Origin of the sequence: Haloarchaeobius marinus (genome assembly GCF_051207415.1) — an archaeon.
In the GTDB taxonomy this organism is placed as follows: domain Archaea; phylum Halobacteriota; class Halobacteria; order Halobacteriales; family Natrialbaceae; genus Haloarchaeobius.
On record NZ_JBPKGD010000003.1, the window covers coordinates 108,148 to 219,073 of the forward strand.

Annotated in this window: 112 protein-coding genes and 1 tRNA gene (1 of these 113 cut by a window edge); 53 read left to right on the forward strand and 60 right to left on the reverse strand. The window is 66.9% G+C overall.

What is annotated here, in order from left to right; all coding sequences use genetic code 11:
* The first annotated feature begins 144 nt into the window (after positions 1-144).
* Together ACSC1W_RS12485 and ACSC1W_RS12490 are read left to right on the forward strand one after the other, a co-directional pair.
* A complete protein-coding gene (locus ACSC1W_RS12485) occupies positions 145-864 on the forward strand; it encodes a helix-turn-helix domain-containing protein (protein ID WP_435347800.1) in 720 nt (239 codons plus the stop codon).
* 115 nt (positions 865-979) lie between these two features.
* Entirely contained in the window at positions 980-1,555 is a 576-nt protein-coding gene (locus ACSC1W_RS12490) for a class I SAM-dependent methyltransferase (protein ID WP_435347801.1), read from the forward strand.
* A gap of 44 nt (positions 1,556-1,599) precedes the next feature.
* Here ACSC1W_RS12490 and ACSC1W_RS12495 read toward each other — a convergent pair whose 3' ends face one another.
* Genes ACSC1W_RS12495 through ACSC1W_RS12525 form a run of 7 tightly spaced genes read right to left on the reverse strand, consistent with a single transcriptional unit; the run spans position 1,600 to position 9,292 of the window.
* Entirely contained in the window at positions 1,600-3,816 is a 2,217-nt protein-coding gene (locus ACSC1W_RS12495) for an LUD domain-containing protein (RefSeq protein WP_435347802.1), read from the reverse strand.
* Positions 3,813-4,322: an LUD domain-containing protein gene (locus tag ACSC1W_RS12500; RefSeq protein WP_435347803.1), complete on the reverse strand. Its 510-nt coding sequence runs from the start codon at positions 4,320-4,322 to the stop codon at positions 3,813-3,815. Before ACSC1W_RS12500 ends, ACSC1W_RS12495 begins: the two co-directional genes overlap by 4 nt.
* Before the next feature lie 14 nt (positions 4,323-4,336).
* The gene (locus tag ACSC1W_RS12505; RefSeq protein ID WP_435347804.1) at positions 4,337-5,071 is read right to left on the reverse strand and encodes an ABC transporter ATP-binding protein; all 735 of its coding nucleotides are present in this window, start codon (positions 5,069-5,071) and stop codon (positions 4,337-4,339) included.
* Positions 5,068-5,895 (reverse strand): ABC transporter ATP-binding protein, encoded by an 828-nt coding sequence (locus ACSC1W_RS12510; protein ID WP_435347805.1) that lies wholly within the window; start codon positions 5,893-5,895, stop codon positions 5,068-5,070. Before ACSC1W_RS12510 ends, ACSC1W_RS12505 begins: the two co-directional genes overlap by 4 nt.
* Complete coding sequence (locus ACSC1W_RS12515; RefSeq protein WP_435347806.1) at positions 5,892-7,004, reverse strand: branched-chain amino acid ABC transporter permease; 1,113 nt, start codon at positions 7,002-7,004, stop codon at positions 5,892-5,894. The genes ACSC1W_RS12510 and ACSC1W_RS12515 overlap by 4 nt, the downstream gene beginning before the upstream one ends.
* Complete coding sequence (locus tag ACSC1W_RS12520) at positions 7,001-8,020, reverse strand: branched-chain amino acid ABC transporter permease (RefSeq protein ID WP_435347807.1); 1,020 nt, start codon at positions 8,018-8,020, stop codon at positions 7,001-7,003. Before ACSC1W_RS12520 ends, ACSC1W_RS12515 begins: the two co-directional genes overlap by 4 nt.
* Positions 8,021-8,023: 3 nt before the next feature.
* A complete protein-coding gene (locus tag ACSC1W_RS12525; protein ID WP_435347808.1) occupies positions 8,024-9,292 on the reverse strand; it encodes an ABC transporter substrate-binding protein in 1,269 nt (422 codons plus the stop codon).
* 236 nt (positions 9,293-9,528) lie between these two features.
* Between ACSC1W_RS12525 and ACSC1W_RS12530 the strand changes: the two genes are divergently transcribed.
* The 4 genes from ACSC1W_RS12530 (at position 9,529) to ACSC1W_RS12545 (ending at position 11,857) form a co-directional block, all read left to right on the forward strand.
* Positions 9,529-10,185 carry a potassium channel family protein gene (locus ACSC1W_RS12530; RefSeq protein ID WP_435347809.1) on the forward strand — a complete coding sequence of 219 codons (657 nt, stop codon included), beginning with the start codon at positions 9,529-9,531 and terminating at the stop codon, positions 10,183-10,185.
* A gap of 217 nt (positions 10,186-10,402) precedes the next feature.
* On the forward strand, positions 10,403-11,266 hold the full coding sequence (locus ACSC1W_RS12535) for a dihydrodipicolinate synthase family protein (RefSeq protein WP_435347810.1): 864 nt from the start codon (positions 10,403-10,405) through the stop codon (positions 11,264-11,266).
* Positions 11,263-11,397 carry a hypothetical protein gene (locus ACSC1W_RS12540; RefSeq protein ID WP_435347811.1) on the forward strand — a complete coding sequence of 45 codons (135 nt, stop codon included), beginning with the start codon at positions 11,263-11,265 and terminating at the stop codon, positions 11,395-11,397. Before ACSC1W_RS12535 ends, ACSC1W_RS12540 begins: the two co-directional genes overlap by 4 nt.
* Positions 11,390-11,857, forward strand: a complete 468-nt coding sequence (locus ACSC1W_RS12545; RefSeq protein ID WP_435347812.1) for a DUF7384 family protein — start codon at positions 11,390-11,392, stop codon at positions 11,855-11,857. Before ACSC1W_RS12540 ends, ACSC1W_RS12545 begins: the two co-directional genes overlap by 8 nt.
* A gap of 1 nt (position 11,858) precedes the next feature.
* On the opposite strand, the gene ACSC1W_RS12550 is transcribed toward ACSC1W_RS12545, so the two are convergent.
* From ACSC1W_RS12550 to ACSC1W_RS12610, 13 genes are all read right to left on the reverse strand, one after another.
* Positions 11,859-12,062: a hypothetical protein gene (locus tag ACSC1W_RS12550; protein ID WP_435347813.1), complete on the reverse strand. Its 204-nt coding sequence runs from the start codon at positions 12,060-12,062 to the stop codon at positions 11,859-11,861.
* A gap of 39 nt (positions 12,063-12,101) precedes the next feature.
* Complete coding sequence (locus tag ACSC1W_RS12555; RefSeq protein WP_435347815.1) at positions 12,102-12,881, reverse strand: SDR family NAD(P)-dependent oxidoreductase; 780 nt, start codon at positions 12,879-12,881, stop codon at positions 12,102-12,104.
* 159 nt (positions 12,882-13,040) lie between these two features.
* Entirely contained in the window at positions 13,041-13,604 is a 564-nt protein-coding gene (locus ACSC1W_RS12560) for an XTP/dITP diphosphatase (protein WP_435347817.1), read from the reverse strand.
* Between the two features lie 170 nt (positions 13,605-13,774).
* A complete protein-coding gene (locus ACSC1W_RS12565) occupies positions 13,775-14,047 on the reverse strand; it encodes a DUF5808 domain-containing protein (protein ID WP_435347818.1) in 273 nt (90 codons plus the stop codon).
* Between the two features lie 81 nt (positions 14,048-14,128).
* Complete coding sequence (locus ACSC1W_RS12570) at positions 14,129-15,706, reverse strand: bifunctional N(6)-L-threonylcarbamoyladenine synthase/serine/threonine protein kinase (protein ID WP_435347820.1); 1,578 nt, start codon at positions 15,704-15,706, stop codon at positions 14,129-14,131.
* A complete protein-coding gene (locus tag ACSC1W_RS12575) occupies positions 15,707-15,841 on the reverse strand; it encodes a 30S ribosomal protein S27ae (protein ID WP_435347822.1) in 135 nt (44 codons plus the stop codon). It abuts the gene before it with no gap.
* On the reverse strand, positions 15,842-16,153 hold the full coding sequence (locus ACSC1W_RS12580; RefSeq protein WP_435347824.1) for a 30S ribosomal protein S24e: 312 nt from the start codon (positions 16,151-16,153) through the stop codon (positions 15,842-15,844).
* Between the two features lie 84 nt (positions 16,154-16,237).
* Entirely contained in the window at positions 16,238-16,783 is a 546-nt protein-coding gene (locus ACSC1W_RS12585) for a GTP-dependent dephospho-CoA kinase family protein (protein WP_435347825.1), read from the reverse strand.
* 1 nt (position 16,784) lies between these two features.
* On the reverse strand, positions 16,785-16,982 hold the full coding sequence (gene spt4, locus ACSC1W_RS12590; protein WP_435347826.1) for a transcription elongation factor subunit Spt4: 198 nt from the start codon (positions 16,980-16,982) through the stop codon (positions 16,785-16,787).
* Positions 16,983-17,552 carry a DNA-directed RNA polymerase gene (locus tag ACSC1W_RS12595; protein WP_435347827.1) on the reverse strand — a complete coding sequence of 190 codons (570 nt, stop codon included), beginning with the start codon at positions 17,550-17,552 and terminating at the stop codon, positions 16,983-16,985.
* A gap of 3 nt (positions 17,553-17,555) precedes the next feature.
* Positions 17,556-17,942 carry a type II toxin-antitoxin system VapC family toxin gene (locus tag ACSC1W_RS12600; RefSeq protein WP_435347828.1) on the reverse strand — a complete coding sequence of 129 codons (387 nt, stop codon included), beginning with the start codon at positions 17,940-17,942 and terminating at the stop codon, positions 17,556-17,558.
* Between the two features lie 8 nt (positions 17,943-17,950).
* Positions 17,951-19,186, reverse strand: coding sequence for a translation initiation factor IF-2 subunit gamma (locus ACSC1W_RS12605; RefSeq protein WP_435347829.1), 1,236 nt, complete (start codon positions 19,184-19,186; stop codon positions 17,951-17,953).
* Positions 19,187-19,261: 75 nt separating this feature from the next.
* Entirely contained in the window at positions 19,262-21,103 is a 1,842-nt protein-coding gene (locus ACSC1W_RS12610; protein ID WP_435347831.1) for an SLC13 family permease, read from the reverse strand.
* Between the two features lie 98 nt (positions 21,104-21,201).
* Here ACSC1W_RS12610 and ACSC1W_RS12615 point away from each other — a divergent pair, with 98 nt between their 5' ends.
* From ACSC1W_RS12615 to ACSC1W_RS12625, 3 genes are all read left to right on the forward strand, one after another.
* On the forward strand, positions 21,202-22,173 hold the full coding sequence (locus ACSC1W_RS12615) for a DUF5787 family protein (protein ID WP_435347832.1): 972 nt from the start codon (positions 21,202-21,204) through the stop codon (positions 22,171-22,173).
* A 210-nt stretch (positions 22,174-22,383) separates the two neighbouring features.
* The gene (locus ACSC1W_RS12620; RefSeq protein WP_435347833.1) at positions 22,384-23,280 is read left to right on the forward strand and encodes a DUF7351 domain-containing protein; all 897 of its coding nucleotides are present in this window, start codon (positions 22,384-22,386) and stop codon (positions 23,278-23,280) included.
* A gap of 181 nt (positions 23,281-23,461) precedes the next feature.
* On the forward strand, positions 23,462-23,704 hold the full coding sequence (locus ACSC1W_RS12625) for a hypothetical protein (protein ID WP_435347834.1): 243 nt from the start codon (positions 23,462-23,464) through the stop codon (positions 23,702-23,704).
* Between the two features lie 33 nt (positions 23,705-23,737).
* Here ACSC1W_RS12625 and ACSC1W_RS12630 read toward each other — a convergent pair whose 3' ends face one another.
* From ACSC1W_RS12630 to ACSC1W_RS12640, 3 genes are all read right to left on the reverse strand, one after another.
* A complete protein-coding gene (locus tag ACSC1W_RS12630; protein ID WP_435347836.1) occupies positions 23,738-24,562 on the reverse strand; it encodes an MBL fold metallo-hydrolase in 825 nt (274 codons plus the stop codon).
* A gap of 65 nt (positions 24,563-24,627) precedes the next feature.
* The gene (locus ACSC1W_RS12635; RefSeq protein ID WP_435347838.1) at positions 24,628-25,971 is read right to left on the reverse strand and encodes an ATP-binding protein; all 1,344 of its coding nucleotides are present in this window, start codon (positions 25,969-25,971) and stop codon (positions 24,628-24,630) included.
* Between the two features lie 101 nt (positions 25,972-26,072).
* Positions 26,073-28,412, reverse strand: coding sequence for a flippase activity-associated protein Agl23 (locus ACSC1W_RS12640; RefSeq protein ID WP_435347840.1), 2,340 nt, complete (start codon positions 28,410-28,412; stop codon positions 26,073-26,075).
* 187 nt (positions 28,413-28,599) lie between these two features.
* Between ACSC1W_RS12640 and ACSC1W_RS12645 the strand changes: the two genes are divergently transcribed.
* From ACSC1W_RS12645 to ACSC1W_RS12655, 3 genes are all read left to right on the forward strand, one after another.
* Positions 28,600-29,790 carry a thiolase family protein gene (locus tag ACSC1W_RS12645; RefSeq protein WP_435347841.1) on the forward strand — a complete coding sequence of 397 codons (1,191 nt, stop codon included), beginning with the start codon at positions 28,600-28,602 and terminating at the stop codon, positions 29,788-29,790.
* A gap of 537 nt (positions 29,791-30,327) precedes the next feature.
* Complete coding sequence (locus ACSC1W_RS12650) at positions 30,328-31,098, forward strand: ABC transporter ATP-binding protein (protein WP_435347842.1); 771 nt, start codon at positions 30,328-30,330, stop codon at positions 31,096-31,098.
* 56 nt (positions 31,099-31,154) lie between these two features.
* Positions 31,155-31,835, forward strand: coding sequence for a hypothetical protein (locus tag ACSC1W_RS12655; RefSeq protein WP_435347843.1), 681 nt, complete (start codon positions 31,155-31,157; stop codon positions 31,833-31,835).
* A 19-nt stretch (positions 31,836-31,854) separates the two neighbouring features.
* Here ACSC1W_RS12655 and ACSC1W_RS12660 read toward each other — a convergent pair whose 3' ends face one another.
* From ACSC1W_RS12660 to ACSC1W_RS12685, 6 genes are all read right to left on the reverse strand, one after another.
* Positions 31,855-32,385, reverse strand: a complete 531-nt coding sequence (locus ACSC1W_RS12660) for a 2'-5' RNA ligase family protein (RefSeq protein WP_435347844.1) — start codon at positions 32,383-32,385, stop codon at positions 31,855-31,857.
* A 188-nt stretch (positions 32,386-32,573) separates the two neighbouring features.
* Positions 32,574-33,377, reverse strand: a complete 804-nt coding sequence (locus ACSC1W_RS12665; protein WP_435347846.1) for an N-acyl homoserine lactonase family protein — start codon at positions 33,375-33,377, stop codon at positions 32,574-32,576.
* Between the two features lie 41 nt (positions 33,378-33,418).
* Positions 33,419-35,350: a cation:proton antiporter domain-containing protein gene (locus tag ACSC1W_RS12670; RefSeq protein WP_435347847.1), complete on the reverse strand. Its 1,932-nt coding sequence runs from the start codon at positions 35,348-35,350 to the stop codon at positions 33,419-33,421.
* A 222-nt stretch (positions 35,351-35,572) separates the two neighbouring features.
* The gene (locus ACSC1W_RS12675) at positions 35,573-37,555 is read right to left on the reverse strand and encodes an AMP-dependent synthetase/ligase (protein WP_435347848.1); all 1,983 of its coding nucleotides are present in this window, start codon (positions 37,553-37,555) and stop codon (positions 35,573-35,575) included.
* Positions 37,556-37,685: 130 nt separating this feature from the next.
* Positions 37,686-39,626, reverse strand: coding sequence for an AMP-dependent synthetase/ligase (locus ACSC1W_RS12680; RefSeq protein WP_435347849.1), 1,941 nt, complete (start codon positions 39,624-39,626; stop codon positions 37,686-37,688).
* 87 nt (positions 39,627-39,713) lie between these two features.
* Positions 39,714-40,625, reverse strand: coding sequence for an MBL fold metallo-hydrolase (locus tag ACSC1W_RS12685; protein WP_435347851.1), 912 nt, complete (start codon positions 40,623-40,625; stop codon positions 39,714-39,716).
* A gap of 171 nt (positions 40,626-40,796) precedes the next feature.
* Here ACSC1W_RS12685 and serS point away from each other — a divergent pair, with 171 nt between their 5' ends.
* Positions 40,797-42,176: a serine--tRNA ligase gene (serS, locus tag ACSC1W_RS12690; protein ID WP_435347852.1), complete on the forward strand. Its 1,380-nt coding sequence runs from the start codon at positions 40,797-40,799 to the stop codon at positions 42,174-42,176.
* Between the two features lie 50 nt (positions 42,177-42,226).
* Positions 42,227-42,547: an SHOCT domain-containing protein gene (locus ACSC1W_RS12695; RefSeq protein WP_435347853.1), complete on the forward strand. Its 321-nt coding sequence runs from the start codon at positions 42,227-42,229 to the stop codon at positions 42,545-42,547.
* A 33-nt stretch (positions 42,548-42,580) separates the two neighbouring features.
* On the opposite strand, the gene ACSC1W_RS12700 is transcribed toward ACSC1W_RS12695, so the two are convergent.
* Positions 42,581-42,937: a nuclear transport factor 2 family protein gene (locus tag ACSC1W_RS12700; RefSeq protein ID WP_435347855.1), complete on the reverse strand. Its 357-nt coding sequence runs from the start codon at positions 42,935-42,937 to the stop codon at positions 42,581-42,583.
* Between the two features lie 114 nt (positions 42,938-43,051).
* Here ACSC1W_RS12700 and ACSC1W_RS12705 point away from each other — a divergent pair, with 114 nt between their 5' ends.
* The 4 genes from ACSC1W_RS12705 to ACSC1W_RS12720 all read left to right on the forward strand — a co-directional run bounded on the left by ACSC1W_RS12705 (position 43,052) and on the right by ACSC1W_RS12720 (position 46,171).
* Positions 43,052-44,800 carry a Rieske (2Fe-2S) protein gene (locus ACSC1W_RS12705; RefSeq protein WP_435347856.1) on the forward strand — a complete coding sequence of 583 codons (1,749 nt, stop codon included), beginning with the start codon at positions 43,052-43,054 and terminating at the stop codon, positions 44,798-44,800.
* Between the two features lie 62 nt (positions 44,801-44,862).
* Positions 44,863-45,279, forward strand: coding sequence for a hypothetical protein (locus ACSC1W_RS12710; RefSeq protein ID WP_435347858.1), 417 nt, complete (start codon positions 44,863-44,865; stop codon positions 45,277-45,279).
* Positions 45,280-45,318: 39 nt separating this feature from the next.
* Positions 45,319-45,816 (forward strand): DUF367 family protein, encoded by a 498-nt coding sequence (locus ACSC1W_RS12715; protein WP_435347859.1) that lies wholly within the window; start codon positions 45,319-45,321, stop codon positions 45,814-45,816.
* A 205-nt stretch (positions 45,817-46,021) separates the two neighbouring features.
* Positions 46,022-46,171 carry a 50S ribosomal protein L40e gene (locus tag ACSC1W_RS12720; RefSeq protein ID WP_435347861.1) on the forward strand — a complete coding sequence of 50 codons (150 nt, stop codon included), beginning with the start codon at positions 46,022-46,024 and terminating at the stop codon, positions 46,169-46,171.
* A 47-nt stretch (positions 46,172-46,218) separates the two neighbouring features.
* Here the strand turns inward: ACSC1W_RS12720 and ACSC1W_RS12725 are convergent, their stop codons facing one another.
* A complete protein-coding gene (locus ACSC1W_RS12725) occupies positions 46,219-46,833 on the reverse strand; it encodes an MBL fold metallo-hydrolase (RefSeq protein ID WP_435347862.1) in 615 nt (204 codons plus the stop codon).
* Between the two features lie 132 nt (positions 46,834-46,965).
* Here ACSC1W_RS12725 and ACSC1W_RS12730 point away from each other — a divergent pair, with 132 nt between their 5' ends.
* The 4 genes from ACSC1W_RS12730 to ACSC1W_RS12745 all read left to right on the forward strand — a co-directional run bounded on the left by ACSC1W_RS12730 (position 46,966) and on the right by ACSC1W_RS12745 (position 49,461).
* The gene (locus ACSC1W_RS12730) at positions 46,966-47,142 is read left to right on the forward strand and encodes a DUF5786 family protein (protein ID WP_435347863.1); all 177 of its coding nucleotides are present in this window, start codon (positions 46,966-46,968) and stop codon (positions 47,140-47,142) included.
* 4 nt (positions 47,143-47,146) lie between these two features.
* Entirely contained in the window at positions 47,147-47,707 is a 561-nt protein-coding gene (locus ACSC1W_RS12735) for an endonuclease dU (RefSeq protein WP_435347865.1), read from the forward strand.
* Positions 47,708-47,856: 149 nt separating this feature from the next.
* On the forward strand, positions 47,857-48,441 hold the full coding sequence (locus ACSC1W_RS12740; protein WP_435347866.1) for a hypothetical protein: 585 nt from the start codon (positions 47,857-47,859) through the stop codon (positions 48,439-48,441).
* 3 nt (positions 48,442-48,444) lie between these two features.
* On the forward strand, positions 48,445-49,461 hold the full coding sequence (locus tag ACSC1W_RS12745; protein ID WP_435347867.1) for a tyrosine-type recombinase/integrase: 1,017 nt from the start codon (positions 48,445-48,447) through the stop codon (positions 49,459-49,461).
* A gap of 196 nt (positions 49,462-49,657) precedes the next feature.
* Here the strand turns inward: ACSC1W_RS12745 and ACSC1W_RS12750 are convergent, their stop codons facing one another.
* The 3 genes from ACSC1W_RS12750 to ACSC1W_RS12760 all read right to left on the reverse strand — a co-directional run bounded on the left by ACSC1W_RS12750 (position 49,658) and on the right by ACSC1W_RS12760 (position 51,564).
* On the reverse strand, positions 49,658-50,083 hold the full coding sequence (locus ACSC1W_RS12750) for a winged helix-turn-helix domain-containing protein (RefSeq protein ID WP_435347868.1): 426 nt from the start codon (positions 50,081-50,083) through the stop codon (positions 49,658-49,660).
* A 112-nt stretch (positions 50,084-50,195) separates the two neighbouring features.
* Positions 50,196-50,663, reverse strand: coding sequence for an Lrp/AsnC family transcriptional regulator (locus tag ACSC1W_RS12755; RefSeq protein ID WP_435347870.1), 468 nt, complete (start codon positions 50,661-50,663; stop codon positions 50,196-50,198).
* Positions 50,664-50,964: 301 nt separating this feature from the next.
* On the reverse strand, positions 50,965-51,564 hold the full coding sequence (locus tag ACSC1W_RS12760) for a hypothetical protein (RefSeq protein WP_435347871.1): 600 nt from the start codon (positions 51,562-51,564) through the stop codon (positions 50,965-50,967).
* A 620-nt stretch (positions 51,565-52,184) separates the two neighbouring features.
* On the opposite strand from ACSC1W_RS12760, the gene ACSC1W_RS12765 reads away from it, so the two are divergent.
* From ACSC1W_RS12765 to ACSC1W_RS12795, 7 genes are all read left to right on the forward strand, one after another.
* On the forward strand, positions 52,185-53,822 hold the full coding sequence (locus tag ACSC1W_RS12765) for a hypothetical protein (RefSeq protein WP_435347872.1): 1,638 nt from the start codon (positions 52,185-52,187) through the stop codon (positions 53,820-53,822).
* A gap of 135 nt (positions 53,823-53,957) precedes the next feature.
* Positions 53,958-54,221 (forward strand): hypothetical protein, encoded by a 264-nt coding sequence (locus ACSC1W_RS12770; protein WP_435347873.1) that lies wholly within the window; start codon positions 53,958-53,960, stop codon positions 54,219-54,221.
* 181 nt (positions 54,222-54,402) lie between these two features.
* Positions 54,403-54,570 (forward strand): hypothetical protein, encoded by a 168-nt coding sequence (locus ACSC1W_RS12775; RefSeq protein WP_435347874.1) that lies wholly within the window; start codon positions 54,403-54,405, stop codon positions 54,568-54,570.
* 449 nt (positions 54,571-55,019) lie between these two features.
* Complete coding sequence (locus ACSC1W_RS12780; protein WP_435347875.1) at positions 55,020-55,754, forward strand: hypothetical protein; 735 nt, start codon at positions 55,020-55,022, stop codon at positions 55,752-55,754.
* A 308-nt stretch (positions 55,755-56,062) separates the two neighbouring features.
* Positions 56,063-56,605 carry a hypothetical protein gene (locus ACSC1W_RS12785; protein ID WP_435347876.1) on the forward strand — a complete coding sequence of 181 codons (543 nt, stop codon included), beginning with the start codon at positions 56,063-56,065 and terminating at the stop codon, positions 56,603-56,605.
* A gap of 375 nt (positions 56,606-56,980) precedes the next feature.
* Entirely contained in the window at positions 56,981-57,475 is a 495-nt protein-coding gene (locus tag ACSC1W_RS12790; RefSeq protein ID WP_435347877.1) for a hypothetical protein, read from the forward strand.
* Between the two features lie 453 nt (positions 57,476-57,928).
* The gene (locus ACSC1W_RS12795) at positions 57,929-58,531 is read left to right on the forward strand and encodes a uracil-DNA glycosylase (protein ID WP_435347878.1); all 603 of its coding nucleotides are present in this window, start codon (positions 57,929-57,931) and stop codon (positions 58,529-58,531) included.
* Here ACSC1W_RS12795 and ACSC1W_RS12800 read toward each other — a convergent pair.
* The 3 genes from ACSC1W_RS12800 to ACSC1W_RS12810 are packed head-to-tail and all read right to left on the reverse strand — an operon-like array spanning position 58,528 to position 61,328.
* Positions 58,528-59,559 (reverse strand): PhnE/PtxC family ABC transporter permease, encoded by a 1,032-nt coding sequence (locus tag ACSC1W_RS12800; RefSeq protein ID WP_435347879.1) that lies wholly within the window; start codon positions 59,557-59,559, stop codon positions 58,528-58,530. The two genes, ACSC1W_RS12795 and ACSC1W_RS12800, sit on opposite strands and share 4 nt — an antisense overlap.
* The gene (locus ACSC1W_RS12805; RefSeq protein ID WP_435347880.1) at positions 59,556-60,311 is read right to left on the reverse strand and encodes a phosphonate ABC transporter ATP-binding protein; all 756 of its coding nucleotides are present in this window, start codon (positions 60,309-60,311) and stop codon (positions 59,556-59,558) included. The genes ACSC1W_RS12800 and ACSC1W_RS12805 overlap by 4 nt, the downstream gene beginning before the upstream one ends.
* Positions 60,312-60,356: 45 nt before the next feature.
* Entirely contained in the window at positions 60,357-61,328 is a 972-nt protein-coding gene (locus ACSC1W_RS12810) for a substrate-binding domain-containing protein (RefSeq protein WP_435347881.1), read from the reverse strand.
* Between the two features lie 267 nt (positions 61,329-61,595).
* On the opposite strand from ACSC1W_RS12810, the gene hisH reads away from it, so the two are divergent.
* A complete protein-coding gene (hisH, locus tag ACSC1W_RS12815; protein ID WP_435347882.1) occupies positions 61,596-62,258 on the forward strand; it encodes an imidazole glycerol phosphate synthase subunit HisH in 663 nt (220 codons plus the stop codon).
* A gap of 86 nt (positions 62,259-62,344) precedes the next feature.
* Positions 62,345-63,913: a PPC domain-containing protein gene (locus ACSC1W_RS12820; protein WP_435347883.1), complete on the forward strand. Its 1,569-nt coding sequence runs from the start codon at positions 62,345-62,347 to the stop codon at positions 63,911-63,913.
* Here ACSC1W_RS12820 and ACSC1W_RS12825 read toward each other — a convergent pair.
* On the reverse strand, positions 63,910-64,275 hold the full coding sequence (locus ACSC1W_RS12825; protein WP_435347884.1) for a hypothetical protein: 366 nt from the start codon (positions 64,273-64,275) through the stop codon (positions 63,910-63,912). The genes ACSC1W_RS12820 and ACSC1W_RS12825 overlap by 4 nt on opposite strands.
* 213 nt (positions 64,276-64,488) lie before the next feature.
* Here ACSC1W_RS12825 and ACSC1W_RS12830 point away from each other — a divergent pair, with 213 nt between their 5' ends.
* Genes ACSC1W_RS12830 through ACSC1W_RS12840 form a run of 3 tightly spaced genes read left to right on the forward strand, consistent with a single transcriptional unit; the run spans position 64,489 to position 67,153 of the window.
* Entirely contained in the window at positions 64,489-65,598 is a 1,110-nt protein-coding gene (locus ACSC1W_RS12830; protein ID WP_435347885.1) for a tRNA (guanine(26)-N(2))-dimethyltransferase, read from the forward strand.
* 51 nt (positions 65,599-65,649) lie between these two features.
* Positions 65,650-66,531, forward strand: coding sequence for a YihY/virulence factor BrkB family protein (locus tag ACSC1W_RS12835; protein ID WP_435347886.1), 882 nt, complete (start codon positions 65,650-65,652; stop codon positions 66,529-66,531).
* Entirely contained in the window at positions 66,524-67,153 is a 630-nt protein-coding gene (locus ACSC1W_RS12840) for a ribonuclease BN (RefSeq protein WP_435347887.1), read from the forward strand. Before ACSC1W_RS12835 ends, ACSC1W_RS12840 begins: the two co-directional genes overlap by 8 nt.
* A gap of 130 nt (positions 67,154-67,283) precedes the next feature.
* On the opposite strand, the gene glnA is transcribed toward ACSC1W_RS12840, so the two are convergent.
* Positions 67,284-68,636, reverse strand: coding sequence for a type I glutamate--ammonia ligase (gene glnA, locus ACSC1W_RS12845; RefSeq protein ID WP_435347888.1), 1,353 nt, complete (start codon positions 68,634-68,636; stop codon positions 67,284-67,286).
* 126 nt (positions 68,637-68,762) lie between these two features.
* Between glnA and lrp the strand changes: the two genes are divergently transcribed.
* Positions 68,763-69,221: an HTH-type transcriptional regulator Lrp gene (lrp, locus tag ACSC1W_RS12850; protein ID WP_435347889.1), complete on the forward strand. Its 459-nt coding sequence runs from the start codon at positions 68,763-68,765 to the stop codon at positions 69,219-69,221.
* Between the two features lie 265 nt (positions 69,222-69,486).
* Here lrp and thsB read toward each other — a convergent pair whose 3' ends face one another.
* Together thsB and ACSC1W_RS12860 are read right to left on the reverse strand one after the other, a co-directional pair.
* A complete protein-coding gene (thsB, locus tag ACSC1W_RS12855) occupies positions 69,487-71,121 on the reverse strand; it encodes a thermosome subunit beta (protein ID WP_435347891.1) in 1,635 nt (544 codons plus the stop codon).
* Between the two features lie 218 nt (positions 71,122-71,339).
* Positions 71,340-72,080, reverse strand: coding sequence for an SOS response-associated peptidase (locus ACSC1W_RS12860; protein WP_435347893.1), 741 nt, complete (start codon positions 72,078-72,080; stop codon positions 71,340-71,342).
* Positions 72,081-72,288: 208 nt separating this feature from the next.
* Here ACSC1W_RS12860 and ACSC1W_RS12865 point away from each other — a divergent pair, with 208 nt between their 5' ends.
* Positions 72,289-73,017, forward strand: a complete 729-nt coding sequence (locus ACSC1W_RS12865) for a cupredoxin domain-containing protein (protein ID WP_435347894.1) — start codon at positions 72,289-72,291, stop codon at positions 73,015-73,017.
* A gap of 199 nt (positions 73,018-73,216) precedes the next feature.
* On the opposite strand, the gene ACSC1W_RS12870 is transcribed toward ACSC1W_RS12865, so the two are convergent.
* From ACSC1W_RS12870 to ACSC1W_RS12885, 4 genes are all read right to left on the reverse strand, one after another.
* A complete protein-coding gene (locus ACSC1W_RS12870; protein WP_435347895.1) occupies positions 73,217-73,591 on the reverse strand; it encodes a hypothetical protein in 375 nt (124 codons plus the stop codon).
* A gap of 595 nt (positions 73,592-74,186) precedes the next feature.
* Positions 74,187-74,268 (reverse strand) — tRNA-Ser (locus tag ACSC1W_RS12875).
* 52 nt (positions 74,269-74,320) lie between these two features.
* On the reverse strand, positions 74,321-74,521 hold the full coding sequence (locus tag ACSC1W_RS12880) for a DUF7981 family protein (protein WP_435347896.1): 201 nt from the start codon (positions 74,519-74,521) through the stop codon (positions 74,321-74,323).
* On the reverse strand, positions 74,518-74,898 hold the full coding sequence (locus ACSC1W_RS12885; protein WP_435347897.1) for a RidA family protein: 381 nt from the start codon (positions 74,896-74,898) through the stop codon (positions 74,518-74,520). The genes ACSC1W_RS12880 and ACSC1W_RS12885 overlap by 4 nt, the downstream gene beginning before the upstream one ends.
* Positions 74,899-75,010: 112 nt before the next feature.
* On the opposite strand from ACSC1W_RS12885, the gene ACSC1W_RS12890 reads away from it, so the two are divergent.
* Positions 75,011-75,871, forward strand: coding sequence for a hypothetical protein (locus ACSC1W_RS12890; RefSeq protein ID WP_435347899.1), 861 nt, complete (start codon positions 75,011-75,013; stop codon positions 75,869-75,871).
* Here ACSC1W_RS12890 and ilvA read toward each other — a convergent pair.
* Together ilvA and ACSC1W_RS12900 are read right to left on the reverse strand one after the other, a co-directional pair.
* Positions 75,847-77,058, reverse strand: a complete 1,212-nt coding sequence (ilvA, locus tag ACSC1W_RS12895; RefSeq protein ID WP_435347900.1) for a threonine ammonia-lyase — start codon at positions 77,056-77,058, stop codon at positions 75,847-75,849. The genes ACSC1W_RS12890 and ilvA overlap by 25 nt on opposite strands.
* Before the next feature lie 305 nt (positions 77,059-77,363).
* A complete protein-coding gene (locus ACSC1W_RS12900) occupies positions 77,364-77,756 on the reverse strand; it encodes a gamma-glutamylcyclotransferase family protein (RefSeq protein WP_435347901.1) in 393 nt (130 codons plus the stop codon).
* A 53-nt stretch (positions 77,757-77,809) separates the two neighbouring features.
* Here ACSC1W_RS12900 and ACSC1W_RS12905 point away from each other — a divergent pair, with 53 nt between their 5' ends.
* The 3 genes from ACSC1W_RS12905 to ACSC1W_RS12915 all read left to right on the forward strand — a co-directional run bounded on the left by ACSC1W_RS12905 (position 77,810) and on the right by ACSC1W_RS12915 (position 80,651).
* On the forward strand, positions 77,810-79,177 hold the full coding sequence (locus ACSC1W_RS12905) for an MATE family efflux transporter (protein WP_435347902.1): 1,368 nt from the start codon (positions 77,810-77,812) through the stop codon (positions 79,175-79,177).
* 131 nt (positions 79,178-79,308) lie between these two features.
* Positions 79,309-80,325, forward strand: coding sequence for a DUF7490 domain-containing protein (locus ACSC1W_RS12910; protein ID WP_435347903.1), 1,017 nt, complete (start codon positions 79,309-79,311; stop codon positions 80,323-80,325).
* Positions 80,322-80,651, forward strand: a complete 330-nt coding sequence (locus tag ACSC1W_RS12915; protein ID WP_435347904.1) for a DUF8060 family membrane protein — start codon at positions 80,322-80,324, stop codon at positions 80,649-80,651. Before ACSC1W_RS12910 ends, ACSC1W_RS12915 begins: the two co-directional genes overlap by 4 nt.
* 22 nt (positions 80,652-80,673) lie before the next feature.
* Here ACSC1W_RS12915 and ACSC1W_RS12920 read toward each other — a convergent pair whose 3' ends face one another.
* Positions 80,674-81,228: a metal-dependent hydrolase gene (locus tag ACSC1W_RS12920; protein WP_435347905.1), complete on the reverse strand. Its 555-nt coding sequence runs from the start codon at positions 81,226-81,228 to the stop codon at positions 80,674-80,676.
* A 111-nt stretch (positions 81,229-81,339) separates the two neighbouring features.
* Here ACSC1W_RS12920 and ACSC1W_RS12925 point away from each other — a divergent pair, with 111 nt between their 5' ends.
* The gene (locus ACSC1W_RS12925; protein ID WP_435347907.1) at positions 81,340-82,353 is read left to right on the forward strand and encodes a sensor histidine kinase; all 1,014 of its coding nucleotides are present in this window, start codon (positions 81,340-81,342) and stop codon (positions 82,351-82,353) included.
* Between the two features lie 12 nt (positions 82,354-82,365).
* On the opposite strand, the gene citZ is transcribed toward ACSC1W_RS12925, so the two are convergent.
* A complete protein-coding gene (gene citZ / locus ACSC1W_RS12930) occupies positions 82,366-83,508 on the reverse strand; it encodes a citrate synthase (protein WP_435347909.1) in 1,143 nt (380 codons plus the stop codon).
* Positions 83,509-83,690: 182 nt separating this feature from the next.
* On the opposite strand from citZ, the gene ACSC1W_RS12935 reads away from it, so the two are divergent.
* The gene (locus ACSC1W_RS12935) at positions 83,691-84,908 is read left to right on the forward strand and encodes a potassium channel family protein (protein ID WP_435347911.1); all 1,218 of its coding nucleotides are present in this window, start codon (positions 83,691-83,693) and stop codon (positions 84,906-84,908) included.
* 84 nt (positions 84,909-84,992) lie between these two features.
* On the opposite strand, the gene ACSC1W_RS12940 is transcribed toward ACSC1W_RS12935, so the two are convergent.
* The 3 genes from ACSC1W_RS12940 to ACSC1W_RS12950 all read right to left on the reverse strand — a co-directional run bounded on the left by ACSC1W_RS12940 (position 84,993) and on the right by ACSC1W_RS12950 (position 88,168).
* Entirely contained in the window at positions 84,993-85,919 is a 927-nt protein-coding gene (locus ACSC1W_RS12940) for a DUF7536 family protein (protein WP_435347913.1), read from the reverse strand.
* A gap of 48 nt (positions 85,920-85,967) precedes the next feature.
* A complete protein-coding gene (locus tag ACSC1W_RS12945; RefSeq protein ID WP_435347915.1) occupies positions 85,968-86,765 on the reverse strand; it encodes a class I SAM-dependent methyltransferase in 798 nt (265 codons plus the stop codon).
* Positions 86,766-86,833: 68 nt separating this feature from the next.
* Positions 86,834-88,168, reverse strand: coding sequence for an MFS transporter (locus ACSC1W_RS12950; RefSeq protein WP_435347916.1), 1,335 nt, complete (start codon positions 88,166-88,168; stop codon positions 86,834-86,836).
* A 230-nt stretch (positions 88,169-88,398) separates the two neighbouring features.
* Between ACSC1W_RS12950 and ACSC1W_RS12955 the strand changes: the two genes are divergently transcribed.
* Together ACSC1W_RS12955 and ACSC1W_RS12960 are read left to right on the forward strand one after the other, a co-directional pair.
* On the forward strand, positions 88,399-89,355 hold the full coding sequence (locus ACSC1W_RS12955) for a succinylglutamate desuccinylase/aspartoacylase family protein (RefSeq protein ID WP_435347917.1): 957 nt from the start codon (positions 88,399-88,401) through the stop codon (positions 89,353-89,355).
* Positions 89,355-90,464: a pyridoxal-phosphate dependent enzyme gene (locus tag ACSC1W_RS12960; RefSeq protein ID WP_435347918.1), complete on the forward strand. Its 1,110-nt coding sequence runs from the start codon at positions 89,355-89,357 to the stop codon at positions 90,462-90,464. The genes ACSC1W_RS12955 and ACSC1W_RS12960 overlap by 1 nt, the downstream gene beginning before the upstream one ends.
* A 134-nt stretch (positions 90,465-90,598) precedes the next feature.
* Here the strand turns inward: ACSC1W_RS12960 and ACSC1W_RS12965 are convergent, their stop codons facing one another.
* Together ACSC1W_RS12965 and ACSC1W_RS12970 are read right to left on the reverse strand one after the other, a co-directional pair.
* Complete coding sequence (locus ACSC1W_RS12965) at positions 90,599-91,849, reverse strand: PGF-CTERM sorting domain-containing protein (protein ID WP_435347920.1); 1,251 nt, start codon at positions 91,847-91,849, stop codon at positions 90,599-90,601.
* A 200-nt stretch (positions 91,850-92,049) separates the two neighbouring features.
* The gene (locus ACSC1W_RS12970; protein WP_435347922.1) at positions 92,050-93,321 is read right to left on the reverse strand and encodes a TiaS agmantine-binding domain-containing protein; all 1,272 of its coding nucleotides are present in this window, start codon (positions 93,319-93,321) and stop codon (positions 92,050-92,052) included.
* A gap of 177 nt (positions 93,322-93,498) precedes the next feature.
* Here ACSC1W_RS12970 and ACSC1W_RS12975 point away from each other — a divergent pair, with 177 nt between their 5' ends.
* Positions 93,499-94,497: a transcriptional regulator gene (locus tag ACSC1W_RS12975; protein WP_435347923.1), complete on the forward strand. Its 999-nt coding sequence runs from the start codon at positions 93,499-93,501 to the stop codon at positions 94,495-94,497.
* A 56-nt stretch (positions 94,498-94,553) separates the two neighbouring features.
* On the forward strand, positions 94,554-95,024 hold the full coding sequence (locus tag ACSC1W_RS12980) for a GNAT family N-acetyltransferase (RefSeq protein ID WP_435347925.1): 471 nt from the start codon (positions 94,554-94,556) through the stop codon (positions 95,022-95,024).
* Here the strand turns inward: ACSC1W_RS12980 and ACSC1W_RS12985 are convergent, their stop codons facing one another.
* Positions 95,025-95,279: a glutathione S-transferase N-terminal domain-containing protein gene (locus ACSC1W_RS12985; RefSeq protein WP_435347927.1), complete on the reverse strand. Its 255-nt coding sequence runs from the start codon at positions 95,277-95,279 to the stop codon at positions 95,025-95,027.
* Positions 95,280-95,473: 194 nt separating this feature from the next.
* Here ACSC1W_RS12985 and ACSC1W_RS12990 point away from each other — a divergent pair, with 194 nt between their 5' ends.
* Positions 95,474-97,828 (forward strand): DUF2298 domain-containing protein, encoded by a 2,355-nt coding sequence (locus tag ACSC1W_RS12990; RefSeq protein ID WP_435347928.1) that lies wholly within the window; start codon positions 95,474-95,476, stop codon positions 97,826-97,828.
* Here ACSC1W_RS12990 and ACSC1W_RS12995 read toward each other — a convergent pair.
* Positions 97,792-99,243 (reverse strand): NCS2 family permease, encoded by a 1,452-nt coding sequence (locus ACSC1W_RS12995; RefSeq protein ID WP_435347929.1) that lies wholly within the window; start codon positions 99,241-99,243, stop codon positions 97,792-97,794. The genes ACSC1W_RS12990 and ACSC1W_RS12995 overlap by 37 nt on opposite strands.
* Positions 99,244-99,546: 303 nt before the next feature.
* Between ACSC1W_RS12995 and ACSC1W_RS13000 the strand changes: the two genes are divergently transcribed.
* Positions 99,547-101,469: a DEAD/DEAH box helicase gene (locus ACSC1W_RS13000; protein ID WP_435347931.1), complete on the forward strand. Its 1,923-nt coding sequence runs from the start codon at positions 99,547-99,549 to the stop codon at positions 101,467-101,469.
* A 28-nt stretch (positions 101,470-101,497) separates the two neighbouring features.
* Here ACSC1W_RS13000 and ACSC1W_RS13005 read toward each other — a convergent pair whose 3' ends face one another.
* The 4 genes from ACSC1W_RS13005 to ACSC1W_RS13020 all read right to left on the reverse strand — a co-directional run bounded on the left by ACSC1W_RS13005 (position 101,498) and on the right by ACSC1W_RS13020 (position 105,681).
* Positions 101,498-102,214, reverse strand: a complete 717-nt coding sequence (locus tag ACSC1W_RS13005; RefSeq protein ID WP_435347933.1) for a phosphoribosyltransferase family protein — start codon at positions 102,212-102,214, stop codon at positions 101,498-101,500.
* Positions 102,215-102,346: 132 nt separating this feature from the next.
* On the reverse strand, positions 102,347-104,287 hold the full coding sequence (gene thrS / locus ACSC1W_RS13010) for a threonine--tRNA ligase (protein WP_435347934.1): 1,941 nt from the start codon (positions 104,285-104,287) through the stop codon (positions 102,347-102,349).
* Positions 104,288-104,542: 255 nt separating this feature from the next.
* Entirely contained in the window at positions 104,543-105,076 is a 534-nt protein-coding gene (gene pyrE / locus ACSC1W_RS13015; protein WP_435347935.1) for an orotate phosphoribosyltransferase, read from the reverse strand.
* Between the two features lie 59 nt (positions 105,077-105,135).
* Positions 105,136-105,681 (reverse strand): CDP-2,3-bis-(O-geranylgeranyl)-sn-glycerol synthase, encoded by a 546-nt coding sequence (locus tag ACSC1W_RS13020; RefSeq protein ID WP_435347937.1) that lies wholly within the window; start codon positions 105,679-105,681, stop codon positions 105,136-105,138.
* Positions 105,682-105,819: 138 nt separating this feature from the next.
* Between ACSC1W_RS13020 and ACSC1W_RS13025 the strand changes: the two genes are divergently transcribed.
* The 5 genes from ACSC1W_RS13025 to ACSC1W_RS13045 all read left to right on the forward strand — a co-directional run.
* A complete protein-coding gene (locus ACSC1W_RS13025) occupies positions 105,820-106,659 on the forward strand; it encodes a proline dehydrogenase family protein (RefSeq protein ID WP_435347939.1) in 840 nt (279 codons plus the stop codon).
* 41 nt (positions 106,660-106,700) lie between these two features.
* Positions 106,701-107,357, forward strand: a complete 657-nt coding sequence (locus ACSC1W_RS13030; protein ID WP_435347941.1) for a DUF502 domain-containing protein — start codon at positions 106,701-106,703, stop codon at positions 107,355-107,357.
* Positions 107,358-107,410: 53 nt separating this feature from the next.
* Complete coding sequence (locus ACSC1W_RS13035) at positions 107,411-108,880, forward strand: aldehyde dehydrogenase family protein (RefSeq protein WP_435347943.1); 1,470 nt, start codon at positions 107,411-107,413, stop codon at positions 108,878-108,880.
* 48 nt (positions 108,881-108,928) lie between these two features.
* Positions 108,929-109,678, forward strand: coding sequence for an SDR family NAD(P)-dependent oxidoreductase (locus ACSC1W_RS13040; RefSeq protein WP_435347945.1), 750 nt, complete (start codon positions 108,929-108,931; stop codon positions 109,676-109,678).
* A gap of 149 nt (positions 109,679-109,827) precedes the next feature.
* Positions 109,828-110,926, forward strand: the 5' portion of a protein-coding gene (locus tag ACSC1W_RS13045; protein WP_435347947.1) for an ABC transporter substrate-binding protein. It continues 233 nt past the right edge of the window; 1,099 of the gene's 1,332 nt are visible here — the first part of the coding sequence; it begins with the start codon at positions 109,828-109,830; its stop codon lies off the right edge, out of view.

Genomic DNA, 110,926 nt, shown 5'->3' on the forward strand with positions numbered 1-110,926 from the left:
GAGGGCAAATAGGCTGAGTTGTCCTGTGCCAAGGTCGGGGTTAAGTCGGCGAAACAGTGATTACGAAGCCCCTACATTAGCGTGATAGATAATCACACTCACCACGCGAGGGACTGGCAGATAAAAGATACATTAGCCCCGAAGATGAGAGAAGTCACCTTCACGCTAGAGTACGAGAGCGAGGTCGACCCCGTCATGGACATCCTCATCGAGTCGCCGGACGTCGCGGCGTACTCGATCGATAGCTGTGCCAGCAGAGATCGGTTCTGGCGAGTCGAACGCTTCACCGGCCCCACCGACGCCCTCGAGCGTGTAGAGCGTGCGCGTCTGGACGACGAGCAAAGAGAACGGATGACGAAGAGCCACTGCGGCGCCAGCAGGCATCACGAACTGCTGGAGTCCACCCCGAACTCGAGGGTCTTCTACAGTTACATTCACGACCTCCACCGGTGCGATTCGGTGGTCGGGAACTCGGCCCGGTACCTCGACCTCGGGATGGTCTTCCAGACCTCCCGCAGTGGGTCGATGCACGAGTGGCGGCTTCTCGTCCGGTCGAAGGAGAACGTCGACACGTTCTTCGACACCGTCGAAGACAACCTCCAGGAGGGCGTCGCGCTCCACTTCGACAGGCTCTGTGAGGTCGAGTCCTGGGACATCGACTCACTCTCGATGGTCTCCCTTCCCGAAGACCAGCGTGACGTCCTTCGACTGGCCGTGGAGCGGGGATACTACGAGACGCCACGGCAGGTCACGATAGACGAACTCGCGGCTGAACTCGACGTGCCCTCCTCGACGCTCTCGTACCGCCTCCGACGGGCGGAAGCGCAAATGGCCGAAGGCTTCGTCGAGAGCTACGCCCGGTAGGTATCTCGGCCGACGCCGACGGTTCGTTCGTAGTCGGTCGACGTAGCGGGTTCCTCCACGAATCGTGCTCGACCACAGAACGAAGATTCACGTACCCGGAATCGACAGTGGGCACATGGACGAGGTCGCCCGCACCAGGACGGTCTACGAGTCGAACAGCGACGCCTTCGTCGACAAGTACCGGACGGAGTCCATCGCCGCCCTGCTCGGCGAGGAGTTCTTCGACGCGCTCGCGGGCAGCCGCGTCCTCGACGTTGGCTGTGGCCCGGGGTCGGATTCCGAGACCTTCGCCGACAGGGGCTTTTCGGTGACGGGCCTGGACGTGACGCCGTCGTTCCTCGGGAGCGCCCGTGAGAACGTCCCCGACGGGTCGTTCGTGCAGGGCGACATGCGAAACCTGCCGTTCGCCGACGGGGCGTTCGACGGCGTGTGGGCCTGTGCGTCCCTCCTGCACGTACCCCGCGGGGACGCGCCGGCGGCGCTGTCGGAGTTCCGGCGGGTGCTCGTCGACGGCGGTGCGGTCTACTGTTCGCTCAAGCGCGGCGAGGAGAGCGGGTTCGACGAGGACGGGCGGTACTTCGAACGGTACACCGGCGACGAGGTGACGTCGCTGCTGGCCGACGCCGCGTTCACCCCGGTCAGCGTGAAGACGTCGGAGCGCTGGGTGAACGCCGTCGCCGTCGCCGAGTGACGGACGGTCCACACCGGAGGCGTGGACGACGGACGGTGGAGGAACTACGTTGGCGCTATCAACTCGACGGCGTGCGGTACGTCGTCGCCCAGGAGCGCGTCGAGCTGTTCCTGACAGGAGGTTCCACTCGCCGCGACGACGGGTTCGCCCGCGAACTGCTCTGCGAGGTCCGCGCCGACGTCCATGCTGAGTTCGTAGTACCTTGACTTGTAGCCGAAGCTCCCTGCCATCCCGCAGCACTCCACGTCCGAGGTGCGGACGGTCGCACCGCAGGCCTCCAGCACGGCGACGGTGTACGGTTCGAGGTCGAGGGTGCGCCCCTGGCAGTGGCTGTGGTAGGCCACGGACGCCGGCGGCGTCCCGAGCGCGTCCGCCGACCCGCCGTTCTCCAGCAGGCCGTAGACGTACTCCATGACCTCGTAGCTCGCGTCTGCGAGTCGGTCGGCCGACTCCGACGGGAGCAGGCGGTCGTACTCGCGCTCGAACATCGCCAGCGCCGAGGGTTCGACGACGACCACGTCCCGCCCGGCGTCGACGTGCTCGGCGAGTCCGTCGTACACGTCGCGGGCGTGGACGGTCGCGGTCGAGAGCATCCCCTGCGAGAGCGGGGCGCGACCCGAGGACCGCACGGCCGGGACCCGGACCCGGACGTCGAGGGCTTCGAGCGCCCGAACCGCCGCCTTCCCGCGGTCGACCAGCACGTAGTTCGTGTACGTGTCGGGGTACAGCACCGCCTCGCGGACGGCGTCGTCCGACTCGACGCGCGGGCCGCGCGCCTCGAACCAGTCGACGAGCGTCTCCCGTTCGAACGTCGGCAGGTCGCGTCGGCGGTCGACGCCAGCGACGCGCTCCATCGCCATCCGGACGGGACCGGCGTCGGCCAGCCAGTTCGAGACGGGCGCGGTCGCGCTCGCTAACTTCGCCAGGCGTTCGAAGTTGCCGAACAGGCGCTTCCCGGGGGCGAGCCCCGACGGCTCCTCGTCCGGCGTGAGGCCGTCGACGAGGTGGTCGAAGGTTCCGGGGTCTTTGCCGCGGTTGACCCGGTCGCGGACGACCGTGTTGATCCACGGGATGTCTATCTTCACGGGACAGGCGTCGACGCACCTGGTGCAACCGGTGCAGAGGTCGTTGAACTCGGCGGCGCTGTCGAGGCCGTGGACGCCCGCTTCCCAACCGGTCGCGATGCCGCCGGAGTACGTCTCCCCGCCGAAGCCGTGGCCGCCGACGGCCTGGAAGTTCGCACAGGAGTTCGAGCACGCACCGCACCGGATGCAGTACAGCGTCTCGCGCAACTGGTCGTCCTCCCGCATGGCGAGTCGCCCGTTGTCGACGAGGACGAGGTGGAACTCGCGGTCGTCGTCCGGGGCGTCGGCGTCGGCCGTCGCGTCGCCGAACGCGACCGGTTCGTCGCTGTCGAAGTCGAGCGTCGGCGACGCCGTCGGTGGCGTGAACAGCGAGACGTACCGCGAGACTGGCTGGCCGGTCGCCGCCTTCGAGATGAGGTCGAGGAACGGGCCGAACTCCGCGACCGACGGGAGCAGTTTCTCGACGCCAGTCAGCGCGACGTGGGTGTCGGGGGTGACCGCGCACTTCCGGGCGTTACCCTCGTTGGTCACCAGCGCCATCGACCCCGACTCGGCGAAGACGAAGTTCGCGCCGGTGACGCCCACGTCGGCCTCGCGGATGCGCTCGCCGAGGTAGTCCCTGGCGAACCGGGTCAGTTCTTCGGTCGTCTCGAGCGGTTCCTCGGGGTCGAACACCCCATTGAGGAGGGCTGCGATCTGTTCTCTGGACTTGTGCAGCGCAGGCCCGACGATGTGACTCGGCGTCTCGTCGGCCAGTTGGACGACGAACTCGCCGAGGTCGGTCTCGTAGACGTCGACACCGGCCGCTTCGAGCGCGTCGTTCAGGTCCAGTTCCTCCGTCGTCATCGACTTGGACTTGACCAGCGTCTCCGCGTCACGGTCGGCACAGACCTCGGTGACGTAGCTGTTCGCGTCGGCCGCGTCGTCGGCGACGTAGACCGTCCCGCCGTTCGCCTCGACCGACTCCCGGACGCGTTCGACGAGGGTCGGCAGGTCCGCGATGGCCGCCTCCTTTATCTCCCGCGCTTCCTCGCGGGAGGCCTCCCAGTCGTCGAAGTTCTCGGCGGCCTCGTACCGGTCACGGTTCTTCGAGCGTACCTTCTCGCCGATGAGCGGTCCCTCCGTGTCGAGGAGGTTCCGGATGTGGGCCGCCGTCCGTTCGCGTTCGGGACTCATGCGTCGCCCTCCTCGTCCTCTACGACCACGACGTGTACCGAGTTCGGCCCGTGGACGCCCTCGACGAGGCCACCCATGTCCGCCGTCGCCGACGCCCCGGTGGCGAGGACGTACGAGTCGCGGCCGGCGGCGACCTCCTCGGCAAGCCAGTCGACCGCGTCCCGGCCCGTCGCCACGACGTCGGCGGCGTCGAGGACGGCGACGTGGCGCTCGGGGTAGAGACTCACCGGTTCGTCGCCGCCGGCGGTCGACCGGACGAGGACGCTCCCGAACTCGGCGATGCCGAGTCGGGCGGGCGTCACGCCGGTCGCCGCGTCCCGCAACTCGGCGGGTGTGAACGTCGTCTCGACGGCCGACGGCAGGTCGGCGTCGACGTGCAGGGGCACGCCGACGGCCGGCCGGTCGACGGCGCGTTCGAGCGTCGCCTCGAGGCCGTCGAGGGTCGTCCGGTCGGACGTCACCCCGAGGCCGTCCAGCGCGTCCACGAAGTCGTCTGTCTCTGTCATTGTCCTTCCCAACGTTACACACCGAGGTAGCGCTGACGGAACTCCTCGTCGGTCCGGATGCGCTCGCTCGTCACCTCGTCGACGATTCGGCCCTCGTCGAGCACGTAGTGCCGGTCCGCGATGGCGAGGGCCGCCGCGACGTTCTGTTCCACGAAGAACACGGTGATTCCCTTCTGGTCGTTGATGTCGGCGACGATGTCCTCGATGCGCCGGACGATGTACGGCGCGAGTCCCTCGAAGGGTTCGTCGAGCAACATCAGGTCGGGGTTGGCCGCGAGCGCCCGGGCGATGGCGAGCATCTGCTGTTCGCCCCCGCTCATGTTCCGGGCCTCCTTCTCGCGCATCTCGTCCAGTTCCGGGAAGAACGACAGCGCCTCGTCCAGTCCGAGGGGGTCCGACGCGTGGTTGATGGCGAGGCGGACGTTCTCGACGACGGAGAGTCGCGGGAAGCACCGGCGCTTCTCCGGGACGATGGCGAGTCCGGCGTTCGCCCGGCGGTACGGCGGCCACCCGAGCATCGACTCGCCCCGGTAGCGTACGTCGCCGCCGAGGACGGTCGGCACGTCGGCCCCCATGATGGCGTGCATCGTCGTCGTCTTGCCCGCCCCGTTGCGCCCGAGGAGGGAGACAAGTTCGCCCTCGCCGATGGAGAGGTCGACGTCGAACAGCACCTGACCGGTTTCGTACCCGGCCTGCAGGCCGTCGACCTCGAGCAGTGGCGTCGCCGTGGTGGATGCGTCCGAACTCATAGCTCCTCCCTCATGCCGCCGAGGTAGGCGTCCTGGACGGCGTCGTTCGCCCGTATCTCCTCCGGCGGGCCGGTCGCGATGAGCGACCCGCGGTTCAGTACCGAGATGCGGTCCGAGATGGACAGCACCACGTCCATGTCGTGCTCGATGAGGACGACCGTCAGGCCGAGGTCGTCCCGGATCTCCTCGATGAGGTCGGCGGTCGCGGTCGTCGCGCCGGGACTCATCCCGGAGGTGGGTTCGTCGAGCAACAGCACGTCCGGGTCCGTCGCCAGCGCCATCGCGATGCCGAGTCGGCGCTGGTCGCCGTGCGAGAGGTTCTTCGAGAGCGTCGAGGCCGGGGCGTCCAGTCCGACGGTGTCCAGCAGTTCCACGGCCCGGTCGCGGCCGACCGACCGGTGGTCGCGGAACAGGTCGAAACTGAACGCGCCGCGGCGGGTCGTCTGTACGACGACCCGGACGTTCTCCAGGACGGTCTGGTCCTCGAACAACTCGTTCGACTGGAACGAGCGCGCCAGACCGAGGTGCGGCCGTTCGTGTTCGTCCAGGTCGGTGACGTCCGCCCCGCCGAGGTACACCCGGCCGTCGGTCGGCGGGAGCGTCCCCATGATCGCGTTGAACAGCGTGGTCTTCCCCGCGCCGTTCGGGCCGATGATGGCCCGGAGTTCGCCGGGTTCGACGCCGAGGCTGACCCGGTCGACCGCGACGACCTCGCCGAACGTCCGTCGCAACCCGTCGGTCGCCAGCGCGGCGTCCTCGACCGCGACGGCCGGGTCGATCGACGGCGTCTCGTCCGTTCCGTCGGCCGGGGTCGCGTCGCTCATTCGCGCACCCCCCTGACCCGGCCGTAGAGGCCACGCGTCCAGTCACGCAGGAAGCCCCAGATGCCTTCGAGCGGGGCGACAACGACGAGCACGACGAACAGCGCACCGAGGAAGAAGTGCCAGTGGGTCAGGACCCCGGAGAGGTCCGCGCTCGCGAACCCGAGGTCGAGTACCTCGAAGTCCGTGAGGAAGTCCTCGGCGAACTGCCAGACGAACACCCCGGCGATGGGGCCGAAGAAGTACCGGACCCCGCCGAGGACGGCCATCAGCACCGTGTCGCCGCTGGTCGTCACGCCGAGGGTCTCCTGGGACGCGCCGTAGTTGTTCACCATCAGCACCGCCCCGGCCAGCGCCGACAGCGCGGCGCTGATGGTGAACGCCTGGATCTTGTACCGGGTGGTGTCGATGCCCATCGCCCGGGCGAGGTTCTGGTTCTCCCGGATGGCGACCAGCGAGCGCCCGAACGGCGAGCGGACGACCTGCCACAGCGCCAGCATCGAGGCGAGGAACACCACCGACACGAACCAGTACCAGTCGACCTCGGTTCCGGCGAGCACGACCACGAGTTGCCCCCTGGTCGACTCGACGAACCCGGGCAGGACGTCCTGGGTGACCCCGTTCGACCCGCCGGTCAGGTTCAACGGGTTGCGGTTCGCGACGAACTCGACCGCCTGTGCGACCGCGAGCGTGAGGAACGCGAAGTATATCTCGCCCTTCTCGACCGTGAGTCGCCCGAGCAGGTAGCCGACCGTCGCGGCGACGGCGACGCCGATGCCGGCGGCCACGACGAACGGCAGTTCGGGCGCGCCGGCCCGGCCGGAGACCCCGATGGCGGCGGCGTACATCCCGAAGCCGAGGAACATCGCGTGCCCGAACGAGAGCAGGCCGGCGTAGCCGAACAGCAGGTTGAACGCGGCGACGAACACCATCCAGATGAGTATCGTCGAGGCGATGGCCTCGTAGCCGAGCAACAGCGGGTGCGAGACGACCGGGCGCAGGAGCAACACCAGCACCAGCAGTCCGAGGGGGACGCGGTAGCGCCAGGCGAGGGTCCTGACCCTCGCCAGCGTCTCGCCCGTCTCCTCGCCGTGTGCGGGTTCGTTTCTCATTCGAGGAACCCCTCCTCGCCGAACAACCCCCTGGGCCGGAACAGCAGGATGAGTATCATCACGAGGTACGGGACGAGCGCTCGAATCTCGAGCGCCAGCCACGGCGTCCCGAGCACCTCGGCGAACGCCGACAGGACGACCGGCGTGAGGTACGCCGAGATGCCGATGAGGATGCCGCTGACGACGCTCCCGAACAGGCTCCCGACGCCGCCGACGACCACGACGACGAACGCGAGGATGACGAACGTCTCGCCCATCGTCGTCCGCATGCCGGTCTCGGCGGAGTAGAGCACCCCCGCGAGGCCGGCCAGGGACGCACCGACGAAGAACATCGCCGTGAACCGTATCGGGAGGTTCACACCGACGAACTCCGTCATCTCGCCGTCCTGCACGCCGGCACGGACGGTCAGTCCGAAGTCGGTCCGCGAGATGAGCAGGTACACCGCGACGATGGTGAGGACGGCCACGCCGACCAGGAACAACCGGTACGTCGGGACGGTCGTCACGCCGAGGTCGGTCCCCGTCGTGAGCGCCTCCGGACGCTGGAGTTCGAGCGGTGCCGTCCCCCAGTAAGCCCGGATGGCCTCCTCGATCATCAGCGTCAGTCCGAACGTCGCCAGCAGGCTGACGATGGGGTCCGACCCGTACAGGTACCTGAGGACGGTTACCTCGACCAGGATGCCGACGGCACCGACCGCCAGCGGGGCGACGACGAGCGCCGCCCAGAACGGCAGGCCGAGGCCCACGACGACCGAGTACGAGAGGTACGCGCCGAGCATGAAGAACGCCCCGTGGGCGAAGTTCACGATGCCCATCAGGCCGAGGATGAGCGACAGACCGAGCGTGACGAGGACGAGCACCATCCCGTACACGAGTCCGCCGATGGCCTGGTCGATGAACAGCCCCGGCTGGACGGCGAACGCGACGGCGAGCAGGACGACCGTCAGGACCGCGGCGACCCACCACGCCGGCGAGATAGCCGCGAGGTCTTCACGGGTGAGTTCGCTCGTACTCATCGATCACATAGAGCAACCGGTCTCGGAGACGGGGCGGGCCACGTCGTCCCCCGCGAAGGTGTTCACCGTCTGGAACCACCGCTTGTAGGGGTCGTCCTGCATCTGGTCGACCGGCAGCGCCTCGACGCTGTAGGTCGGCTGGATCAGCTGGTGGTCGCCGGCCCGCCAGTACATGCCGCTGTCGCCGCCCTTGATGTCGGTGACGCCGGAGGACACCTCGTGGCCCTCGAGTGCGCTCCGCATCTCGTCGGCGTTCGTCGAGTCCGCCCTGACCGCCGCACGGACCGCCTGGTCCATCGAGAGGTAGCCCAGGAAGTGCCGGACGTACGGGTCGGTCTCGGAGGTCTCGGCGACGCGCTCGCAGAACTCCTGTGCGGCAGTCGTGTCGACCGCCGGCCCCCAGACCTGTCCTGCCGTGTCGAGGATGCCGGCGGAGTCGCGGTCCAGCCCCCAGAAGACGGCGTCCTCGAGCTGGTGCATCGCGAGCGTGTAGTTGCCCTGCATCCCCTGCGAGACGAGCTGGTTGGTCGCCTTCCTGAGGTCGAGCCCCGCGATGAGCATGCCGATGCCCTCGGCACCGGAGTTGTCCGCCTCGTTGAGGTACGGCGAGTAGTCGTCCGCCGGGAACGGCGTCGGTGAGGTGCCGACGACCTCCTTGCCCTGCTCTTCGAGGATGCGGGTCACCGCCTCCTGTGCGGTCTGTCCCCACGCGTAGTCGGAGAACAGCAGGTACCAGCTGTCGGCTCGCTCGGCCATCTCGGCACCGATGGTCGCCGCCAGCATGGAGTTCGACGCCGACGGGCGGAAGGAGTACGGCCCGCACGCGTCCCCCGTGAGGCCGTCCCCGTGGGCACCCGTCGGGAAGTAGATGACCTCGTTCTCGTTCGCCCACGACGCCATCGCCTGGGCGGCGCTCGACGACACCGCTCCCATCGTGAAGTCGGCCTCGTCCTCGGTGACGAGTTGCTGCATCCGGCTGACGCCGGTCGACGGGTCGAGTTGCGTGTCCCCCGTCTCCACCGAGATGCTGACGTCGAGTTCCGATTCCAGGTCCTCGACGGCGAGCATGGCACCGTCGAGTGCCGACTGCCCGAACACCGAGAACGGTCCCGAGAGCGACGTCGTGTACCCGACGGTCAGTTCGTTGGCGCTACCCTCGCCGCCACCACCGAGCGAGGAGAGACATCCTGCCAGCCCAGTGACCCCTGCTGCTCCTGCTGCGCGCAGGACGGTCCGCCTGTCCACCGCCTCCCGAATGTGGTTACCACACATGATATGCCCTAACAAACAATGATAGATAAAGCCACGTGGTAGATTCGCCGATTTTGCCGATGAATTTACGCTCATGGCCTGATAAAATCGAAATGTCCCAAGCGGAGTGGTAGTTTGCCACAAAGTATCAAAGTACACCTAGCCAACATGATACGTAGCGGTCAGTCGACTCTCTTCGCCCCGCGAAACCAGGCACCGGGACTACCCTTTTTACCCCCGCTTGCGTACCGTTGTCCATGAAGTTCGTCATCGTGGGTTACGGTCGAGTCGGAACGCGAACCTGCCGCATCCTCGCCGAGGAGGGGCACACCGTCGTCGTCGTCGACAACGACCCCGACAAGGCGAGGCGAGCACGCGAGGACGGCTTCACCGTCGTCGAGGGTGACGGCGAGGACGAGGACGTCCTCGAGGAGGCCGGCATCGACGACGCCGACGCCATCGGGGCGCTCACGCCCGACCTCAACGCGAACTTCAGCGCCTGCATGATCGGGAAACACCACGGCGCACGGACCGTCCTCCGCATCGACGAGGACTACCGCGAGGACATCTACAAGAAGTACGCCAGCGACGTCGACGAGGTCGTCTACCCCGAGCGACTCGGCGCGGCCGGCGCCAAGACCGCGATGCTCGGTGGCGACTTCAACGTCCTCGCCGACGTGACCGAGAACCTCCAGTTCTCCGTCTTCGAGATACCCGAGGACTCCCCGCTCGTCGGCAAGCGCGTCGTCGAGGTCGACCTCCCCGAGCAGGCCCGCATCTACGCCCACGGTCCGAGGGACGGGTCGCTGACGATTCCGCTCCCCTCTACCGCCATCGACCCCGGCGACCGACTCGCCGTCGTCGTCGAACAGACCGGCGTGAGCGCCGTTCGCGACGCACTGACCGCTGCCTGAGTCGAGGCGATTCGAAAGGGGGGAGACAGCGAAGTGCCGGGCGCGCACGCGTGAGGATGGGAGTTCGAGGCCGACGTTGCGCGCCCCAGGGGAGTGGTGACCCCCGGCCACCTTAAAACTGCGTCAGACACCCGTCTTACCCATCCCGCGATTCCGTCCCTCGGTAGCCCCAACCGGTGCCGGTCCGTTTTTGACGCCCCGGCGACTCCTCTCTCGTATGCGAGGCACCGGACTACCGCTCGTGACGCCGTTCGACGACGAGGGCGACGTCGACGAGACTGCCCTGCGGGAACTGGTCGACTGGGTGACCGACGCCGGCGTCGACTTCGTCGTCCCGTGTGGGTCCAACAGCGAAGCACCGCTCCTCGGTTCGGCCGAGCGAACACGCGTCGTCTCCACCGTCGCCGACCAGACCGACCTGCCGGTCCTCGCCGGGACGGGCCATGCGGGGTACCGGGAGACGCTCGACGAGACGGTCGCGGCGGCCGACGCCGGTGCGGACGCCGCACTCGTCGTCACGCCCTACTACTTCCGGCACGACGACGCGACCCTCGCGTCGTACTACCGCGAACTCGCCGACGAGAGTCCGATTCCGGTGTACCTCTACAGCGTCCCGGCGTTCACCGGGACGACGCTCGACCCGCGGACGGTCGAGGCGCTCTCGACGCACCCGAACGTCCACGGCATCAAGGACTCCAGCGGCGACCTGGAATCGCTCCAGCGGACCGTCGCGCTGACCGACGACGCCGACTTCTCGGTCCTCGTGGGGAGCGGGAGCATCTACGCCGCCGCACTCGACCACGGTGCAGACGGGGGCGTCCTCGCGCTGGCGAACGTCGTGCCCGAACTCGCCAGCGAGGTGTACGACCGGCACCGGGAGGGCGACGCCGAGGGGGCACGCGAGTTGAACCGGTCGCTCGTCGAACTCGACCGCGCGGTGACCGCCCGCTACGGCGTCCCCGGCGTCAAGGCCGCGATGCGGTCCCGGGGCGTCCCAGCTGGTCGGGTCCGGCGGCCGTTCCGTCCCGTGAGCGACGACGACGGGGACGAACTCGCCGCGCTCGTGGAGGACGTGACATGACGTGGGCGAGCCTGTTCGAACGGGCCGAAGCGTACGGGGTCGAGGTCGACGACGTTCGACGGGCGCTCCGCGAGCGTCGGGACGCGTCCCCGGCCGACGCGCCGGAGGATGGTGACGACGACGATGGCTGACGCCGCCACACGCGTCGTCGCGGACGCCGACGTCCTCGCCGCCGACCTCTGCTGTGGCGGGGCCAGTCGCGAGGCGCTGGACCACGTCCGGCGACACAGCTGGATGACCCTCGTCGCCAGCGACCACCTGCTCGACGACGCCGAGGCAGTCGTGACCGCGGTCGCGGACGGGTCGCTGGCGGGCGACTGGCGCGAACGGATCGAGGACGAACGGGACCCGGTCGACCACCCTGCGACGGACCACCCCGCACTCGCGTCGGCGTATCGCGGCGGCGCAGCCCACGTCCTCAGTTTCGACGAGGAACTCCGGAGCGCCAGGACGGGCGCGGCGCTGAACCGCCGGATGGCCGTGAGCGTCCGGACCCCGGACGCGTTCGCACGGCTGTTCGACGCCGAAAGTCTCTACGAGGCCGTCGGCGGCGGGCGCTATCCGGGACCGGACCGCGACCCGCGCGACTGAGCTAGCGCTGCTGCTCGAAGACGCGTTTCAGCACGAGGTACGCGACGGCGAAGTCGACGGAGACGAGCGCCAGCACCGCCCAGTATATCGTCGACCCGGTCGGGACGAACTGCGAGACGACGACCAGCGAGAGGGCACAGCCAACCGCGCCGAGCAGTGCTACACGCTGTGGACCGAGTCGAGGGGCGAACGTGTCAGAGCTCATGATGGTGGCCGAGTTTCGCCTGGCAGCTAAACCTTCCGGTCACCTGCGCTCGTTCACCCGACGGGCGACCCGCCTGCGGATGGGTCGCGGCGTCACGCGGGCGAGCAGGGAGAGTGCCTTCATCGGCAGGCCAGGGACGACCACGGCGTCGCCCCGCATGACCCCACGGTACCCCGCTGTGGCGACCTGCTCGACCGACTGTTTGTAGGTCGACCCGACGGCCGAGTCCCCCATCCCGGCGCGGTCCTGGAAGTCCGTGTCGACCGGACCGGGAGCGAGCACGGTCGCGCTCACGCCGGTCCCCCGGAGTTCCTCCGCGAGCGCCTCCGTGAAGGAGTTGACGTAGGCCTTGCTCGCGTAGTAGCCGGCCATGAACGGTCCCGGTTGGAAGCCGGCGGTCGACCCGACGTTGAGCACTCGACCCCGACCACGGTCGGTGAAGTCGTCGAGGAAGAGCCGCGTGAGTTCGACGAGCGTGACGACGTTCAGTCGCAACTGCGTCCGTTCCTCGTCGAGGTCGGCCTCGGCGAAGGGGCCTGCCGTCCCGATGCCGACGTTGTTGACGAGGATGCCCACGTCGAGGTCGCGGTCGTGGACGGCCTCGTAGAGGGCGTCGCTCGCGCCGTCCCGGTCGAGGTCCATCGATATCGTGGTCGCGTCCACGGCGTACCGGGATTCGAGGTCCCCCGCCACGTCGGCGAGGACGCCCTCACGACGGGCGACGAGGGCGACGTCGTGTCCGTGTCTTGCGAACTGACGGGCGAGTTCCCGGCCGATGCCACTCGACGCGCCGGTGACGAGAGCGGTGTCGCGGTCCATGTCCGCACCGGTGGCCGCCGGGGGAGTAACCCTTCGGATTTCGAGGGGCGAACAGGCGGCGCGGTCCGCTGGCCCGGCGATGCGCCACGCACCCGCCACGGCCGCCGGGCCACCCTGGTCAGGTCACGCCGGGTCTGGCCCCGCCTTCGTACAAGAACGCTAGCGTGGCCCCTTGCGCTCTGCCGGTTCGTCGGCGAGCCAGTCCGCGAACTTCGCCAGCGCGCGCCCCCGGTGGCTGATGGCGTTCTTCTCGGCCGTGCTCATCTCGGCCAGCGTCCGGCCGTCGTGTTCGAAGATGGGGTCGTAGCCGAAGCCGCCGTCGCCACGCGGGTCGACGATGCGACCCTGCACTGCACCGTCGAACGTGGCGACCTCGTCGCCGTCGTAGTACGCGAGGACGGTCCGGAAGCGCGCCCGGTCGTCGTCCCGGGTGGCGACGAGTGCCCGGACGCCCTCGACGCCGACGGTGTCCTCGACGTACGCGGAGTACGGCCCGGGGAAGCCGTCGAAGACGTCGACGAAGAGTCCGGCGTCGTCGACGAGCACCGGGTCGGTTCCGCCGAGATGCTCGAACGCCTCCCTGGCACCGAACGCGGCGATGGCTTCGAGTTCGTCGTGCTGTATCTCGGTGTAGTCGTAGTCCACCTGTTCGACCGGCTCAGAGAGGTACTCGCGGGCCTCACGGACCTTCCCCTCGTTGCTCGTCACGAATCGAATCGCCATGTGGGGAGGGAGACGTGCGGGCGCAAAGAGCCGTCGGTTGGCGGTCGGGGGCAGGTCGCCGAGCGACGTCACCTCGGCTCCTGAGCCCGGGCGGGTTGTCGAGGGCCGCCGGGACGGGCGTCACGCGTCGCTGGGCGATCTCGAAACGACCGCGAGAACCGCGACGGCGGTCAGTCCTCGACGACGACCTCGACCGCCTCGTCCGCTGCGGCCTCGGCGCCGCTCTTCGCTTCGCGCTCGCGCCAGAGCATGAGGCCGGCGACGCCGATGACGACCCAGGACCGCCAGTTGGCGAGGTTCAGGGTGTAGCCGATACCGAACGGTTTCGGGACGAGCATCCCCTTTCCGGGGTTCCAGTACGACGACAGCATGCGGCTCATGCTCGGGCGTTCGAAGTTGTACGGGACCCCCAGTATCTCACCGGAACTCGGTTTGTCGGGCATGTCTAGGGATACGTGGGGTTGAGTTAAGAAGATTGTCGTCGGTACCGACAGGTCGTCGGCCCGTCACGGGCGGCGAACTCGTCAGCGGTACCGGCCGCGACCCTCGACGTCGTGCAGGCGGGCGAGCACCGCCTCGTCGCCGCGTTCGCGGTAGCCGTCGCGGACCGCGTCGCGCAGGGCGTCCGGCGCGTCGGCCGTCCCGACGAGGCTCTGGTCGAAGACGTGCAGGTCCATCGCGTAGTCCTCGACGTGGTCGGTGTGGTATCCGAGTCCGAAGTCGATGAGGTACGTCCGGTCGTCGCCGCCGACGCGGACGTTCCGGGTCGTCGGGTCCCCGTGGACGAACCCCGCCTCGTGTATCGTGGCGAGGTGTCTGCCAACGTCGCGGACCCCGTCGGCCGACGGTCGGTCGCGCAGGTCCGCCTCGCCGACGCGCTCGAACACCAGCGTCGAAGTCTCGGGGTCGAGGTCGTACACCACCGGCGTCGGCACGCCGACCCGGCGGGCGTGACTCGTCAGGCGCGCCTCCAGCACCGTCCGGTCCCGGCGCAACGTCGCGTCGAGACCCGGGTGCCGGTACGCCTTCGGCAGGCGTCGCTTCACGACCCGGTCGCCCTCGAACTCGACCAGCGCCTCTGCTCCCCGGACCGTCTCGTCGGCCCCGGGCGCGACCGCCACGTCCTCGTCGGCGTCGCGCCAGGTGACGGGCACCTCGTCGGGCCGGAAGTTGGGGTCCACGGCGGAGTCCGAGATGGGGAGGGTGTCACCCGCGGCGTACATCTTCGCGCCGAGGACGGCGATCATCCCGGCGTTGTCCCCCAGGAAGCGCGATTCGGGTGCGAAGAACTCGGCCCCGCGCTGGTCGCACATCGTCTCGAGCATCTCGCGCAGACGGGCGTTGTGGGCGACGCCACCGCCGAGGACGAGTTCGTCGCTCCCGGTCAGCGACAGTGCGCGCTCGGACACCTCGGTGAGCATCCCGAAGATGTGCTCCTGGAGCGAGAAGCAGACGTCCTCGACCGGCGTCCCGTCGTCGTACGCCTGCTTCGCGGCGGACATGATGCCGGAGAACGAGAAGTCCATCCCCTTGACGACGTACGGCAGGTCGACGAACTCGCCCGACGTCGCGTGCGCCTCGACCTTCGGCCCACCCGGGTGGGACCAGCCGACGTGTCTGGTGAACTTGTCGATGGCGTTGCCGACGCCGGTGTCCATCGTCTCACCGAGGACGCGGTAGCGCCCGTCACGGTAGCCGAGGAGGTGCGCGTTCGCACCGCTGGCGTTCAAACAGACCGGTGAGGTAAAGCCCGAGCGATGGCGGCCGATCTCGAGGTGGGCCACCATGTGGTTGACGCCGACGAGTGGCACGTCGAGCGTGCCCGCGAGGGCGCGCGCCGTCGTCCCGACGATGCGGAGACACGGGCCGAGTCCGGGGCCACGCGAGAACGCGACGGCGTCTATCGGCCCGTCGACCTCGTCGAGGACCGTCTCGACGACCGCCGGCAGGGCCTCCTGCATGTGTTCGGCGGCCTCGCGCGGATGGATGCCGCCGCTCTCGGGTTCGTAGGCGTCGGATTCGATGCGAACAGTGTCGGACTCAGCGTCGTAGCAGGCGGCGCTCGCACACCAGGCCGTACCCTCGACGCCGAGGACGCGCATCTACTCCCACTCGGTGTAGGAGCACTTCCCGCAGTGTTTGCGGTCGCCGTACTCGCCGAGGAACGTGTCGCCACAGCGCGGGCAGTGCTCCCTGGTCGGCTGACCGTCGTCGTCGTAGTACTCGTAGCGCGCCATCTATGCCTCCTCCGCCTCCTCGGACCCCTCGTCGGCGATGATCTTGTTTCGCTCGAGCATGTGCTCCTGTTCGACGTCGCGGGCGCGCTCGGCCGTGTCGTAGACCTTCGCGTGGCCGACCGTCTTTCGCATGCCGAACTTCGTGTCGAGTTTGCGGATGACGACCTCGTCGGCGTCCTTGTTCAGCATCGCCGCGAGACTGTCGCGAACCGACAGTCGAGACGGCGTCGCCTCGTCGTGAACCATCTCGAACTTCACGTCCGTACGGTGCAACATGGGGTTCTCGTCTTCCGAGAGGATGTCGATGTCCATGGTATCCAGTTACCTAAACTACCCCTCGAAGCGGGTAAAAGGATTTCGAAGTGGGGGATTAGCACGAACGAGGCCAGGACGGCGTCAGCAGAACGAGAGGGCACGGTCGACGTCGCCGTCCATCCGTTCGACGAGGGCGCGCATCCGGGCCCTGCTCTCGGGGGTGACCCGGACGTGGACCATCCCCTCACCTGGCTGACCGTAGACGACGCTCGCACCGTCGGGCGCGAGCAACACGGCCGGCAGGGTTGCGAGGTCCTCCTCGCCCTCGACGAAGATGGTCGTCGCCGTCCCGTCGGCGAGCGAGTCGCGGATCGCGACGACGAGTTCCTCGGTCACGGTCCCGGCGGGATTGGACACGGTCAGGTCCGGGTTCACGACCGCATCGCGCACCGCCTCGTCGACGGGGGCGCGCTTCGTCCGCTCGTCGACGAGGGCGACGTCAGGCTGTCGACCGGCCTCGACGAGGTGGTAGGTGACGATGTCGCCGACGGTCACGAGGGGGCCGGTCACCGACGCGAGGAGCACGTCCGCGTCGGTCTCGACCGGGCCCAGCGGCTCCTTGAACGCGGACCGGAGCTCGGTCGGGAGCGTGAGCAGGACGGTCCCGTCGTGTGCGTCCTCGCTCACGTCAGCGGACCTTCAGCGCGTACTTGCCGGGCTCCGTGACCTCCATCTCGGTCGCGATGTCGGACTTCTCGGGGTGGGCGATGATGACGTAGCCCGCCCAGTCCTCCGTGAGCGAACTGGAGCCACAGGCCTCGCACGTGTTGTTGTCGGGGTCGTTCACCCGGTGGCACTCGCGACAGACGAGTCGGTTCTGCGCCATCTAATCACCCGCCTGCGCCTGGCGCTTCTGTCTGTCCTCTTCGAGCCACCCGTGCTTGCCGAGTCCAGGCTGTTTCGCCGTCAGCCCGATCTTCGAGTCCCGGGGGTTGCGCTCGTCGATGCTCTTGGTGACGATGCGCGCCCGGACGGCGTCGTCGACGCCGAGCGTGCGGTTGGACTCGTTCGAGGCGAGTTGCTGATTCTCCCCGTCGAAGGCGAGGTACTCGTCCGATATCTGGGAGACGTGGAGCAGACCGTCGACCGGGCCGATGCCGACGAACGCACCGAACTCCACGACCTCGACGACGGTCCCGTCGACGACCTCCTGCATCTGCGGGTCGAACGTGACCGCGTCGAAGTCCGCCTCGTAGTAGACCCCCGGTCGGTTCGGGAGGACCGTCCCTTCACCGATGTCGTGGACCTTCGTCACGGAGACGACGCTCCCGACGTCCTCGTCCATGCGACCTTCGAGTTTGTCCTGCAGCAGTTTCTTCACGAGGTCCGGGCTGACGTCCCCGAGTTCCTCCGGCGGCACCTCGACCGTGTCCTTGAGCCTGACTCGCTTGTACATCTGTTATGGTTGAGTGATTGCAAGTTTGTTCCTGCCCCGTAAAGCTATTACCGGAACGCCCGCGTCGAGGACGCGGTCACGCAGGGGCAGGTCGTTCGTGACGACGTACTCGACGTGTCCGCCGCGAGCCAGTTCGACGAGTGCGTCGTCGGCGTACGATTCCTCCGTGTCGACGAGGAGACAGCGTTCGGTCACCAGGTCGTGGCCGACGGTCGCCGCCGTGCCCTCCCGTCCGCCCTTCTCCGAGATGCGTCGCAGTTCCTCGGCGACGGCCTGCGGGGCGACGGGTTCGACGCCCTCGACCAGCCTGTCGAGTTCGTCGAACAGGCGGACGTCGAGTTCGACGGGCATCATGAGCGCGCTCGTATCGAGGGCGACCCGGGTCGACATCTGTCTCGTTATTCCTGGAGCGTCCCGACGCCGATGAGCCGCCAGCGTGCGCCGACGCGGCGGTTGATCGCTATCTTGGCTCCGACGGGTGCACAGACCGGGCGCTTGAGGTTGACCTCGCACTCGCCGTCGCGGGCGGACGTGACCGCGCCGACGGTGGTCGCGGTGCCGACCGTGAGCATCAGCGGTTCGCCGGTGTTTATGTTCTCGACCTCGCCCATGTCCTCGCCGACGACGCGGTCGAGCAGGTCGACGGACATGGTGAAGGCGTTCCACGTGTTCGGGAGGGTCCCCGGCGGGCCGGCTATCTGGCCGGCGAGCGCGTCGCCCTTCGTGTACGACGGGTCGAGTCCGGTCCCGACGCCGAGCAGGCCGCCCGGGGAGACCTCGTCGACCGACTGGCCGCCGGCCTGGAGCGACCTGATGGTCGTCTCGATGGGCCGGTACTCGGTCTGACCGCCCTCCTCGACCTCACGGCCGGGTTGAATCTCGATGTCGTCGCCCTCGTGAAGTCGGCCGCTGACGAGCGAACCGCCGATGACGCCGCCCTGGAGGTGCTCCCACGTCGTCCCGGGTCGGTTGATGTCGAACGAGCGGGCGACGTGCAGTCGCGCGTCGGCGTCGGGGTCGCGCTCCGGCGTCGGGATGTACTCCTCGATAGCGTCGATGAGCACGTCGATGTTGACGTTCTGTCCCGCGCTGACCGGGATGATGGGCGCGTCCTCGGCGACCGTCCCCTCGACGAAGTCCTTTATCTGCTGGTAGTTCTTCCGGGCCCTGTCGGCGTCGACGAGGTCTATCTTGTTCTGTGCGATGACGATGTTGTCGATGCCGATGATGTCGAGCGCCATCAGGTGCTCCTCGGTCTGGGCCTGCGGGACGTCCTCTGTGGCCGAAACCACGAGGACGGCACCGTCCATGATGGCCGCACCGGAGAGCATCGTCGCCATGAGCGTCTCGTGACCGGGGGCGTCGACGAACGAGACGGTGCGGACTACCTCCGTCTCGACGCCGTGTTCGCCACAGGTTTCCTCGACGGTGAACGCCTCGGGTTCGTCGCACTCGGGACAGCGCCTGAACGTCGCGTCGGCGTAGCCGAGTCGGATGGAGATGCCGCGTTTCATCTCCTCGGAGTGCTGGTCGGTCCACTCACCGCTGAGCGCCTGCACGAGTGTCGTCTTCCCGTGGTCGACGTGGCCGACGAGTCCGATGTTCACCTCCGGTTGTTGGTGGTTTCCTGCCATATCGAGAGTAATCTTGGCTACGACTACCCCTGTGCGATTGATAAACCCACCGTTTCGGGCCACGGCCGTCGGCGCCTATACCGGCCCCGGCGGCCAGAGAACGCCGATTCCGAGTGTCGTTACGACCGCCAGCAGTAGCTGCAGGGGTGCACCGACCCGGACGTAGTCAGTGAACCGGTAGCCGCCCGGGCCGTACACCATCAGGTTCGTCTGGTAGCCGATAGGCGTCATGAACGCCGTCGACCCGGCGAACGTCACCGCCAGCACGAACGAGAAGGGGTCAGCCCCCAGCTGGGTCGCCGCGTTGGCCGCCACGGGGACGAGCAGCGCGACGCTCGCGACGGGCGTGATGACGTTCGCGAGCAGTCCCGTCAGCAGGTAGAACATGCCCACGACGAGGAGCAACGAGGCGTCTCCCGCAGACAGCACGAGCTGGTCGGCGAGATAGCCCGCCGCTCCCGTCTCGCGGAGCGCCGTCGACAGCGGCAGGATACCCGCCAGGAGGAAGACGACGTTCCACGAGACGGCGTCGTAGGCGTCGTCGATGTCGAGACAGCCCGTCACGACCATCGCGACGACGCCACCCAGCGCCGTCACGACGATGGGGTAGGGACCGAACGCAGCGAGTCCGATGACCGCCAGCATGATTCCGACCGCGACCGGCGTCTTCGGCGACAGCGGCGGCTTCTCGGCGCGCCCGTGGACCGGGCCGCGCGTGACGAGGACGTCGTCGTCGTCGCCGAGCAGTTCCGCCGCCGTCGTCGTCGTGTAGAGCAACAGCGAGTCGCCTGCGGCCAGTTCGACCTCGCCGAGGCGGTCGTGTATCACCTCGTTCCCCCGGCGAATCGCCATGACGGTCGAGCCGTAGCGCTCCCGGAACCGGAGGTCGCGGAGGGTCCGTTCGGCGAGGTCCGACTCCGGCACGATGGCTATCTCGACGAGTTCGCCGCGGATCCACGGCGCGCTGAGGCTGTCGCCGGTGACCTCCTCCCGGGATAACTGCCGGAGATCGTACGCCTCGGCGAACCGGTTCACGTCCTGCAGGGTCGCACGGACGGTCAACACGTCGCCGGCCGCGATGTCCCGGTCGGTCGACGGTGCGATGAACACCTCGTCGTCCCGGACGAGCTGGAGCACGTCCAGGTCCAGGTCCATCGACCCGAAGGCGTCGGCGACGCGCTGGCCGACCAGGGCCGACGACTCGCGGACCCGCACCTGGGCGAGGTAGTCGCTGACCTCGTAGGTGTCCGTGACGTCGAGCGTCGGGGGGACCCGTTCTGGAATGAGTCGAGGGGCGACCGTCAGCAGGTAGAGGCTCCCGACGAGCAGGACGACGACGCCCAGCGGCGTGAGTTCGAACATCTCGATGGCCCCCCGCCCGGGGACGAGGTCCGACGCGACGAGGTCCGACGCGACGATGTTCGTCGCGGTTCCGATGAGCGTCAGCGTCCCGCCGAGCATCGCGGCGTACGAGAGCGGGAGCAGGAACTTCGACGGCGAGAGGTGGCTCTCGTCGGCGAGGTTGCGTATCATCGGGACGAAGACGGCGACGACTGGCGTGTTGTTGACGACGCCGGCGAGCGGACCGGTCGTCCCCACCGTCGCGGCGAGCACGCGATACTCGTCGCCGCCGGTCACGCGTGCGAGGAACGACCCCAGTCGCTCGACGGCGCCGGTCTCCTGGATTCCCTCGCTCAGCATGTACATCGCGATGATAGTCACCGTCGCGGAACTGGCGAAGCCCGAGATGGCCGTCAGCGGGTCGACCGCGGTCCACGGTTCCAGCACGACCAGCGAGACGAGCACCGCCAGCGCCGTCACGTCGGGCGAGAACAGTTCGGCGACGAACGACACCAGGGCGGCCGCAGTGACGGCGAACACCACGACCATCGGCATCGTCAGTTCCGGCGCTGCCATTGGATGACCTTCTCCCGTTGGCCAAAAATAGCTAGTCATCGGCGACCGGTCCTGGAGCGCGGAGACGGACTTTTACTTCCGCACCTCGAACCCCGACCGTGCGCGAATTCGGGTTCGAACAGGTACTCTGTGCGACGCTGGAGCGGGACGGCGACGACGTCCTCGCACGCCAGCTCGGCGGCGGGGTCCACGACGCCCGCCGCGTCCTCGACGTCGTCTGCGTCGAACCGGGCCCGTCGTTCGACGAACGCGCCGCGATCACCGACCGGACCATCCCACACGCCGCCATCGAGAGCGACGTGGGCCGGGGACGGGCGCGGGACTGGCGGCGCGCGGTCGACATGCCGACGGAACGGGCTCGTGGGGTCGTCGAGCGCGCCGTCGACGTCGGCTTCTTCGAGCGCGACCCGGGTGCAGGTCCCGAGCACGTCCGGCGAACCTGTCGCTACCCCTCGGACTGGTTCGACCGTCTCGTCGCCATCGAGAACAAACCGGACCTCGGCGCACCCGGCGACCTGGAGACGCAACTCCGCAAGGACGTCAGGCTTGGACTGGTCGACGAGGTCGTACTGGCCACTGCGAGTTACGTCACCGGGGCACACCTGAACCGCATCCCGGAGCAGGTCGGCGTCTGGGAGTTCGACCCCGAGACGCTGGACCGGACCGTCGTCCGCGACCCGACGCCGCTGCCCGTCGACGAGCCGGGCGTCGAACTCGTCGACGAGCACCCGGGCTGGACGGAGGTCGGCATCGCGACGGCGGGAGCCAAGGCACGCGCCCGGCGTCGCCTGGCCGAGCGCGCCTACGGCAAGGGCTGGCGGGTGTGTGAGTTCCCCGGCTGTGCGAGGGTACGCAACGAATCCGTCGCCGGTGGGCGTGGCGTCCCCCACTGCGAGTGGAAGGGTCGGGTCGTCGACCCGGGGAACGAGTGCGGGCCGGAGTGTCCCGGCTTCCGGTCCGCGGAGCCACCGTCGGTCGACGTGGCGGGTGAACGCGACCGACGGACTGCGTGGGTCCAGGACCCGGACGGACGGGCGCGACGGCAGGCCGGACTCGACCGGTTCTCGTGACCGGTCCGGTCGAGACGAAGCGAACAGACGGCACGCGACTGGCGCGGACGGGTGTGCCGTGCGACTGCTGGCCCGCCCGCGACGACTCGTCAGGGCACGCCGCCGTTGTGGCTGCTTCGCATTTCAACGTCCGCCCGCGGGTAGTGTAACTTCCGATACAAAAACCCGTTTCAGTGAACACTTTACTCGGTCGCCGTCGAAACCCGACGTATGAGCAGAGCGGACATCAACGAGTGCGAGGCGTGCGTCTCACCGGCAGAGGCGTTCTCGGTCGTGGGCAACGAGACGCGACTCTCCATCCTGGAGGCGCTCTGGCGTGCCGAAGAGCGACCCGTCAGGTTCTCCGAACTCAGAGAGACCGTCGGGATGCGCGACAGCGCCCAGTTCAACTACCACCTGCAACAGCTCACCGACCAGTTCGTCGTGAACACCGACGGGGGGTACGATCTCCGCTACGCCGGCAAGAAGGTCGTCCGGGCGGTCATCGCCGGCGAGTTCAACCAGAATCCGAAGTGGGGGCCTCACGAGATCGACGGCGACTGCGTCTCCTGTGGTGCCGCACTCGTCGCGACGTACGCGGACGAGACCATCACCATCGACTGCACCGACTGTGGCCACCCCCACGGCGAGTACCCCTTCCCGCCGGGCGGTCTGACCGACCGCGACCGCGAGGAGGTCATGCAGGCGTTCGACCAGCGAGTCAGGCACCTGCACTGTCTGGCGGCCGACGGCGTCTGCCCCGAGTGCAGCGGGAAGATGACAAGCCACGTCGGGCACGACGACGACTGCTGTATCGGTTCGGACCTCCGTATCGAACACGTCTGCCAGCAGTGCGGCCACTCGCTCTGCTCGGCCATCGGCCTCGTCCTGCTGGACCAGTCCGACGTGGTCCACTTCCATCGCGACCACGACGTCGACCTGAACTCCCGACCCTACTGGACGCTCCCGTGGTGCGTCTCCGACCACCAGACCACGGTCCACTCGGTCGAACCGCTCGACGTGACCGTCGCCATCGGACTGGGTGGCGAGGAACTCCGGGTCACCATCGACGACGACCTGCAGGTCGAGGACGTCGACCGACGGAACCCCGTCCCTGCCGACGACTGAGACCGCCCGCCGTTCGCCCTTCGTCGTCGCCGGGCACCCCACCACTATCCCTGCTGGCGACCCGTCCTCCCCGGATTCACGTCACGCCGACAGGTGAAGCGAATTTCAGTACGGCGAGCTACAGAAATGTTCTTCAGATTATACTTATTGCCGAACGGGTCCTACACTCGAACGAGAACCGATGCATACGACCAACCCACTCGGACGGCCGAACCGGCCGTCGAACGGACACCTGCTCGGACAGTTCCGGGGCATCGCCCTCGCACTGCTCGCGGTCACCACCGTGGTGCTCGCGGTCGCCACCGCCGTCACCCTCGTCCCCGAACTCACGCTGGCCGCCGGCCTCGCGGTCTGGGCGGCACTCGTGGTCGGCGTGGTCGCGGCCCCGTTCGGCCTCGTCCACGTCGTCGGCGAACTCCTCTGAGAACGCCGTCTTCTTTCCGCCGTCCGTCTCGGTCTACAGTTCGAACGTCTCGCCGTCAACGGCGACGTCGTCGTCGAACGCCTGCTCGACCGGGTAGAAGTGTGCAGCGTGGACGACCCGTGTCCGGTCGGCGTCGAGATCCTCGGCGAGTGCGAGCGCCCCCTCGTAGGTCATGTGCTTCGTGCCGAACGTCCGGTAGACGCCGTCGTCCGTGGCGTGGTCACCTCCCAGGGGGTGGTACTTGCAGAGGTCCGCCGGGACGATGCCGTCGGCGAGCAGGAGGTCCGGGTCACGGAGGACCTCGCGCGCTGGCTTCCCGACGGCGTAGCTCGTATCGCCGGAGAGAGAGAGTTTCGCGCCCGTCTCCGGGTCCACGATGGCCAGTCCGTAACAGACCAGCGGCGGGTGGACGACGGGGACGAGCGTCACTTCGAAGCCACAGGTCTCGAACGGTTCGAACGGCGACTCGGCGTGGACCGTCACCGCGTCGAGGTAGTCGTACTTGCGCGAGACGGTCTCGGCGACGCTCTCGCCGGTCTCGGGGTCCGTCTCGTCCGCCGCGAACACGTCGAGTTCGTCGAGCAACCGGTAGGCGTTGCCGAGGCCGTCGAGGTGGTCGAAGTGGATGTGGGAGACGACCGCTGCGTCCGGGAGCGAGACGTCGTTGTGGAGGAACTGGTAGCGGAGGTCCGGGCTACAGTCGACCAGCAGCGACTCGTCGGTGCGCTCGTTGTAGACGTGGACCGAAAAGCGCGTGCGCTCGACGCCGCGACTCCTGGCCTCCTCGCAGGTGTCGCAGTCGCAACCAGGGGTCGGCGTCCCCGTGGTGTCGCCCGTTCCGAGCAGCGTGACCAGCATCGTCTCCGCGTTGGCGGGCGGGGGCGAAAAAGGGCGCGGGTCGGTGACCGGGACGTCCTGCCGGGTCAGTGGTCGTGGTCGTGGTCGTGGTCGTGCCCGGACCCGTCACCCGCGATGTCGCCGCCGGCGACGAGTGCGTCGTGGTCGCCCTCAATCATGTCCATGTTCTTCAGGTTGTCGCGCTCCTCGAAGTCGGCGACTGCGGCCTCGAGGTCGTCCTGCGTGAGCGTCGTGCGCTCCTCGGTCAGCGCGTCGAGCACGGCCTCGCGCATGACCAGTCGGAGGTCGCTGCCCGTCAGGCCCTCGGTGATGTCCGCGATGGCGACGGGGTCGAACTCGTCGATCTCCATCGCCCGCGTGATGATGCGGAGGATGTCAGCGCGCATCCCGCGGTCGGGCTTGGGGAAGTTGACGATCTCGTCGAAGCGCCGCCAGGCGGCGGCGTCCAGCTGGTCGGGGTGGTTGGTCGCACCGATGAGCAGCACCTCGTCCTGGATGAGCGAGACGTCGTCGATGCTCTTGAGCAGGGTGTTCACCGCGCGCTTGATGGCGTTGTGCTCGTCGCCGCCGCGGGTCTTGGCGACGAAGTCGAACTCGTCCATGAACAGGATACACGGCGAGAGGCGCTTTGCCACCTCGAAGGTCTTCTCGACGTTCTTCGCCGTCTCGCCGAGGTACTGGCTGGTTATCATCGACAGTTTGACCTCGACGAACGGGAGGTCGAGTTCGTACGCCAGTCCCTTCGCGGCGGAGGTCTTGCCGGTCCCCGGCGGGCCGACGAACAGCAGTTTGCCGATCTCGCGCAGGCCGATCTCGGCGAGGTAGTCGCGGTGCTCGATGGCCTTGACGACCTTCTGGATCTCGTTCTCCTGCTCGTCGGTCAGCACGATATCGTCGAGGGTCTGGTCGATCTCCTCGGGCGCACGGATGTCGACGAGGTCCAGCATCTCCTCGTCCTCCTCGTCCTCGAAGTACTCCTCCAGCAGGGAGTCGATCCAGACGCGGTCGGCCTGGATCGGCCGGTTGCTCTCGCGTGCCTCCTCGTAGGTGACGCCGTCGACCTCGTCCTCGAACTCGAAGGCGAGCGTCGGGTTGCGACGGACCGTCTCCGGGTCGGTGCGTTCGAGGAACCACTGTTCGGCCATCTCCGGCTGGGTGAGCGTCAGTTTCCCGGAGAACTCGTCCCGGTCGGTGAACAGCAGGTCCGAGACGGCTTCCCACGGGTGTTCGATGCCGGTCGCCGCCCGGGTCGTCTTGTTCGTCACCGCTAACGGTCGCTCGACCGTCCCGTCAGTGTAGAATACGCGCCGGAACCGCGGCGGGAGGTCGTTCTCGTCCAGCTCGCGGTTCTCGGTGTAGACGGAGGCGGTCAACAGAAACTCGACGACCGAAAGCGCCGCGTTACTCATTCTCCGAAGGATTATCACCACATCTGCTTAAGACCGTCGGGTCGTCGGTATCGGACGAGACGGCCCGTCCCGGCGTCCGACGCGGTTGACGGCCGGGTCGGCTACGTCGCCGGCGGGCGAACTGCCGGACGTGCCAGGAGCGGCTGGACCGCACCACCCGGCAGCGCGACCCGGTCGGCCAACCACGACGGCGGGCGGAGCACGGTCGAGTCGGGAGCGATGGCCCTCGTCGCGGTGGGACCCGAGACGTCGGTCTCGACGGTCGCGTTCTCGGCCGGTCCGTCCAGGTCGTTCGACGCCGACAGGGCGGACTCGTCGATGTATATCATGAACGGCGTCCCCGGGCCGAGTTCCTCGTCGGTCCGGTTCTCCGTGAGGAAGCGCTGGAACTCCCGGGCCTCGTAGCCGTGGTCGAGCATCCAGCCGTGAATCTCCTCGGCGTCGTCCCCGTTGCTCCCGTTGCCCACTGCGAAGACGACCGACGGGCGCGTCTCGTTGAGTTGCGTGAGCGAGAGCGTCGAGTCGGTGACGAACGTCTGGCCGTCCGTCTGTCTCGCACGGTACTCGTACGTCTCGATGTACCACATCAGCGTCCGGCGGTCGTAGTACCCGCCCCCTGGCGCTATCTGGTCGTTGTCCGACTCGTTCGTGACGTAGTACTCGTTCCCGTAGAACATCACGTCGACGTGGTCTGGACCACCCCGTTCTCGCCCGATGCGTTCGACGTCGGCCAGCGTGTCCTTGAGGTCGGTGCTGGAGGACTGTGCGTACTGGATGACCTCGTTGCCGGGGTCCTGGTAGTCGACGTACACCATCGTCACCGCCGTCGCCGCGACGTTCCCGAACACGAGCAGGAGGACGAGTACCGTCAGGCCGACCCCGACGGCGTCCTCGTCCGTGAACGAGTCGAGTCCCCACCGGAAGACGATGGCGAGTCCGACGGCGGCCGGAATCGCCAGCGGGACGATGGAGTGGGCCGTCGCCCACCCGGCGCGGATGTCGGTCGCGATCGGGTAGCCGAGGACGCTGACGAACCCCCAGTACGACGCCAGTGCGACGAGGTCCCGCGGCCCGTCCTCGCTGTAGCGGTCGACGACGAACCCGACGACGGCGAACACACAGAGGACGAGTGCTGCTGCCCCGAGTACGTCGACGTAGTGCTCGAAGAACAGCAGGAACGAGTGGTCCTGGTGGCCCCCGCCGGCCCACACGTTCGTGAACTGCGTCCACGACCCGACGATGGCCTCGTGGACGACCGTGAAGAACATCTCCGGGTCGCCCGACGCGAGCTGGTCGAGCGAGTTCCAGAGGCCGATTCCCTCGCCGGCCTGCTCGGGACCGGGGAAGCCCGCGACCCTGTCTGCGTTGCCCGGCGGGTTGTCCGTGAACCCCCCGCCCCGTGGCGCGTAGAACAGCACGATGATGGCGAAGAACTCGACGACGAGCGCGAGCGCGAACGCGACCGATTTCCAGCGGGACTGCCACCAGTCGACGTGACGGTCGACGAGTTCGTCGCCCCGGGCGTCCATCGCGGCTGCAGCGGTTCCCTCGAGGTCGAACGGCACCAGCCAGTCGAGGTAGGCCACGAAGGTGCCCCACACGGTCGCGTCGTCCCGGACCGGCGCGCGGAACAGTCGGTGGTCGAGCAGGAGCGCGGCCGCCCCGAGCCAGCAGATGGGGTACAGCAGGGCGTTCTCCTTGGTCGTCATCGCCAGTGCGAACGTCGCGACGCCGGCGACGAGGTATCGCCGCTGGCGTTCGTCGTAGTACCGCAGGAAGAATCCGAGCGTGAACACGACGAACACGACCAGCGGGACGTCCTCGCGCATGAAGCGCGAGTAGTAGAGCAACACCGGGTTGAACGCCAGGAACAGGCCGAACGCGACGAGTTCGGTGTCCCGCAGGTGCTTCCGGTAGAGCCACGCCGCGAGCGGCATCGACGCGCCGAGCAGGGCGACGGCGACCCGCGACGTGAAGTCCGACGGTCCGAAGAACTGGAAGACGAACTTGTTCACGTGAAAGAGGAACGGCCCGTGGACTATGGGCCGGTACTCCCAGACGCCGGTCTCGAGGTAGCGGATTATCCAGTAGCCGACGCGGCCCTCGTCCTGGTGTGCGACGCGCTGGCCGAGCCAGACGAGTCGGGCGACCAGTCCGACGACGGTGATGAGGACCAGTGCACCCAGCGTGCGGTCGCTCGATGGCCACGGATAGCTGTCGGCGGCGTCGTCACTGTCGGCGTCGGTCACCGCCCGCTCGTCGCTCCAGTCGTCCTCGACGTCGTCTCCGGCAGTGCTCGCGCCGTCCGACACGGAGTCCTCGGGCCACGGCTCGTCGGTCGGCGGTGGCGAGTCGTCCGTCACCCCGGAGAACGACGACCCGTCGTCGGCCGGGGCGGCGCCGGTCGACTCGGTGGAGGGCTTCGATGGGTCGTCGGTCATTACTCGCTCTCAACGAGAGCGCGCCTAAACCCTTTTTGGGTTCCGTCGGGGCCCTGTCAGCCGATGCGAGCGTGACGGCGTCGACCGCCGGTGGTGACCACCGACCGCGAGACGTCCGAATAAACTCCACGCCCGATTACTGCCCGTTCAGCCGTGATTTAAGGGGGTCGCCACCCGAGGGGGAACCATGGCAGCACACACGCCCGTCATCGCGGCAGCGTACCGGACACCCCAGGGTCGCCAGGGAGGCGTCTACGAGAACACCCGCGGCGAGGACCTCTCGATTGCGCTCATCGACGAGATACTCGCCGAGAACGGCCTCTCCGGCGAGGACGTCGACGACCTCATGTGGGGCTGTGCCCAGCAGCGCGGCGAGCAGGACAACAACGTCGCCCGCATCATCGCGCTCATGTCCGAACTCGGCGAGAGCGTTCCCGCGACGACCATCAACCGCTGGTGTGCGTCCTCCATGCAGGCCGTCATCTCTGCCTCCGACGCCATCGCCGCCGGCAACCGCGACTGCATCATCGCGGGTGGATTCGAGCACATGACACGCGTGCCGATGGGCGGCGGGATGGAGAGCCGGAACTTCCACCCCGCGTTCCAGGAGCTGTACAACATGGTCGAACTCCAGATGGGCATGACCGCCGAGAAGGTCGCCGAGGAGTACGACATCTCCCGCGAGGCACAGGACCGCTACGCCGCCCAGAGCCACCAGCGCGCCCACGAGGCGACCGAGGAGGGTCGCTTCGACGACGAGATAGTCCCCATCGAGGCCGAGGTCACCGTCGAGGAGGACGAGGACGGCGACCCCGTCGAGACCGAGACCCGGACCATCACGGAGGACGAGGGCATCCGGCCCGGCACCGACTTCGAGACGCTCCAGAGCCTCCCGCCCGCGTTCATGCAGGACGTCACCGCCGGGAACTCCTCCCAGATATCCGACGGCGCGGCCGCGACGCTCGTCACCTCGAAGGAGTTCGCCGAGGAGCACGACCTCGAGATTCTCGCCGAGGTCGGCACGAACAACGTCGCCGGCGTCGACCCGACCGTCATGGGCATCGGCCCGGTCCCGGCGACCCGCGGCCTCCTCGAACGCAACGGCCGCGACATCGAGGACTACGACCTCGTCGAACTCAACGAGGCGTTCGCCTCCCAGACCGTCTACGCCCGCGACGAACTCGGCATCGACAACGACAGCTTCAACGTCAACGGCGGCGCCATCGCCATCGGGCACCCCCTCGGAGCCTCCGGCGCACGCCTGCCGGTGACGCTCATCCACGAGCTCCGAAAGCGCGGCGGCGGTCTCGGACTCGCGACGCTCTGCGTCGGCTTCGGGCAAGGTGCCGCCATCGAGTTCGAGGTCGAAGGCGAGTAGACCCCGCGTCGGTCACTTTTTGGCCCAGCTTTTGCGACCGAGCGCAGCGAGGGAGACAAAAGGTGGTCGCGCCAGGGTGCCGCCATCGAGTTCGAGGTCGAAGGCGAGTTCGAGGTCGAAGGCGAGTTCGAGGTCGAAGGCGAGTAGACCCCGCGTCGGTCACTTTTGAAAGCAGACAACGACTGCACGGCGACTCGAAGGACCACCGAATCACCGACCCCAGATTACCCACCGGTGGCGTGCGCTTGCGTGACCGCGAACGCGCGAGCGTGAGCGTGAGCGTGAGCGTGTCGCGCAGGCACCGCGCGAGGGACGAGCATCGCAGGCGAACGAAGTGAGCCGAGACGCGCAGTCGGTTGGGGAGGGTGTGGTGCGGTCGTGTGTCGTCGGCGCGAGTGACCCGTTCGAACGACCGACGAACCCCCAACGACCGACGAACCGACGGTAGTGACCGTCGCGGTGACGGCCTACGGACGACGTGCCGGTACGGAACCAGTCACCGTGGCTTGATGTCCGTCCGGGTCGAACACTCCGGATATGACCGACGCGGCCATCGTCACCGAGGACCTCACCAAGACGTACGACGAGACCACAGCGGTCGAAGCCCTCGACCTCAGAATCGAGTCGGGGGCGGTGTTCGGCTTCCTCGGACCCAACGGCGCCGGCAAGACGACGACGATGCGCATCCTGACCACGCTCACGCGGCCGACGTCGGGGACGGCCCTCGTCGCGGGCGAGTCCATCACCGACCGCGAGTCGGTGACGCCACACATCGGCTACCTGCCCGAGAACCCGCCGCTGTACGAGGAGTTGACGGGTCGCGAGCAACTGGAGTACGTCGCCGGCCTGCGGGACATCCCCGACGAGGCGGCCGGGGACCGCATCGAGTCGCTGCTGGCGCGGTTCGACCTGCTGGACGACGCCGACAAGCGCATCGAGGCCTACTCGAAGGGGATGCGCCAGAAGACCGGCGTCATCCAGGCGGTGTTGCACGAACCGGACGTGGTGTTCCTCGACGAACCGACGTCGGGACTCGACCCCCGGGCGGCACGGACGATGCGCGACACCATCGCCGACCTCGCCGACCGGGAGATGACCGTCTTCCTCTCGACGCACATCCTGCCCGTCGTCGACGAACTCGCCGACCGCGTCGGCGTGCTCCACGAGGGGCGACTCGTCGCAGAGGGCTCGCCCGAGGAACTGAAACGCCGCGCAGAGACGGGCGAGGCCCGCAGCCTGGAGGACGCCTTCCTCGCCGTGACGACCGAGGACGTGGGCGAGGCACCGCCGGAGTCGGCAGCCGAATGACGGAGCGGCAGCGTAACGGGCGGTTTCATCTCGGCCGCCCGTGAACCGAATCGACGATGGCAGACCACGCCCGCATCGAGTTCTCGCTGCCGAGTCGTGACACAGAAGAGCGGTTCGTCCGTGAGTACGCCGTCGACACCGTCGAACGGCTGCACGACGACCCCGCGTGCGAGAAGTTCGTCTACATCCGGGCGGGCGAGGCGGACCAGTTCGACGGCGGAGGCATCGTCGTCGATATCCACGGGGACGCCGAGACGGTCGTCGACGGCGAGCGCGAACGGTGGGACGCGCTCGTCGAGGACGGCCTCGTCACCGACTGGGAGCACGCAGACGTGGCGCTCGTGGAGCGTCTGACCGACTACTACGGCGCGGACGGCGCCGAACTCGCCGAGCACCTGCGCTACGTAGCCACGCGGATGTCCACCGCCGCCGTCGAGGAACTGGACGGGCAGGTCGCCCCGGAGGACGCCTATCCCGACGAGGGCGAGGGGCCGGTCGGCTGGTGGAACGTCCTCCACATCCTCTCGAACCAGCAGGGGTACACCGGCGAGGAGGAACTCGACTCGGTGATGCGCATCGTCGAGAACGGATTGGTCAACTACGCCGCAGCCCACGGCGAGGCCGCCGCGAACGAGAAGGTTGACGAGCTGATCGCGGACCTCGAAGCGACCCGCGAGGAGCTATCGGCGTACGTCGATTACGACGAAGACGAGGAGGTAGCGCAGGGGAGCGAGTGACCGAGGACGAGGCCGACGCTCACAGCTCGACCCGCGAGCAGATGTGCGTCTCGTCGCCGTTCGATTCGAGGTGTGCGATGTCCTCGATTCGCATCTCCCAGTCGAACTCCCGGCCGGAGAGGTAACTGACCACCTCGCCGACGAGGTCGCTGTCGAGGCTGTAGTACGCCAGCGTGATGTGTGGGAACCACCGGTCGGGATGGTAGTAGTGGTCGGCGTGGTCGGCGAAGTCGGTGAGCCGAGACCAGAGGCTGTCGTGCAGGTCGGCCAGGGCCGGCGAGCGTGCCACCGGCAGGTAGATCACCGGTGCGGCGGTGAACACGCCCAGTCCGCCGGTCCGGACGGTGAAGGGGTCCACCTCGGGGCGAACCGAGTGCAGGCGCGACCCGACCGTCGCCGCGTCGTAGGAGTCGGCGACGTGGTAGGAGATGTGCGGCGGCGGGAGTTCGGCGGCCGGGTCGATGCCGAACTCGTCGTCGAGGTCGTCCCAGAGGTCGAGCACTCGCTGGTGGTGGTCGTCGGGTAGCGTGGAGATGACGGCAGAGTTCATCGGAATGGCCGGAGTGTGGCGGACCGCCCGGTCCAACACTCGCCTCCCATCGCGTCAGACATGTGTCGCACGGTTCGAGAGTCTCCCGCTTAAACATTGTTGACGAATCGGACTGTCTCTGCCAGAGAGACCACGCCGTCTCCGGCTTCGTAACTCGTCCTGCTCGCTCTACACGCGAATCCCCGGCCTCAGCGAAGCGCCTCCGGCGGCGCCGGGAGCGACCCGATGTCCTCGGGGTCGTGGTGGACGTACACGTCGGCGTCGGTCCGGGCGGCGCGACGCTTGATGGCCTGGATGGACTCGACCGAGTCTTCCAGCGAGTGGGCGAAGGACGCCGCCAGTTCCTGCTCGTAGCCGACCCGGTGGTTCGCGGCGTCGACGGCGAGGACGACCGTGCCAGCCTCCGGGAGTTCGACCTGCAGCGACTGGTGACCGGGCGAGTGCCCCGGCGTCGGGAAGGCGACGACGCTCCCGTCGCCGAACACGTCGTACTCGCCGCCGACCGGCGTCACGACGTAGTCCATCCGACGAAGGTGGTGGAAGTCGCCGGTGACGTAGAACAGACGCTGGACGCCGTCGGGGTAGAACGCGTAGCGCAACTCCGTCTTCTGGACGACGAACTCGGCGTCGGGGAACAGGTCGAGGTTCCCCGCGTGGTCGGTGTGCAGGTGACTCAACACGACGACGTCGACGTCGTCGGGTTCGTAGCCGACCGAGTCAAGCAGCGCCTCGAGGTGCTGGTCGTCGTCCTGCTCCAGCGTCTCCAGCAGGGGTTCCATGTGCGCCGCGCCGGCCGGCCCGTACGACGCCGGGTCGGCGACGAGGTCGGGACTGACGCCGGTGTCCAGCAGGACGGTCCCCTCCGGGTGTTCTATCAGGTACACCGGACAGGTGCCGCGATACGGTTCGCCGGGATTCTGCATCTGGACGGCCGCGGAGAAGTCGAACGTCCAGTGCGCCGTGTTCAACGTGTAGAGTGCCGTCGCAGACATGTCGACATCCTTCGAACCGGACCGGGATAAAAGCGACCGGGTCAGTCCTTGGGGTGACAGAATTCCATCGCGTCGCGGACGCTGTCACGTTCGCCCAGCAGGGTGAGGCTGTCGCCCTCCTGCAGCGTGAAGTCGGCGCCGGGGACCTGGGTCTTCCCGTCGCGGGAGACGAGGGCGACGAGACAGCCCTCGGGGAGTTCCGGGCCGATCTCCTGGAGCGTCCGGCCGATGAGTTCCGACGAGGTCACCTCTATCTCCTGGATGTCCCCGGCCTCGCCGAAGTGAGTTATCCAGTTCGACAGCGCGGGCCGTTCTATCTCGTTGTCGATGGCCCACGCCGTCGCCATCGCGGACGAGATGGTTCGGACGCCGAGGTCCTCGAACGCCGCCACGTTGTCGGGGTTGTTCGCCCGGGCGATGACCGACTCGACCTCGAACTTGCTTGATGCGAGCTGTGCTGCGAGGAGGTTCGCGTCGTCGTCACCGGTCGCCGCGACGACTATCTTGGCGTTGTCGGCCCCGGCGGCCCGCAACACCTCGGTGTCGGTCCCGTCGCCCTTGTGGACGGTGAAGCCCGCGTCGCGGGCGACCTCGACGATTTCGTCGTCCTTCTCGATGATGACGACGTTCTCTCCTCGGCCTGTGAGGCGTTCGGCGAGCGACCGGCCCACCTTCCCGCCTCCGATGATGAGTACGCGCATTGGGATTACGTCTAGTGCTTCCGCGATCTGTCTGGCGAGTCCTGCTTCGAGGACGACGGTGACGAGGATGACGAGGAACACGGTCCCGACGAGGATGCCGGCACCCTCGGGGTTGGCCGGCAGCGTTTCCGTGTTCTGCAGTTCGAGCGCGAACAGCGTCGCCACCGACGCCGGGATGATGCCCCGCGGGCCGACGAGGCTGATGAACCAGCGCTCGTTCGTCGTGAACCGGTCACCCGTCGTGCTGACGAACACGAGCAGTGGCCGGAGGACGAGGGTGATGACCACCACGAGTGCGATCCCCTGCCAGCCGAGTTCGTACAGGCTCTGGAACTCCAGCAGCGCCGCCAGCGCGATGAACACGAACGAGAGGACGACGAGCGTCACGTCGCCCTTGAATTCCTCTATCTGCTCCTCGTAGGGCAGGTCCGCGTTCCCGAGGACGATGCCGGCCGTCGCGACGGCGGCGACGCCCGCCTCGGAGAATATCTCGTTCGCCGTGGCGAAGGCGACGACGGCGCCCGCGAGCGTTAGCAGGCGGGCGTTCTGGGGGGCGTTGTCCGGCGAGAGGTCGACGTGGCGCAGGACGTACCAGACGACGCCCGCGACGGCGAGTCCGATGAGCAACCCGGTCCCGAGTCGCTCGGCGAAGCGCTGGATGTACAGTTCGGGGCTCGACTCGGGGACCGCGAGCACCTCGAAGATGACGACGGCGAGGATGGCCGCCGTCACGTCGTTGACGATGCCCTCGGTCTCCAGCGCCGCCTCGACGCGGTCACGGACCGCGACGACTTCGAGGATGGGCGTGATGACCGTCGGCCCGGTCGCGATGAGCAACGCGCCGACGAGGCCGGCGATGCCCCACTCGACGTCAAGCAGGTAGTGGACGGCCACCGTCGTGCCGACGAACGATATCGCCGCCCCGACCGTGACGAGTCGAATCGTCGCCGAGGGTGCCTCCCTGAGTTTGGCGATCTTCAGGTGGAAGGCCCCCTCGAAGACGATGATGGCGACGGAGAGGCCGACGATGGTCGACAGCGCGCCGCCGAACGTGTCCTGGGTCACGATGGGGTCGATGAAACCGAACCAGGAACCGATGCCCTCCGGTCCGACGAGGATGCCAGCGATGATGAGAAAGAGCACGCTGGGCGTCCGGTACCGGTCGCCGAGAACCTGGGCGACGACGCCGAGGGCGATGATGAGCGCGACGACGAGCGCGAGGTCGCTCGAACTCTCGGCCGCGAGTACGAGGTCGGCGAACGCACCGGTCACGAGGAGACACCCATGTACCCGGGACGAGGGACGCGTCCTGTATAAACGACCCGTTTGCGGCCAGCCAATCGACCACTATCGACGGTGTAGAATTGCAGAATCTGCAGGAAGGGAATCTGGAACGACGGGAACGTGGACAAAGTCGCCAGAAACGTGGGTGAAACTCGAGAAACCGGCGTGTCGAGGGGCGTCACGTCGACGGGCGCACACCTGACCCGCCCGTCAGTCGTCGGCCTCGGCCGGTTCGGTGCGCTCGGCGTCGCCGTATATGTCCGCGACCAGGTCGTCGTAGCGCGACTTGATGTTCCGGCGCTTCTTCTTCATCGTCGGCGTGACCAGGTCGTTCTCCTCGGTGAACTCCTCGGGCACCAGTCGGAACTGCTTGATCCGTTCGTGCTTCTCGAACCGTTCGTTGACGGACTCCACCTCGTTCTCGATGGCGTCGACGACGCGCGGGTGGCGACAGAGTTCCTCGTCGTCGTCCGGCAGGTCGATGTCGGCGTCCTCGGCGTCGCTCCGGATGACGTCGAACGCGGGGACGATCAGCGCCGAGATGAACTTCTCCCCGTCGCCCATCACCATCACCTGCTCGATGGCGCGACTGGAGACGAACGCGTCCTCGATGGGTGCCGGCGCGACGTTCTTCCCCGTCGAGAGCACCAGTATCTGCTTGGCGCGCTCGCGGAACATCAGGTAGTCGTCGGGTCGCTTCTGGACGACGTCGCCGGTCCGGAAGTAGCCGTCGTCCGTGAACGACTCCTCGGTCGCCTCGGGCTTGTTCCAGTAACCGTCGGTCACGTTCGGACCCTTGATGAGCAACTCGCCGAGTCTCCCGATGGCGTCCGTCGCCTGGCCCTCGGGGACGACCGAACTGTCTATCTTGATGTCCATGTCGTGGTAGGTCGGCCCGATGGTGCCGATCTTCGGCTCCTCGGGCGGGTTGCTCGTGACGACGGGCGACGCCTCGGTCAGCCCGTACCCCTCGTAGATGGGCAGGCCCATCCCGTGGTACAGTGTACACAGCTCCGCCGAGAGCGTCCCGCCGCCGCTGATGAGGACGTCGACGTTCCCACCCAGCGCCTGTCGCACGTCGCTGAAGACGAGTTTGTCCGCCAGCCAGTACCGGAGTCGGAGCCACCCACCCGGCCTGTCCGACCGGTAGTACTCGCGGCTGATGTCGGTCGCCCACTCGAACACCCGCTGCTTGAACGAGGACTCCTCGGCCTGCTCGCGGATGGCATCGTATATCTTCTCGTACACGCGAGGGACGCTCGTCGCCAGGTTCGGTTCGACCTGCTGGAAGTCCTCTTTCAGCGTGTCGACGCTCTCGGCGTAGGCGACGCACCCACCGGCCGCGAAGATGTGGAAGTGCCCGGCAGCACGCTCGAAGACGTGCGCCAGCGGGAGGTACGACACCGTCTGCGTGTCCTGGTCGACGGCCGGGACGTCGCCCGACTTGTCGGGCCGGGGACCGAACCGTCGGTACATCTGGTTGACGTTCGACCGGAAGTTGCGATGCGTGAGGCGGACGCCCTTGGGCTGTCCGGTCGTCCCGGACGTGTACACCAGACTCGCCAGGTCGTCGAGGTCGACCTCGTCCAGCCACGCCTCGAAGTCGTCCCGGTCGAACCGACGCTTGCCCTGCTCGTACACCTCCGCCAGCGTGTAGATGCCGTCCTCGTCGTCGTACTCCGGGGAGAGTTCGTCCATCGAGACGACGAAGCGGATGCTCAGCGCGTCCGACACCTGGAGCACTCGTTCGAGCAACTCCTCGTTCTCGACGACGACGCCCGTCGCCCCGGGGTCGCTGAGCAGGTACTGCACCTGCGCCGGCGAGGACGACTCGTACACCGTCGTCACGACCGCACCGGCCGAGAGCAACCCGAAGTCACACTGTGCCCACTCCATCCGCGTGTCGGCGAACATCCCGACGCGGTCGCCGGCCTGGATGCCGAGCGCGCGAAACCCCGCCGCGATTCCCTCGACGATGTCCTGCATCTCGGCGTACGAGAGCGTCGCGAACTCCCCGTCCGGTGGGGTGTCGATCGCCCCCGTCGACGCGAGCGACCGGTCGTAGATGCCGCCCTTGTACTTCTGTGCCGGTCTGTCACGGTTCCTGTCGGCGCTCTCGTGGAACATCCGCGCCAGGGTGTTCATCCCCGTCACGTCGTTCGAGAACGACCGTTCTGCGTCCCACCACTCCATGTCTGGCGTTCTGCACGCATCGGAAATGATAAAAGGTTATGGTATATGTCAAACCGACACGATTGCCCCGTCGAGCGACTGGACCGCGCGACTGGGCGGCGAGGAACGGGCGAACCGACGCTCGGCCTGCTCAGTCCTCGTAGATGTCCGCGACGAGGTCGGAGTAGCGTTCGAGGATGTTCCGGCGCTTCTTCTTCAGCGTCGGCGTCAACAGGTCGTTCTCCTCGGTGAACTCCTCGGGGAGCAGGCGGAACGCCTTGATGCGTTCGTACGTCTCGAACTCGGGGTTGATGCGGTCGACCTCCTGCTGGACCTGTTCGTGGACGAACTCGTGTTCGCACGCGTCCTCGTCGTCCTCGGGCACCTCGACGCCCTGTTCGGCCGCCACCGCACGGATTCGCTCCAGGTTCGGCACCAGCAGCGCGGAGACGTACTTGTAGTCGTCGCCGACGACCATCCCCTGCTCGACGACCGGCGAGGAGGCGAAGGCGTCCTCGATGGGTGCCGGCGCGACGTTCTTCCCCGTCGAGAGCACCAGTATCTGCTTCGAGCGCTCGCGGAACTCCAGGTAGCCGTCCGGGCGGCGGTGGACGATGTCGCCGGTCCGGAAGTAACCGTCGTCCGTGAAGGCCCGCTCCGTCGCGTCGGGCCGGTCCCAGTACCCCTGGGTAACGTTCGGCCCCTGGACGAGCAGTTCGCCGACCTCGCCCTCGTCGGCGGCGAACGGTGCCTGCTCGACGGCCGACTCGTCGATCCTGACGTCTACCTCGGGCAACGGCAGGCCGATGGTACCGATCTGGGGGTTCTCCGGTGGGTTGACGGAGACGACCGGTGCCGTCTCGGTCAGGCCGTATCCCTCGAGGATGGGCAGGCCCATCCCGTGGTACAGCGCACAGAGTTCCGCCGACAGCGACCCGCCGCCGCTGATGAGGAAGTCGACGTTCCCGCCCAGTGCGTCGCGCACCTTCTGGAACACGAGTCGGTCGGCCACCGCCGCCTTCGCACGCAACGCCACTCCCGGGTCGTCCGTCGTGTGGTAGTCGACGCCGACGTCGGTCGCCCACTCGAAGATGCGCGTCCGGAGGTCCGACGTCTCGGCCTGCTCGCGGATGGCGTCGTATATCTTCTCGTACACGCGGGGGACGCTCGTCGCCGTGTTCGGCCTGACGAGCGAGAAGTCCTCCTCGAGCGTGTCGGGGTTCTCGGCGTACCCCACGCAGGCCCCCGACGCGAACATCTCGAAGTGACCGGCCAACCGCTCGAAGACGTGTGCCAGCGGGAGGTACGACACCGACCGGGTGTCGCTGTCGATCTCCGGAAGGCCGTCCTTGTCGGGGCGGGGGCCGTACCGTCGCCTGACCTGGTTCACGTTCGACCGGAAGTTGCCGTGGGTCAACTGGACGCCCTTGGGTCGGCCGGTCGTTCCGGAGGTGTAGATGAGGCTGGCGAGGTCGTCCCAGCCCTGCTCGTCGACCCACGACTCGTACTCGTCGACGTCGAACACCTCCTCCCCGCGGTCGTGGACCTCGTCGAGCGTGTAGACGTCCTCGCGGTCGTGGTAACCCTCTATCCAGTCCATCACGACGACGAACTCGAGGTCGAGGTCGTCCTCGACCTCGAACACCCGGTTCATCATGTCGGCGTTCTCGACGACGACGCCCGTCGCCCCGGGGTCCTCCAGCAGATAGTGGACCTGCTTCGCCGACGACCCGGAGTAGACCGTCGTGACGACCGCACCTGCAGCCAGCAGGGCGAAGTCACACTGTGCCCACTCCATCCGCGTGTTGGCGAACAGGCCGACGCGGTCGTCCGTCCCCACGCCGAGGTCGCGGAACCCGGCCGCGAGGTTGCGGACGATGCCCTGCATGTCGCGGTAGCTGAGCGCCCGGTACTCCCCTTCCGGGGCCGCCGGCAAGACGGACTCGGTCAGCGCCCGGTCGTAGACGCCACCTTTGAACATCTGTGCGGGTTCGTCGGGATGTCGCTCCGCGCTGTCCTCGAACATTCGGGCGAGGTTCGTCTCTCCGATGACCTCGTCCTCGTACTCCAGCTCTGCATCCTGCCAGTCCATATCACACCCCATAGAGGGAGGGGGAATAAAGTCATCTGAACTCCTTGTACGTTTCTCTCCGACCGCTCGAACGTCACGACCCGCCCCTCAGCCGTCCTGACTGTCGAGGTATCGCAGGACGCCCCGGACGTTCATCGCCGTCTCGCCGTAGGCTTTCTTCTCGCCCCAGACGCCCGCCATGCCCGACCCCGTCGCGAAGTGCTCCACGACGGCCTCGTCGTCGTCCAGTCGCTGCCGAACGTGGGCGACAGCGGCGACCCACGACTCCAGGCGCGCCTCGTACGCCGTCAGCAGGTCGTCCGCCCGCGCGGGCCCGAAGTGCGCGTACAGCAAGGTCGACGGGTCGAACGCCCGGATCGTCTCGACGTCCGCCAGCGCCTGCTCCAGGTCGAACTGCGGCGGCGGCGTCGTCTGTCGGACCTCGCCGCGACTCGGCACGTAGATGCCCGCCGCGTCCGCCGTGAACACGGCGTCGTTCGTCGGGTCGTGGAACACCAGCTGGTGCGGGGCGTGTCCGGGTGTGTGCGCCGCGTGCAGTTCGTGGTCGCCGCAGTCGACGACGTCTCCGGCTTCGAGTTCGCGTATCCGGTCCTCCGGCACCGGTTTCGGCTCGGTGTACCACTCAATCTGGTCGCCCACCGCCGCCTTCGTCCCCTCCCAGAGCCGCGACGGGTCGGCGAGGTGGCGCGCGCCGAGTTCGTGTACCTCCACGGTCGCGTTCTCGCACGCCTCGGCGAGGTAGCCGGCACCCCCGGCGTGGTCGAGATGGACGTGTGTGACCACGATGTGCTCGACGGCGTCGCGCCCGATGCCCAGTTCGTCCAGTGCGTCGAGGAGATACTCGTGGTTCGTCCCGATACCCGTATCGACCAGGGCCACCTCCTCGGCGTCGAGGACGTAGACGGACCCGTACTCGCTGGTGCCGTACATCCCGGTGTCGACGTAGGATAGGTCCGAGCAGTCGCCGGTCGTGACTTCGTAGACGTCGCCTTCACCCATGTATGGTGGCGCGTGGTGCCGGGTGAAAAGTGTGACTCGTCGACCCGGTTTTGCCGACACGTCGACTGCGGCCGGGCGACGTCGTTCGCTGCCCGGCATCCCGACGACGGCTGAGACGACGCACCACACATCCGATACGGTTTTCCCGGCCCCTCTGCAACCAACCTGCAAATGCTCGACCGTCGATACCTCCGGGAGAACCCCGACGAGGTCCGCGAGAGTCTGGCGGACCGCGGCTACGAGGACGTGGACCTCGACCGCGTCCTCGAACTGGACGAACAGTGGCGCGAACACAAGGCAAGGGGCGACGACCTCCGGCACGAACGCAACACGGTCAGCAAGAAGGTCGGCCAGTTGAAACAGGAGGGCGACGACGAGGCGGCCGAGGAGGCCATCGAGCGCTCGCAGGAACTCAAGGCGGAACTCGAGGCGGTCGAGGACCGGACCGCCGACCTAGAACGGGAACTCGAGCAGGCGATGCTCGAACTGCCCCAGATTCCCCACGAGTCGGTCCCCGTCGGGTCCGAGGAGGCCGACAACGTCGAGGAGGAGCGCTGGGGCTTCGACGACCTGCGCGACCTACCCGACGAGGTGACGCCGCACTACGACCTCGGTGAGGACCTCGACATCATCGACGAGGCCCGGGGAGCGAAGACGACCGGTGCCGGCTTCTACTTCCTGAAGGGTGACGGCGCGCGACTCGAGCACGCGCTCATCCAGTTCATGCTGGACGTCCACCGCGAACAGGACTACGTCGACGTCTTCCCGCCGGTCCCGGTCAAGTCGACGTCGATGCAGGGCACCGGCCAGTTGCCGAAGTTCAACGAGGACGCCTACCGCATCGGCGGCGACGAGTTCGAGGACTACGAGGACGACGACCTGTGGCTCTGTCCGACGGCGGAGGTGCCGGTGACGAACATGTACCGCGACGACATCCTCCTCCGGGAGGACCTCCCGCTGAAGCACCAGGCGTACACGCCGAACTTCCGGCGGGAGGCGGGCGAGCACGGGACCGAGACGCGTGGCATCGTCCGCGTCCACCAGTTCAACAAGGTCGAACTCGTCAACTTCGTCGAACCGGCGGAGAGCTACGATCGACTCGAGGCCCTGCTCGACGAGGCCGCAACGGTGCTCGAACGGCTCGAACTCCCCTACCGCGTGCTGAACCTCTGTACCGGCGACCTCGGCTTCGCCGCCGCGAAGACGTACGACCTCGAGGTGTGGGCCCCGGGCACCGAGAGCGAGGACGCACCGGAGGGGCTGGGCGGTCGCTGGCTCGAGGTCTCCAGCGCCTCGAACTTCGAGGACTTCCAGGCCCGCCGGGCGGGCATCCGCTACCGGCCGGAACACCACGAGTCGGCCGAGTACCTCCACACGCTCAACGCGTCGGGGACCGCCGTCGGCCGCGTGATGGTCGCCGTACTCGAGTACTACCAGAACGAGGACGGCACCGTCACGGTCCCACCGGTCCTGCGCCCGTACATGGGCGGCCAGGAGGTCATCGAGGGGCACGAGAAGGTGGGCGAGAGCGCCCTCGGCGAGGGCGAGTAGGTCGGCCGGCCGACGGAACGCTTTTGCGCCCGACGCTCCCAGGACGGAGTATGGTCGGCCCTCCCGCGTTCGTCGGCGGCATCGGCGGTCCAGAGCTCGTCATCATCCTCCTCGTCTTCTCGCTGCCCGTCGCCCTCGTGATGCTGGCAGCTATCGTCCACGCCGCCCGGGGGACGGACGACGAGACGCCGGGTGCGCCGGTCGAACGCGACGAAACCGCGTCGAACGACCGTGCGCTCGAAGAACTCAGAATCGCCTACGCCCGCGGCGACGTGGACGACGAGGAGTACCGGCGACGAAAGCGCGTCCTCGAACGCGACCGCGAGGTCGTCGACCGCGAGGACGCCGAATCCACGGACCGGGCCCGGTAGCGACCCGCACGGGCGCACCGCCGTCGTCCCGCGTCAGCGCGTGTACGTCTCCAGTCGAGCGACGCGACCGTCGGCGGCGAGTTCGAACACGTCGACGAACCGCACGAGGACGTCGTCAGCCTCGCACACACGGCCGCGGACGGCCAGTGGAGACGCACTCGCCGTGCCGGCACCGGTGGGCCCGAACACGTCGTCGACCTCGTGTGTCGTCTCGGGCGACGGGCGGTCCTCGCGCATGAACCGGACGAACGCCGCAGCGCTCTCGAACGTGCGGTCCGGGCGCTCCTGGACGAACGACGGCGAGAGGACCGACTCGAGCGCCTCGTAGTCGTGCTCGTCGAGCGCTCGGTAGTACGTGGCGACCGGGTCGGCGAGGTCCGCGTTGGCCATACCGCCGGTTAGACCTCCGGCCACAGAAACCCGACGGTCGACGGTGGCTGTCAGAACGCGTACCATAACGGGTTTCAGCGAACCTTTACGCGAGTCTGGCCGGAATAGCGGGATATGGGAGTCGAAGACGGATTTCGAAAGCTGCTGCCCCTGGAGGAACTGAAAGCGACGGGGCGCGAGAGCGTCTCCGTCGACGGGCGGCCACTCGCGGTGTTCTACCACGAGGGGGCCGTGCGGGTGGTCGACAACCGCTGTCCCCACATGGGATTTCCCCTCACCGAGGGGACCGTCGACGACGGCGTGCTCACCTGTCACTGGCACCACGCCCGGTTCGAACTCTCCTGTGGCGACACGTTCGACCCGTGGGCCGACGACGTGGCGACGTACCCCGTCGAGGTGCGCGACGGCGACGTCTTCGTGCGACCGACGCCCAGACGCGACGAACCGCCGGCGGACCACTGGGCGAACCGGCTCGAAACCGGCATGGAGGAGAACCTCAGACTCGTCGTCGCCAAGGCCGTCATCGGTCTCCACGACGCCGGTGTCGGCCAGAGCGAGACGCTGGCCCGCGGCGTCACCTTCGGGACGCGCTACCGGGACGCCGGCTGGTCCTCCGGGCTGACAATCCTCGCTGCGATGGCGAACGTGCTCCCCGACCTCGACGACGATGACCGGAAGCGCGCGCTCTACACCGGGCTGCGACACGTCGCCAGCGACTGCGCCGGCCAACCGCCGAACTTCGACCAGCCGTCGTTCGAGACCCGGGAGGTCGACCCCGACCGCCTCGAATCGTGGTTCCGCGAAAACGTCGAGGTGCGCGATAGCGACGGTGCCGAGCGCGTCCTCCGGACCGCCGTCGAGACCTGCGACCGCGAACAGGTCGAACGGATGCTGTACGCGGCCGCGACCGACCACCGGTTCCTCGACGCCGGCCACACGTTCGACTTCGTCAACAAGGCGGTCGAGACGCTCGACCACGTCGGCTGGGACGACGCCGACGACACCCTGGCGAGCCTCGTCGACTCCCTGACCGACGCCGAACGAAGCGAAGAACTCTCCTCGTGGCGGCAACCGGTCGACCTCGCGGCACTCGTCGCCGACGCGATCGACGACATCGAGGCGCTGGTCGACCGCGAGTCGAACGCCGGGCGGGACGGGCGGTGGACCGAACCCGGGTCGTTCCAGTCGCTCCTGCTCTCGGACGACCCCCACGCCATCGTGACGGGCATCCGCGAGGCCGTCGAGGCGGGTGCGACGCCGCGACAACTCGCCGCCGCCGTCGCGACCGCGGCGGCGACCCGGGTCGCCCAGTTCGGAACGGGCAACGAGTTCTCCGACTGGAACACGGTCCACCACACGTTCACCTACGCGAACGCGGTCCACCAGGCGACCCGTCGGGTCGACGACCCCGTCCTCTACCGGGCCGTCCTCGACGGTGCGGCCAACGTCTACCTCGACCGCTTCCTCAACACGCCGCCCGCACCGATTCCCGAACCGGGGGAGACCGACCGCGACCACGAGTCCATCCTGGCCGACCTCGTCGAGACGTTCGACGAAGAGGGCGAGGTGAACGCGGCCGGTCGCCTGGTCGGCGAGTTCCTCGACGCCGACGGCGACCCCGCCGAGTTGAAACGGACCCTCGGACACTGCGTGCTCCGCGAGGACGCTGGCTTCCACACCCTGCAGGCGCTCGAGGCCGGCTTCCTGCAGTTCGACGTCTCGGACGACGAGACGGACCGGCGGGTCGCCATGGTCGCCGTCGCGCGATACATGGCCGCCCACTTCCCGACCAGGCGCGAGGCGGAACAGACGTTCACCATCGCCTCGCGACTCCTCCGTGGCGAACGCGTCCACGAGGAGTGAGTCGGGAGGACTGTGCGACCGCACTCGCAGACTTTTACCCCGTCCGGTGCCAGGGGCAGACCATGCTGCGGTTCCAACTCCACGGCGTCTACGGCGGCTGGGAGGCGGCGGTGACCGGACCGTCGGACCACGTCGAGTTCGGCGTCGAGACCGACGCGGGAACGATACTCCAGGGCTACGCCTCGGCACACTCGCTGCTTCGGCTCTACGACCTCGCCCGACTGGAACGTCCCGACCACCCGAAGTTCCTCGGCTACGAGGTGACCGAGCGAGGCGACGCCATCGTCGTCGACCTGCACGGCCGCCACGTCGAGACGACCTACGCGGAGCTACGGGACGCCATGGAGCCGTTCCTCGCCGCGGTGTTCGAGTCGATGGACGGCCAGACCGTCGGCGACCGCGACGACCACCTCGAGACCATCGCGGACCGCGAACTGACGCTCGTCGACCTCTCCGCTCTATACGACCGGCTAGCGTAGCCCGATTCCCTTTTTGCTCCTGACCATCTATCGCCGGTCGTGAAGCTCCACGTCCGGTACGAGGGCGACGACGACCCGAAGAAGTGCACCGCGCGAAAGCTCGCGCGGTTCGACCTCGCCGAGTTGCACCGCTCGAGTCGGGCGACGCCGTACGGTATCGTCCTCGACCCGCACGCGGAGCAGGCGCTCTCGCCCGCCGACGACGCGCGGGCGCTCGTCGCGCTCGACTGTTCGTGGGAGTCCGCCGACGAGACGGCGTTCTCGCTCGACGGCAACCACCGCGCCCTCCCGTTCCTCGTCGCAGCCAACCCCGTGAACTACGGCCGACCGTTCGCGCTGACGACCGTCGAGGCACTCGCGGCGGCGCTCGTCATCCTCGGCGAGCTCGACCACGCAGAGCGCATCCTCGCGAAGTTCACCTGGGGAGAGACATTCCTCGAACTGAACGAGGAACCGCTGCGGCGCTACGCCTCGTGTGCGGACTCGAGCGAGGTCGTCGCCGTACAGGACGACTACCTCGTCGAGGAGTCCGAGTAGCGAACAGACGACACGGGCCGAACACGCGGGGGTGTGTCGTGCACCCGCTGCCCCCCGCGTGGCAGTTCTCAGCGCACGCCGTGTCTGGGCTCCCCCCGCTATTTGAACGCTGGCACGCGGACGGGTCGGACGCTCCACCGTGCAGTCACGGCGCGCCCGGACGACTCGGAAACGCTTTTACCCGCAGCACGGCGTAGGAAGGACCATGGCACGATTCGAGGCTGCGGAGAAGCGTTCGCTCGAGAAGATGATCTGCATGCGATGCAACGCGCGCAACCCCAAGCGAGCGGACAAGTGCCGCAAGTGCGGCTACAGCAAGCTCCGCCCCAAGGCGAAAGAAAAGCGCGCGGCCTGAGTCCGGTCTCGTCTTCTCGAACCCTCACGCCGCGAGTGGCGACGCCCTCACTGTTCGTCCGGGTACTTCGGTTCGCGCTTCCGGGCGCGCCCGAGCGCCGTCTCGACCACGTCGCGGACGTCGCCGTGGAAGACGCCGCCGTGCCCGGCGTACAGGTGCTCGACGGTGTCGGGCATGCGGTCGAGGAGGGTTTCGAGGCTCTCGATGAGGCGCTCGCGGGACTGGCCGGCCATGTCGGTCCGACCGAAACTCCCGTAGTCGAACGCGCCGTCGTCGTGGACAACGACGTCACCGCTGAACAGGGTCGTGTCGCTACAGTAGGCGACGTGGTCGGCGGCGTGACCCGGCGTGTAGACGACCTCGAAGCGCTCGTCGCCGATGTGGACCGCCTCCCCGTCGCCGATGGCGTGGGTCCGGCGCGGGTGCTCGCCGTACGCGTAACAGTCGGCGTCGAAGGCGTCGAGGACGGCGTCTAGCTGGGCGACGTGGTCGCCGTGCTGGTGCGTGAGGACGACGGCGTCGAGGTGGTCGGTGTACCGACGGATCTCGTCGACGACGCCGGCCATCGCACCGGCGTCGACCAGTACGGCCCGGTCGCCGGTGACGAGGTAGGCGTTGCACGTGAACTCGTCCGCGTCTTTCGTGACGTGGTGGACCTCCATGTGGCATTCCTACGGGAGCGAGCCCAAAGTCCTGCCGGGGGACGGCGACATCAGCCTCTACGTCACGTGACAGGTCTGTTCGCTTTCGTCTGGCGTGGTTTTTTTCACTCAGCACTGGCTACTGTATCCTGTATGGGTTTCGGGAGCTACGACGAATCGGAACAGGACAACCAGAGCATCGACACGGACATCGACGAAGAGTCGGTCGACTCGCGCGAGACGGACCACGAGGGACGAATCGAGTTCGAGAACGGCGCGAGCAACGACGAACTCATCGACCGTCTGAAAGACATCAAGAGCGACGAGTAGCCCGATGAAACCCGGCGTGCGGGCGCTCGGTGTCGCAGAGTCGACGCGAGGGGAGACGAGTACGCTCGCCGGAGTGGTCGTCAGGGCGAGCCGAACGGTCGATGGACTCTCGTTCTCGACGTGCACGGTCGGCGGGACGGACGCGACGGACGCCATCGTCGAGGTGTACGACCGTCTCGACCGGGAGGACGTGCGCTACGTGCTCGTCGCGGGCATCGCACTGGCGTGGTACAACGTGGTCGACCTGCGTCGTCTCGCCACCGAACTCGACCGCCCCGTGCTGTCGGTGACCTTCGAGGCGAGCGACGGCCTCGCCGACGACATCGGCGCGGCGTTCGACGACGAGGCCGAGCGTGCCGAGCGCGTCGAGACGTACCGCCGCCAGCCCGGCCGAGACCCGACGACCGTCAACGGCGAGACGGTGTACGTCCGCACCGTCGGCATGGACCCCGACGCCGCCCGGGACGTCGTCCGGGCGTTCACGCCGGAGGGAGGCCGGCCCGAACCGCTCCGGGTCGCCCGGTTCGCGGCCCGGGCCGGCGACGCGCTCCGACGGGGGCGGTAGCATCGAAGTAGCCACCGCCCCAGTCGCAGGGGTTACGTGACCCCGGCGCACCAGTGCGCATATGGACGCGATGGACACTTGACCGTAACTATACTGTAAACACGTTCATAAACTCGTAGACCGGAACCTCAAGCGAGGAGGGGAGGTCCATGAGCGAGCACGTTAACCTGCGGATTGACGCTGACGAGAAGCGAGAATGGAAGGAAGGGGCCGAAGAGCATCCCGGCGTTGCTAACCTGACACAACTGATCAAAGTTGCCGTCCGGCGAGAACTCGAACGGGAATTAACCGATGCAGGACACCCTCAGAACGGGTCAATACCCGAGGGAGTAGCTGATACCCTTGGGACAATCGATACTCGAACTGAAGGCACTCAGGCAACGTTAGACGCCATCCAAGCCCGGCTAAACACCATCGAGACAGCGGTCACCGAGGACGAATCGGTGAGCGAACTGGCTAACGAGGTCTTCACCGTCCTGCCGACCAAGCACGAGCTTGAGAACTGGCACCACCCGGGCGTGAACACTGGACACTCTGGCATCCCCGTCATTACGCCTTCTTTGGATGAAATAGGCGACCCGAAAGCGTACAGGGGCCGAATCGAGGATATCGCTATGGCCGTCAGGAGCGATGAGTATTCCGTCCGTCGTGCCATTGAGAAGCTACAGCGGGAGGTAGCATTGGTCCGTTCGACCGAGATCAATGGCGAAAAGCGGTGGTTCAAGGAGGAGTAACCGATGAGCACCGAATCACTCCATCCGGCGACTCAGGACTTCATCAACTCCCTCTCAAAGGGTAGAAACGCGCTCGCTCCGGCAAGCATCGAGAATCGCCAATCAGACCTTCGTCGGTGGTGTGAATGGTGCGACGAAGAAGGGTATGAATCGACGACCACGAAGGGATTCACGATCCGTTCATTCCTCTACGACCAAGCCGACGAGTTCTCTAATGCAACTGTCTCAAGCCGATACGACTCGCTGAAGACGTTCTACGACCATCTGGAGGCCCTCGGATCGATTGAGGAGAGTCCGTTCGACGCTAACAAGAAGTTGCTCAAGCGTAGCGAGTTCATCAAGTCCGGTTCCAACGTCGGAGAGAAGTACAATCACGGAGACCCTGAACGGTTCGCACTCGACGCAGAGGACGTAGAAGCGATGTGTAAGAACGTCCGGAGCGGTGGAGGAAAGTTGCGTAACGAACTGATCATCCGTCTCATGTACCAGACGGGCGTCAGAGTCCACACAGCCGCTCACATCAAGGTTGAAGACATCGACCGGGAGCGAGAGAGCATCCGGGTCTACGCCAAGAAGACCGACGACTGGCGCACCGTGACGTATGCTACGGCTCCAGGGAGACCTAACCCGACGAAGCGTCTCCTCACTCAGTGGCTTGATGTCTATCGGGAGACCTACGCACCGGCGAATGAGAGTGAGTACCTATTCGTCTCTGAGCGGACAGAACGGGTCTCACCGAACTACATCAACGAACTCGTTAGAGAAGCCGCTGAGAACGCTGGCATCCAAGAGGTGATGTACGTCGATGGCAGTGACAGGAACCGTCATCTCATCACGTCGCATACGCTCCGGCATTCATTCGTCAAGCGAGCTATCGACAGTGGTATCGACATCAAGCGGATCCAGCTCGCCCTTGGCCACAAGGACGTGACGACTACGCTCAACAAGTACGCGCACTTCCTCGATGACGACGTGGTGGAGGGGTTCTCTGCGTCCTTCGACCCCTACCCGGATGGATAGGAGGGTGATAAGCACCTTCTCGCGGCTTCCTCGTCCTCCCTAAAGGCATCCATCCGGCTCTGTTGAAATCCTCAGACGCTGATAGTTTGTTGGGTCCGTGCTGCATACGGGGCGCATATCTTGCAAGGTAGTCCCGCAGGTGGGTGACTACTGGAACCGTTCGAGATAGATGATTTTCCCCGTCGAGAGGTTCTTTCTATGCCCAATCGCCGGGGAGTTCGTCCTCGTGGGTGAGCATCAACTCGACGAGCGGCGCGATCTCGTCGTAGCGCGGGCCACGGGTGATCGTCCCGGTCTCCTGGTCCCACCTGATGAACCCCGTCTCCTCGAGCTTCGGGAGGTGGACGTGGTGGAGCGACGTCAGAAACGCGTCCAGGCGGTCGTCTTCGGTGACGAACTCGGCGGGTGAAAACGACTCGTCCGCTTCGTCCCGGGGGTTCGCTCGGGCGAGGGCCGTCAGAATCCGCCGTCGCACCGGATGACTGAGTGTCTCGAACAGTTCATCGAGCGAGCCCTGTGTGTGTGTGATGCTCATGGGTGTGATGCGCATTGCCGCGGTGGGGACGGCGGGATGGACACCGAGTGTTCCCACGTTCCCGATGGCAAGGCGTTCGGCCTGCATCCGTAAAATTATTGCGTTTATCGCAAACTAAGGACTGGTATATTCACAAAATCCCGCGCATATTTTGAAATTATCGCACCACGATTGCCCCTCTGAACAATCTCTTGGTGGGTCACTCGCTCTCGTCGAACTCGGCCCAGGGGCGGGTGTAGTGGTTGGTGACTATCTCGGAGGAGACTATCTCGAATCCCACGGCGGCGAGGTCGTTGGTGATCTCGGTGAGGTCCCGCGTGTCGACGGCGACGACCTCGACGTAGATGTTGCGGGTGCTGGTGAGCATCTCGCGGACGTCGACCACCCCGTGGCGGTCCAGCGCCGCCACGGCGAGTTCCTCCCGCTCGTCGGCGGGGGCGCTGCAGACGAATAGCACGTGCAACGGGTAGTTCGCCAGCTCGTAGTTGATCTTCGGATAGTACCCCTCGATGACGCCGGTCTCCTCCAGGCGCTCGATGCGGTTGCGAACGGTGCTGGCGGAGACATCCACGTGCTCGGCGATGTCGGCGATGGTGGTGTTGCGTGCGTCCTCCTGCAGGACGTACAGGATTCCCCGGTCCACCTCGTCCAGCGAGACTGAACTCATGTGCCAGTCCACCACCCGCGACTGTAAGAATCTTCGTCCGAATCGTGGAAACCTCATTTCTGAGTGGCCAGGTCGCCGGACCACCCACAGACCGTACCCGTCGCACCCAACCCGACTGCGGAGTCTGCACCTCGTGGCGCCATCTTCGATGGTTTTGCACTTTCGGAGGAACGCTTATCGGTGCTTGTGAGTATTCGGGAGAGCCATCCATCCGTATAGAGCACGGACCACCGCAGAAGCGACTCTGGGGCGGATACGGGGATCCAGAGGGCGCAGTGTTCCTGCGCCGGAGGTCGCTACTCTACCCTTGGCCGTGGACCGTTACCCGGCTCTGGGTAGCTGTTGGTTGCTCCATGTCGAAGGTAGTGGTTTCGGGGTCAGAGACCTCTCCAGTGACCTCATCTCGAATGAGAACCTCTGCTGTGTACTCTCCTGCTTCCCATCCAGTTGTGTCAAACCATGCATAATTCTCCCAAAGTTCTGATCCAGACCAGTCAACCAACTGTCTATCATCCCAGGTGGCTACGCTAACCGATCCTCCAGCGGGTCCATACACCCGGACTTGATTGGTGTTGTGAGCGACTCTGTCATGGCTCCATAATCGGAAACGGAAAGCTATGTTAATCTCATCGCCTACTTCCGCAGATGAAATGCGGTTGTCCTCTGCATCTCCGTACTCTTGATAGTCGGAAACCAAGTTCACAAGGACAACTTCTGGTCTCGTATCCTGTTCCGTCGTTGGGGTGGCCGTCGGTGTTGAGGTTGGCGTTCTGGTTGGTGTGGACCTGGGGTTCTCCGTGCGGGGCTGGGTGGCTTGGGAGTCAGACCCTGGGATACTCATACAACCAGCCACCACCGTCAGTGCTCCAGCGATGATCGTCCGTCGCTGAGAGTCAATCATGTGTGAGAATGGCACACGATGTCTCAAAACCGTTCTTTCCACGTACCGACTCTTATCCTGCTGGCTTGCGACGGATGGTCTCAAGCCAGTTCTGCGATGTGACCACCAGCGTGTGTGCGACGGAGAGTGCTGCTGTAAGTACTCCAGTGAGCAGCAATTGGACCCTTGGTAGAAACTGTAGCTGCCCCTTTGGGAGAATCCTCGCCTTGGACAGATGGAGTATCCACATAGAGGGACTCCTATGTCATTTAAGTAGGACAGATCCAATGGAGATAGTGTAAATGAAGAATCATACATAATCTTTCTTCTACTATCAGCGCTGAGAGCGAGCGACGATCGATGAACTCTCAGACGGAAGCCCAGACGGAGTACGAATACGATTATACCACGGTCCATGCATATAGGGATTCGGTAGATGCGGCACGGCGAGTGAAGGAAGCGGAGTCTCTGACGTGGAGTGAGTTTCTGGAGCAAGGAGCCGATGCTATCGAACTGGTTGAATCCATCAGAGAGGATACCGGACGCTGAGCGATGATACGGAAAGTGATTGGAATACCCGGTTGGGGAGCCGGGCAGGGGTCGGATGACGACAGTTCCGGAGTCATCGGAGGTGTCGTCTAATGAATGCTGACGAGTCGCTCACAGATAGGCTTGATGCCCCTGGCCAGATCGGTACCTTCGGGGAGTGGCTCCGAGATACCGAGCCGTACGTTCGCTATGCGGACGAAGAGAGAAAGCGACTTCCTAACCTCCACCACGTCGCCGAGATCAAACCCGCAGAGGCGGTCTACGTTGGGCCAGTCTACGGGCTCAACACCGACGAGGTAGAGAGGTTAGAGAGCTACACGAACCCCTATGCCGCTCCAGAAGACGATACAATCGCTTCCCTTCTCACCCGCGAGATAGCCGAGGATGGTCGAGTCAGCTACCCCATCATCTTCGACTCTGATTCATTACAAGAGGTAGGCGACCTCCAGACGATAGCCACAGACCTGTCCGTCTTCGCGGAGGATTACCTCGGAGTCAGCCTCGCTGACTGCACTTTCTGGTTCTCCGGTCACAAGGGCATCCACCTCCAGATTCCCGGCTATGTGACCGAGCAGAAGTGGTCCTCGCTCACTCAGATTGCAGAGCGCTTCAATGAATGCGACGAGCATGACTCCACCATCGATCTCAACGCTATCAAGAAGAAGCAGGTCTTCCGTCTCCCTGGAGTTGAGCACACCTCAACTGGACTCCAGAAGGTGCAGGTTCAACCCGACTGGAGCCACGACGAGATCATCCGTGCTGGGGCCAATGGAACTACTCCCCCTGAAACCTACCTCGATGCCATTCCATCCTCTATAGTTACTACTCGTCCTTCCCATCCATCTATATCAGTTCTGTATGGTGCAAGGATTAGGGTTAGAGAGCCGGTATCCCCAGATATCGAGACCCACTCCTTCTCGGAGTATAAAAAGGGTATTCCAGAACCGTTCGGAGAGGCACACCGAGCTAAACTCATCGATGGACGAGGCCCCCCTGTCGATGGAGAGTCTCGCTTTGTCAAGTTGCTCTACAATGCTAAGGAGTTCTCACCCTACGCGAATACTGGCAACGGACGTAGGAGCATCGCAGTCGTAGAGGTCAAAGGAGGTGCGTTCTCCCGGATTCAATACGATCGACCAGAGGACCTCGAAAGCAACATCGGTGGGCGACTCCCGTGCTACCACCTTTACTCAGTCGGTGCGGACAGCGAGTTCACCAAGGAACACGAACCTGCACCGTTACTCCTCAGTAGGCACGATTATGAAAAAGTCGAAGACGTAGAGCGAGGAAATCGATTGGTCGTCATTGGAGGGCGGAGCCGTCGATCTATCATCCATCGAGTAGAGCCCATACTAGCTGAATTCGTAGCAGCGTCACTGCCAAACCGCGAGGATGCGCTTGAGTTGCTCCGGGAGCAGGGATACGACGTTGGTTCCTCTGGTCTCGTTACGGGGAACTATGGCCGTGAGACCGACGCTGGGGCCGATATTGAGCGTGGTATTACCGAAGCTGCTCGACTCCAACAGAAGGCCGAGACTGACGGCATAGAGAGCTTGAGCCACGGGGACAGTCTCCGAGTGTCCAATCGCCTGCTTCAACTCCGCGGATGGTGTGGAGCGAGAGAGTGGTTCAGGCAGCAGTACGCCGGGGACTACGATCAAGAACTCACCGAGAGGCACCTCAGGAGCGTAGCTAAGAAGTACGACGATCTCCCCGACCCAGAATCCTAAATCGCCGTATCGGAGCGTGAGTGGGCCTCAAGCACGAGTACGTGCTGACGTGTACGGGATGGGATTTCAGTGAGTTGCCGTCGAATGACAAACCGAAGGAATTATCAAATGCCGTGGTACACGTCCCCAATGCACATGGACGATAAAGAGAAGTACGGGGTGGCGCTCGCCGCGGGCGGCATGCTGCTGTGGATAGGGGGGTACGAGATCGGGTTCGTGGAGCTTTCGTACATCGGCCTCGTGCCGTTCGTAATCGGTGGCTTGCTGCTCTACTCCGCGTGGATGAAGTGGTACTGCGCGGCGTGTGGCCAGTTCCTCGGGCGGGGCGACAAGCCCAGACGGTGCGACCGGTGCGGGAGCAACCGCGTAACGAACGAGGACCCTGGCGCCGTCCGCTGATTCTCAGTCGGGGGTCCGTCAATATAACAAATCGCCTGTATCCCTCGTCTCTGTTCAAGGGTTGTAGGACCGGGCGACCATTTCAGGGAAGTGCGCCCCGTACTCGAATCTGGATGGTCTCTTGCTCAGTTCCTTGACCACCAGGGGGAATCTAAGTCGCTCTAGCCCGTATAATCCTGCAATGACTGAGGATGCCTACAGAGCAGGGCAGGACCAGTTCGTCAATGACGATGGAGATGTCCTAACCAGGTCCCAGATTGGTTATGGGGGGTGGAAGGGTGGCCTCGAAGTCGAACGTGATGGAGACGATTACATCGTTAACGGTATTCGCTACAAGCCCAAGGAGTGAGGGGTCGCCTCTGATACAGCAATAATCCCATATCGGCCCATGAGTGGGCCCAGAGCGGCTTTCATTCTTGCGGGAGTACAAACCCCTTACAACTTCAGATAAACTCGGTAGCGGGACTCCTGTGGTCTCAGAATAGATCAGGGCCTGGTGGAACTGGTCCCGGAGGGTGGTACTCGAACTGATGGGTAAGGGTGATGTATCCTTGTGCCCCTTCAGTCCGAGATCTGGGGTTCGTAGTCCTCCCAGGTGGGACCGTCAGGTTCGTAGTCCGCCCCCTTGCGAGCAACCCGATGACGGTAAAACAACCAGAGCCATCGGAGAGCACCTCCGACGATTATCACTGTAGAAAGAAGGTACGGCTCTATGAGCGCGCCAACCAGCATTGAGATTCCAACGACTTGTACTAACAACCACTTCCTACGCGCTTTCCATTCCTCCGGGCTCGTCGAGTGGCGGAGCTCCATATCTCAAAACTATTAGCAAGCCTATTTGTCTTTTTGATAATCATAACTCCTATCGAGGGTTTGATGGTGATTACTACCAGTAGATTACTCGGACAGATGACTGAGCGGAAACCGCCGATGACCGTCGTTCTAAAGGAACTCCTGCCTATCGACACCGCAAAGGAACTTGCTGTGAGATGGTTCGAGCCGGACTGGGATGCCTTCTTTCAGAGCCTCTTCTCGGTTGGGTTAACTTCGATTAGTCTAAGCATGGTGGGCTTTCTCCTCGTTCTGGGCCTCTCCGAAGTCGTTTCCGAGAGCAGTGGGGTAGCAGACCTCTTGGTCCAAGTGGTATCCAATCTGAGCTTCTTCGCCGTTGCCGCGTTCGTCGCCACCATCGTCATTCTCAAAGGAGTTGAGGGGACTATTGAGGGTCGCGTGGCGGTAGTCGAGTTTGACGAAGAGACAGAAGAGCTAGGGCGACGGTTTCAGCAGCATCCCCTCGGGAAAGCAGTTGTCTACGTGGTCGGTTTGGTTATCGCATGTGTCCTCCTGTCTATCACTTGGGTATTCCGACAGGTGTTGATAATTGGTGACGTCCCTTCAGGCATGAGTCTAGTCGATACAGTCACATTTTACTTTGTCATGTTTATGTTCGATCTGGCCTATATTGGGCTCGTCTTGGTGTCGGCCGGGCAGGTTTATTCCACCATTCGGGTTGTGTGGATTGAATCCTCATAGAGTACCATCCTCACGGAATCTACCCCCGTGTCATCTTGAAGGTGTATAGGATACACTCTGTTAAATATCGGTTTTTCGACGGGGGTGTTACCTGCCACTCCCGACGAGGGCGGCTACTTCGTCGCTGACGGGGTTCACGCTTTGGAGGGGCGTGGTACTCTGGTCTTGATGAAACTCCCGATTGGGACAGGTTTCAGCAGGGGTGCTGGAGGCGCGTATTCAGCAATCTTCCGTCGTATATATCCCGACCAACCTGCGGTGTTTATTTAAACGCAATGTCCGTAGCGAGTAGCTGACGGAGTTAACTGATGACCACGCCAGAGTCTCCGAACGGGTATACTCCATACGAGCAGTACTCTTTCTCCAGGTGGGTTCTGTATTCCACGATGGCGGTTCTACTCACGATTGCTGGTGTAGTCATCTTCTCGGCAGACGTTATCCTCATCCCCCAGAGCAGCGTCAAACTGGTCGTCGGTGCCGGGATAGCAATTACGGCCTCGCTCTTTATCCACGAGTCGCTCCACTACCTCGCTAGCTCTGCCTTGGGCTACGACCCAGTTTACATTTGGCCGAATGGCGTCTACGTCCCAGAAGTATCCCTGGACCTGTGGGAGATCTCGATTACGCTGTTGGCTCCACAGCTCCTATCGGTCGTCTACACCGGACTTCTCATCACAGGCGCAGTCAACGATCTGGCGATAGTCATCGGCTGGGGATTAGTCATCAATCTCGGCGGCGGAGCATCTGACATGGCCTGGATCGTGCGACGGTTGACCTGGCCTGCCGGAACGAAGGTAATCGTCGGGGACGATGAGGAGAACTACGTTGCATTCTCGAAGGACTCGTTATAATCTGACCGTGCCGAGCATGGCCTCAAGGTCTACAGCGTGTTACCCCGCTTGTACCTCATCGAGATGGCTGAGGAATTATCCAAGTCAATAGAGCTACAGAAGGCTCTGTTGAACCCCCAACGGCTGACAGAACTGGCGTGCAAGATTAGAAGAAGTATTCAGCAGAGCGGCGTATCGGCACGTTACGTGTGAACGGCTAAATCCAATTCCTATTAGTACTGTAGTCACGAGCAACGGATTATGGTGGACCCTCTCCTTCTCGCCGGTCTTGTGTTCAACTTTCTCGGTGCCGTGATATTAGCTGGCCTCGATATTCCCCGTCTCCAGTCCGCGTTTGGTCTTATGTTTATTCCCTATACTCCCTATCGTAGTTTGATGAGTGCAAAGTCGCTCCTCAATCCAGTTGTATCGGCTAAGGAGGAGTGGATACGGGAAGAGACACGTTTTGACCCTGAGGAGTGGGCCTTTGTTAGGCCAATCCCGGAGTCTGCGGAGAAGAGGGAGGGCAATAAAGCTCTATGGCGAGTGGTCAAGGAGCGAATGAACCCGCTCCACGATCTAGACCGGATTTATCTTGTTGCACGTGAGGAGGAGACGACCACGTTATGGAGAGAGGAGCTTGGCGATTTGAAATCCTATCCAGTTGTTAGGCCGTCCGGTATTACGGAAGAAACCCGACCGGCGTTATTGGCAGTGCAGTTTGAATATGAAAACCGGATTGGCGAGCAAGACACCGACGTAGCAGTTCTTGCTCCTATCTCCGAGGTGGAGAGATGGATAGAGGAGCGCCGAAGCCGGTTTCTTACTAAGGTTGGCGCAGGTGTGCTCGCTCTCGGGTTTCTATTTCAACTCCTAGGAGTATTCGTATGAAGATACCGAGAGCCGGCGAGGAGGCATTGACGATTAATTGCGAACGATAATATTCCTCCCTGTATAGGCTGTAGGTAACATTTTCCATAGTGCCTCTCCACTGGACGAATCCTATGTTCTAACCTTTGCTTTGTGATGGGTTTGCGCTCTCTATTCAGCACAGGCCCAGAAACATTTCATTGGCTGAGGGTTTCAACAGAGCCGTACAGAAGTAACTTACAATTGGGCCCTGCCATCCCCAACGAGACGGCGCTGCTTCGCCACTGACGGCCTCTGGGACTATTGGGAGAGGAGGAGTACTCTTGAGAATGAAGAACATCCCATACGCCCTCCTACGGCGCCTCCGCGATTCCGTGGAGTTAAAGTCAGGTAAGGGGGTACGGATTAGCAACCCCAGGCGGTTGGTTCTACGTCACCGAAACGTACACACAACGTGGGCACTGGCAAAGTACTATGGACGCGATGGACGGGCTGGAGGTGCGGGGCTGCGAGCGCTGTCCCGAACTCTGTGACTCTCGAAGCCGCATCGTCGACGGCGTCGGACCGGCCGACGCCGACGTGCTGTTCGTCGGCGAGGCGCCGGGCGCGAACGAGGACGAACAGGGCGAACCGTTCGTCGGGCGCTCGGGCGACGTACTGACCGAGGCGCTCCGGACGGTCGGCCTCGACCGCGAGACGGTGCGCATCACGAACTGCGTCCGGTGTCGGCCACCGGACAACCGCGACCCACGCGCCGGGGAACTGGCGAACTGCCGACCGTACCTGGAGCGCGAGGTCACCCTCGTCGACCCCGAGGTGGTCGTCACGCTCGGGAAGGTGCCGGCCGAGCACCTGCTCGGCCGGTCGGTCGCCGTGACGAAGGAGACCGGGACCGTCGAGGAGGTGCGTCTCGGCGACGACGAACCGCGTCGCGTCCTCGTCTGTCTGCACCCGGCAGCGACGCTGTACGACCGGAGCCAGCGCGACCCGTTCGAGGCGACGCTCGCGGAGGCGGCGGCGCTGGCGGGCAGGGATGGCGGTGAAGAAAGCGGCCAGTCGCGGCTGGGCGACTTCTAATCCGAGCTACGACCGACCCACTTGTCGCCGTCGAAGAGGCTCCGAACCCTCTCGAGGAATCCTTCCGAGACGTCCTCGTCCGGACGGAGACGCGACCGGAGTCGGGAGGAGAACAGTTCGACGGAGATGACGATGACGATGACCATGAAGATGCCAGCGGCAGCGTGGCTGAACGCCAACTGTGCGAGTTGACCCTTGATGAACTGGCCGAGACCGCCGGCACCGACGACGCCGAGCGAGATGGCGATGCGGACGTTTATCTCGAGGATGTAGAGCGCCCAGGCGATGAACGAGGAGAACACCTGCGAGAGCATCCCGAAGGTGATGACCTGCGAGCGGTCGGCGCCCGTAGAGGCCACCGCCTCGATGGGACCCTCGTCGACCTCCTCGAGTTCGTCGGTGAACAGTCGACCCATGTTCCCGATGGTGTCGGTCGCGATCGCCCACATCGCCGACAGCGGCGTCGGACCGAACACCGGGATGTAGAAGAGCACCCAGACGATCGCCGGGATGGCGCGGATGGTGCTCATCGTGCCGCGGAAGACGAAGTTGAACGGGAACGGCGTGACCCGCTCGGAGCCCATGACGCCGAAGAACAGCGCCAGCGGGAAGCCGACGATGGTCCCCGTGAGTCCGACCACGATGGTCACGATGCTCGCGCCCATGATGGACGTCCCGACCTCTCGTCTCATGATGGAGTCGACGAGCGAGGACGGGTACAGCATACTCTGGAAGAACGCGTTCCAGCCGTGCAGGCCGTTCTCCTGGGAGTAGAGCGTGAAGAAGTGGAAATCCGGCGTCACGAACTCCACGAGGTTCGAGAGGAAGACGGGGAACTGTCGGACGACCGCAGCGACGGTGAAGCCGAGGTACGTCAGCCCGAACCCGGTCAGCGCGAGGACGCCGACGAACAGGCCGAGCAGCAAGATGCGCCGCCGGCGCTGTGCACGCTCCATCTGTCCGAGCGCGAACTCGAGTCGCTCGGTGTTCGCGAGCGTGCCGCCGTCGGTCCTGCTGTCGTCGCTCATCGGACCACCTCCTCGTGGTCGACCTGGCTATCCTCGTCGTCTGCGTAGTATATCTCGTCGACGATGTCCATCGTGAGGTCGTCGCGGCCGCCGTCGAAGACGACCTGGCCGTCGCGCAGGCCGATGTAGCGCTCGCCGAACTCGCGGGCGAGGTTCACCTGGTGCAGGCTCGCGACGGTGGTGAGGTCTCGCGACCTCGCTGCGTCGCGCATGTACCCCATCACCTCCTCGGCGGCCTTGGGGTCGAGACTCGCGACGGGTTCGTCCGCGAGCAGCAGCGAGGGCTGCTGGACCAGCGCCCGGGCGATACCGACGCGCTGCTTCTGCCCGCCGGACATCGACCCGGCGCGCTGGCCGGCCTCTTCCAGCAGGCCGACGGTGTCGAGTGCGTCCAGCGCCAGGAGCTTGTCGTCGCGGTCGTAGTTCGTCAGGAGACTCGCCAGGAAATCCTCGCGGGAAAGCGCACCGGTGAGTGCGTTCTTGTACGCACTCATCGACTCGACGAGGTAGTGCAACTGGAACACCATCCCGATGTCGCTTCGTCGCCCGGTGACCTGCTCTTCGCCGATGTAGACGGCACCCTCGGTCGGTCGGGTCAGGCCGTTAAGGATGCGCAACAGCGTCGACTTGCCTGCGCCCGAGGGGCCCAGCAGGACGACGAACTCGCCATCCGGAATGGAGACGGACACGTCGTCGAGAGCGACGGTGTCCCCGTATCGCTTCGTGAGATTCTCCACTGTAACGGCTGGCATTGTATAGTAATAATGGAAACGTGATTAGTTCCTTTCGGACTCGACTCAGGCCTGGTCGAGCAGGTCGGTGCTCAGGCCAAGGTCGTTGGCGACCTCGATGACGGGCTGGTACGTCTCGAGGTCTGCGGGACGGACGCCGTCGAACCAGAGGTCGTCTTCCGTCCCGTCCTCGCTGGTCTCGGAATTGGGCTTGCCGTTCGCGCCGAGGTAGACGTCGTCGGGGGCGTCCTTGAGCGCCGTGACCATGTCCTCGGTCTCGGAGTCCGAGAGCTCGGGACTGACGACCATCGGGGCGCGGGGGATGCCCTTCCCGTAGTCCTCCTTGTAGTCGGCGATGGGAGTGATTCCCTCGGCGTAGCCGTTATCGCCCTGCGTGATGAACTTCCCGACGCCGGCGGCGTCGACCTGCCCGTCCTGGAGCGCCGTGAACGCCTCGGCGTGGCCGGTCCACGAGCCCGTGAAGTCCGCGCCGTTGTCAGAAACCGGCGCCTCGCCGATTTCGAGGCCAGCGTCCTGCAGCATGTACAGCGGGTACAGCGACCCGCTGGCGGAGGTCATGTCCGCGAAGCCGATCGTCTTGCCCTCCAGGTCGGCGAGTTCCTCGATGCCACTGCCTTCCTTCGTGACGATGACGCTGGTGTACTCCCAGGAGCCGAACGCGTGGCGCTGTAGAGCGATCTCGGCTTTTTCGGCCTTCACGCCGAGTGCAGCGGCGAACGGCCCCGTCTCCGCGATGTCTGCCGAGCCACTGCCCAGTCCCTGGAGAACAGCGGAGTAGTTCGACGCGTACTGGAGTTCCACGTCGACGTCGCTACCGAGCTGCTCACTGAGGTAATCGCGGTACGGGCCGTACTGCTTTTTCATGTAGTTCTGTGGCTCCGTCGGGGACATCATGAACTGGACGGATCCATCACCGTAGGGTTGATCGCCGAAGGAACCGAGGCATCCCGCGGACCCCACCATCCCTACTGTGGTCGCTGCGCCTGCCGCCTTGAGGAAGCTGCGTCGACTTTCCATGGCGAATCAGTTCATAATTCTTGATTGTGTCCTTAAATGTTCCTACTCGGTCTATGGAGAACTATAGTCGTCGGATTCGCGGGAATCGGTGCTGAACCGAAGTCGAACCGTCACGAAATAAATCCGACTGCGCGCACGTCGTCGACAGCCCACCTGTTCCAGTAGCCTCGTCGACGCGATGCGCTGGCCCTACACACGTAAGGAGGTTCGGGCGCAACCATGACCGGAACGGAAACCCACTTGCACACGGCCGACCGAGTGACGACCATGAACGAGCAACCGGTGTCGCGCGAGCGCGAGCGACTCGCCGACGTCCTGGTCGTGGACTACGGACTGGGCAACCTCCGTAGCGTCACGCGAGGACTCGAACGCGCTGGGGCGGCCGTGACCGTCGACGACGACCCCGGGTCGTTCGACGACGCGGACGGCGTGGTCCTCCCCGGCGTCGGTGCCTTCGGCGAGGGGATGGAGAACGCCGACTCGGTCCGCGACGCCCTCGTCGACGTGGCCGACTCGGGGAAACCCCTGTTCGGCATCTGCCTCGGGATGCAGATGCTCCTGACATCCAGCGAGGAGGCCGAACGCGAGGGACAGGGCGACGTGCAGGGACTGGACCTCATCCCCGGTCGGAACGTCCGCTTCGCTGAGGGACAGAAGGTCCCCCACATGGGGTGGAACGACCTCTCGGTCGTCCGCGACCACCCCCTCGTCGAGGGCGTCGACGGTCGGTACGCCTACTTCGTCCACTCGTACTACGCCGTGCCGGACGACGACGACGCCGTCGTCGCGACCACCAACTACGGCGTCGACTTCCCCGCCATCGTCGCCAACGAGGCGGGCAACGTCTTCGGGACACAGTTCCACCCGGAGAAGTCCGGTGACACCGGCCTGACCATCCTCCGTAACTTCGTCGACATCTGCACCGGCTGACCCAGGCGAACCCGGAACCCGTAGACGGGTCGGCACGTCGGCGTGTGCCAAAAGAATAATCACCCAGTAATTGTCTGTAGTAGATAATGTCACCCGAGAGTGAACGAAGACGGTCCCTGCTACTCGCCAGTGCGACGGCCCTCAGCGGCGCGCTGGCCGGGTGTGCCGGCATCCTCGACGACGAATCGACAGCCGAACCGACCGACACCGCGACCGCGACCGCGACTGCCACCGCGACCGCCGAACCCCTCGAACTGCCGGTGGACGGCGACGCCGAGACCATCGCCTACGGCGATACCGTGACCAGCGAACTGACCACCGACGCACCCTCGGACCCGGAGTACGGCGGCTACTACGAACCGTGGGCGTTCACCGGTTCCGAGGGCGACTACGTCACCGTCTCGATGTCCTCGGCCACGGGCGACGCGTACCTCTATCTCCTCGACGAGGACGGCACCCTCGTCGCCGAGAACGACGACACCACGACCAGCATGGACGCCGAAATCCCGTACACAGAACTCCCCGCCGACGGTACCTACGTCGTCCTCGCTGGCAGTTTCTCGGACGGGGTCGGCTTCGAGTACGAACTCTCCCTGTCCAGAGGTGAGGGCGAGTCGGCGGACCTCCGCGAGATATCCGTCGGCGAGACGGCGACGGGCGAGATCGGCCTCGACGACCCGAGCGAGTCCGAGTACCTCGGGTTCTACGAACCGGTCACGCTACAGGTCGACCAGGACCAGCGAATCTCCATCGAGATGACCGCCCGAGACGGCGACACCCTCCTCGGCGTCCTCGACGAGTCCGATACCGTCGTCGCCGCGAACGACGACGACGGCGAGGGTGGCTTCAACTCGCGCATCGGGGCGCTCTCGGTTACCGGTGGGACCGAGTACACCATCGTCGCCGCCAGTTACGGCAGGAACGAGGTCTTCGAGTACGAACTCTCGGTCGGCGAGGCCCCACCCGCACTCGACCTGCGAGAGATCGCGGTCGGAGAGACCCGGACCGGCGAGATAGACCGGGACGACCCCGCCGAGTCCCGGTTCAACGGCCACTACGAACCGGTCAGGTTCCAGGGCCAGAGCGGCCAGCACGTGGACATCGACATGACGTCGGCCACGGGCGACACCTACCTCTTCCTCTTGAGCCCGAGCGGCGACGTCATCGCAGAGAACGACGACAGCGGCGGCTCGCTCGACTCGGCACTCCGGTCCGTCGAGTTACCCGAGACCGGCGAGTACATCGTCATCGCATCCAGCTTCGACAGAGGGACCTTCCGCTACGACCTCTCCGTCACCGAAGGGAGCGAACCCGTCGACCTCCGGTCCATCGAACTCGGCGAGACGGCGAGGGGCGGAATCGACCCGGCCGACCCACAGAGTAGCGCGTTCCGGGGCTACTACGAACCGGTCACCTTCACCGTCGACAGCGCGATGGCGGTCGACGTGACGATGACCGCCGCCGATGGCGACACCTACCTGATACTCGTCGACAGCGACCTGTCGGTGCTCGCGGAGAACGACGACAGTGGCTCGTCGTTCGACTCGGCACTGTCTGGCGTGCAACTCCCCGAGGCCGGCGAGTACACCATCATCGCCACGAGCTACGCGAACTCGGCGACCTTCGAGTACGAGTTGACGCTAGAACAGGCCTAGAGGAACTCCCGCACTTCGGAGTACCACATGTCGTGGTGGTCGACCGTCCCGACGCGCTCGGCGATGGCGACCGCCAGCGCGTGCCAGCACTGGTCGGTCGGGTCCCCCGGGTCGAGGTTGTACTCGGCGTCCTTGCACGTACAGCCACCTTCCTCGACGATGTACTCGTCCTCGTAGCCGACGACGACCGTGAAGTCGCGGTACTGCTTCACCCGCCCCTCCGAGACGGCCTCGATGGCGTGTCGCCCCCGGCCGTCGTGGATGCGCATGATTCGCTGGACCACCTCGGGCGTGAGTTCGCCGGCCTCGTCGAGCAGTGCTTGCCACTCGGCGACGGCGTTCTCCCGGTCGGCGGGGGTCACGCGAACCGCCCTCCGGTGGTCACTTCGGTCACTGGTTTGGCTTGTACCCCGGGCATCAAAACAGTTCGGACGCGGCCTCTCGGGAACGTCGCGGGCGGATTCGCGGGGTCGACTGTCCACGTCCCGTTCGCACCCCGGACCGGACGTCTGCGAGGAGCGCGACGGGGAGACCACATCGCATCCCTTTTCGCCCGTGCCCGCCCACCGAGGCACATGGACGTGACGGAGGGGAACGTCTCGCTCTCGGTCCCCGACCAGGACGGCGACCGCACGCACGACTCCGTCTTCTTCAACCCGGTCCAGGAGTTCAACCGCGACCTGACCGTGGCGGTCCTCCGGGCGTACCGCGAGCGCGAGGACCGTGCCGAGACGTACCTCGACGCGATGACCGCCTCGGGCGTCCGGGGCGTCCGCGCCGCCAGCGAGGGCTGGGACGTGACCTGCTGTGACGTGGACGAGGAGGCTGTGGAACTGGCCCGCGAGAACCTGGCGCGCAACGACCTCGACGCGAGGGTCGTCCACCGGAACGTGAACGCCCTCATGCACGACGAGGTGTTCGACGTGGTCGACCTCGACCCGTTCGGGACGCCGATGCCCTTTGCCGACGCCGCGTTCGCCAACGCGCGGGACCTGGTCTGCGTGACCGCGACCGACACCGCGCCGCTGTGTGGCGCGCACTTCGACTCCGGCGTGCGCTCGTACGCGGCGGTGCCCCGGAACACCGACTACCACGCCGAGATGGGCGTCAGAATCCTGCTCGGGGCGCTGGCCCGGAGCGCGGCCCGGTTCGACGTGGGCGTGACGCCGCTGTTGACCCACGCGACGAGTCACTACGTCCGGACGTACCTCGACCTCTCGCACCGGGCGACGGACTCGAACGCCAGCATCGACGAACTCGGCTTCCTCCACCACTGCGAGGACTGCCTCTACCGTGACGCAGAGCAGGGCCTGATTCCGCACCCGCCGGACCTGTGCCCCCGCTGCGACGGGAACCGGGTGCTCACCGCCGGACCCGTGTGGCTCGGCCCGTACCGGGACCGGTCGTTCGTGGCGGCCGTCCGCGAACGGGTCACCGACGAGATGGGGACCGCCGAGACGGCACGGGACCTCTGTGACACGCTCGAATCGGAACTCGACGAACCGACCCACTACGACCAGCACCGCCTCTGCAAGCTCTGGGGCCGCGGCGCGAGCGGGATGGACGAGTTCCTCGACGCGCTCGGCGACGCCGGGTTCGAGGCGTCGCGGGCGCACTACGGCGGGACGACGTTCAAGACGGACGCGACCATCCCCGAGATGGAGGCGGCGACGTCCGAGCCGTAGGTCCGTCGACCCCGACCGACCTTTTTGAGTGCTGTCGTCGTATCTAGCAGTGTGTCAGACCCCTCCCGTCTCCAGCAACTGAAGGCCATCGTGGTCACCGTCATCGCCATCGCCCGGGACGAGCAGTTGACCTTCCTCGCGGCCGCCATCGCGTACTACGCGTTCGTCTCGCTGATCCCCCTGGCGTTGCTGGCGGTCGCCGTCGCGACCGCGGTCGGCGGCGAGGAACTGGCCGACGCGGTCGTGGCTTCACTGGGCGACATCCTCACGCCGACGAGCCAGGAGGTGGTCCGCGACGCCCTGACCGCCGGCCGCGGCCGGGGGAGCGCGACGGTCGTCGGACTGGTCGTCCTGACCTGGTCGGCCCTGAAGGTGTTCCGGGCCATTGACCGGTCGTTCTCAGCGGTGTACGGCAAGGGACTGGAGCGACCGCTCACCGAACAGTTCACCGACGCCGGCCTCGCACTCGCGGCAGTCGGCTTCGGTGGACTCGTGGCCGCGGCCGTCGCCATCGTGGTGAACCTTGTCGACCTGCCCTACGAGAACGTCGTGGGTGGTCTCGTCAGCCTCGCCGCACTCGTGCTGGTCTTCTTCCCGCTGTACTACCTGCTCCCGGAGGTCGAGATGGGCCTGCGCGAGGCGGTGCCCGGCGCGGTGTTCGCGGCCGTCAGCTGGACGGTGCTGAGCATCCTCTTCTCGATATACACCGGCTACGCGTCCACCTACTCCGTCTACGGCGTGGTCGGCGCCGTGCTCTTGCTGGTCACCTGGCTCTACCTCGGCGCGCTCGTCCTGCTCGTCGGTGCGGCCCTGAACGCGGCGCTGTCCGGTCGGATGCTGGCGGTCGAGGAACTGGAAGCCGACGTGGACCGGCACCTTCAAAGTGCGGGCCTGCGACAGGACGAAGCGACAGGGAACAGCGACGATGTCTGAGGACGAGACGAGCGACGACCCCGGCCGACCCGACGAGGAGCGGGGCACCGACGGGCCCGACGACGCGCCGACGAGCACCGGCGACGGTGCCGACGCGCCGGCCAGTGGCGACCCCGACCCCGACGACGGTGACGGCGATGGCGATGGCGACGGGAACGGCGGCGCTGGCGACGACGACGGGACAGACCGCGAGGCCGAGATAGACCGGCTGTACGAGCGACTGGCCGAACTCGAAGACGAGGTGAAGGGCCAGCGCGCCAGCAAGGCGTCCGTCGCAGACCTCCGGGACGAACTCGAGGAGTTCGAGGACGACGTGCAGCGACGCACCGTCGACCGCGACGAGGTCCGGGACGACCTGCGCCGGTACGTCCGTCGGAAACTCCGACGCGGCCACGCCCGCGGCTGGGGTCCGTACGTGGTGCTGCTCTACGGCACCGTGATGACCCTCGGCCTGCTGTACACGCCCCGACTCCAGGGCGACGGCTGGGTCGTCCTCGCGATGGTCATCATCTGGCTGTCGACGCTGGGACTGTACGTGCTGTTCGTCCTCTTCGGCATCACCTTCAACGTCCTCGGCGTCCCCGGACGTCTCCGCGACCGCGTCCAGGAGTGGCGCACGTAGCAGAGGACGGCGCCGACCGTGGCGACGGCGACGAACGCGGCTAACGACGCCGGGTCGGGTATCGTGAGCCACGCTATCCCGACTATTCGTCAGGAGAGAGCCTGTCGCCTCCTGTAGGCGTCGCGGTCTCTCAGAACGTCTCGAGGTAGCGGTCGAGTTCCCACTCGGAGACGTCGACGAGGTAGTCCTTGAACTCGGCCCGCTTCGCCTCCACGAACTTCTCGTGGACGTGCTCGCCCAGGGCGTGCTGGACGGTCTCGTCCTCCTCCAGGGCGTCGACCGCCTCGCCGAGGTTCGTCGGGAGGGTGTCGATGCCGTACTCCTCGCGCTTTGCCTCGTCGAACTCGTAGATGTTCTCGCGGACCGGTGCGGGGCACTCGAGTCCACGCTCGATGCCGTCGAGACCCGCGTGTATCATCGCGGCGAGCGCGAGGTAGGGGTTACACGACGGGTCGGGCGAGCGCAGTTCGATGCGCGACGCCGCCGGGACGCGGGCCGCCGGCTTGCGGATGAGCGCCGAGCGGTTGCGGTCCGACCAGGCGACGTACACCGGGGCCTCGTAGCCCGGGACCAGTCGCTTGTAGGAGTTCACGGTGGGGTTGGCGACCGCCGTGATGGCGGGGGCGTGCTCGAGGACGCCGGCGGTGAACTGCTTCGCCGTCTCGCTCAGGTTGAACTCGTCGTCGCCGTCGTGGAAGGCGTTCTCGCCGTCCTCGAACAGCGAGATGTGCGTGTGCATGCCCGACCCGTTGATGCGGGGGATGGGCTTGGGCATGAACGTCGCGTGGAGGTCGTGTTCGGCGGCGATGGCGCGGACGACGGACCGGAACGTCGCGACGTTGTCGGCCGTCGAGAGCGCGTCGTCGTACGTGAAGTTGATCTCGTGCTGGCCCTCCGCGACCTCGTGGTGGGAGGCTTCGATGTCGAAGCCCATGGATTCGAGCCCGTAGATGATGTCGCGGCGAACGTCGCTCGCGAGGTCCTTCGGTGCGAGGTCGAAGTAGCCACCAGCGTCGTTGGTCTTCGTCGTCGCCCGTCCGTCCTCGTCCTCCTCGAACAGGAAGAACTCGGGTTCGGGTGCAGCGTTGATGTCGTAGCCGAGTTCGTCCGCGCGTTCGATGGCCCGCTTCAGGACGCCACGCGGGTCGCCCGAGAACGGTTCACCCGTGGACGTGTCGAAGACGTTGCAGATGAGCCGTGCCGCCGCGCTGTCGTCCGTCTTCCGCCACGGGAGGACGGCGAACGTCGACGGGACCGGTTCGAGGCGCATGTCCGACTCCTGGATGCGGACGAAGCCGTCGATAGACGACCCGTCGAAGTAGATTCCCTCCGTGAACGCCTTCTCGGCCTGGCTCGCCGGGATGGAGACGTTCTTCACGGTGCCGAGGATGTCGGTGAACTGGAGACGCAGGAAGTCTACGTTCTGTTCCTCGATCTGTTCCAAAACGGCCTCTTCTTCCGCAGATAGGTTTCCGCTTGTCATCTTTCTGGTCGAGTAATCCAACTATCCCCAGTACAAAAACACTGCTGTTATACGCAAATCTCCCCCTTCCGCACGGGAATTGGATATTCGTAAAATTCTAATGCCTGGAGGCAGTCGGTAGACGTAATGACGTACGAAAATCTCGATGCGAAGTTGGTGAATGCACTTCTGGACAACGGCGACGCCAGCCTCCGCAGTCTCGCGGAGCAACTCGACGTCTCGGTCACCACCGTCTCGAACCACGTCTCCGACCTGGAGTCGAAGGGCGTCATCCGCGGGTACACGCCGAAGGTGGACTACGACCTGCTCGGATACGACGTCACCGCCGTCCTCCAGTTGAAGGTGGAGGGGAACGCACTCCCGGACATCACCGAGCGCCTCCGGTCCGAGAAGCAGATGGTGTCGGTCTACGAGGTCACCGGGGACTACGACGTCATCGCCATCGGGAAGTTCCGGGACACGGACGGGATGAACGAACAGATCAAGCGCCTGCTCACCGACCCCGACATCAAGGAGTCGAACACGAGCGTCGTCCTGAACCCCGTCTGCGAGAACGAGCAGTTCGAACTCGACCTGGACGGGTAACGCCGCCGGTCTGGACGGCGGCGTGCCCTCGCGCCGCCCGAACGGGTCGCGCACGGTCACCGACCGTCGACGACGTCGGTACCGAACGGCGAACGAGACCGGAACAGCAGGAGCTACGTCGCCTGTGCCGTGAAAAAGCGTGTTTCGATTTCGACCCGGTCGCGGGCGTTCGAGACGGCTGGGAGTCGGGCGACGGTGAGACGGTCTCACGTCGCCTGCGTCAGACGGAACCTGGCGGCCTGTGAAAACCGGGCAGTGCCCGACTTTACATCGCGCCGCCCATGCCGCCCATGCCGCCCATGCCGCCGGCCGGAGCGCCGCCCTCGTCGTCACCCTTGTCGGTGCTCAGGTCGCCGGCCGAGATGATGTCGTCGATCTTGAGGACGAGGTTCGCGGCCTCGGTGGCGGAGGTCAGCGCCTGTTCCTTCGCGTGGGCGGGTTCGACGATGCCCGCTTCGAAGGTGTCCTCCACGTCGCCGCTGAAGACGTTCAGGCCGGCGCGCTCGTCGCCACCTTCGTGGGCGGCACGCAGGTCGACCAGCGTGTCGATGGAGTCCAGCCCGGCGTTCTCGGCGAGGACGCGGGGGACGAGTTCGAGCGAGTCGGCGAACGCCTCGACGGCGAGTTGCTCGCGACCCTCGACGGAGTCGGCGAAGTCGCGGAGTCGGCTGGCGACCTCGACCTCGATGGCACCTCCGCCGGAGACGATGCGGCCGTCGGAGACGGTCTGGGCGACGACGTCCAGGGCGTCGGTGACGCCACGCTCCAGTTCGTCGACGACGTGGTCGGTCGAACCACGCAGGAGCAGGGTCACGCCGTGGGCGTTCTCCGCACCGCGGACGTAGAACAGTTCGTCCTCGTCGTCGCGGGAGACGTCGCCGAAGCCGAGGTCCTCCTCGCTGAAGTCGTCCAGGTCGGAGACGATGTTCGCGCCGAGAATCTCGCGCAGGAAGCGCACGTCGGCCTTCTTGACGCGGCGAACAGCGAGGATGCCCTCCTTCGCGAGGTAGTGCTGTGCGAGGTCGTCGATGCCCTTCTGACAGAAGACGACGTCGGCACCGGAGTCGACGATGGTCTGGACCTTGTCCTTGAGCTGTTTCTCCTCCTGGTCGAGGAACTGCTGGAGCTGGCTCGGGTCCGTGACGTTGACCTCGGTGTCGACGTTCGCCTCCTCGACCTCGATGGCCTCGTTCAGGAGGAGAATCTTGGCCTCGTCGACCTCCTTGGGCATGTTGTCGTTGACCGGGTCCTTGTCGATGACCGCACCCTTCAGGAGTTCGGAGTTGGAGACCGCCTGGCCGGTCTGGGTCTCGATGTTGAGGTACTCCATGTCGACCTGGTCGTCCACGGTGACCGACTGGATGGCGTCGACGATGATCTGGGAGAGGTGCTCCTTGTCGAGTTCGGCACCCTTGCCGGTCATCGAGGTCTCGGCGACCTTGCGCAGCAGGTCCTCGTCCTCCGTGTCGATGGACTCGGAGACGTCGTCGATCTCATCGCGGGCCTGCCGGCTGGCGAGGTGGAAGCCCTTGATGATGGCCGTCGGGTGGATGTCCTGCTCGAGGAGGTCCTCGGCGTTCTTGAGGAGTTCACCAGCGACCGCGACGGCGGTCGTGGTGCCGTCGCCCGCCTCGTCCTCCTGCGTCTCGGCGACCTCGATGATCATCTCGGCCGTCGGGTTGTCGATGTCCATCTCCTTCAGGATGGTGACGCCGTCGTTGGTGATGGTGACGTCGCCCATCGAGTCGACGAGCATCTTGTCCATCCCTTTGGGTCCGAGTGTGGACCGTACGGCCTCGGCGACCGCACGCGCGGCCTGGATGTTGTAGTCCTGCGCGTCACGGTCCTTGACGCGCTGGGAGTCTTCCGACATCACGATCATCGGCTGTCCTTGCTGCATTCGCTGACTCATGGTCATCCGAGTCTATGAATGTGCTTCTATATAAAGGTTGGTGGTCGGTGGTCAGGCAGGTCGCCACGTCGCCGAGACCGGACCGCCATAGAACCGCCTGCAGTGGCTGGGTTCTCCGACATCATGTGTCAACCTATGACACGCCCGCGACCGGCGGACCCTCCGTCTCGAACCGCGATTTATATACCTTTTTTCCGGGGTCGGCGTCAGCCGTCCGTCGCCACCGGTTCGACCACCATCGGCGAGTCGTTCGACGGGTCGTTGACCGCCGTCGACACCGGATACGCCCGCATCGCATCGGCCGGGTAGGGGTCGAGCAACGGTTCGGCCTCGTCGGCGTCGCCGTGCAACCAGGTGTCGTACTCGTCGGGTGCCAGCAGGACCGCCATCCGGTGGTGCAGGTCCGAGACGAGGTCGTTCGGTTCCGTCGTCACCACGGCGAACGTGACGAGTCGCGTCGCCTCCGGGTCGGCCGACCCGCCGGCGAAGGCGTCCAGTCCAACCTGGCGTTCGACCCCCTCCCAGACCGCGTACAACCCCGCCATCGCGAACGGTTCGTCGTCGACCATCGTCACCCGGTACGGCTGTTTCCCGGCGTCCGTTCCGGCCCACTCGTAGAAGCCGTCGGCCGGAACGAGACACCGACCGGCCGCCACGCCTCCGGCGTCCCCGGAATCGGCCTCGAACGCCGCCCGGAACGTCGGCTTCTCGCGCACCGTCTCCGCCCTGGCGTTGATGGGTCGGATGGCGTCCTCCGGGTCGTCCACCCACGACGGAACCAGTCCCCAGTTGGCGTAGGACAGTTCGTCGGCCACGTCGCCGCGGACGACCGGCAGGTCCTGGCCCGGCGCGGCGTTGTACCGCGGTTCGTATCTCCGGGGGACGGAGACGCCGAACTGCTCTTCGAGCGTCGACGGCGGGACGAACAGGCTGTAGCGACCGCACATGCGCGCAGGTACGCGCGGGACCAACTACTACGTGTCGTGTCTGTCCAGTCCTCGCCGACGTCCGTCGCGGTGGTACCGAATCGGACGGACAGTGACGGGTTTCGACGGATTGTGGTCCGACTCCGGAGCCTTGCGATTCTTTACTTTCGTGTCGCGTTGAAATCAAGAATCGCTAATAGAGGGACCGCTAGACAGTAGGGGCAGAACGATGTCCCCGGTTTCACGCCGAGAGATGCTGACCCTGCTCGGAGGCACTGCCCTCGCGGGGAGTGCGCCGGTAGCAGCGGCCACCCGGACGGACGACAGACAGCGAGCGAACACGGTTCGGGCGTTCGTCGGTTCGTATCACTGGGGGTTCTTCCTGCTCGACGAGTCGGGCACCGAGCGAGACCACCTGACGCTCTCGCAGGGCGACGAACTGCGACTCACCGCGTTCAACGTCGAAGCCGACGGTGCGATCGCCGAGTTACCGGGGCCAGTTCGGGCGGGCATCCCCGGCCCGGACGAACGTGCTCGCCGGAACCGACGTTCCATCCCGGTCCAGCAGGGCGTGAATCTCGAAGACCTCCACGAGGCCGCGGAGGCGACGTACCCCGACCACAGTCTCGCCATCGTCGACGACGACTTCCTGGTTCGAACGCCCGATGGATGGCGGATGCCGGGCGGTCACGGTCCGTGGGACGGTCATCACGGACCCGGTCATCGGGGTGGTGACCGCGGCCCATACGGGCCAGGGCCACACGGACCGTGGAGGGGCGGCGAGTTCACCGGGATGCTCGCACCGCCGACGCGCCTCTGGCATCACGCGACGGTCCCCACGGACATCGGCTTCACGGTGGAGACGAGCGGTTCCTTCGGGTTCGCGTGTACGGTGTACTGCGGTTACGGCCACCCGTACATGACCGACCGTGGCAGGGTCGTCGTGGAACAGGGGTGACCGTTCGAGGCGGGCACGTCACTGCGGTCCCGTCACTCTCCTCGCGACGGTTGCGCATCGACGACCCGGTCCACGACACGGGCGTCGACGTCACGTGACTCGGTCGACCCGTTGCGGCGCTGTCGTCGCAAAAAACGAAGAACGGCGTGTGGATGGTCGACGGCTGAACGGTGTCGCGTCCAGTTATCGAAGTACGGTCTTACTCGTCGGCGTCACCGGCGTTCTCGGGCGGACCCTGGGCGGTGTCGTCCGGCTGACCGGTCTCGCCGTCCGTACCGGCTTCCTCGGGCAGGTCCGGCTGGACGTGGTTGTGGACCCAGTCGGCGATCTGCAGGCCGGGCTCCGAGACGTCGCCGTTCTGCACGTCTTCGATGTAGTCGTTCAGGTTCTCGGCGAACTCGTTGCTCGCCTCCTCACTGCTGGTCTGGGCCTGCTCGGACGCGTTGTCGTTCGGACCCAGGTCCAGAGCCGGCGCATCGGTCGACGTTGACGTGGCGGCCGCGGCCGCGGGGGCGGCCACGCCGACCACGAGCAGCACCGCGGCGAACACGGAGAGTGCTTTCATTGAAGCCATTGCAGGAGCATCTGTGTCGGAGATGGTCATAAACCCGTATTCACGTTCATTCGATTCAAGTGGTTCAGCGTCAGTGCGAGGCCGGATTTGAGACCGTTTCACCGTTTACGAACGGTTCTGGACGTTCAATTCTGTCCAGAACCTATGAACGATACCGGGGGCGAGTCCCGGTGTACCGGCTGGTTCGTCGTCTCCGAATCGGGGCCGCCCGACGACGTGACCCAGCAACCGCTGGCGGTCGAAAGGTCGAGGGGCCACGTACGGGGTGGGGGGGATGAGAAATCTGGGTAGTCGAACCATGGCGCCGATTTCCTGGAGTCCACTGTGGCCCCGTACCGCAAATATCAATTATTCTAACGTTATTTATAGTTTTAGATAACGGTCGTTGACCGGGAAGAATTTCTCCTGCAAGGACACGATTCGGGTCGGGTGCACCCGCGATGTGGAGGCGTCTATCGGTACCTGTTCCTGCTAGCAGTGCCGTCCAGTACTCGGGTTCGAAATCGGGGACGGCCGTACTCCCTGTATCGGCAGAACCGCGAGGCTACGGAGTGACAGATTGGTGCTCGTTCGCGTCGACGAACCAAAACTCGGACGCCAGGACTGGGATTTGAACCCAGAATCCCGAAAGGGAACACGCTTTCCAGGCGTGCGCCTTACCGTTCGGCCATCCTGGCTCACTCGTCGCTAAACGGGGTTGGCATTTAACGCCTGCGTTTCGTCGGGGAGTTACCGACCCCGCCGGAGCAACCTGGCCTCTCCGACGTAGGCCGCGACGGCGACCACCGCACCGACGACGACGGCCACGCCGAGTGCCGGAAGCAGGCCGATGCCGTCGTTGCCGAGGACGACGTAGCCCTGGTGGAGGACGAGGAAGGCGAAGACGCCGACTGCACCCCACAGCAGGGCCGACTTCCTGCGTTCGGTCACTCGCTCGTCGCGATGGCCTCGATCTCGACGCCGACGCCCTTCGGGAGGTTCGCCACCTCGACGGCCGACCGGGCGGGCGGGTTGTCGATGAAGTACTCCCTGTAGGCGTCGTTCATCTCCTCGAAGTCGTCGATGTCGTCCATGAAGACGGACACCTTGAGGACGTCCTCCATGGTACAGCCCTCCTCGTCGAGAATCGCGCTGACGTTCTCGAGGGCCTGGCGCGTCTGGACGGTGATGGACTCGTCGTCGAGCAGGTCGCCGTCGGGGGTCATCGGAATCTGGCCGGCGGTGAACACGAGGTCACCGTTGGTCGTCGCCTGACTGTACGCGCCGACGGCGGCGGGTGCGCCGGAGGTGCTGATGGTTCGCTTCATAGTCGGGGCGACGAGAGCCTCTGTCTTAAATACTCACGACTCGCCGACGGGGCGCTGGCCCGGCCGGTCGAGAACCGGACGCCATTTGCTTCGCCCGCCCGAGTATCCGTCCATGGACGACGGCCGGTCCCTCGTTCGAGTCGCGGGTGGAGTCGTCGCCCTGGCCGGACTCGGCTACGTGCTCGGGGCCATCCGCAGCGCGCGCGTGACCGACGTCCCCCTGAGTCCACTGACCGCCGGGTGGCGCGTCGGCGGCGGCTGGGTCGCCAGGGCCGGCGTGGGCACGGGTGACCGGCCGGTCGGCGAGATGGACGACCTCGCCGAGTTCGCCGGGCCGGGGTTCGACCCCGACCGGGTGGACCCGGCGGTCCGCGACTTCTACGAGCGCACCGGCGAGTACGTGCTGACGCTGTCCGCCGAGTGGCACCGGCCGTTCCGGACGGGCGCGTGGCTGGCGAGTCACCTGACGAGCGTCGTCGAGCAGTTGAACCTGCCCGCACCGGGCGACGGGCGCGCGGTCGACCTGCAGAGCGAGTTCGAACGGATCGACCCGGCCGTCGACCCGCGCGACGGGGCCCGGATGTGGGTCCGCACGGACGCCGACACCGGCGAGGGCGTGTTCGTCGCGGCGTACGGGTCACACGTCGCCGACGGCGAGCGCTACGTCAACATCGCCGTCCCCCTGCCGGGCGGGAACCTCTCGACCGTCCTGTCGATTCGGAATCTGGACGACGGCGCGGTCGAGTTGACGACCGAGGCACCGGGCGACCCCGGCCTCTACCTGGTGACGCCCGTCGGTGCGTTCGAACTGCCGATGGCCCAGCAGTTCCGGGTGTGGCCCGCTGACGCGCCGGGTGGACCACCGGCGCTGGATGCCAATGCGAGCGTGGTGGCGACCCACGAGATGTGGTTCCGGGGGCGGCAGTTCCTGACCGTGCGCTACGCCGGTCAGACCAGGACCTCGACCTCGTAGCCCGCGTCCCGGATGGCCTCCAGCAACTCGTCGACGTGGTCGTGCCCCCGGGTTTCGAGGTCCACCTCGACCTCGGTGTCGGCCATGCCGATCTGTCGCGACGTGCGGTCGTGCTGGATGGCGTAGATGTTCGCCTTCTTCTGGGAGATGATGTGCAGGAGGTCCTCCAGCGACCCGGGACGGTCCCTGAGGACGGTCCGTATCTTGACGTAGCGACCCGTGGCGACCAGCCCGCGCATGATGACCGTCGTCAGCATGTTCAGGTCGATGTTCCCGCCACACATCGCCGGGACGATTATCTCGTCCGCCTCGTAGTCGAACTTGTTGAACAGCAGCGCCGCGAGGGACGCCGCGCCGGCCCCCTCGACGAGGGTCTTCGACCGTTCGAGGACGTACGTCAGCGCCATCGCTATCTCCGGGTCCGAGACGGTGACCACCTCGTCGACGCGTTCCTTGATGACCTCGAACGTCAGAGAGCCCGGACCGCGTACCGCGATGCCGTCCGCGATGGTGTCGACGCTGTCGAGTTCGAAGCGCTCGCCCTTGTCGAGCGACTGGGCGACGCTCGACGCGCCCTCGGCCTGTACGCCGACGATGCGGGTCTCCGGGCTCTTGGCCTTGATAGCCGTGGCGATGCCGGAGATGAGGCCACCGCCACCGATGGGGACGACGACCGTCTCGACCTCGGGGAGGTCCTCCAGTATCTCGAGGCCGATGGTTCCCTGCCCGGCCATCACCTTCTCGTCGTCGAAGGCGTGGACGTACGTCCGGCCCTCCTCGCGTTCGATGGCGTGGGCCTTCTCGGCGGCCTCGTCGTAGTCCGCGCCGTAGAGGACGACCTCGGCACCGTAGCTCTGGGTGGCCTTTATCTTCGAGATGGGTGCGTACTCCGGCATCACTATCTTCGAGTCGACGCCGGAGCGCGTGGCCGCGAGCGCGACGCCCTGGGCGTGGTTGCCCGCGCTGGCCGTGACCACGCCCGCATCTTTTTCCTCGTCCGAAAGCGTCATGATTCGGTTCGTCGCTCCGCGAATCTTGAACGACCCCGTCCGCTGGAAGTTCTCCAGTTTCAGGTGGACGGTCGCACCGGTCATGTCCGAGAAGGTGTGTGAGTACTCGAGGGGTGTGTGCCGCGACGTCTCCCTGACGCGCGGTTCGGCCTCCAACACGTCGTCGAGTTCGAGCATGTTCGCGGCGTTGGGCCGCCGCCGGGTTAACCGTTGTTGCATCGAATGCACCGACGGGCCGCCGGTCGAACGGCGGCCCGACCGCGCCACCTGGTCGCGCCGCTCCAGCGTGACGTCGGAAAACGACGCCCGCCGGGGCCCGCGCGGCCCGGCGACGTCGTCCAAAGGGGATTGGGGGAGCACGCGTGTGACGTGCGCCTGAACAACTGACCTCGACCTACATAAACGCCAGCCATCCGAGGTGAAAGTGTAACCGGAAGACAGAGTCGCCCCGAACGGGCCGTCAGACGGCCGTCATCCGGTCGTCACTCGCGACTCGTCCGCACGGTCGCGCGGGTCTCGACGAACTCGACGAGACGGTCGAAAAGTGGGCCGTCACCGGCCAACTCGACCGATTCTGCGGTGCCGAGTCGCACCGGGTCGCCGACGTACACCGCGACGGGGTCGTCGGCCGCCGCGCGCGCCACGGCGACCCGGGCGTACAGGCCGCGGTCGACCCCCTCGTACGCGTCGAGGGCGTCGAGGTCGGTCGTCCGGAGGAGTCGCCCTCGGACCTCGCCGCCGGGGGCGAGCGTGGGATACCGACCGTCGACGCGGTGGACGCCCCGGAGGACGGCGTCGGGGCCGAACGTCCAGTCGTCGAGCAGGTCGTCGACCCGGTCGGGGTCGGTGAGCGTCCCGTAGACGAACACGTCCATAGGTCCGCTTCTGTTTCCGACATTACAAAGGTCCCGTCGGTCCGAACCGGACCATGGACCGGGACCGGTTGACGGCGGTCTGGTGGCGGGTCCTCGGTCTCTCCTGGCCCGTGATGGTCGAACAGACCACCCGGACCGCGATGCGGACGACGGACATCGTCGTCACGAGTTTCTTCTCGCCCGCCGCCGTCGCCGCCATCGGACTCGCCGACCTCTACGCCCGCTTCCCTCTCCGCATCGGTCTCGGACTCGGCGGTGGGGCGATCGCGCTCTCCAGCCAGGACACCGGGTCGGGCGCCGAGGCCAACCGCGACGAGGCCGTGACCCAGGCCATCGTGCTCGCGTTCGTCACCGGACTCCCGTTCGTCGCGTTCGGGGTACTGTTCGGGGAGGCGGCCATCGCACTCGTTGGGGCGCCGACCGCCGTCGCCGACCTCGGCGGCACGTACCTCGCCATCGTCTTCGCCACGGCACCGGCCCGACAGGTGTCGATAGTCGCGGCACGGTCCCTGCAGGGCACCGGCGACACCCGGACGCCCATGTACGTCAACGTGGTCGCGAACGGGTTGAACATCGTCGCGAGTGCGACGCTGGGCCTGGGCCTGTTCGGCGCGCCGGAACTGCGAGTCGTCGGCGTCGGCCTCGCGACCGCCGGCGCGAACGTCCTCACCGCGTGTGCCCTCTTGCTCGCGATGTACACCGAGTTCACGTCGGTGGGGTTCGCCCGGCCGACCGACCCCGTCGTCACCCGACAACTGGTCGTCGTGTCGGTCCCCCGTATCTTCGACGGCTTCGCCAACACGCTCGCCGAGTTCCCCTTCAACGCGCTGTTGCTCTCGTTCGGGACCGAGGTCAACGCCGGCTTCCAGGTCGGGCGCCGGATGTACCAGCAGGTGACCGGCCCACTGGCCCGCGGGTACAGCGTCGCCGCGAGCGTCGTCGTCGGGCAGGCACTCGGCGAGGGCGACCCCGACCGGGCCCGCCACGACGGCCGGGCCATCGGCGTCCTCGGCGTGCTCACCGTCGGCACGGTCGGACTCGGACTGGTCGTCTTCGCACCGTTCGTCGTCACGCTGTTCACCAGCGACCCGGCGACGGTCGGCTACGCCGTCGGCTTCTCGCGGGCCTACGGCCTCTCCGCCGCCGCCCTCGTCACGTACGTCGTCTTCTCGGGCAACCTGCAGGGCGCGAGCGAGACGCGCGTCCCGTTCGTCGCCCGGGTCGTCGGACTGACGGTGTTCTTCCTCGGTTTCTCCTACGTCACCAGTACGGTCCTCGGTCTCGGCGTCGTCGGCATCTACGCTGGCATCGTCCTGTACTACGTTTGCGCGGCCGCCATCGTCGTCTTCGGCTTCGAGACCGGCGAGTGGGCCGAACGCGCCGCCGAGATGATGGCCGACCGCGGGAGTACGGTGGACTGAGACCACGCCCGCGAACGGCGCCCGGGACGCCACGCCACGCTGCTGCCGTCGGGGAGCGCGACCCGGTGCTGTCCGCCGGGTCACCGGTCGTGCCACACAAAGCATTTAATACGACAGGTATAGCACCTGATATGAAACCTGAACGAGTCCTCGTGGGGCTCCTCGTGGTGACGCTCGTCGCCACAATCGGTGTCCTCGCCGCCGCCCCCGACGCGGTCGAGCCTCCCGGGGCCGACGAACCGCTGGTCCGCCCCGGCGGTGGAACCATCACCGATATGACCATCTCCGTCGACGCCGTCTCAGGCGGCACCGCCACGTTCTCGGTGACGCCCTACGTCGAGCACCGTGGCAACCCGGCCCCCAACGTGACAGTCGTCCTTCGCGCCGTCGACGACGACAGCGGCCTCGTCGCCGACACGCGCCGCCTCGACCTCGGCGAGTTGACCGGGCAGGAGGAGGTGAACGCGACGGGGTCCCTCCAGGTCCCCCGCGAGGGCGGGTATCGAATCGAGGCCGTCCTCTACCGGGACGGCGAGCGACTCGACACCGGCAGTCGGACCGTCTCGGGCGTCGAGAGCCTCACGCCCGCCTACGCCCTGACGCCGGTCCAGTTCCACGACTTCGACGGCGGTGACCTCCCGGTCATCGAGTACACCATCGACAGCGTCGCAGACGACCGCGCGACGCTGTCGGTGACGACCTACCTCTCGAACGTCGGCGACGAACCCGCCGACGACCTCCGGTTCGTCCTCAAGGCCCGCCAGAACGGGTCGAACGTCGTCGCCGACCGGACCACCGTCGACGTCGGCCGCGTCGAACCCGGGGAGACGGTCACGCCCACCGCCCAGTTGACCGTCCCGGACGGCTACAACTACTACCTCGACGCCATCCTCTGGAAGGGCGACACGGTGGTCGACACCCAGCGCTCGGTGGCGAACCTCGCCCCCGGCAACGGCCTCACCGTCGACAACGAGAGCGCCGACGAGGGGTTCCAGAGCGGCGACTTCGAGAGCGACCCCGGCGATGCCGGGCCGAGACCGACCGAGGTACCGGAGGGCTCCAGCGCCGGCCAACCCGGCTTCGGCGTCCCCGTCGCGCTGATTGCACTGCTCGCGACCGCACTTGCTGCCCGGAGGGTACGACGATGACCGACAGTTCCAACGACACCACCACGACCGACCGCACCGACGACGCGACCACCACCACCGCTGCACGTGGCTCCGACGCCCGTGACCGGACGACCGACGAGAACGGCGAGCGAGGACCACGCAGGACCGTGCTGTGGGTCGCACTCGTCGGTCTCGGCCTGTTCAGCCTCGTCATGCTCTTCCAGTTCTACGCGAGCGCGATGCAGACCATCGGCGACTGGATCGGGCCGGCGTACCGGTCGCTCGTCCGGACCGGGTTCTCGCTGGTCCTCCTGTGTCTGTCGCTGCTCGGCGTCGCCTACGTCACGCGAGAACTGACCGAGTGAGACGACCGAACCGGACCGTCGCCTACGACCGTCGCACCGAGTACGACCGCCCGAACGGGACGGTCGCGTAGGCGAGTCCGACGTGGAGCGCGACCGCGACGGTCAACAGCCCAACGTTCCACACCGGCGAGTTGTACCAGATGAGGTCTATTCCGAACGGATGCGGGTAGAGCGGCCACAGCGGTTCTATCGGCGAGGCGATGTCCGGTGCCGAGAGCACGTCTGCGAAGAGGTGGCTGAGTCCACCGACCAGTACTGCACCGCCCACGAACCCGAACACGCGCCGCGTGTCGAAGCGCTCGCTCGGGAGCCAGCGGTCGAACGGCCGGGAGAAGAACGCGGCGACGAGTCCGGCGACGACGAGGCTCACGAGCGCCACGAACACGACGGTGTGCGTGACCCCGTGGTGGTGGAACGACCCCGGCATGAGCTTCGAGAGCCACAGGTCGACGTCCGGGAGCAGCGACGCCGGCAGGACGAGCAGGACGAACGCGGGGCTGACCCTGTCGTTCCAGACGAACCATGCAGGGGCGGCCCACAGCAACCCCATCGCCAGGTGGCCCATGATGTCGACCATGTCGACCGACCGTAGGCCCTTGCGGTGGATAGGCCGACAGCCTGCGTCTGCAGGCGACCGACGGACTGCACCGTAGCACGAGTTTTGTCCTCCGGGCTGCTTCTAGACGCGATGACCGATCCGGTCAGGGTGCTGCACGTCGACGGGGACCCCGGGTTCGGTGCCCTGACGGCGCAGGCTCTCGAACGTGCGTGCGACCGGCTGGACGTCGTGACGGCCACGACCGCCGCCGACGCGCTCGCTCGACTCGACGCCGGCGACGTCGACTGCGTCGTCTCGAGCGTCGACGTGCCGGGGGCGACCGGCGTCGAGTTGCTGGAGACCGTCCGCGAAACCCACCCCGACCTGCCGTTCGTCCTGTTCACCGACGAGGCGGTGGCCGCCGCCGTCTCGGCTGACGTCACCGACTACGTCCGGAAGGGGACCGGCGGCGAACAGTTCGAACGACTCGCCCGGAGCGTCGAACGCGCTGTCGGACGACGGCGGGACGAGGAGCACCAGGACGACCGCTGCGAGGAGCGACTCGAGGCGTTCGCCAGCGTCGTCTCCCACGACCTGCGGAACCTGCTCGACGTGGCGACGCTCCGCCTCGAACTGGCCCGCGACGACTGCGAGAGCGAGCACCTGGCGGCCGCCGCCGACGCGCTGGCCCGGCTCGATACCCGCCTCGAACAGATGCACTCGCTGGCCAGGGAGGGCACCGCCGTCGTCGAGACCGGGCCGGTCGACCTGGCCGCCGTCGCCAGGGACTCGTGGGCGGCCGTCGAGACCCGAGACGCAGAGCTACGGGTCGAGACCGACCGCCGGATACTGGCCGACGCGCCCCGACTCGGGCAGGTCTTCGAGAACCTGTTCGGGAACGCGGTGCGACACGGGCGCGACGACGTTCGCGTCGCGGTCGGCGACCTGCCCGACGGCTTCTACGTCGAGGACGACGGACCCGGAATCCCCGCGGCGAATCGCGACCGGGTGTTCGAGGCCGGGTACTCGACGGCCGAGGAGGGGACCGGCTTCGGCCTCGACATCGTCCGGGCGTACGTGACGGCCCACGGCTGGGAGATACGGCTCACCGAGGGGCGCGAGGGCGGTGCGAGGTTCGAGATAACGGGCGTCGAAACCGAGTGAGTCGGTGCGTGTCTACCGTTCGTCGACGGGGACGAACTCCTCGTCCGTCGGGCCGACGTACCGGGCCCGCGGCCGGATGAGGCGGTTGTCGTCGTACTGTTCGAGGACGTGTGCGACCCAGCCACCGACCCGACTCATCACGAATATGGGCGTGTAGATGTCGATAGGGATGCCCATCTGGTAGTACGTCGACGCCGAGTAGAAGTCGACGTTCGGGGCGAGACCCTTCTCCTCCATCAGGTACTCCTCGATGGCGACGGAGTAGTCGTGCCACTGGGGCGTGCCTGCGGCCTCGCCGAGCGCCTCGCTCTTCTCCGAGAGTATCTTCGCACGGGGGTCCTTGACGTTGTAGACGCGGTGGCCGAACCCGGGGACGCGCTCGCCGGCGTCGAGTCGGTCCGTCACCCACTGGACGGGGTCCTTGCCGGACTCCTCAAGTTCGAGCAGGGCCTCCATCACGTCCTGGTTCGCGCCGCCGTGGAGACTCCCCGAGAGCGCGCCGATACCGCCCGGGATGGCCGAGTGCAGGTCGGCGAGCGTCGAGGAGATGACCATCGAGGTGAACGTCGAGGCGTTCAGGCCGTGGTCGGCGTGGAGCACGAGCGCCATGTCGAACGTCTCGGCGAGCACGTCGTCCGGTTCCTCGTCGTTGAGCATGTAGAGGAAGTTCGCGGCGTGGTCGAGGTCCTCGCGCGGGTCGACCGGTTCGTTGCCGTTGCGGAGGCGCTTGAACGCGGCGAGAATCGTCGGAATCTTCGCCGTGATGCGACGGCCCTTCCTGAGGTTCGCCGCCTCGTCGGTCGGGTCGACCTCGGGACCGGCGTCGGGGTCGTACGCCGAGAGCTGGGAGACGGTCGTCCGGAGCGCCGCCATCGGTTCCTCGTCCTTCGCGGCGAGTTCGCGGACCGTCGCCATGATGCCGTCGTCGACGTGTCGCTCCTGGGCCATCGTGTCCGTGAACTCGTCGAGTTCGGCCCGATTCGGCAGGTTCCCGTTCCAGAGCAGGTACAACACCTCTTCGTAGCTGGCATCGCGAGCGAGGTCCTCTATCTCGTACCCCCGATAGACGAGGCGGCCTTCGTCGCCGTCGATGAAGCTCAGTTCGGATTCGGCGACGAGAACCCCTTCCAAGCCTTTCTTGAGGTCGTCAGACATACGCGCAGGTTCACAACCTTCACCGAAAAACATTGTCTTTGCCGGCCGACGTCGCTGTAAAATCGTTTGCAGGATTACTATCGAAAATATCGTCGGTCGTGCGGAACGCTCGCCGAACCGGGCGGCCCGTCACCGGAGTGGCCCGGACAACGTTTTTCTCGCCACCACGCAAACCCCGACGCATGGACGCCGGTGACGTCGAGTACGAACCCGTGAGCGTCAAAGAACTGCTCGCGGAGATGAAAGACACCGCCGAGTTGATGATAGACATGTCGTTCTCGGCGGTGTTGCTGGGGAGCACCGAGGTCGCCGAGGAGGTGCTCGCACTCGAGGACCGGATGGACGTCCTCCAGATGCGCGCCCGGATGAGCCTCATGCTCGCCGCCCGCTCCCCGGAGGACGCCGAGGCGCTCGCGCCGGTCCTCGGCGTCGTCGGCGCCACCGAGAAGATAAGCGACGCCACCGGCGACATCGCGAAGGTAGTCATCGAGGAGATCGGCCTGCCCGACGCGCTCCGGACCGCACTTCCCGAGGCCGTCGATACGGTCGCCCGCGCCACCGTCGACTTCCGGTCCCGACTCGCCGGACGAACCCTCGCCGACGTCAACCTGGAGACCGAGACCGGCGTGCGCGTCATCGCTATCAGGCGACGTGGCGACTGGCTGTTGAACCCCGGCCGCGACACCGACCTCCGGGCCGACGACGTCGTCCTCCTGCGCGGGACGGAGGACAACGTCGCGGCCGTCTACGAGGACGCCACCGGCGACTCCTACGACGCCCCGGAACCGGTCGAACCGGGCATCGACGACCTCGAACGAGCCGTCGACTCCATCGTCCTGATGAAGAACATGAGCGAACTCGCCGTCGACGTGGCCTACGGGTCGGTCCTCTACGACAGCGAGGCGCTCGCCGAGGAGGTCGCCGAACTGGAGGCCGAGGTCGACGCGCTCGAATCCCGCTTCGAGGCGTGGACGCTCAGGGCCGCGAGTCGCGTCGACGACCCCGTCTCGCTCCGCGGCCTGATGCACCTCGCCGGGTCGACCGAGGTCATCAGCGACGCCGCCCTGGAGATCGCCGAGGGCGTCCTCCGCGGGATGGGGACCCACCCCGTCGTCGCCGAGGCGGTCTTCGAGTCCGACGAGGTCATCGTGCGCCTGACCGTCGCCCACGGGTCGGGCCTCGCGGGGACGACGCTGGGCGAGAAGCGCGTCAAGACCGAGACCGGGATGGGCGTCATCGCCGTCCGCCACACCGGCGACGGCAGGACGGACTGGGAGATATCGCCCGGCCCGGAGACCCGACTCCACGCCGGCGACGTGTTCATCGCCAAGGGCACGCGAGCAGGTGCGTCCCGACTCGCGGCGCTGGCCGGCGACACGTCGCTGGACGTCGAGAACTGACGGACCGGGGCGGGCGACACGTCGCTGGACGTCGAGAACTGACGGACCGGGGCGGGCGGGCCGTCGGACGCCCACGACCACGTATCAGCCGGAATCGTCGAACAGCGACGGCGATTCCCCGGGCGTCCACCCGGCGGGCCTGGGCGACTGCCACAGACCGACGCCGAGGGCGACCCACCCGAGTGCGAGGGGGACGACGGCGACCGCACCCGACACGGCGACGACGCCGGCGAGTCCCGAACCGAGTGCGGCCAGTGCGCCGCCCGAGAGCACGACGGCGACGAGCGCTGGCGCACCGAGTTCGTCGCTCGCCGCGAGCGACAGCGCGAGGGTGCCCGCCGCCAGCGTGCCGACGCTCGCGGTGAACGGCGTCAGGACGGGCGCGACGGTCCCGCCGAGGAACGGGTCGGGGTCGAGGATGGCGGCCCCGTGGACGGCGACGGCACCGGCGACGGCGACGACGGTGCCGACGCGGTCGAGGTCGCGGTCGAGTCGCTTGACCCGGGTGTGGACCGCCCAGATGCCGGGAATCGTCAGCAGGACCGGGACCGATAGCCAGGGTCGCAGTGGGTCGCCGACGACGACGCCTGCGACAGTCGCTCCGGCCCAGGCGACGCCACCGAGGGTCGCGACGATGCCACCCCGGCGCACCCACTTCGGCGGCGAGGCGACCTGCTGGAACAGCGTTCGGACGGTCAGCACGGTGGTGACGAACAGGGCCGTCGTGACCGCGACGACGAAGCCGAGCACGAGAAAGAGGAACGTCGACTCGGTCCGACCCCGGACGCCCGGGACGACGCTGGGGAGGACGACGAAGAAGGTGAAGAGCGCGACGGCGAGCAGCAGTCCGGACAGCGCGCCGACGCGGGCGTGTCGGCGGACGCCGAGCGCCTCGAAGAAGCGGACGAGCGGCGGCCGACCGGGGCGGTGGTCGGCGCTGTGGGGTGCTTCGACCGGCTCGGAGTCGTCGACGGGCGCTTGCTCGTCGACGGGTTCTGTCGTATCGCTCACACGCACCGGTTGGGACGAGAGCGACAAATCGGCGTCGGTCTCGACCCGTCAGCGGACCCCCGTGACGACGGACACGGTGACGTGCTGGACGAACGTGTCGGCGTCGTCGTCGGCCAGCGTCTCACGGAGGTCGGCCTCGAAGTCGGCCGCGTCGTCACCGAACCGCTCCGGCGAGCAGAACGACAGCGAGAACACGTAGCCGACGATGCCGTCGACGTCCCACTCGCGGTCGAACTCGACGACGTCCGTCCGGGCGTCGTCGAAGCCACGAGACGCGACGAGTTCGTCCCAGGGGTCGTAGTCCACGTCGTCCGGGTGGACCCGTTCGGGGAGGTCGTCGAGGTACCGGTCGGCGACGGCGTAGACCGTCTCCTGCCACGGTTCGGTGCCCTTCGTCAGCCACTCGCCGTCGGTGACGATGGCGACGCCGCCGCCGCCGCCGGGGGCGGTCACGTCGTGGATGCGGTCGAGGGTCGCCGCCTGGTCCATCCAGTGGAACGACCGGCCCATCGTCGTCAGGTCGACCGTACCGAGGTCGGCGTCGACGTCTGCGTCGGAGCCGACGACCCACTCGACGTTCTCGACGCCGGCCTCTGCGGCCCGCGCCTCAGCCTGGCGGAGCATCGCCTCGTTCGGGTCCATCCCGACGACAGACCCGACGTGAGACGCGAGCGGGATGGCTATCTGACCGGCGCCACAGCCGAGGTCGAGGACGCGCTCGGACCCGTCGAGGTCGAACCGCTCCCGGAGGAAGGCGACGGTCTCCTCGCCGTAGCCCGGTCGGTGGCTGGCGTAGTACTCCTCGGTCCCCGCGAAGATGTCGGCGGCCTCGTCAGTGTCGGTCACGGTGAGTCACCGGGATACTGCCGGTCGGTCCGTCGACCCATGAAGGTTCTGATACCACCCGACGCCGGTCACGCGTACGCCGAGAACTCCTCCCCCTCGACGAGGAAGTACGCCGTCCCGAGCAGGCCGACGACCGTCGCCACGGCGAAGGCCACCTGCGGGCCGGAGAGGCCGGCGTACCCGGCCGAGGCGTAGAGGAGGCCCCCGACGAACGCGCTCGGAATCGTGAGTGCGTTCCTCACGAGGTAGTACGACCCGGTCACCCTGCCGCCGGCGTCGGCCGCGGCGGGACCGACGATGAGCGCCTTGTGCGCCGGGAGGCCGGCGAACCGCAGGCCGGAGAACGCCCAGATGGCCCCGACCACGACGGCCTCCGAGAGCGACACGCCGGCGAGCGTCAGCCCACCCTCCGGCGCGAAGACGAGCAGCACCGGGAAGACGGCGTAGACGAGGAAGCCGAGGCCGACGACCGGTTTCAGGCCGACCCGCCGGGCGAGGTTCGCCACGGGTACCATCGTCACCAGCGCGACGGCCATCTCGACGGCGAGGAAGACGCCGAACAGCGCCTCGGGCGCGAGGTAGTAGCCGAACAGCGTCGCGTCGGTCCTGAGGACGCGCGTGACGACCAGCACGGCGAAGCCGTACACCATCCCGTTGGCGAACCGGACGAGCGTGTCCCCGACGAGCAGGGGCCGGAGCGGCGACGGCAGGTTCGCCAGGTCCGACCGGACCTGTGACAGCCCCTCGAACTCCGCGCCGAGGGAGTCCTCCTCGGCCTCGTAGAGGACGTGCTGGGCCACCGTGCCGACCACGGCGGCGACGGCGGCGACGGCGAGGACGTACCGGAATCCGGGGTCGAAGCCGTAGGCCGCGAGGACGCCGGCGGCGAGCAGCGGTCCGGCGAGGAACGCGGTACGGCGGAACGTCTCGGTGCTGGCGAACCCGGTCGCCAGGCGGTCGTCCGGGACGCTCTGCTTGACGACGGCGAACGTCGCGCCGAGCCCGAACGACTTCCACGCCTGGGCGAACAGCAGGCCGACGAATATCCACGCCCACGCCGGAACGGCCCCGACCGCGAGGACCGGTGCGCCGAACCAGAGCAGGAACCCGACCGCCGACGCCAGGCCGAACAGCGTCAGCGCCGTCCGGGAACCGATGCGGTCCGAGAGAGCCCCGCCGGGGTACGGGTAGACCGCGCCGATGAGGTTGCCGAAGCTCCCGTAGAGTCCGACGAGGAACTCGTTTCCGTCGAGGAACAGGACGTACTCGCCCATGTACCGGCCGGTCATCTGGAAGCCGAGGCTGAACGCGAACATCGCCAGCGAGAGGACGAACACGTCACGCTCCAGCGCGAAGAACTGCCTGAAGTACGTGAGCGCACCGGGTGTGTCGCCGTCTGCCATCGTTCGGAGGGTACTGCGACCGACCGGACAATAGGCGGTTCGGTCACGGCGCGGAACGCGTGGGTCTGTCTCGACAGTCGAGCGCGTGGTCGCCGTTGCTCTCCTCGACGCTCCGGTCACGCGACCCCGAGAACCGACGCCGCAACGGCGCGAAAGAGACGACGGGACCGCCGCGACACCCCACCTGTGATACCGAACACCTAAAGGGAGACCGGTCATTCTCTACGCCAATGACGACCCTGGGAACCGCCAGCGCGGCCCCCGGCGAGGTCGACACCGGTCGGCTGAACGTCGGCGAGACCCGCGACGGCAGTCCCGTCGGCCTGCCCGTCGCCGTGGTCAACGGCGAACGCGACGGCAAGACGCTCTACGTGCAGGCGGCGAGCGACGGAAACGAGTTGAACGGCGTCGGCGTGATCCGCGAGGTATTCCCGCAACTGGACCCCACGGCGCTGGCCGGCGAGGTGCGCGTCGTCGGCATCGTCAACTACCACGGCTTCCAGATAGACTCCCATCGCAACCCCGTCGACGACACGAAACTGAACCGGACGTACCCAGGCGACGCCGAGGGCACGTCCTCGGAGCGCATCGCCGCGGCGACCTTCGAGGCCGCCCGGGAGGCGGACCTCATCCTCGACCTGCACCAGGGGTCGGATAGCCGGATGATACACGAGACGCGCGTTCGCTGTGGCCGACGACACCGGATGCACCAGAAGTGTCTCGAACTGGCGAAGGTGTTCGGCGCGGGCCACATCCTCGACCAGAAGGGCCCGGACGGGCAACTCGCACGGGCCGGTCCCGACGAGGGCATCCCGACGGTCGACCCCGAGCTCGGCGGGACGGTCGGCTTCGACCGGGAGAGCATCGACGTCGGAGTCGAGGGCGTGTTCAACGTCCTCCGGCACTACGACTTCCTCGACGAGGACGCGACGCTCGAACCCCAGACGCGCGCCAAGGACTTCGACCAGTACGGCGCGCCCACCGGCGGCCTCGTCGACTTCGCCGTCGACCTCGGCGAGCGCGTCAGGCGCGGCGACACGCTGTTCACCATCACCGACACGTTCGGCAAGCAGAAGGCCGACGTGAGCGCCGACACGAACGGCCTGTTCTGGCGGACGCGCCGCCTCCCACAGGTTGCGACCGGCGAGTACGTCTGTTCGGTCGGAACCGACCTCGATTCCTACTGATGACCCTCGAACAACTCTTCTGTCAGGCTTGCGGTGCGGAGTACGACGCGGGTCCGGACGAACCGTGGCGCTGTACCTGCGGCCACGCCCTGGACCTCGAGACACCGCCGCTCCCCGACGGCGACCCACTGCCGGTGAGCCAGCTCGACACCCGGCGTGGACTGTGGACCTTCCACGAGTTCCTCCCCGTCGACGAGCACGTCACGCTCGGCGAGGGGTTCACACCGCTCGTCGACGCGCCGGCGTGGGACGCCCAGTTCAAACTGGAGTACGTCTCGCCCACCGGGTCGTTCAAGGACCGCGGTGCGACGACGACGCTCTCCCGGGCGGCCGCCCTCGGCGTCGACAGGGTCGTCGAAGACTCCTCGGGCAACGCCGGGGCCGCCATCGCCACCTACGCCGCACGCGCCGGCATCGAGGCCGACGTGTACGTCCCGGCCGACGTGAAGCAGTCGAAGCTCATGGCCATCCAGCGCGCCGGCGCTCGCCCTATCCGGGTCGAGGGACCCCGCGAGGAGGTCACCGCGGCGGCCATCGAGGCGGTCGAGGCCGGCGAGGGCTGGTACGCCAGCCACGCCTGGAACCCCGCGTTCTACGCCGGGACGATGACCTTCGCCATCGAACTCGCGGCCCAGCGCGACTGGACCGCCCCCGACACCGTCGTCGTCCCTGTCGGGCACGGGACGCTCGCGCTCGGCGCCTACCGCGGCTTCGACCTGCTCGTCCGCGCCGGCATCGTGGACGAACTCCCGCGCATACTCGTCGGGCAGGCCGCCGGCTACGCCCCGCTCGCCAGCGAGTACCGCGGCGAGGTCAGCGAGGAGGAGGACGACTCGCCCAACGAGATGGCCGACGGAGTCCAGATACGCGAACCCGCCCGCTACGACCAGGTGCGGGCCGCCGTCGAGGCGACCGGCGGCGACGCCGTCGCCCTCGGCGAGAACATCGTCGAGAACACGCTCGACGCGCTCCACCGGTCGGGGTTCTACGTCGAACCGACCTGTGCGCTCGCCCCCGCCGCGCTCGCGAAGTTCCGCGAACTCGGCGTCGTCGACGACGACGAGGACGTGGTCGTCCCGCTGACCGGCAGCGGACTGACGACGCTGTGAGGCGGCGAGGTCGAGCGCCCGCTCCGGGAAGCACGGAGCGCGTCGGACCCGGGCCGCGTCGGACCCGGGTGGATAGAACGGAGAGAGCGTTCAGGAAGACGGTGCAGGGGGCCGGTCACGTCCGAACGTGACCGTCAGGCCCGGAGTCGGGTGGCTGCGAGGACGCCGCCGACGATGGCGACGAGTGCGACGCCGACGCCGAACCCGGGGGACCCGCCGGACTCGGTATCGTCGTCGACAGCGTCGGTCGTGTCGGCACCGTCGTCCGTGGCGGTGCCGTCGCTACTGCTCTCGTCGGCGTCGGTCGTCCCATCGAGTGCGGTACTCGAGTCGGAGACGGTGATAGTGCGTTCGGAGAAGTGGTTCACGCCGACGAGCACTGCTGCGCTGGCGTTGGCGTCGGCGTTCTCGCGAACCATGTAGCGGGAGGTCTCCGACCCGATGGCGGACCGGAGTTCGCTGTAGCTCTCGGCCTCGGCGGCCGCCTCACCGTCGACGCTCACAGAGAGCGCGTCGGCGTTCTCGGCCGCCGCCTCGGAGACGGAGACGACGACGACCTTCCCCTCGTGGGCGGCGCGGTCGACGGTGACCTCGGTCGTGGTGGCGCCGGTCTGGGCGGCCTCCACGGTCGTGTTCGCACCGTAGCTGACGGTGTCGGTCACCGCCTCGCCGTCGTGTTCCTCGACGGCGACCTCGGCGACGGCGGTGCCGTTCGCGATCATGCGCTCGGTCGCCCGGGCGTCGGCGTCGCGCTCGCCCTCGCCGTAGGCGCGGAACGTCAGCTTCGCGTCGTCGCTGACGTTGGCGACGACCTGCCCGTCGTCCGTGACGGTCACGTTGCCGTCGCCGACGAGGACGAAGACGCCGGTCGAGCCGTCCCGCTCGACGAGGACCCGCGATTCGTCGACGGCCTGGGCGTCGGCCTCGACGCTGACGTTGGCGGCGACGACCTGTTCGTCGTCACCCGGCGTGACGACGAGGACGCCACGCTCGGTGTCGTGGGCCTCGATGGTCGCCGACCGGCCGGCGCTGACCGTCGCGTTAGTCTCGGCCGTCGCCTCGACGGACACCGCCGCACCGGGGAGGTCGGCGAGGTCCACGAGCGACGCCTCGGCACCGATGCCGACGTCGGCCCCGCGCTCGGCCGAAGAGCGGGACTGCGTTCGGACGCTCTCGAGCATCGTCTCGCCGTCGACGGAGTAGTTCGTGACGGCGCGTTCGTCGGTGTCGAACGTCACGTGCGCTCCCGCGTAGGCGTGCTCGTCCGGCGCATCGGCCTGGTCGTATACGATTCCGCGGTCGGTCGCAGTGGCGACCGCCGGGGCGACGCTCGTTGCGACGAGCATCAGGCCCAGGAGGGCGGTCGCGAGTCGTGTCGTGTTCATGGTCACTGCACGCGTCGGTAGTGAGGGGTCGATAAAAACCCCCGCCGACCGTCGGGGTGACTTTCGGGCCGTCCAGACCCGTTCACGACCGTTCAATACCGGCGGAAACGGCGGATACGGCGAACCGGTGGTGTGACAGTCGGTGTCGAACGAACGGTCCAGACAGCGCGAACGAGGAGCGTCGGTCGCGGTCGACGGGGTCAGCGCTCCGGATGCGTCGGAGCGTCGAACCCGCCGCGGACGAGCGGTTTCGCGACGTGTCTGCGGGCACACGGCGGCACCTCGTACCAGCCGAGTTCCAGGTCGCGGGTGACCTCGACGGGCACCTTCCCGTCGGCGTCGGTCCCGCAGTCGCGGCAGCGATAGCCCTGGTCCCGGCCGGCGGACTTCATCGTCCGGCCGCAGTCGGGACAGTCCGGGGTCTCGCGAACCGTCCGGTTCAGCGCCCGGACGGCGACCTTCTCCAGTTTCAGCGTACCGTCGCTCACCTCGCCGCAGACGGTGAGGCGGTCGCCCTCGCGGAGGCCTCGGACCCGGTCGCGGAAGCGCTTGGTGGGTTCGAACGCGGCGCACTGGATGGACGCCTCCCCGTCCGTCGCCGCCAGGTCGAAGAAGACGTGCCCGCCACGTCGCGTCTCCGGGGGCGACGCCACGGTGCCCGAGACGCGGTACGCCCGGTCCGCGTCGAGGTCGCCGAGTCGGCCGGGCGCGAGGTGGGCGTCGGTTCCCTGGTTGGTGACGAACGTCCGCGTGTCGTAGACCGGTTCGCCCCCAACTGCGTCGGCGAGTCCCCGACACGCCGCCGGGTCGTCACCGCGAATCCCGTGCAGAATCGGGCAGGGCGTGTGCGGCACGCAGACGGCCTCGTCCTCGACGCGGTCGACCGTATCCCAGGCGTCGGGGTAGTGCTCGTCGGCCGCCGCGAACAGCGAGTCGTAGTCCAGGTCGCGCTCGGTGCCCCAGCGGTCGGGACGGCGGTAGCTGATGTGCTCGTACGTCCAGTCGTCGAAGGCGGCCCACGCGCCGACGGCCGCCAGTGCGCCGATGGTCCCACGGGCGTTCTTCCACCCGACGTGCCGGTAGCCGCAGTCCTCGGCGAGGGCGACGGCGTCGTCGATGGCGTGGATCTCCCGGAGGGCGTCGCGGGCGAAGGCGGCGACGCGGTCGGGGACCGCGTCGGGGGCGCCGGGGGCGACGACGAGTCCCGGGTTCGTGTTCGGGTCGTCCGTCTCTGCGGCGGCGAGTTCCTCGCGTGCGACGGTCTCGGCCGCCTCCGGGTCGACGTCGCAGTGGACCGCGAGGGCGGCGTTGCCCCGCGTCTTGTACTCGACGGCGGGGTTCAGGCGGACGAGGAGGACGCGCTCGACGTGGCCGCCCGACTCCTCGATGCGGTCGGCGACCCGGTTGGCGACGTACGTCGTGCACATCCCGCGTTCGCGGGAGTCCGTGTCGTCCAGCCCGATGACGGTCATCGACCGTACTACGTCCCGTGAAGGCTTTCCGCGTTTCGAATCCCGGCCGTCGGCTCGCTCCGCCGACGCCGCCGGTGACCGCGTCGAACGGGGGCGGACGACGGTCGATAACCACCCAACGCTGGCCCGTTGCACCCGACACAACACATATATGCGTAGAATCGACTACGTACGGGTATGTCCCGGGATGCACTGGTCGGGAACCTCACAGCCATGCTCGAAGACGCGGGCTTCGCCGTGAGTGACCGGTGTGCGATCCGGCCCAAGAGCTTCGACCTGGCTGCCCGTCGCGGACGTGACCTCATCCTCCTGAAGGTGCTCTCGAACATCGACGCCTTCGACGCGGCCACCGGCGCGGAGATGCGCCGGCTCGGCGCGTACCTCAACGCGACGCCGGTCGTCATCGGGCTCAAGACCCGCGACGAGGACCTCGAATCCGACGTGGTCTACTTCCGACACGGCGTCCCGGTGCTCGCACCGGACACCGCGATGGCGCTGTTCGTCGAGGGCGTCCCGCCGCTCATCTACGCCGCTCCCGGCGGCCTGTACGTCAACATCGACGGCGACCTGCTCGCCGACGAACGCGAGGAGCGCGACATGAGTCTCGGCCAGCTCGCCAGCGAACTCGGCGTCTCCCGGCGCACCGTCTCGAAGTACGAGGACGGCATGAACGCCTCCGTCGAGGTCGCGATGCGCCTCGAAGAACTGTTCGACGCACCCCTGACTGCTCCCGTCGACGTCCTCGAGGGGGCCGACGAGGTGCGCGACGCCGAACCGACGCCCGATGACCCCGACGCCGACCCGGACGACGAACCCATCGTGACCGTGATGACCCGCGTGGGCTTCGAGGTCCACCCGACGACCCGTGCCCCGTTCAAGGCCGTCAGCGAGGACCACGAGGCCAGCGACGACGCCGACGCGTGGGACGTCCGTGAGGACACCATCCTCACCGGCCACTCCGCGTTCACGCAGGCCGCCGAGAAGCGCGCCCGCATCATGGCCTCCATCGGCGACGTGACCCGGACGCGCTCGGTCTACTTCGTCGACCGCTCCAAGCGCACCTCCGTCGACGGGACCGCCATCGTCGAACGTGAGGAGGTCGAGCAACTGCGCGACGCCGACGAACTCCGCGACCTGATCCGCGAGCGCGCCGACCTCGAAGAACGGCCCGCCTGAGAGGGAGCCACACGCCACCGCGACGCTTTTTCGTCACCGGCGAGAACCGTCGAGCGATGCCACCGACCGTCGAGTACGCGTCGCCGGGCGAGACCGCCGAGAACGCACTCGTCGACGACCTGCTGACGCTGTACGGAACCTACGGCTGGTGGGACGACCGCGAGGCCGACGACCTTCGGGACGCGCTGTCCGAGACCGAGGAGGTCGTCGTCGTCCGCGACGACGACGACGGCGCGCCGCTGGCCGCCGCCCGCGTCCTCACCGACTACGTCTACTACGCACAGGTGTTCGACGTCGTCGTCCAAGAGGACCACCGGGGCGACGGACTCGGGCACCGACTGCTGCGGGCCGTGGTCGAGCATCCGCGGCTCGAGTCCGTCGCCCCCTCGTTGCTGGCGCGAGAGGGGCTGGTGCCGTTCTACGAGTCCTGCGGGTTCGAGGACCCCGGTCCCGTCGAGCACCCCGACGGCGAGGCGGAACCGCTCAGGTGGCTGGTAGACCGGTCCGGTCGGGACGGGGAGGAGTAGTCAGGTCGCGCCGCCGTACGTCGCCTCGAGGTAGTCGACGATGTCGGCGGACTCGGGCATGCCGTCGACGCCGTTGTCGGGGTCGACGAGGACCGGGACGCCGGTCTGGCCGCTCACCTGCTCGACCTCGGTCCGGCGGGCGTGTGACCGCGGGACCTCGTGGGTGACGTACTCCAGGCCGAGTTCCGAGAGTTTGTCCTCGACCATCACACAGAACGGACAGCCCGGGAGTTCGTACAGTTCCAGAGTAGCCATGGTGTTCTGACGTTCGGCGCTGCCCCTGAAAGGGACGACGGTCGTGTGCGTCGAACTCGCCAGACCACGCACGATAGCGACGTGCTACCTGTGACTGGTCGGTGATACGACGAGAAGCCGACCCTTGATAACGCATGCCTACCGAATTCGCAGGGGAAAGACACTTACCGGCCGATGGGGAATCCGAGAGATACGTGCAGACGAGCCCACTCGCGGTGTGGCTCCTCGCGCTCGCCCTGCTCTCGGTCGCCGCCCTGCCACTGTCCACCGCGCTGTTCCCCCGGTTCCCCGACCGGGGTGTGGCCTTCGCCCTCCCCCTCTCGCTGGCGTTCGCGACGTTCGTCGCGTACTGGGTGGGCCAGGTCCGCTTCGGACGCGGTGCGGTCGCCATCGGCGTCGTCGCCGTCGCGGCCGGGAGCGTCCTCGCGAGTCGGGTCGCACCACCGACTCCCTGGCGTCGCGTCGCAGACGTCGGCGTCGTGTTCGCCCTCGCCTTCGGCCTCCTGCTGGCCGTGCGCCTCGTCGACCCCGCGGTCCACCCGTGGGGCGGAGAGAAGTTCCTCGACTACGGTCTGCTGAAGGCCGTCGTCCGGGCAGACCGCCTGCCACCGGCCGATTTCTGGTGGGCCGGCGAGCGCGTCCGCTACTACTACGGCGCACACCTGCTGGCGGGCGTCCTCACCGAACTGACCGGCGTCGCCCCGCGTCACGCCTACAACCTCGCGCTCGCGACCTTCTTCGGGTGCATCGCCACGGGAGCCTACGGGGTGGCCGGCGCCGTCGCAGACGGCCGCGGCTACGGCCCACGTCTGGCCGGAGGGTTCGCCGCCGGTGCCGTCGTCCTGGCGGGCAACGCCGCCCCGCTGGTCCGCATCGGCTTCGGCTGGCTCCCGCGCGACCTGGCGTACGACCTCGGCCGCCCGGTCGTCGCCGGCGTCCGCGCCCCGTACCCCGACGCGTTCGAGGGCGCCATCGGTCTCGGGACATGGGGCTACTGGCAGGCGCGGTACGTCGTCAACGGGAGCCTGGTCGTCTCGCCGTCGTGGGTGTACCTCAACGGCGACCTCCACGCGCACGTCGTCGCGCCGGTGCTCACGCTGGTCGTCGTGGCGTGCTGTCTCGCCTGGTGGCGCTCGGACGCCGACGATCCCCTCCGGTGGCTGCGTCTCGGTGCGGCCGTCCCGCTGGTCGGACTCCTCGCCGTGACGAACCTCTGGAGCGTCCCGACCGCCTGCGGTCTCGTCTGGCTGACGGTCGCGCTCGCACCGGAGCATCCCCTGCCGGCGGTCGCCGACGGTACCCGGCTACAGCGCGAACTGACCCGGTACGCGACCGCGACGGGGGCGGCGCTCTGGACCGGCGTCCTCGGGGCGCTCGCCGTCGCTCCGTTCCTGCTCGACCACACGCCCGTCAGTCGGGGCGTCGGGTTCCTGCCGCCCCGGACCGGAGTGGTCCCCTTCCTGCTCGCGTGGGGCGTGTTCGTCGTCCCGTTCTTCGTCGCCCTCGCCGCGGTGGCACGTCGCTGGGCGACGAAGAGCGAGCGCCGCCTCTCGGCACTGGTCGTCGCCACCGCCGCCGTCGTCCTCGTCTCCGTCCTCGGCCAGTTCCCGGCGCTGTTCGTCGTCGGACCCCTCGTGGCGCTCGGCTGGGTACACGCCCGTCGGTCCGGCGACTACGCCCCGGTGCTCGTCGTCGCCGGGGCCGGACTGTTGCTCGTCGTCGAACTCGCCTACGCCCGCGTCTGGCCGGTCGGCGGTCACGTCCGCTGGAACACGGTCTACAAGGTCTCGATGCAGGTGTGGGTACTCTGGGGCGTCGCCGCCGGCGTCGTCTGGGGAGGCTGGGTCGAGGACGTCGTCGCGGCCGCACGCGACGTTGGACCGTCCCTGCCGGTCGCGCGCCCGGGTGCTGCGGTCCGGGTGCTCGTCCTCGTCGTCGTCCTCGTCACGGCCGCGACGTTCCCCGCCCTCGGCTTCTGGCAGCACTTCCACGACGAGCACCCGGGACCGGTGACGGACGGGACGACGGACGCGACGGCGTTCGTGGAGGAGCGCCGCCCGGCGGTCTCCGAGGCCATCGCGTGGCTCGACGAGCGCGAGGGGCGGCCGACGATACTGACGGAAGCAGACCGGTACGCGAAGTACCAGTGGCAGTCCGCGCCGGGGGCCCTGACGGGGCTTCCGACCGTCGTCGGCTGGGACCACGAGGCCGGCTACCGGGGGGTCGACGCGTTCGAACGCCGGGTGAACGACACCCGGAAGATGTACACGGCGAACCGGTCGACGTCGGCCGCGCTGCTGGCCGAGTACGACGTCGACTACGTCTACGTCGGCCCGGAGGAGGCGGCGGCCTACGACAGCATCAGTCTCAACGCGCCCGAGTACTCCGGGCTCAACGACTTCGAGACGTATCGCGGCCTGGAGGTCGCGTTCTCGAACGAGGAGGTGACCATCTTTCGCGTGAACGAGACGGCGCTGTGTGCGCCGGAGAACGTGAGTTGTTCGGCGTCGGTTCAGCCGACGACGCCGCTGGTCCGGACCACGAAGTAGACCAGGAAGGCGGCCGCCAGCACCCACTGGCCGGCGGAGATGTCGTCGAACTCGCCTGCCGCCGTCTTGACGACGGGGTAGCTGAGGATGCCCGCCGCGATACCGTACGCGATGGAGTACGTGAACGGCATGACCATGATGGTCAGACCCGCCGGCACCGCGTGGGTGACGTCGTTCCACTGGACGTCGACGACGTTCCTGAGCATCAGGATGGCGACGACGACCAGCGCGAGGTGCGAGGCGTACTGCGGAATCGCCGCCGCGAGCGGGACGAAGACGAGCGACACGAGGAACAGCACGGCGACGGTGAGCGCGGTCATGCCCGTGCGACCGCCCTCCTCGACGCCCGTCGCGGACTCGATGTACGTCGTCACCGTCGAGGTGCCGAGGATGCCGCCGGCGGTGGTGCCGATGGCGTCGGCCATCAGCGGCCTGTCGATGTCGGGGAGTTCGCCCTCCTCGTCGAGGAAGTCACCGGCCTGCCCGACGCCGACGAGGGTGCCGGCGGTGTCGAAGAAGTCGACGAAGAAGAACGTGAAGACGACGAGTGCGAACGTGAACGCCTCCACGTTGGCGAACCCGGAGACGAACGCCCCGACCAGCGGCGTGATGTCGTACGTCGCCTGCGGAAGTTCGCTCGCGAGGAACGCGCCCTCCTGGATGAACTCGCCCGACAGGGCGCCGGGCGCGTACCCGAGGAACGAGAGCACGAACCCGGCGACGGTCGTCAGGGCGATGCCGATGATGATGGACCCCTTCACGCCCCGGGCGTACAGCCCGACCGTGAGGAACAGGCCGAGCACCGAGACGATGGCGACCGGGTTCTGGGCGAGCGGCCCGAGGGTGATCATCGTCCCCTCGGGGTCGGCCACGACGACGCCCATCGCCTGCAGGCCGATGATGCCGAGGAAGAGGCCGATACCGGTCCCCACCGAGAACTTGACCGGTTCGGGGATGAGTCCGACCACGTACTCACGCGCGCCGATGGCCGTCAGGACGATGAAGAGGACGCCCTCCACGAAGACGGCCGCGAGTGCCGTCTGCCACGGTATCCCGAGGCCGATGACGACGGTGAACGCGAAGAAGGCGTTCAGTCCGAGGCCGGGTGCCTGTGCGAACGGTCGGTTCGCGTAGAACGCCATGACGAGCGTCGCCACGACGCTCGCGAGGATGGTGACCACCGCGAGCATCTGGATTATCTGCCCGTCGCCGTACCCCTCTATCGATATCGCGTTGGCCAGGATGGCCGGGTTGACGGCGACGATGTAGCTCATCGTCAGGAACGTCGTCAGCCCCGCCACCAGTTCAGTTCTGAGGTCTGTACCGTGCTCTTCGAACCCGAAGTAATCGGCGAACCAGCCGGTTCCCCCACCCGAGGACCCCGACTGTCCCGCCGTGCTATCACTGGAACCCATAATGCACGTGCGACCAACCACAAATCTCGTGAATTAAAGCCTTACGGAAATATGATGTGCAGGTGTACAAGAACGTGTATATTTACGCGTCGTCGTCCCGGGAAACCCCGGGTCGGCGAACGGCGTGGCGGTCGGCGTCACGGGCGAACGTGTCAGTCTCGAACCAGACTCGGCAGTCGTGTCGGTCCTCACGACGTCGCCCCGGGACCGCCCTCGGACCGGGAAGGGGTCGGCCGGGCCGGGACTGGTCAGCGAGCCGTCACTGCTTCACTTTTTATACCATCGCGCCCAACTACCCGGCAGATGCACGTCGCGGACCTGCCGCTCCCCGACCGCTTCGTCGACCACTTCGAGTCGGCCGGCGTCGAAGAACTCTACCCACCCCAGGTCGCCGCGGTGGAGGCCGGCGTCTGCGACGGCGGGCGCGTCCTCGCGGCGATACCGACCGCCTCCGGGAAGACCTTCGTCGCCCAGCTGGCGATGCTCACCAGCGACGGCCCCGCCGTGTACGTCGTCCCCCTCCGGGCGCTCGCCACCGAGAAGTACCACGAGTTCGCCGAACTGCCGGGCGTGAGCGTCGGCATCGCCACCGGCGACTTCGACGCCGCCGACGACGACCTCGCCGAGAACGACGTCGTCGTCGCCACCAGCGAGAAGGTCGACTCCGCGATTCGAAACGACGCGGAGTGGATATCGGCGGTCACCTGCGCGGTCATCGACGAGATACACCTGCTCGACGCCGAGGGGCGCGGGCCGACGCTTGAGGTGACCGTCGCCAAACTCAGGCGGCTCACGCCGGCTATCCAGCTCGTCGGCCTCTCGGCGACGGTGGGCAACGCCGCCGAGATCGCCGACTGGCTCGACGCCGAACTCGTCAGCAGCGACTGGCGACCCGTCGACCTGAAGACCGGCGTCTACGCCGAGGAGTCCATCACGTTCGACGACGGCGAGTCCCGCGACCTGCCGACCGGCGGCGACCAGCCAGCCGTCGCCCTGGTCAGGGACGCCCTCGACGACGGCGGCCAGTGCCTCGTCTTCGTCTCCTCGCGCCGGGACGCACAGGCGCTCGCGGCCGAACTCGGGGAGGAGCTGTTCGACTCGGCCGCCGAGGTCGCCGAGGAACTCAGGACGCTGGCGACGACCGGCACCGGCACCGACCTCGCACGCTCGGCGGCCAACGCCGTCGCCTTCCACCACGCCGGCCTCTCGGCCGACCAGCGCCGCGTCGTCGAGGACGCCTTCCGGGACCGCGACCTGAAGACCATCGTCGCGACGCCGACGCTGGCGGCCGGGGTCAACGTCCCGGCACGCCGCGTCGTCGTCCGCGACCACGAGCGCTACGACGGGAGTCGGATGGCTCCCCTCCCGGTCCTCGAGGTCCACCAGATGTTCGGCCGGGCCGGCCGGCCACACCTCGACCCCTACGGCGAGGCCCTGCTCGTCGCAGACAGCGCGGCCGAGGCCGACACGCTCCGGGAGCGCTACGTCGGCGCCGAACCCGAGCGCGTCACCTCGAAACTCGACAGCGAACGCGCGCTCCGGACGCACGTCCTCTCGACGGTGGCCTCGGGGTTCGCGGACTCGCCCACGGCCGTCCTCGAACTGCTCGACGAGACCTTCTACGGCCACCAGCAGGCCGCCGACGAACTCGGCTCCGTCGTGGGTGACGTGCTGGACTACCTGGCCGCGGCGGGGATGCTCGACCGCCAGGACGGCCTGTCGGCGACCCGTCTCGGCACGCTCGTCTCCCGGGTGTACGTCGACCCCGTCACCGGGCGGTCCGTCGTCGACGCCATCGAACGCGCCGGCGACCTCCCCCGAATCACCTCGCTGACCGTCCTCGAACTGGTCTGTGACACCAGCGACATGCCGACGCTGTACGTCCGGAACGACGAGGCCGGCCGCCTCACCCAGACCGCGACGCGGCGCGAGGGCGAACTCGCGAAGTCGGTGATGGACTTCGACGGCGACTTCCAGAGCTGGTTGGACGTGTTCAAGACCGCGACCATGCTCGCCGACTGGGCCGACGGCACCGACATCGACGTGCTCGCCGAGCGCTACGGCGTCGGCCCCGGTGACGTCGGACGCATCGCTGAGCGGGCGGCGTGGTTGCTCGCGGCCACGGAGTCCATCGCCTCGTACATCGCCGACGAGGGCGCTGACGTCGAACGGGTCGCACGGGTGATACGCGAGACGCGCGAGGCGCTGGTCGAACGGACCGACTGACAGATAGCCCGGCGGGTCAGGATGCGGTTCAGGTGTCGACCTCGACGAGCGCACCGACCGGCGCGTCCGTGAGCGAGGTCGCCCGTTCGATGCCCTCCTCGCCGACGGCGATGAGCGCGAACACGCCGACGACGTCCGTCTCGGCGTGCTCGGCGATGTCGAGCAGCAGTTCCTGCGTCTCGCCCGACCGGATGAGGTCGTCGACGACGAGTACGGACTCGCCCGCCGACAGCGCCGACGCCGGCAGGTAGTAGGTGAGTTCGATTCCGGACTGGAGACGCTGGCGGGCCTCGACGAACTCCTCGACGGCCGTCTCCTTCGACTTCTTCGCGTAGACGCAGCGTGCTCCGAAGTAACTCGCCATCGCCGCCGCGAGCGTGATGCCGTCCGTCGCGGCGGTCAGGACGGCGTCCGGCCGGTCGAAGCCGAAGGCGTCCGTCGCGACGGGTGCGACGAGGTCGAGGAAGGCCTGGTCGAACACGGCAGCCGAGTTGTCGACGTAGCCCTCCTCGTCCACCTCGATGCGGGCCTCCAGTTCGGCCGCGAGCGCCTCGCGCCCGACGCCCGAGACCACGTCGGCGGCCCGGTCGGCACTCGGGAGGACGTGTCCGTTCACGTACCGGTTCAGGTCGCCGGCGGGCAGACCCGTCAGCGCGGCGAGTTCGTCGTACGTGCGTGTCTCCTTCAGCATCTGGAGCACGTCGACGGCACGCAACTGAAGCGCCGCCTTCTCGGCTCGGTTCATAGGCGGTGTACACCACTACACAAACATGAATACGTCGAAACTGGTAGCGGCCGATGTACCCACAGACGTGTATCTCTCTGGTCGTCGGGAGTGCCAGAATCGGAACCCGTCACGCCGGGGGCCTCGACGTCGTCAGTCGAGGAGGAAGTCCGGTTCGACGTGCTTCTCGTCGCGTTCCGCCCGGAGGTGTGCGAGGAACTCGTCCACCTCGACGTCGTACTCCTGGTTCTCCTTGCGGTCGCGTACCGAGATGGTCCCTGCCTCCTCCTCGTTGCCGCCGACGATGATCATGTACGGCACGCGGTCGTTGTGCGCACCACGAATCTTGCGCTCGATGGTCGCGTCGCGGTCGTTGACCTCCGTGCGGAACTCGCCGAACGCCTCGGCCACCTCGCGGGCGTAGTCGAGGTTGTCGTCCGAGATGGGCAGGACGCGCACCTGCTCGGGTGCGAGCCAGAACGGGAACTTGCCCTCGAAGTGCTCGATGAGCACCATGAAGAAGCGCTCGTAGGAGCCGTAGACGCCGCGGTGGATCATCACCGGTCGGTGGTGCTCGTTGTCCTCGCCGACGTAGCTCAGGTCGAAGCGCTCGGGCATGTTGAAGTCGAGCTGGACCGTCGGGCCGTCCCACTTGCGACCCAGCGCGTCCTCGAACGCGAAGTCTATCTTCGGGCCGTAGAACGCACCGTCACCGGCCTCTATCTCGTAGGGTTCGCCGCGCTCCTCGAGGACCCGTTCGAGGATGGACTCGGCCTTCTCCCATATCTCGTCGCTCCCGACGGACTTCTCAGGTCGCGTCGCCAGGGCGACCTCGTAGTCGAGTTCGAACGTGTCGAGCACCGTGTCGATGGCGTTCATTATCTGTTCGACCTCGGCCTCTATCTGGTCGGGGCGGACGAACAGGTGGCCGTCGTCGATGGTGAACGCCCAGACGCGGGAGAGTCCGGAGAGTTCGCCGCTCTGTTCCTTCCGGTACACCTTCCCGTCCTCGGCGTAGCGCACCGGGAGTTCGCGGTAGCTCCAGGACTGGTTCTGGAAGATGGCGGCGTGGCCCGGGCAGTTCATCGGTTTCAGGCCGAACTCGTCGTCGTCGACCTCGAAGAGGAACATGTCGTCCTCGTAGTTCTCGTAGTGACCCGAGCGCTTCCAGAGGTCCGTCTTGAACAGGTGGGGCGTCTCGACGTACTCGTAGCCCGCGTCGAGGTTCAGGTCCTCGATGAACCGTTCGAGTTCGCGCAGGACCGTCTTCCCGTTGGGGTGGTACAGCGGCAGGCCCGGTCCCGTCACCTCCTGGATGGAGAACAGGTCCATCTGCTTGCCGATCTTGCGGTGGTCGCGACGCTCGGCCTCCTCCTTTCGCTCGAGGAAGTCCTCCAGCTGGGACTCCTTCTCGAAGGCCGTCCCGTAGATGCGCGTCTGCATCTCGTTGTCCTCGTCGCCGCGCCAGTACGCGCCGGCGATCTCCATGAGTTTCACCGCACCGACCTCGCCCGTCGACTCGACGTGTGGGCCGGCACAGAGGTCCTCGAAGTCGCCCTGCGAGTAGAACGTGATGGGCACGCCCTCGTCGAACTCCTCGATGAGTTCGAGTTTGTAGGGCTGTCCCTCGAGTCGCTCCCTGGCCTCCTCGTAGCTGACCTCCTCGCGTTCGAGTTCGAGGTCCGCCTCGATGATGTCGCGCATCTCGTCCTCGATGGCCGCGAGGTCGTCTGCCTCGACGTCGACGTCGTCGAAGTCGTAGTAGAACCCGTCGTCCGTCGGCGGTCCGATGGCGAGTTTCGCGTCGGGGTACAGTCGGCGGACGGCCTGTGCGAGCACGTGGGCCGCCGTGTGTCGCACGACGTCGAGGTACTCGTCGGACTGGTCCGTGATTATCTCGACGTGTGCGCCGTCGTAGACCTCGGCCTCCTTGGCGACGAGGTCGCCGTCGATCTTCCCGGCGACCGTGTCGCGTCCGAGACCGGGACCGATCTCGAAGGCGACGTCTTCGACGCTCGCCCCTTTCGGGACGGCGAGTTCGGAGCCGTCCGGGAGGACGACCGCTATCTGGGGTTCGGATTCTGATTGTGACATGGCTGTGGTGGATGTCTCTGGTCGGTGTCTGCGGGTTCGGAGAACGGTAGGTGGACGTTGATGTGATTAGAAATGGGCTGCCGCCCGGCCTGTAAAGCAGACACCTACCATCGTACATCGCAATAGCCGAGGATTCAAGAAAAGGGTTGCGATGCTTTGCGGCAGTGTATCGACCAGAACCGTGCGAGATACCGTCACACACGCCGGTCGGCGGTCGTGGTCCGTGGTAACCCGGGACAGTGCCCCTGCAGACTCCTACTCGTCGTCGGCGTGTGCCAGCAACTCGCTCGCGGTCACGAGCGCCTCCATCTCGACGCCGGCGTCGGCCAGGTTCTCCCGGCCACCCTCCTCGCGGTCGACGACGACGAGCGCGCGATTCACGACCGCACCGGCGTCGCGGAGCGCCTCCACGGCGTCGACGGCCGACTGACCGGTCGTGACGATGTCTTCGACGACGACGACCTCCTCGCCCTCCTCGAGCCGCCCCTCGACGAGGTTGGCGGTACCGTACTCCTTCTGCTGCTTCCGGGCGATGACGTATGGCACGTCGGCGGCCAGCGCGGTGGCGACGGCCAGCGGGACGCCGCCGAGGGCGACGCCGGCCAGTTTCACGTCGTCTCCGAGTCGCTCGGCGAAGGCCTCGCCGATGAGTCGCAGACAGTGCGGGTCCGTCTCGAAGCGGTACTTGTCGACGTAGTACTCGCTGGTGCCGCCGTGGCTCAGTTCGAACTCCCCGAACTCGACCGCGTCCGCGGCCGTCAGCGCGTCGATGAGGTCGTCGTCGGTCATTGGGGAAACTGGGGCGACCGTCGCAATAAGCCCCGTGGAACGTCGCCGGTCGACCGTCCCTACCAGGGTTCCTTCTTGAGGTCGAGGACGTACGCGATGCCGTTGGTGCCGATGTGCAACAGGGGCGTCACGACCAGGACGGTCACGATGACCGGGACGGTGAACCACTCGCCGAACCACGCCGGGGCGGCGACGGCGGTCAACCCGAGCGCACCGACCACGAAGTCGAGCTGGTCCACACCCGGGAACGCGGCCCCGCGCTCCCTGCCGGTCCGTCGCTTGAGGAACGACGCCGTGATGTCCCCGAGCATGGCACCGAAGGAGAGCGAGAACGCCACGACCAGGGGGAACGACGGGAGCGAGATGGAGAGCGCGTCCCCGACGGTCCCGGAGACCGCCGAGAGCAGCAGCGCCAGCGCGGCACCGGCGAGCGTCCCGGCGATGGTGCCACGCCAGGTCTTCCCGTCGCCGAGGATACGTCGCTCACCGAGGGTCCGTCCACCGTCTATCGGCCGGCCGCCGCCGACGAGCACGGCCACGTTGTTCGGCACGTAGGCGGGCAACATCGCCCAGAACGCGACAGCGAGCGTCGACACGAGGTCCATGTTCGAGGCATCTCGACCGCCCGTCTTAAGCGGTCTGGGTTCGCGTTACGAGGCCGCGAAACCGTGGTACGGGGCTGGGGTCAACGTCGGCCACTCGCTACATCAATCCTCTTATACCACGAGTTCGGACTCTCTGTCATGATTCCACCCATCGCCAGTCGGTTCGTCGCGGGGGAGACGCCAGCGACGGCGCTCCAGCACGCCCGCGAGCTGAACGAGCGCGACGTCGCCGTCATCCTGAACCTGCTCGGCGAACACTACGACGAGCGCGGCCCCGCCGAGGCTGATGCCGCCGCCTACCGCCAGCTCGTCGCGGACATCGGGGACGAGGACGTCGACGCCTGTATCTCGGTGAAGCCGTCGCAGGTCGGACTGGACGTCGGCGAGGACGTCTTCGAGGAGTTGCTCGGCGGCATCGTCGAGGCGGCCACCGACCACGGCGTCTTCGTCTGGGTCGACATGGAAGACCGCCACACCACCGACGCGACGCTGGACGCCTTCGAACGGTTCGCCCGCGAGACCGACGGCAACGTCGGCGTCTGCGTCCAGGCCAACCTCAAACGCACCCCCGACGACCTCGAACGCCTCGCCGCCCTCCCCGGCAAGGTCCGACTCGTCAAGGGCGCCTACGACGAACCGAAGGCGGTCGCCTACAAGGACAAACAGCGCGTCGACGACCAGTACCGCGACCTGCTGACGTTCATGTTCCGCGAGTTCGACGACGGCGTCGCCGTCGGCAGCCACGACCCCGAGATGATCGCGATGGCCCGCGACCTCCACGAGGAGTACGGCACCCCCTACGAGGTCCAGATGCTCATGGGCGTCCGCGAAGACGCCCAGTTCGACCTCGCCGCCGACGGCGTCGACGTCTGGCAGTACGCCCCCTACGGCGACCGCTGGCTCTCGTACTTCTACCGCCGCCTCAGAGAACGCAAAGAGAACCTGTTCTTCGCACTCCGGGCGGTACTGGGACGATAGGAACAGACCCATAAGCCCTCGGCCAGATAAACCCTGCATAGATGTCCTCGTGGAAACGGGACTTCGCGTCCGGCCTCATCGTCGTCCTGCCCGTCCTCGTCAGTGCGTACGTCATCGCGTGGCTGTACACCCTCATCTCGGCCATCACGCCCGAGCAGGTCATCGAGGTGAGCCTGCTGACCGACTTCAGCGTCCCCAGCGACGTCGCGAACACGCTCGTCGACCCCCTGCGCGTTCTCGCCGTCATCGCGGTGTTCGTCGTCTTCGTCTTCTCGGTCGGGTACCTGATGCGGACCGCGGCCGGCAACCTCTTCGAGGGCGTCATCGACGACATGGCCAACCGCGTCCCCGGCCTCCGCGTCGTCTACAACGCCTCGAAGATGGCCGCCGAGACAGCCCTCGGGGGGACCGAGTCGCTCCAGACGCCGGTCAGCGTCGAACCCTGGCAGGGGATGCGGATGACGGCGTTCAAGACCGGGAAGACGACCCCGGACGGACGCGAGGTCGTCTTCCTCCCGACGGCCCCGAACATCACCACCGGGTTCGTCATCGAGGTCGACCCGGACGACATCGAGGAGACCGACGAACGCGTCGAGGACGCACTGACGCGCATCCTCTCGGCCGGGTTCGGCGACTCGGACCGGATGGGCGGGACGAGCGTCGAGGACCTGGTCGAGGTCGAAGACGTCGACAGGTAGCGCTGGTCGTCCCAACTGCGGGTATCAAGTACGCGGGCGCAGTACCGTTTCCCATGGAAACAGTTCGCTCGACCGAACGGTACGACCTGCTCGTCGGCGGAGAGCACGTCCCGCCGACGGACGGGACCTACGTCGAGACAGTCGACCCGGCGACGGGCGACCCGGTCGCCGAGGTCGCGGTCGCCGGCGAATCGGACGTCGACCGTGCGGTCGGGGCGGCGAGGGAGGCGTTCCCCGACTGGCGCGACACGGACCCGGCCGTCCGTGGCCGGACGCTCTTCCGGGTCGCCGAACGCATCCGCGACCACGCCGACGAGCTCGCGGCGATAGAGACGCGTGACCAGGGCAAGCCCCTCTCGCAGGCCCGCTCCGACGTGCTGAGTGCGGCACGCTACTTCGAGTACTACGCCGGCGCCGCCGACAAACTGGAGGGGACGAGCGTCCCCGTGGGCACGGGACAGGTCGATTTCACCGTACGCGAGCCGTACGGCGTCTCCGCCCAGATAACGCCCTGGAACTTCCCCGGCAACCTGTTCGCCCGCGGCGTCGCCCCGGCGCTGGCCGCGGGGAACACGGCGGTCGTCAAACCGGCACCGACGACGCCGCTGTCGAGCTACCGGCTCGCCGAGCTCTGCGTCGACGCGGGCGTCCCCGCGTCGGCGGTCAACGTCGTCTCCGGCGGCGGCGAGACCGGCGCGGCGCTGACGGGCCACGAGGGGGTCGACACGATAACGTTCACCGGGAGCGTCGCCACCGGACAGCGGGTGATGCAGGCGGCCGCGGAACGGGTCACCCCGGTCACGCTCGAACTCGGCGGGAAGAACCCGGCCATCGTCTACCCCGACGCGGACCTCGACGAGGCGGTCGCGTGGATCGACCGCGGCATCTTCACGAACGCCGGCCAGGTCTGCTCGGCGGCGGACCGCGCCATCGTCCACGAGGACCGCTACGAGGCGTTCGTCGAGCGCATCGTCGAGCGCGCGGAGTCGTACGAACTCGGCCCCGGGGAGGCGGACCCCGACATGGGACCGCTGAACAGCGAGGAGCACTTCGAGCGGGTGCTCGACTACGTCGAGGTCGGCGTCACGGAGGGCGCGACGGTCGCGACCGGCGGCGAGGCGCTCGAACGCGACGGCTACTTCGTCGAACCGACCGTGCTCACGGACGTCGACAACGGCATGCGGGTCGCCCAGGAGGAGATATTCGGCCCGGTGCTGACCGTCATCCCCTACGGCGACGACGAGGACCCCGTCGCGCTCGGCAACGACGTGGCGTACGGGCTCGTGGCTGGCGTGTTCACCGACGACGTACGCCGTGCCCACCGCGCGGCCCAGCGACTCGAGGCCGGGAACGTCTACGTGAACAAGTGGTTCGGCGACACGAACCAGACGCCGTTCGGCGGGTACAAGCAGTCCGGCATCGGCCGGGAGAAGGGTCTCGAGGCGCTCGACTCCTACCTGCAGACCAAGAACGTCGCCGTCAACCTGGAGTCCGGGAGCGGCGGCGACCTCCCCGGTGCCTGAGTTCGGGGGACCCGGACGCTTTTGTCGTCGCTTCGTCTCTGTCGTCCCATGACACTCGAAGACAGGACGGCCGTCGTCACCGGCGCGGGATCTGGGATGGGGCGGGCGACCGCGGAGCTGTTCGCCGAGCGCGGCGCGTCGGTCGTCGTCGTCGACCTCGACGGGGAGCGCGCGACGGAGACGGTCGACCGAATCGTCGCCGGCGGCGGCGAGGCCGAGGCCGTCGTCGCCGACGTCTCCGACCCCGAGGACGTGCGGGCGTTCGTCGACCGGGCCGTCGAGACGTACGGCCACCTCGACGTGCTCCACAACAACGCCGGCATCCCCCAGCAGTCGACGCCGGTCGAGGACGTGACCGAGGAGACGTGGGACCGGGTCCAGGACGTGAACCTGAAGAGCGCGTTCCTCGGCGCGAAGTACGCCGTCCCGCACCTGCGGGATGCGGACGACGGCGTCATCCTGAACACCGCCTCCACGTCGGGTATCCGGCCCCGGACCGGCCTGTCGGCCTACGCCGCGTCGAAGGGCGGGATGATCACCCTCACGAAGCAGCTGGCACACGAACTCGCAGGGGACGACATCCGGGTCAACGCCATCTGTCCGGTCGCGACCGACACGGCGATGCTCCCGGAGTTCGCGGGCAACGAACTCTCCGTCGAGGGGATGGCCGAGACGATTCCCCTCGGTCGACTCGCCGAGCCGGACGACATCGCCCAGGCGGCTGCGTTCCTGGCCTCGGACGAGGCGTCGATGATAACCGGCACCGCCCTCGAGGTCGACGGCGGCCGAGACATCTGAGGCTCGTCGGGCGGGAACCGTGCCGCCATCGATGCTGGCGGACCGGCGAGACCCGCCCGGAAGACCGTGACGGCCCCCGTGAGACACACTAGAGGCGAGTTTCCCCCCTCTGCAAACGGTTATATAATGGAGAAGGGTGATGTGTGTGCATGGATATCGAGAGACGGCGACTACTCAGGCACACGGGTGGGCTGGCCGGGCTAACCGCACTGGCCGGCTGCCTGGGCGGAGACGACTCGGGGAACGAGACCACGGCCCCGGACGACGGGGGCGACGACACCGATTCGGGCGGTGGCGGTGGGGGCGGCGACGACATCCGTATCGGCGTGTTGCTGCCGTTCTCCGGCGACTACGCCTGGGTCGGGGCCAACGTCCTGCCCGTCGTGGAGATGGTCGTCGAGGAGATAAACGACCAGGGTGGCATCGACGGCCGACAGCTGAGTATCGTCCAGGGCGACACCGAGGCGTCGCCGGATGCGTCCGTCTCGGCGACGAACCGCCTCGTCAACGTCGAGAACGTCCAGGCGGTCGTCGGCCCGACGAGCATCACGATGTCGGCGGTCATCGACACGCTGACCGAGAACGAAGTGCCGATCGTCACGCCGACCGCGGGCACGACCTCGCTCGACGACCGCGGCGGCGAGTACGTCTTCCGGACGGTCTCCTCGGACTCGCTCGGCGGCCGGGCCATCTCGCGGGCGGCCCGCGACGAGCAGTACAACTCGATTCAGGACTACGAGCGCATGGCGCTCATGGTCGGCAACCAGGAGGTGTTCCAGTCGTTCAAGGAGCCGATACAGTCCTCGTTCGAGGAGTTCGGCGGGACCATCACCACGGCGATGGACATCCGAACCGGCAAGGCCTCCTACACCTCGGAGGTCCAGTCGATGATGGAGTCCGACCCCGAGATAACGGTCCTCGTCGCGTCCGTCGAGGACAGCATCAAGATAACCGAGGCCGGGTTCCAGGCCGGCTACGAGGGGAACTGGTTCGCGACCCAGGACCAGACCAACCAGGACTTCCTCTCACAGAGCGACACTCGCGTCACGAACGACATGCTCGGCCTCAACGCGGCGACGTACGAACCGGCCCAGGAGACCGGCCGGCTCCAGGAGTTCTTCGACGCCATCACCGAGTACGCCGGCTGGGACGAGGGCTCGCGCGTGTTCGCGACGAACACCTACGACGCGATGAACGTGCTGGGGCTCGCCATGGCCCAGGTCGCGGCCGACGGCGACGACCTCACCG

Excerpts from the sequence above, each read along its gene's own strand:
- ACSC1W_RS12900 (WP_435347901.1), bottom strand. The coding sequence starts at position 77,756 with ATGGACGTGTTCGTCTACGGGACGCTCACCGACCCCGACCGGGTCGAC.
- ACSC1W_RS12520 (WP_435347807.1), bottom strand. The coding sequence starts at position 8,020 with ATGAGTACGAGCGAACTCACCCGTGAAGACCTCGCGGCTATCTCGCCG.
- lrp (WP_435347889.1), top strand. The coding sequence starts at position 68,763 with ATGACGTACGAAAATCTCGATGCGAAGTTGGTGAATGCACTTCTGGAC.
- ACSC1W_RS12560 (WP_435347817.1), bottom strand. The coding sequence starts at position 13,604 with ATGGCGATTCGATTCGTGACGAGCAACGAGGGGAAGGTCCGTGAGGCC.
- thsB (WP_435347891.1), bottom strand. The coding sequence starts at position 71,121 with ATGCAGCAAGGACAGCCGATGATCGTGATGTCGGAAGACTCCCAGCGC.
- ACSC1W_RS12935 (WP_435347911.1), top strand. The coding sequence starts at position 83,691 with ATGGACGCCGGTGACGTCGAGTACGAACCCGTGAGCGTCAAAGAACTG.
- ACSC1W_RS12700 (WP_435347855.1), bottom strand. The coding sequence starts at position 42,937 with ATGGCCAACGCGGACCTCGCCGACCCGGTCGCCACGTACTACCGAGCG.
- ACSC1W_RS12765 (WP_435347872.1), top strand. The coding sequence starts at position 52,185 with ATGAATGCTGACGAGTCGCTCACAGATAGGCTTGATGCCCCTGGCCAG.
- ACSC1W_RS12495 (WP_435347802.1), bottom strand. The coding sequence starts at position 3,816 with ATGAGTCCCGAACGCGAACGGACGGCGGCCCACATCCGGAACCTCCTC.
- ACSC1W_RS12860 (WP_435347893.1), bottom strand. The coding sequence starts at position 72,080 with ATGTGCGGTCGCTACAGCCTGTTCGTCCCGCCGTCGACGCTCGAAGAG.
- ACSC1W_RS12890 (WP_435347899.1), top strand. The coding sequence starts at position 75,011 with ATGGACGACGGCCGGTCCCTCGTTCGAGTCGCGGGTGGAGTCGTCGCC.
- ACSC1W_RS12795 (WP_435347878.1), top strand. The coding sequence starts at position 57,929 with ATGGACGCGATGGACGGGCTGGAGGTGCGGGGCTGCGAGCGCTGTCCC.
- ACSC1W_RS12570 (WP_435347820.1), bottom strand. The coding sequence starts at position 15,706 with ATGCGCGTCCTCGGCGTCGAGGGTACGGCCTGGTGTGCGAGCGCCGCC.
- ACSC1W_RS12820 (WP_435347883.1), top strand. The coding sequence starts at position 62,345 with ATGTCACCCGAGAGTGAACGAAGACGGTCCCTGCTACTCGCCAGTGCG.
- citZ (WP_435347909.1), bottom strand. The coding sequence starts at position 83,508 with ATGTCTGACGACCTCAAGAAAGGCTTGGAAGGGGTTCTCGTCGCCGAA.
- ACSC1W_RS13040 (WP_435347945.1), top strand. The coding sequence starts at position 108,929 with ATGACACTCGAAGACAGGACGGCCGTCGTCACCGGCGCGGGATCTGGG.
- ACSC1W_RS12725 (WP_435347862.1), bottom strand. The coding sequence starts at position 46,833 with ATGGAGGTCCACCACGTCACGAAAGACGCGGACGAGTTCACGTGCAAC.
- ACSC1W_RS12750 (WP_435347868.1), bottom strand. The coding sequence starts at position 50,083 with ATGCAGGCCGAACGCCTTGCCATCGGGAACGTGGGAACACTCGGTGTC.
- ACSC1W_RS13025 (WP_435347939.1), top strand. The coding sequence starts at position 105,820 with ATGATTCCACCCATCGCCAGTCGGTTCGTCGCGGGGGAGACGCCAGCG.
- hisH (WP_435347882.1), top strand. The coding sequence starts at position 61,596 with ATGAACGAGCAACCGGTGTCGCGCGAGCGCGAGCGACTCGCCGACGTC.
- ACSC1W_RS12505 (WP_435347804.1), bottom strand. The coding sequence starts at position 5,071 with ATGAGTTCGGACGCATCCACCACGGCGACGCCACTGCTCGAGGTCGAC.
- ACSC1W_RS12645 (WP_435347841.1), top strand. The coding sequence starts at position 28,600 with ATGGCAGCACACACGCCCGTCATCGCGGCAGCGTACCGGACACCCCAG.
- ACSC1W_RS12905 (WP_435347902.1), top strand. The coding sequence starts at position 77,810 with ATGGACCGGGACCGGTTGACGGCGGTCTGGTGGCGGGTCCTCGGTCTC.
- ACSC1W_RS13005 (WP_435347933.1), bottom strand. The coding sequence starts at position 102,214 with ATGAACCGAGCCGAGAAGGCGGCGCTTCAGTTGCGTGCCGTCGACGTG.
- serS (WP_435347852.1), top strand. The coding sequence starts at position 40,797 with ATGCTCGACCGTCGATACCTCCGGGAGAACCCCGACGAGGTCCGCGAG.
- ACSC1W_RS12600 (WP_435347828.1), bottom strand. The coding sequence starts at position 17,942 with ATGTCGACCCGGGTCGCCCTCGATACGAGCGCGCTCATGATGCCCGTC.
- ACSC1W_RS12710 (WP_435347858.1), top strand. The coding sequence starts at position 44,863 with ATGCTGCGGTTCCAACTCCACGGCGTCTACGGCGGCTGGGAGGCGGCG.
- ACSC1W_RS12620 (WP_435347833.1), top strand. The coding sequence starts at position 22,384 with ATGAGCAGAGCGGACATCAACGAGTGCGAGGCGTGCGTCTCACCGGCA.
- ACSC1W_RS12840 (WP_435347887.1), top strand. The coding sequence starts at position 66,524 with ATGTCTGAGGACGAGACGAGCGACGACCCCGGCCGACCCGACGAGGAG.
- ACSC1W_RS12665 (WP_435347846.1), bottom strand. The coding sequence starts at position 33,377 with ATGTCTGCGACGGCACTCTACACGTTGAACACGGCGCACTGGACGTTC.
- ACSC1W_RS12510 (WP_435347805.1), bottom strand. The coding sequence starts at position 5,895 with ATGAGCGACGCGACCCCGGCCGACGGAACGGACGAGACGCCGTCGATC.
- ACSC1W_RS12705 (WP_435347856.1), top strand. The coding sequence starts at position 43,052 with ATGGGAGTCGAAGACGGATTTCGAAAGCTGCTGCCCCTGGAGGAACTG.
- ilvA (WP_435347900.1), bottom strand. The coding sequence starts at position 77,058 with ATGCTCGAACTCGACGACGTGTTGGAGGCCGAACCGCGCGTCAGGGAG.
- ACSC1W_RS12995 (WP_435347929.1), bottom strand. The coding sequence starts at position 99,243 with ATGGGTTCCAGTGATAGCACGGCGGGACAGTCGGGGTCCTCGGGTGGG.
- ACSC1W_RS12745 (WP_435347867.1), top strand. The coding sequence starts at position 48,445 with ATGAGCACCGAATCACTCCATCCGGCGACTCAGGACTTCATCAACTCC.
- ACSC1W_RS12830 (WP_435347885.1), top strand. The coding sequence starts at position 64,489 with ATGGACGTGACGGAGGGGAACGTCTCGCTCTCGGTCCCCGACCAGGAC.
- ACSC1W_RS12785 (WP_435347876.1), top strand. The coding sequence starts at position 56,063 with ATGACCACGCCAGAGTCTCCGAACGGGTATACTCCATACGAGCAGTAC.
- ACSC1W_RS12960 (WP_435347918.1), top strand. The coding sequence starts at position 89,355 with ATGACCCTCGAACAACTCTTCTGTCAGGCTTGCGGTGCGGAGTACGAC.
- ACSC1W_RS12970 (WP_435347922.1), bottom strand. The coding sequence starts at position 93,321 with ATGACCGTCATCGGGCTGGACGACACGGACTCCCGCGAACGCGGGATG.
- ACSC1W_RS12805 (WP_435347880.1), bottom strand. The coding sequence starts at position 60,311 with ATGCCAGCCGTTACAGTGGAGAATCTCACGAAGCGATACGGGGACACC.
- ACSC1W_RS12525 (WP_435347808.1), bottom strand. The coding sequence starts at position 9,292 with ATGTGTGGTAACCACATTCGGGAGGCGGTGGACAGGCGGACCGTCCTG.
- ACSC1W_RS12770 (WP_435347873.1), top strand. The coding sequence starts at position 53,958 with ATGGACGATAAAGAGAAGTACGGGGTGGCGCTCGCCGCGGGCGGCATG.
- ACSC1W_RS12925 (WP_435347907.1), top strand. The coding sequence starts at position 81,340 with ATGACCGATCCGGTCAGGGTGCTGCACGTCGACGGGGACCCCGGGTTC.
- ACSC1W_RS12640 (WP_435347840.1), bottom strand. The coding sequence starts at position 28,412 with ATGACCGACGACCCATCGAAGCCCTCCACCGAGTCGACCGGCGCCGCC.
- ACSC1W_RS12800 (WP_435347879.1), bottom strand. The coding sequence starts at position 59,559 with ATGAGCGACGACAGCAGGACCGACGGCGGCACGCTCGCGAACACCGAG.
- ACSC1W_RS12740 (WP_435347866.1), top strand. The coding sequence starts at position 47,857 with ATGAGCGAGCACGTTAACCTGCGGATTGACGCTGACGAGAAGCGAGAA.
- ACSC1W_RS12975 (WP_435347923.1), top strand. The coding sequence starts at position 93,499 with ATGTCCCGGGATGCACTGGTCGGGAACCTCACAGCCATGCTCGAAGAC.
- ACSC1W_RS12755 (WP_435347870.1), bottom strand. The coding sequence starts at position 50,663 with ATGAGTTCAGTCTCGCTGGACGAGGTGGACCGGGGAATCCTGTACGTC.
- ACSC1W_RS13020 (WP_435347937.1), bottom strand. The coding sequence starts at position 105,681 with ATGGACCTCGTGTCGACGCTCGCTGTCGCGTTCTGGGCGATGTTGCCC.
- ACSC1W_RS12865 (WP_435347894.1), top strand. The coding sequence starts at position 72,289 with ATGTCCCCGGTTTCACGCCGAGAGATGCTGACCCTGCTCGGAGGCACT.
- ACSC1W_RS12540 (WP_435347811.1), top strand. The coding sequence starts at position 11,263 with ATGACGTGGGCGAGCCTGTTCGAACGGGCCGAAGCGTACGGGGTCGAG.
- ACSC1W_RS12695 (WP_435347853.1), top strand. The coding sequence starts at position 42,227 with ATGGTCGGCCCTCCCGCGTTCGTCGGCGGCATCGGCGGTCCAGAGCTC.
- ACSC1W_RS12735 (WP_435347865.1), top strand. The coding sequence starts at position 47,147 with ATGAAACCCGGCGTGCGGGCGCTCGGTGTCGCAGAGTCGACGCGAGGG.
- ACSC1W_RS12605 (WP_435347829.1), bottom strand. The coding sequence starts at position 19,186 with ATGGCAGGAAACCACCAACAACCGGAGGTGAACATCGGACTCGTCGGC.
- ACSC1W_RS12650 (WP_435347842.1), top strand. The coding sequence starts at position 30,328 with ATGACCGACGCGGCCATCGTCACCGAGGACCTCACCAAGACGTACGAC.
- ACSC1W_RS12565 (WP_435347818.1), bottom strand. The coding sequence starts at position 14,047 with ATGCCCGACAAACCGAGTTCCGGTGAGATACTGGGGGTCCCGTACAAC.
- ACSC1W_RS12675 (WP_435347848.1), bottom strand. The coding sequence starts at position 37,555 with ATGGAGTGGTGGGACGCAGAACGGTCGTTCTCGAACGACGTGACGGGG.
- ACSC1W_RS12760 (WP_435347871.1), bottom strand. The coding sequence starts at position 51,564 with ATGATTGACTCTCAGCGACGGACGATCATCGCTGGAGCACTGACGGTG.
- pyrE (WP_435347935.1), bottom strand. The coding sequence starts at position 105,076 with ATGACCGACGACGACCTCATCGACGCGCTGACGGCCGCGGACGCGGTC.
- ACSC1W_RS12550 (WP_435347813.1), bottom strand. The coding sequence starts at position 12,062 with ATGAGCTCTGACACGTTCGCCCCTCGACTCGGTCCACAGCGTGTAGCA.
- ACSC1W_RS12980 (WP_435347925.1), top strand. The coding sequence starts at position 94,554 with ATGCCACCGACCGTCGAGTACGCGTCGCCGGGCGAGACCGCCGAGAAC.
- ACSC1W_RS12685 (WP_435347851.1), bottom strand. The coding sequence starts at position 40,625 with ATGGGTGAAGGCGACGTCTACGAAGTCACGACCGGCGACTGCTCGGAC.
- ACSC1W_RS12490 (WP_435347801.1), top strand. The coding sequence starts at position 980 with ATGGACGAGGTCGCCCGCACCAGGACGGTCTACGAGTCGAACAGCGAC.
- ACSC1W_RS12950 (WP_435347916.1), bottom strand. The coding sequence starts at position 88,168 with ATGGCAGACGGCGACACACCCGGTGCGCTCACGTACTTCAGGCAGTTC.
- glnA (WP_435347888.1), bottom strand. The coding sequence starts at position 68,636 with ATGACAAGCGGAAACCTATCTGCGGAAGAAGAGGCCGTTTTGGAACAG.
- ACSC1W_RS13000 (WP_435347931.1), top strand. The coding sequence starts at position 99,547 with ATGCACGTCGCGGACCTGCCGCTCCCCGACCGCTTCGTCGACCACTTC.
- thrS (WP_435347934.1), bottom strand. The coding sequence starts at position 104,287 with ATGTCACAATCAGAATCCGAACCCCAGATAGCGGTCGTCCTCCCGGAC.
- ACSC1W_RS12775 (WP_435347874.1), top strand. The coding sequence starts at position 54,403 with ATGACTGAGGATGCCTACAGAGCAGGGCAGGACCAGTTCGTCAATGAC.
- ACSC1W_RS12985 (WP_435347927.1), bottom strand. The coding sequence starts at position 95,279 with ATGGCTACTCTGGAACTGTACGAACTCCCGGGCTGTCCGTTCTGTGTG.
- ACSC1W_RS12635 (WP_435347838.1), bottom strand. The coding sequence starts at position 25,971 with ATGAGTAACGCGGCGCTTTCGGTCGTCGAGTTTCTGTTGACCGCCTCC.
- ACSC1W_RS12790 (WP_435347877.1), top strand. The coding sequence starts at position 56,981 with ATGAGTGCAAAGTCGCTCCTCAATCCAGTTGTATCGGCTAAGGAGGAG.
- ACSC1W_RS12575 (WP_435347822.1), bottom strand. The coding sequence starts at position 15,841 with ATGGCGCGCTACGAGTACTACGACGACGACGGTCAGCCGACCAGGGAG.
- ACSC1W_RS12500 (WP_435347803.1), bottom strand. The coding sequence starts at position 4,322 with ATGACAGAGACAGACGACTTCGTGGACGCGCTGGACGGCCTCGGGGTG.
- ACSC1W_RS12720 (WP_435347861.1), top strand. The coding sequence starts at position 46,022 with ATGGCACGATTCGAGGCTGCGGAGAAGCGTTCGCTCGAGAAGATGATC.
- ACSC1W_RS12625 (WP_435347834.1), top strand. The coding sequence starts at position 23,462 with ATGCATACGACCAACCCACTCGGACGGCCGAACCGGCCGTCGAACGGA.
- ACSC1W_RS13035 (WP_435347943.1), top strand. The coding sequence starts at position 107,411 with ATGGAAACAGTTCGCTCGACCGAACGGTACGACCTGCTCGTCGGCGGA.
- ACSC1W_RS12810 (WP_435347881.1), bottom strand. The coding sequence starts at position 61,328 with ATGGAAAGTCGACGCAGCTTCCTCAAGGCGGCAGGCGCAGCGACCACA.
- ACSC1W_RS12580 (WP_435347824.1), bottom strand. The coding sequence starts at position 16,153 with ATGGACATCGACATCCTCTCGGAAGACGAGAACCCCATGTTGCACCGT.
- ACSC1W_RS12965 (WP_435347920.1), bottom strand. The coding sequence starts at position 91,849 with ATGAACACGACACGACTCGCGACCGCCCTCCTGGGCCTGATGCTCGTC.
- ACSC1W_RS12680 (WP_435347849.1), bottom strand. The coding sequence starts at position 39,626 with ATGGACTGGCAGGATGCAGAGCTGGAGTACGAGGACGAGGTCATCGGA.
- ACSC1W_RS12915 (WP_435347904.1), top strand. The coding sequence starts at position 80,322 with ATGACCGACAGTTCCAACGACACCACCACGACCGACCGCACCGACGAC.
- ACSC1W_RS12910 (WP_435347903.1), top strand. The coding sequence starts at position 79,309 with ATGAAACCTGAACGAGTCCTCGTGGGGCTCCTCGTGGTGACGCTCGTC.
- ACSC1W_RS12545 (WP_435347812.1), top strand. The coding sequence starts at position 11,390 with ATGGCTGACGCCGCCACACGCGTCGTCGCGGACGCCGACGTCCTCGCC.
- ACSC1W_RS12870 (WP_435347895.1), bottom strand. The coding sequence starts at position 73,591 with ATGGCTTCAATGAAAGCACTCTCCGTGTTCGCCGCGGTGCTGCTCGTG.
- ACSC1W_RS12630 (WP_435347836.1), bottom strand. The coding sequence starts at position 24,562 with ATGCTGGTCACGCTGCTCGGAACGGGCGACACCACGGGGACGCCGACC.
- ACSC1W_RS12660 (WP_435347844.1), bottom strand. The coding sequence starts at position 32,385 with ATGAACTCTGCCGTCATCTCCACGCTACCCGACGACCACCACCAGCGA.
- ACSC1W_RS12530 (WP_435347809.1), top strand. The coding sequence starts at position 9,529 with ATGAAGTTCGTCATCGTGGGTTACGGTCGAGTCGGAACGCGAACCTGC.
- ACSC1W_RS13030 (WP_435347941.1), top strand. The coding sequence starts at position 106,701 with ATGTCCTCGTGGAAACGGGACTTCGCGTCCGGCCTCATCGTCGTCCTG.
- ACSC1W_RS12955 (WP_435347917.1), top strand. The coding sequence starts at position 88,399 with ATGACGACCCTGGGAACCGCCAGCGCGGCCCCCGGCGAGGTCGACACC.
- ACSC1W_RS12655 (WP_435347843.1), top strand. The coding sequence starts at position 31,155 with ATGGCAGACCACGCCCGCATCGAGTTCTCGCTGCCGAGTCGTGACACA.
- ACSC1W_RS12730 (WP_435347863.1), top strand. The coding sequence starts at position 46,966 with ATGGGTTTCGGGAGCTACGACGAATCGGAACAGGACAACCAGAGCATC.
- spt4 (WP_435347826.1), bottom strand. The coding sequence starts at position 16,982 with ATGGCGCAGAACCGACTCGTCTGTCGCGAGTGCCACCGGGTGAACGAC.
- ACSC1W_RS12885 (WP_435347897.1), bottom strand. The coding sequence starts at position 74,898 with ATGAAGCGAACCATCAGCACCTCCGGCGCACCCGCCGCCGTCGGCGCG.
- ACSC1W_RS12610 (WP_435347831.1), bottom strand. The coding sequence starts at position 21,103 with ATGGCAGCGCCGGAACTGACGATGCCGATGGTCGTGGTGTTCGCCGTC.
- ACSC1W_RS12555 (WP_435347815.1), bottom strand. The coding sequence starts at position 12,881 with ATGGACCGCGACACCGCTCTCGTCACCGGCGCGTCGAGTGGCATCGGC.
- ACSC1W_RS12535 (WP_435347810.1), top strand. The coding sequence starts at position 10,403 with ATGCGAGGCACCGGACTACCGCTCGTGACGCCGTTCGACGACGAGGGC.
- ACSC1W_RS12920 (WP_435347905.1), bottom strand. The coding sequence starts at position 81,228 with ATGGTCGACATCATGGGCCACCTGGCGATGGGGTTGCTGTGGGCCGCC.
- ACSC1W_RS12515 (WP_435347806.1), bottom strand. The coding sequence starts at position 7,004 with ATGAGAAACGAACCCGCACACGGCGAGGAGACGGGCGAGACGCTGGCG.
- ACSC1W_RS12485 (WP_435347800.1), top strand. The coding sequence starts at position 145 with ATGAGAGAAGTCACCTTCACGCTAGAGTACGAGAGCGAGGTCGACCCC.
- ACSC1W_RS12595 (WP_435347827.1), bottom strand. The coding sequence starts at position 17,552 with ATGTACAAGCGAGTCAGGCTCAAGGACACGGTCGAGGTGCCGCCGGAG.